We start from the raw sequence: 115,343 nt of genomic DNA on the forward strand, positions 1-115,343 counted from the left end.
TCATAGGGCCTTTTCAAAGGCTGGAACCTGTGTTTGTCTATACAAATACAAAGACCCCAGAGGAACTCATGTGTATCAGAACCGCCCGCGAAGCAGCAGACCGGCTGCGGGATCGGATGGCCGTTGCCGCGTCCTGTTTTGAAGATGCTGCCATGTTGCCATTCGCTTCCGCAGCATCGAGCCGACGGGTGGCGGGCAGGTTGAAGAACGATACGTCAACCTATCATCGCACCGAACTATCTCGCCAACGACTTGCAAGCGATGGCGCACATCAAGGCGTTCGAACACCTTGTTGAAGACCGAAACAGGGCCGACGAAGCTAGCGGATTCGCTTGGAGAAATGGGGTGGGGAATGCCGTTTGCAAACCGGGGTTCCAATGAAACAGTCCAAAAGGTTGCAGAACTATCCCGGGGAAGCACAGGGGCGAAGAAAATGGCCCGCTGATCTATGCCCTGCTCTTACTTGGACAAGAACGTAACCTTCAATGGATAGGTTAGGCGCGACACTAAATCATCCGTGTTGGAAGACGACAAGACGCCATTCACTTCATAACCCCTTTAGAGACGATGACTTCAATTTGCGCTGCGCATTTTTTCGACGGTCAACACTTCTCGAATAGGAAGGCTTACAGAACGCAAGGAGCATGCTTATGACTGAAGACAATACCGAACGCACAAGCGCAGATGACGACAATACTGACCAGACAGGCGTGAACGAGGAGAATACCGAGCACATAAACGTGCATGAGGAGGATACCGAACAGCCAGGAGTGGACTTGCTGGCCCTTACGGCAGATATTGTCGCAGCCTACATCCGGAAGAATGCGACCCCCGTTGCCGACCTTCCAGACTTAATCTCAAGCGTCAATTCCGCGTTGAGAGCCATTGTGCAACCACCTGCCCCAGCAGAATCTGGGCCCGTTCGGGCGGTCAATCGCAAGCGGTCCGTGTTTCCCGACTATATCATCTGCTTAGAGGATGGAAGAAAACTCAAGTCCCTCAAACGACATCTAAGAGTCCATTTCGGCCTGACACCAGACGAATATAGAGCAAAATGGCGACTTGCTCCTGACTACCCGATGGTGGCGCCCAATTATGCTGCTCAGCGGTCTCTCCTTGCGAAGTCCTCTGGTCTCGGACGCAGACCGACCGTTAGCACGCCAGGGTGAAGCCCCCCGCTCGCTCGCGGCCTCTGGACTTTTGGCTTGGAAAGACTCATGTTCCCCTCGGGAGAGATGGCGATGGGGAATGCGGTTCAGCCACGGCGCACACCATGGTGGCGCACGGTTCTCCGAGCCCGCTTTGCAATCGTTGTTGCAGTGCTTGCGATCATATTTATCAGGTCTTGGTCTTGCTGCGGCCTGAATCCAGCACGGGCTGCTAGCCACGCTCTTTGATGTTGCCTTTGATGTTCACAACCTACCTTGCGTGCCGTCGTCTCGTCGGCAAGGAGTTTGGGCGAGACCTTCAGCTTCTCCAGCAGCCGCTCCGCCGACTGGGTCGGCCGCGCGGCTTGGCATCTGACGCAGATGCCCGGTGACACACTGGTTGTGGGCCAAGGATCTGATCGACGATCGACGCATAGTCGGACGAGGGAGTGGTTCGGGTTCGATGAAGCCCGCCGGCAGCCTCTCCCACAACTTCGCCCGCACGCTCACGCCTTTGGAGACGCTCCAACGGGAACGAGCAGCTTGTCACCATTATGGTCAACTTCTACCAGCTCCGGTTTTTGGCTCATGCGCTCCGCGATCCCGCGATGAAAGATGATGGCGTTCATATAGGCGAAGGTCATTGCGAGCGCGGCGGTGCGCAACGGGTAGTCGACCAGAGAATGCACGAGCAAGAACGTGACAGAAAGAAACGCTGCCTTCTGAAACGATTCTCGGTCAATTCTGACGAACGTAGTCAAAAGAAACAACAGGTATAAAACCATTAAAATGGCGGCAATCACTCCGCCTTCGAAGGTAATTTCAAGATACTCGTTATGGGCATGGTTTACATATGCCCTGAATATCATCCCTTCTTTTTCATATATCTGGTATGCCTTCTGAAAATTCCCAAATCCGACTCCGGTGACCCAGTTCTCTTTTATTCCTGCCACCGTCGTGCGGGCAAACTCCGCGCGTCCGAAGACAGGATCAAGATCCTTTGCCTCGATCGTCGACCATGCTCCCATCCCGTAGACGGAAAGCACAACGAAAAGGGCAAATGCGCTAAAGCCACTTATTCTCGAGCGAGCCGAGAGAAATATGAAGGACACAACGGTAGTAGCCAGGCCGATCAGAACGCCGGCACGGGACCCTGCCGCCAAAAGGAGCAGCAGAAGCGCGATCAGACCGATCGCTCCGGACAGAAGATAACCGCGGAACAAGCAGTAATAGACAACGAAGGGAATAGAGACGAAAAGCAAAGCTGAAAAATGGTTTCCGTTGGCGAAAAGTCCCGCATTGATTGTGAATGGCAATAATCCCTCGATCGCGATGTTATCTGATAGCGAATATTGAATCGCTCCGGCCAATCCGTTGCAGATTACACCCATGAAGAAGAAGGGGAGCAGGCGGTAGACCTGGTCGGAGCGCAAACGCATGACACCCAGGAAAAACGCTGCCGACGCGGTCACATACAGTAGACACTCGATCGTTCGCCCCACCCCGAGGCTGATGAACCGAGTTTGATCAAACAGCCAGGGAGCGCCGAGCAGCACTTCCGGCCGCAAACCGGCAAAAAGGCCAGCAGGCAGCGGAACGATTTGAAGCACAACCAGTGCCACCGCCATGAAAAGCAGCCAGAGCGTTGATCCGCGGATTGTTTGGGTTGACGTTCGAGACAAGACAACCGCCGCCGAGACAAATGCTATTATTTCGATCAAGGTATCGGTATACAGGCCGCTCGCCGTACCGCCGCCTATCAGCAGGGCGGTGAACAGGACCGCGCCGAGGAGATACTTGTCCCATTCCGACGCCCGCGCACTCAAGGTAAAATTCTCTCAATGTTCAATTTGTGCATGACCAATGTACCCATATAGCGAAACCGCCAACTCTCAGCTATTGCGGCGGTTTCCAACCGCAACAGCTGCATCGGGCATGCGTCCCGTCCAATGGAAAATTCCTGGCTCAGACTCTGGCGATTGAAGGTGCCCTCAGGAATGTTAAAGCGCGCTATTTCGCCAGTCCGATCCACACACCTGATGGTCCAGAAGAGTTCTTTGGGCAGCTTCAGGTTGCGTCCGGATGCGACCAACGAAATCCTGTAGGAACCGGGCGGCAGCTCGACATATTGCTGGAGAGCAGTGTTCTTGACCGGCGTGTTCAAAAACAGAACCGTCGCGCCCTCGCCTTCAACTGCATCCTGGGATGTCGCGAAGGTCACTTCAAGGCCTGACTGATCGCGAACCTGCCAATCGAAGGGCTTCCCGTTATACCCGGGTTCAAAGGTGCCGTTAAAAACATACCCACCCAGCTTTCGTTCGTCATCGGACAGACTGAACAGAAACAGGCGATAAGCCTGTTCATATTCCTTCTGCACGATATACCCGGTAATCACGGAGGAAAGTTCGCCCGATTTCGGTGGCGCGCCGGATCCAGCCAGGTCAAGCAGCAGCTGATTTGCAAAATCGAGCCCAGGGCGTGTTTTTCCAAGAGCGGAAAACAGGTTGGCCCGCCACGGTGCCCCAGCCGCAATTGCTGCCAGCACGGCGTGATAGCCGTCAGGGTTCGAAAGGATTGCCGGAAGGCCTTCGGCGACGACCGGAAACTGATCCGGCCATCGTCGCAATAGTGTATCGAGCTCGCCTACGGCCTTGGCCAGATCACCGATCTCGATTGAATGGCCAATCGATCTCTGGAGCGCGTGGATCTCCGTTTTCGACAGCCTTCGTGCCCGATCAAAGAGCGCATACGCGTCATCTTTCTTGCCTTGTCGGTATTCTATCTCGCCGATTAAGCTATAGATGCGTGCGTCTCCAACATTAAAGCGAAGTGCGTCATTTGCCTTGGCGGCCAACGCGTCAAGATCCGGAGAGATGGCTGTATCGTTCAGGTCTCCGGAAATTTCACCTATCAAAGCGTCGACATTTAACGGATCCAGCGCCACTGACACGCCCGGCATGTCTGTCTCAAAGAGTCGACTTAGCCCGATCGACGATGCCGCCAACACCAGAGCGGATGCGACGAACCAAATGCCTGAACGTCGAAGATTTTGCGCGAGCGGGCTGGTCTGCGCCGTCATCAACTTTACCTTCAAGTTTCGGGGTACTCGTGCTATCGTTATAATATTGGTAATTCATGTACTTATACGCATAGTTGTAGTCGAACTTGTTGACCGCAAACTTCGACATCGCGGCCCCTACCACATTGGCACCGGCAGCACGCAACCGCTTCAAGGCTGTCTTTGCCGACTTGCGCGCGACCTGCTTCGTCGAAATGACCATCAACGTACCCTCAGCCAATCGGCTGAGGATGGGGGCGTCAGAAAGGCCAACGATCGGTGGAGCGTCGATTATCACCAGGTCATAGCGTTTGCTGAGATTGGCCACGATCATCGCCATTCTTGGCGATGATAGAAGATCAGCCGGATTGGGTGGAGTGGTTCCAGATGTCAGAACCGTCACATTGGGATATTTGGTCGACCGGAAGATGCTACCAAGGTCTTCTTTGCGGACGGTGTTCGTCAGCAGGTTGCTCAACCCAATCGTATTGTCGAGACCGAACAATCGGTGAAGGTTTGGTTTTCGAAGATCACCGTCGACAAGCAACACTCTTGCCCCAAGCGCTGCGAAATCCTGTCCAAGCTTGAACGCCGTGGTCGACTTGCCTTCGGCCGGATCTGAACTGGTGATCAGAAGCGAGCGCGGCGCACCTTCCGCACCGGAGAACTGCAAAGACGTTCGAAGTGACCGATAGGCTTCGGATAGGCCTGACTTCTGGTTTGCAATGCTGGCGATAAGCTCGCGATCGTCGACGTGGGGCAAGATCCCGAGCATCGCCAGTCCGAGCTCCTTTTCGACCTGCTCGGGGTTGGCAAACGTGTTGTTCAGGAGCTCGATAACATAAATGACCGAGCCACTGATGGCCATGAAGAGAGCCAATGCAATTGCTAGATTGATGCTGAGGCGTGGGGAATAGGGCGCCGTTGGCTGCGTCGCGACGTCCACGATGGCGGCGCTTTGGGTCTTGAGTTCGGAACTCACGCCAACTTCGTTTAACTTGGCGATTAGACTGTCATACTGGGACCGGTTTGAGTCGACCTCACGCTTCAGGATCGTATATCTAATGTTCTTGTCATTGAAGGTTACCTGCTGCCGCTCCATGTCAGCGAGCTTATCTTTAAGATCGGCCTCCTTGTCTTGAGCCTGCTGGTATTTTAGCCGAAGAGAATCAGTAATCGCAAGTACACCATTGCCATACACGCGCTGCAGTTCCTTAATCTGGGACTGCAATTGCTGCATTTCCGGGAAACCGGGTTTTAGTATGCCCAGCTTCTGCTGATACTGGCTGTTGAGATCGGCCACCTTATCACTAAGTACCTGCAGGCCCTTGCTTTCTAGCACCGGGCCAAGGCTACCACCACGTCCCTTGTCGATCTGATCGACAACCGATCCGGCATCGGACCGCTCCTGGGTCGCCGTCTGGAGCGCTGCGTTGAGGGCCTCAATGTTCGACCCGATAAGCGACTTGTCGTCGCCGGTGATCGTAATGCCAGCATCCCTTGCGTAAGCGACGAGCTCTTCCTCGGATTTCTGCAGCTTCTGCTTGACCTGCGAAACCTGCTCCTGGATGAATTGCCGCGCCAGGTCAGACGTTGCGCTGGTCTGGTCCACCCGCTGATCGATATAGCTCTGTGCAATCTGGTTGGCCACATCGCTGGCGTATTTCGGCTTCTGGTCCAAAAAGGTGATCGACAGCAGACTTGTGTTCGTTACTAGGTTAACCGTGAGGTTGTCTAAAACGCGTTTGATCGCAATAGCTTCACGTTGTTCCGGAGTTCTCTCTTCAATTGAGGGAGCTTTTGTAATTTTGAAGGCCCGATAGAAGATATTACTGATCGAGAAATCCGGCGTCGGAAACAGGAAGTCCGGCTTTTCGCTTAGGCCCAGTTGGAAGACAACGCGTTGCGCCAATGCCCGGCTCTTCAACTTTTCACGAGCGGTCTGAAAGGCTCGAATATCGCTGCTTTCGGAAACCACTTCGATGTCTTGGAAGACCTTGGCCGATGGGACTAAGACTTCCAGCTGCGTCGTCGCCTGGTATTTGGGCGTCTGCATCATGGTCACGACGACGCCGGCAACAAGCCCGGCCGCCATCATCATGGCGATCAGCCATCGATACTGGACAACGTAGAAGAGCAGCTTGAGCGGATTAAATCCTTGATCCTGTTCGGCAAAATCTCGACCGTACGGGCCATGATTTTGGCTGCCATGATAGTAGAGATCCGAAGACAAGGCTTGGCCAGGTCTGGGAGCTGTTATTTGATGTTGCCTGCTACGATCGAGCATAGTCCGGGCGATCCTGGTTCATAGGCGTTGACATGCGACCCGCACTACGGCGCAAGCACGCCAATTCTCACTGCAGTTGACGCAACTCCGAGGGCGTCCTTCAGATTGTTCAAAGCGATTTTCGATTTTGATGGAAACACGACCACCTTATCGCCACCGTAGATGCGTGGATTGCGGCTTTTGCCAGCGCGTATGCTCTCGACGTTGTAGTTCGCGACCAGCGTGTTTTGACCGATATTGCGGTAAACAAAGACTTTTCCCGCATCGCCAATCGCATTGAACCCACCTGCAAGTGCGACCGCGTCGATCAATGAGGCGTTGCTCGACACGGGATAGATCCCTGCCTTGTTGACTTCGCCATCAACGGTTATGCGTTGTCCAATCGATTCCTTGACGAAGATTGTCACGTCCGGAGATTGGAGATAGTTCGCGCTGTAGGCGGTTTCGATTTCCTTCTCCAACTGACGGACGGTTTTTCCTGCTGCCGTGACGGTTCCGATGAGGGGAAGCGAAATTTCCCCGCTGGCGTCGACCTGAACCGTCCTATTGAGATTGTCGACTTGGAACACGTCGACCTCGAGCACGTCATTCGGCGACAACGGCTGCTCACTGCCGTTCTGGCTATTTTGAGGAGCGGGAAGATCCTTCACAATCTGGAGAGCGCCACCGCCCGATAAGGGAACCGATGATGATGATGTGAGCTGCAGCGCATCGATCGACGCCGGCGCCGTCGGCGAGGTACTCGTGCAGGCCGAGACGCCGAGGGAACCGAGCATCACGACCATCGTGATCGCGGCGCAGTTCATCAAATCGCGCTTCATGAGGATACGGCCTTTAGCAAACAGCCGAACCCGCCGAAGCGGCCGACCTTGTCGGGGCTTGGCTTGTTTGCAAACGTTTTTCCAACGGGCTCTAGTGGCCGGTTCGCCAAAATGTCGCTCGGCCGCCTCACTACCATATTGTAGGCCTGATCTTCCCCACACCGCTTCGCGACAGCGTCATACGCTTGGGAAAGGCCAGGCCGCCGGCGACTAGCACCATGAGTGTCGGATGCGATGATATCCACCCGGCCTTCGTCCATCAGCTTTTCGGAGTAGTAGAGCGCGGTACGCCCGAAAGCGCCTATAATCGAGTCGGCAGTAAGCTGTATGAGGCAGCCGAGCCTATTCAGCCTTTCGACAACCTCATAGTTCGCCTTGCCCCAGGTTAAACGCTCCGGATGGGTGAGGATCGGGACGAACCCGGCCTTTACGAGGCGCAAGGCAAGTTCCTCCAACCGCGGCGGCAACACATGGTGAGGCGGCTCGAACAGAAAATAGCGTGAGCTGTTTAAGGTCGGCACCTTGCCGTGCGTCAGCTGATCTGGAAGATCGGGGGCTATATGGATGTCGGCACCAACATAGAGGGCAAGCGGGATCTCGGCGCGCCGCAACGCTTGCTCCAACGAACGGACCGCTTCGACGATATTCTCCGTCCCGTTTTCATACATACCGGGTACGATATGGGGCGTGCACGCCATATGGGTCGTCCCGTCGGCTACCGCCAACCTCGCCATTTCCAGCGATTCAGCAATATTAGGCGAACCGTCGTCGAGACCAGGCAAGATATGGGAATGCAGGTCGATCATAGGAGTTTCTGGCCACGTGAGGGCAAAACAGCGACTTCGCCGAAGAGGAAGACAAACGTGTCACCCGCTTCATTGCGATTGACAACCGTGGCGGGCCGGCCGCCAGAGCTACGTGCCGACAGAATTGTCATCTTCGTGAAGGCTGAGGATGAGCGCAGCCATCGGCACAAAAGCCCAGCCAGCAACAAGCCAATAGCGCACGCCCATCTTCGCCCAATCTAATCGCCTACCACCTGGAACCCGAGCGAACACCCCTAGCGGCTGACGCCGTTATTATCATCCTGCGTTGCCGCAAGAACTCCGGCAGTCAGAAGCGCGCCTGCGAAAAACTGGGCAGGCAGCCCAAATGCAGACTTGTGGGACGGGTCAATGGCACCCGTCTGCTCGGGGCTTACCGCGGAAGCAGCGTGTTCGGGATTCACGACCTTGAGACAGATGTTGTTGTCGACGCGCGAAATGTCGAGACTTGAATTCGCCGGCACGCTGAGCCTGCAATCACCAACCTGAACGGACGCCGAGCCCTTGGCGCCAACCACCAACCGACTGCCGAACTCCAACGCGCTTCCCGCCTTGGCAGGCCCATAGCCAGCCGTCTGCGAAACCATGACGTTGCCACTTACACTTCGGATCGATCCGATTGGATTGGCTGGTCCCTGATAAGCCGTCGCACAACTGCACGATGCATCCTGGGCGAAAACTGGGGCCGAGCCAAGCCCGGCCAATGCGACCAAACCGGCCAACGCACTTTTCAAAATAATGTTCATTTGCTTCGATCCTTTGTTTGCGCCGTTCAGACGCGCCCAAGTCAATGTCTGCGATAATCGCCTAACAGCTTTTTGTTGCGATTCCAACCTATTTCGCACGTGCGATATAATCTTTATCCTGAAGATGTCCATGCCAGAACACAGACTATTAGAAACTATTAATTATCAACAATCCTATAAAATTCGAGTTGCTTGCATGACGAAGTTGGCAAATACCTAGAAGCCGTTGCTTCGTTTAACTTGCAAATTCGACGCTCATCTGATGTATGCGAACTATAAGTCCATTGGTGCGGAAATAGTGTTTACGCCACCTCAACAATCTTCTTACAAAATATCAGCTATGCTTCCAACTATCAACTTATCAATAATAACAAATCGCCAATTAATGAATTAGTTTAAGCCGATGGATAAACCAAATTAAGTGTACATTCGACATTTTCATTTTAACATCTTCTGGCATTTACCGATATAACAGCCATTTTTTCTGGCGGACAGTTGCTGAACCTCATGATCGCGTTTCGCACTAGGTCAATCAACTCTGGGGGTGGCAATCACTACTTTGTGTTCATCGCTGGGTAATACCACCTTGATGTCGTCAACAGCCTGTGGACTCTGCCGCGAGCGACGTACGATTAAGCGCAGCGACAAGGAGACGAAACATGGACCGTCGGCAATTTCTAACCGCAGCGCCGGCTCTTGGTCTGGCGACGTCGACACCAACCGACCAGGATGCCTCACCAAGAGACACAATCACGAAGACAATCCCATCCGGCTTTGCGACTGTATCAGCCTGTCTGGCTGATACCACGCTTGGCTATTCGGACGGCGTTGGCACGACGCAGATTCACGGTGGTGAAACCGTTCATGCTCAAGGCTTCCGATACCAAGTAGCGGCATCCACTGCCAGCGACGAGCACATAAGAACAGCAGGTGGAGTGAAGCTATATGTTCTTCCAGGAGATGGAGGTTTCAATGTCTTAGCCTTCGGGGCGGCGGGCGACTACAACAACTTCACGGGTATCGGCACCGACGATACATTGCCAATACAGACTGCCTTCAAGGCCGCCATGACGCTCGGGCTTCCCGTCCACCTCCCAGGTCGCCAATACCGGGTCACTGACACCATCTCCATGCCGGACGCCAATTACAAGCTCGCGTTCAAGCTCATCGGCGAGAGCGGCAACTCGACACGCATCTGGTTTGACAATGTGGTGACCCAAAAGAACATGTTTTTCGGTGATCTCAGCGCCAACTACGTTCATTTTGAGGACATAGAGATTCTGGACAAGACCCCGGGCACATCAAGGGCAATTCAATTCGTTGGCACCACGTCGGGCGGCCCCGCCTGGAAGCACTTCTTCAAGGGCGTTCGCGTTGTTGGGTTCCGGGAGGGAGTACGGTTCGACGGGGGGGCCACTATCGTTACAGACGCATATCAATCAGAGGTGATGTTCCTGCACAGCAAATTCAGGAATTGCAGGAAGAGCCTCATCTACAACAACATCCAGGCCGTCAATCACCAGTTGATTGGCCTCGACATCGAGAACGATGACGCGGCCGACGCGACCGAAAAATGGCCGATGATCGTTTTCGACCGCGGTACCTTCATCAACCACGTAGGCGGCTCGGTTATTGGCTATGGTCCCTACGTGTCCTTTACTTACCCTGCTGTGGGCGGTGCGTTTCAGGTAACCGGCCAGTTTGCAAGCCGAGGTGTTCGGATGGAGGCCCGTGGTGACGGCCCCTTTATCGACCACAACACGGCGAGTGTGCTCGCGGCAAGCAACGCCTTTCGGCTGCACTTTGAAGACATGGGCGTCATGGGGAGCCGGTCCAAAGCTCCTGTCTTGGCCAGGTTTGGCGGCCGTGTGTATGCTCGATTTGATAATGTGCATACTAACGTTCCCATGGATGTGCTGGCCTACATGACCGCTAACCTCGGCGCGAACTCCGAGAATGGTAAGATAGAACTCAACAGATGTCGGTCCTTGAACTACAAGCGTGTGGCGGACCAGGCGGCTTATGGAAGTGGCGCGGTCCCGGCCTCCGATCGACGGGCTATTCCGGCAGAGATCAGCATGCAGCAAGAAGGCGTGGCAGGGGCTGTGATCGATGGCTACTACCAGCTCACTGCCGACCGGAAGACTATTTACTCCGGGAACTGGCAGGTAGCCGAACTCAAGACCTTAACGTGGGCACCGAACGACGACAGCGGCTTTGGTAGTGGAAGCGACCCTGCCGCCTTAAAGGTTGTCCTTCCCCACTACGCAAGGCCCTGTAAATTCCGGCTCTTGCGTAATCGCGTTAACGCCGCCCCGACCTTCGTACTGGACCTCTTCTTCGTGGTAGCCGGCAAGGACATTTTGGTGGCCACGATCGCGCCAACGGATGGAGGACACTTCGAGGCGGACGTCAGAGGCGCCTTAAAGCCGCTGGCGAGTTGGATTGCCGACGGCCTCGACTGGGATGGCAAGATGAAGATCGTCAAATCTGGATCGCGCGACGGATTCGTCGGCCTGATCATGATCGACTATATGTAGTTCCTATCCTTGGGAACGCCGGCGCTGGCGGCTACCTGGCTCCCAAACTTTCCCTAAACGTGAGAGCGCCAGGATTGGGAAGATTACGAACCAGGCACGGGCGCCAAACGCAGCCATGCCGCCCCAAAAGTAGGTGAGAAGAGTTGCATCAAATGCGATTAGGGCTGCTACGCTGTCATTTCCAGAAAACAACGCAATTGCTTTCCTTGTAAATATCATCGATGTAAGCATAATTATCAGTCCTATCGGATATGCATCCCCTAAGGTAAACAGCTGATCGCCTACAAATCCTAATGATACATTGTAATCTTCTCCTACGCCAATACGTCCCCAGAGGAAATCAACGGAGTAATACCCGGCACCTACCGGCTTGCCAGCCCAGGCGTCCCTAGGAAACCAATTTAAATAAAACAATTCCAGTTGCTTCAGGTATGGCACGATCCCAACATCACCATAACGCAGGCCCGACCGAAGATACTCAGTGAATCTCATGTGGTCGGTGACACCGATGGCGGCTGCGCTGGTTATGCTGCCAGCCTCCTCACCTCTCACTACCATCGCCCAGACCAGAAGAGCGGGCATAGCCATCACAAGATAGGAAAACCTGATGCTGATCCGATGGTATGAGCATAGCATCGCAAACGGCATGATGAGATACGCAGCAACCGCAAGCCTGCCATAGCCTCCCCAATACAAATAGAGATTCGCACCGATTGCCGACTCAAATAGTAAAAAAATGATGATGGCTTCACGTCTTGCTTGACCGGATCTAATCAGCGACTCCTGAAAATATAAGGCAACACCAATAGGTATCATGAGGCTCATTTCGGGTCTCGGCGCTATCACTCCGACCAGCAGGATTGAAAATATGCCAACAGCCAGTCCGCACCGCTGGAGCCACTTATTCCTTACATATAGAATCGGAATGAAGTCCGGTGTACAGTCGAACCCTCGAAGGGTGTCGGAGAAAATAATGAAGATGGAAATAATTACTGACGCATCTACTTTGTTAAAAATTAAAAGATTTGGAGCGAATGGCACGTAAAGCAGCAAGAATGCAATACCGATGGATAAATCTAGCGAGGAACGAAATTTAATCAGGCAAAGCCTCGTCGTTTGAAATGCAATCAGGGCAAATAGATATTTACTAGTATATATTTCAGGGATCGACTGACCGATAAAGCAAAGGACAATCGTGACGTAAGTCAATATAGTGAAGACAGAACTTGGCGCCGCTGCATCGTTGCGGTTGCCAACGCCAGTAAGATCATACGATGCCGATAACACGCCTGTGGCCCCTCAATTGCTTTTAACCGCTCGAACAATGAACAACGGTCTTCTTTGTCCTTCGGCATAGATCCCCGGGCAAGCAGCAGCCGACGGCGGAAACCGATATCAACAATCAACAGGCTCGATAAGTTGCCCCAACCTGACCAGGCTGGCCACAGAGTAAGCCCCTTTGAGCGAGAACAGTAGCCAGATCACCTCCGTTCGGCGTAGTGCATTGGACGACCACTGCGTCCCCCAGTCTGGCTCCGGTCTTCCCATCACAGGGAGTACCTAAGCCGACCGGTTTGCAGTTCAAAACCATTCCCTGAAAATCACGCCGCGCCGCCTCTGTTACCATGTCACGCAAAGCCAGAGGTTTTGTAGACGCCGCGCCGCACAGGACAATTTTTCGGTCTCCCACCCGCAGATCGTCTATCGAAGGAATGTCGAGGTGTCCGGTGAATGGGGAAAGCGTGGCACGTGGTGGCGGACGTGGTTTATCCCTCTGCGACACGATGACTGCCATGAAGCCTACGGCAAACACCAGGCCCACAGCAGGAATGGCGATCCATTTATTCATCGATGTAGACTCCCCAATCCTGACAGTGCCGACAGGCGCTTTGGGTATCCTGGTCGCGCCGGCCAGAGAGCCACCACCGCATGGGGTGGTCACGGATTTGTCGATGCACGACGGCGGTTTGGCTGGAAGGCCCTATTTGCCGTAGCGGCGCTCCAACGCGTCAGCAATTCGCTCGCAAAGCAATTCTGAGGTCATGACGGTGAGGTGGAGACGGAGGCGAAGGCCGTGCGCGTCAACGAGGGTGGTGACAATACCCCGATCAGAATACTCGGCGAGCTCAAGAACATCGTCGATGATGAAGTCTGGTATTTCACGAAGCCGTTTAGGGCGCTCATTCACCATGCTGTCCTCGCAAATTGGTGGCTTTCCGGGCAGGCCGAGTCGCATTCGGTGGAGCTCGGCGTAGCTCTCGGCAAGGTCCTGAGCGTTGAATAAACACCGAGTGACTTTGCCATTCGACGACCTGAACAATCCATTGGCCGTTGGCATTCTTCAAACGCACGTCGTCTGGTTCTCCGGCAACCACACCCGCCATCCTCCATCCTCGACTATCTCACGACATGTCGTCGGCTAGCGCAGGGTTGCTGATCACGCGCCGCGGGAAACCCACACGAAGTCATACTCATCGCGGCCCTGACCGAATGGGAAAGGCCAGTGCCCTCTCCTTCTGACGAAGGTCGCGGCGTTATTGATTATGACCCGAAAAGGGCTTCTGCGATTTGAGACACCGCCTGCTTGGCGGAAAACTGGCGATCGAACAATCGCCTGCATCGTCCGGGCAACTCGGCATCCGTTTCTACCTGTACCAGCAACCTTTCAGCTTTCGCGACCAGTTCATCCAGCTGATCGCTCTGGCACTCTTCGCCAACCCGCTCGCTTCGGATCAACTCGGCCAAGTCGTTGCCTGGGTTCAAGCGCACGAGTGCAGGGAGGCCACTTTGCATATAAGTCAGGAACTTGCCTGGTATGTTGTGAGACCTATGGCGGAGATCCAACGAGACGATTCCTATCCGGCACTGTGCGTAAAGGTCCGGGATTTCGTCGGGGTGGATCTCGTCGAAAAAGACCACGTTAGTGAGGCCGAGAGCTTGCGCTTTTTCTCTATGTCTTCCGGCCTCGCTGCCTCGACCGACCAGCAGGAAGCCCACGTCGGTCCGGGAGGCCATTCTCTGCGCCAAGTCCAATACAATGCCGACGCTTTGAGCCACACCCATGTTGCCTGCGTACACGAACAGCTTGCGCCCAGCCAACGGCGTCTCGCTGACACGGATCGAACAAGGCACGTTTGAAGGCTTGTCCAGCCAGTTCTGCAACACCTCAAGGACACGCCCCGACCTCCGCCGCCACCGATTGAAGTAAGCCAGATTGCCCGGCGTCTGGACGCCGATCACATCAGCAATCGAGTATTGGTAGCGCGCGATTGCATCAAAGAAACGGTACGGAAGACCGCGGCCCATCAGACCCATATCAACGGCCCATTCGGGAAAGATATCACGAATGATAAGATACCCCTTGCAGCCGCTTTCGCGCTTTAGCGCGCTGACCATGGGTCCATGGAAGATCGAGGGAGCATACCAAACAACCCCGTCCCATCGCTGCCCTGCCAGCGGGCTTCTGCGCAGATTGCGCAACATGGCAAAAGGCATGATGAACTCATTCCAGGTACGCCACACATAGCTAATTTCCTTGGTAGGCGGCGCTCGCAGGCGCAGCACCGTCACACCGTCAAACTCTTCAACTGCCCATGGGCGGTCCAGATCGGCCGCTGGGAGCATGACAGTCAGCCGATGCCCTTGACGCGCAAATTCCCGGGAAAGATCCCTCAGTTGCACGGCGCCCGACGTGCGCAACGGTGGAAAGGTATCCGCGATCAAAGCGATCCGCATCTGGAGTCGCTCAGTACTTCTTCCACACAACACGGTTCACATAGTCAGTATAGCTGTGGATTATGCGAACCACCTTTTCGCTGACATTGGGTATGTCATAATCGGCAACCAGGCGGAGCCGGCGCTCCGCCCCACACGACTGGCTTTCCAAGATCGCAAGGCCCTGACATACCCGGTCGATATCCAAGCCCACCATCATTACCGCACCTTCCTCCATGCCCTCTGGACGCTCATGGGCCTCGCGCAAGTTGAGCGCAGGAAAATTCAAGATGGAGGACTCTTCCGTGATCGTGCCGCTGTCCGATAAAACTGCTTTCGCATTCATCTGCAGATGCACATAGTCCAGAAAGCCGAAGGGTTTCGAAAAATGGACTTTCGAATTCATTCGGAGGTTCAGCGAGTTCAGCCGCGAACGGGTGCGCGGGTGCGTCGAAACAATTAGCGGAATGTCGTGTTCCTGCGCTATGTGATTGGCGATCTCGGCAATCCGGGTCATTTTGTCCGGCGGGTCGACGTTTTCTTCGCGATGAGCGCTCATCACGAAGTATTTTCCCCGTTCAAGAGAGAGCTGGCCCAAGACGTCCGATTTTTTTATATCTTCCATATAGTAATTTAGGACTTCAAGCATCGGGCTGCCCGTCTTGACAATCTGATCGGGTGCAATCCCCTCTCGCAACAAATAGCTTCGCGCGATGTCACTGTAGGTCAGATGGATGTCGGCAACGTGATCAACTATTCTGCGGTTTATCTCTTCCGGAACCCGTGAATCGAAACAACGATTGCCGGCCTCCATGTGAAAAACGGGAATCCGCAATCGTTTGGCGGCAATTGCCGCGAGACAGCTATTTGTGTCACCAAGCAGCAAAACCGCTTCTGGCCGACGCTTGCGGAGCACTTGATCGGTCGCGGTGATCACGCGACCAATCGTCTTGGCAGCTGTGTCTCCTGATGCTTCAAGAAACACATCGGGGCGGCGAATCTTAAGCTGCTCGAAAAAGATTTCATTCAACTCATAGTCATGGTTCTGGCCCGTATGCACTAGGCATTGGTCACACGACTGATCCAATCTATCGATAACACGCGACAATCGGATGATTTCGGGGCGCGTCCCGACGATCGTCATGACCTTCAGCCTATTCACCAATCCACTCCACACTTGAACTCTCAGAGCTAAGCAATATTTTTGACCAGCCAGGCTACGCATCAAGCTAGTTGCTAGAAAATTCCAAAGAAAACACGTTGATCGACTGCCTACGAGCGATCCTTATCTCTTGACGTGCTAGGGGCTTTACTTCCAACGACCTATTGGTTGTAATTGAGATAGCTCTTGTGCATTGTTGCGATGAGTTCCGGCCATGGATCGGGTACAAAGCCCGTCGTTCTCTTAAATAAGTCGGAATTCAGTGAGCGATCGACGGTGACAGTGGTATCGGCAATAATATCTATTTCCTTACCGTAAATCCTAGCGACCAACGACAGAAGATCGAATTTGCTGATGGGAGCGGCTGAGACATGAAAAGGACCCCTCAATTCGGCATTTGACATCACAAACTCTTTGATCACCCGCGCTATCTCGACCGACGGCAAGCCGGAGAACACGGCATTCTTGTAGCCCTTCACCGGGCCTTTCTGGCTCAAAAACCAGTCGATCAAACTTTTTGAACTCTCCAGCTCGTGACCGATGATTGACGTGCGGAGCGTCACTGCATTGGGGTAATCGACCTCACCCAGAAACTTCGATCTCCCGTAAAGATCGTTCGCGTCGGCAAAATCAGATTCCAGGTAATTTCCCTTGCTACCTGAGAAAACACAATCCGTGCTCACATGTATCAAACGAGCCCCAGCTAGACGCGAAAGTTGCGCCAGGCGATGAGGGAGAGATGCGTTGATTGACAGCGAAGTGAGATGGTTTCGCGAAGCGTCAAGCTGCTTGATGACGCCCACACAGTTTACGACAATATCCGGCCGGGTCTCGGCAAACACGGCCGTCAGGTCTCCATCGTTTCGAACATCGAGGTTGGATATGAGGCTACCGTGCTCGCGAGGCAGAAAATGGTGTTTTTTGGCGGACGATCGAAGGGTTCCAACGGTTTCATATCGATGATCGGCGGAGAAGAATCGGAAGACCGCGTTTCCGAGCATCCCTCCAGCCCCCAGAACAAGGATTCTGTTCGTCTTCACGTTACGCAGCGCCTTTCTGTTGCGAATTTAAAACCATCGCCAGGAAATCAGGATTGGACGCGAGCGCCCTATGCTCGCGATCAAACAGCCGACCTTCAGCGGCCATCGCAAACAAACCAATGTTCCATCTGGCTCACTCTTCGGGCTCGACGTTCTCGCCACGGACAATAGCTTGCACAAACCGAAGCTTCATCAATAATGCCTGCATCTCTTTGACGTCCAATCTTGTGGTGTTGTGCGAATTGTAATCTTTCGCTTCCGAGATCTCGATCTCGCCCTGCTCGAAGAATTTCCCGTAGTTCAGATCGCGCAAATCCGGCGGAACGCGATAGTAGTTGCCCAGGTCCTGCGCAGCCACTCTTTCTTCCCGGCTGAGCAAGGCCTCGAATAGTTTCTCACCGTGTCGCGTGCCAATTGTCCTGATCGGATGATCAGGGGCTCCCAGCAGGCCGGTCAGGGCCCTAGCCAAAGTCTCGATCGTTGCGGCCGGGGCCTTCTGGACGAAGATCTCACCGGGATTGCCATGCTGGAAAGCGTAGAGCACCAGGTCGACCGCGTCGTCCAATGTCATCATGAAACGGGTCATAGCCGCGTCGGTGATCGTGATAGGCTGGCCGGCGCGAATTTGGTTGGTGAACAACGGAATTACCGAACCCCGCGAAGCCATCACATTACCGTAGCGAGTAGCGCATATGGCGGTGCTATTGCTCGACCGCGACTTTGCGATGATAACCTTCTCCATCATCGCCTTGCTGATACCCATGGCGTTGATCGGATACACCGCTTTGTCCGTGCTCAGGCAGATCACACGCTCCACACCACAGTTTATGGCGGCTTCCAAAGTGTTTTCCGTGCCCAAGACGTTGGTCTTGACGGCCTCAAGCGGGTAGAATTCGCAGGACGGCACCTGCTTGAGTGCCGCTGCGTGATAGATAAAATTTACCCCTCGTACGGCGTTGAGAACGGACTGATAGTCGCGCACGTCTCCAATATAGAACTTTATCTTGGAGTTGTTGTATTTCTTGCGCATGTCATCCTGCTTCTTCTCATCTCGGCTGAAGATGCGGATTTCAGCTAAATCGGATTCGAGAAACCGTCGCAAAACGGCATTTCCGAATGAGCCAGTGCCGCCGGTAATGAGGAGCGTTTTGCCGGTAAACATCGAGGGTCCTTTTCTAGTTCAACTGGCTGCGACGGAACGGAACATCTCTAGCGTGTCCGATCGCGCCTGGTCGGATGCGGCGTAGCGTTTGGCGAATTCAATCGCGGCCAGTCGCAGCGATCGTTGTTCTTGGAAATCTCTGTCCGCCGCGACCGCTATTTGCTGTCGCCATATCTCGATAGAACCGAGAGGGACTACTGTGATCGCGCCGGATGGGACGGCCCGCCAAGGTGTCCGGTCACTAACCAGGACGGGTGTACCGGCGCGCAGAGCCTCAAAGACAACATGCCCGAAATTTTCGCCCAGCGTGGGAAACGCGAACAGATCATATGCGGCGAACGTTGCGGAGACATCATCGGGCTCCAGCATTCCCCGATATTCGACGGTGATGTGAGAAGGCAGCCGTTTGATAAGGGCCTGGCAATTCTGCCAGTAGGCAGAGTCCTCTATAGGCCCGAAAATGCTGAGTTTGATCTTGCGGTCCACTCGGGAAAGAATCTCGATCAGGCCAGCCAGGTTCTTCATTGGTGAGATACGCGATATGAAGGCGATGGCCAGTTGGCCGGCCGTTTTTCGCCGAGCGTCCGGAGGCCTGGAATATTTGCCTGCCGCGGATACCGGGTCGGCGGCAAGATGGATTTTCCCCCTTGAATAGGGAAACTGCCGCTGAATATCCTCAGCTTCCAACGGGGTGGAGGCGTGCCAATGCACGCTACGATACAGTCCCACCAGCCTGGCGCAGCTTAGATAAATCCACTTTTTAAGACGTTTGATCGAGAGCGCACCGGCAGAAAATTCGCCTCGGGGCGCAATGCAAATACTCGCGCCTTTTCTCCGGACCAGACGTTGGTTGAAATACATCGAAATAGACGATCTGTAGCCAAAGAAGCTATTCAGATACAGGACATCAAAGTTATGCAACTCCGCTGCCTTGGCCATATGCCTGGCATTAAATTTGCTGGGGTCGGCATAATATACCAACCCACTCGGCGTGCGCAGCCACTTGTTGGTGCGGACTCCCGGATATGGCTCATCGGATCCCAAATCACGATCCCTGGTAAAAATAATAAACTCAACGTTACTCCCCATAGCTTCGCACATATTGGCGAGGGTACGAATTGGCCCGCCCCCCTTGAAGCCCGGCAAATAAAAATCGACGACACAAAGAACTTTAATCTTGTTCATGTCCACTCGCGCAACAATACGCCTGCCAGCCTTCGCACTTTGAGGCGAGAGCTATAACTACTAGACGTACCTTTGAGCTTTAAGCTGCGCTCTTTATCGCTGGGAACCCATGCAATTGCCCAGACCTTCGTAATTCGCCGTAGATATGCTCGGCAGCTTGGGCGGCTGGCTCACGATCGAGCATAAGATTAAGTGTCCCCGGCAAAGTTGCCAGCCAATAGGCGCAGACGAAGTCATGATTGTACCGGTCGTCCCAGCTTGTGGCAGAGGCCAGGCCATCTGAGATAGTACGGCGGAGATTGGCGGGGTTTACCACCTGAATGACGCCCTTGTGAAATCCATAGAATACACGGCCATACAGAAACACCCGCCTTTTAAGCAGAAGCGCCTCGTAACCGACCGTGCTTGTGAGAGTGATGACTCCGACAGACGATTTGATGAGCTGCTTTGTCGGTTCGTCCGGCCCCAGCAACCTTACATTGGGTAGAGACCGTATACGTTGGTAAAATTCGAGCGAAGGGTATGCCCAGGCGCTCATATGGTCCTTGACATATAGGCGGACGCCCTCGGGCAGACTGAAGGCAATGTTACGGATGACTTCATATTCGTCGAGGTAGGCCCCAGCCAGGATCGACGTAGAAGCTTCGGGGTGGAAGTGCATCGGATATAGTAGAAATAGCTCTCCGGCCACGGCTTGCTGATACATGCCGCGAACTCTGCCGGCTTTAAGACGGCGACGCACATTGCGCAGGAAGAGGCTTACATGTGTACGCAGGGGATTGCCGATCTGAAACGAATTCGTACGGCTATCAGACGCATGGCGTATCAGCGCCCTGATCTTACTGATGCGGTCTCGCCTAAAGTACCGCTTTAACAAGGCGATACGTTCCAGCCCATTGATTTTCATATAGTCGGGAACGATCGTTTCGATGTTGGCGATGTAGCTTGCTACCCACCGGTGAACATCCGGCGCCACGGTCTTTTGGCCATTTCGAATTTCTGCAAAAGCCGTCTCGACAGACTTGTCCGCCAGCGGATCTGCCGTAACCGAAAACCGACCGGGTAGGCGCGAGGCGCCTAGGCCAAAATAAACGGCTTGCCGTTCCTGGGCCACGAAGAGTGCGAAATGCGAAAATGTGTTCGAAACATTTTCATACAAGACCAGATCCGTGCCATGCTTGTCGAATATCTCCTCGAAAAACGTTAGCAGCGCGCTTTTCAGTCGATCGAAATACTCAAGGTCGGCATCATCTCCCCAAATCCCATAGACCTGCGCGCGCTCGAAGTCAGATAGCAGGGCGGAGTTCAAATCATATTCGGCATAGCGGGCTAGAATACCGAAATCGACATGATGGCTGGCGAAGAAGGTCGAGAAATCATAGATCGCGGCGAAGCCGGCGGCATCCAAGCTGTTCTCCTCGCGAGAAAACGCGCTGTCAACCGCAACCGCCACGGTGGCGCCGTCGTTGCTGAAACGCCCCGCCAGCGCGTTGAAAAAATGAAAATAGTTCGGCGCACTATTGGACAGGAGCAGAATGTTCATCTCGGCGGCCAGCTATCGATCAGTTCCGGGAGTACGGCCGTGGACGACCGAACGTCTCGGGTCACTTTACGGCCCAGTACTGCTTCGAGATTTTTAGGCGCTAGCCCAAACCCTGGTCGTACGCTGCGTATACAGTCTCGAGTGATGACATCACCTGCCTTTAGGTCCCGTATAAAATACAGCGACCGGCGGAACTTGACGTTCCCCTGCTCACTCGATTTGCGCCCATAGTCTACCTTGCCGAGCGCCTGCCAGGCCGTTTTCGCTCCGGCGCACAATGCTGCCATTTCGGCGGGCTCCAATGAGAAGCTATCGTCTGGGCCGCCGCCGCCGCGGTCGAGAGTGAAGTGCTTTTCGATAATCGAGGCACCCAAGGCCACACTGGTAATGGCAGTGGTATTGTCCAGCGTATGATCGGAAAGGCCTGTGACCAGCCCGAACCGGTCGATCATGTCGCCTATGGTGTGCAGATTGTAGTCATCGGCCGGAGCCGGATAGCCGCTGACGCAGTGCAGAATGGCCAATTCCCGGCAGCCGCCCTCACGTGCAGCGTCGATGGCTTCCTGGATTTCGTCCGCATCCGCCATGCCAGTCGAGATGATCATCGGTTTGCCGGTGCCGGCGGCATATTTGATCAACGGCAGATCGACAGCTTCGAACGAGGCGATCTTGTAAGCTGGCGCATTCAGATCCTCCAGGAGATCAATCGCCGTACTGTCGAAAGGCGAGCTAAAGATGGTAGTACCCACCTTGCGGGCATGGTCGAAGAGGAACTTGTGCCAATCCCACGGCATATGCGCTTCTTCATAGAGATCGTAGAGTCTCCGCCCATCCCACAAACCGCCTTTGATGCGGAATTCCTCGCCATCGCTATCGAGCGTGATCGTATCGGGTTTGTAGGTCTGCAGCTTGACGGCATCTGCTCCGGCCCTCTTGGCCTCCTCTACGATCTGTAGCGCCGTTTCGATTCTGCCGTTGTGGTTGGCGGACAGTTCGGCAATGACATAGGGGGGCTGATCCGGGCCGATCAGACGCCCGGCGATCTGGATACAGTTCAATTGGGTTCTCCCAGAGGTATCACTCGGACAATCCAGTCGCTTTTCAGCAACCCAAAGCAAACGATGGAACGGTACGACCCCTGGATCCGTTGTTGCTCCCGCAATACACCCTCCTGAGCAAAACCCAAACGTTCGTGCAGCGCGATAGAGGCCGTATTGAAGTCAACCGCTTGGCCGCAGACCTTATGCAGGTTCAATTCGCCGAATGCATAAGTCAGTGCCACGAAACCGAGCTTTCTCCCGGTTCCTTTTGCTGCCTTGGGATCGACATAAAATCCCCAGTTCGACACTCCGCCGGCAGCGACATTGTCGAACTGGACGTAGCCGATAGGGACTTCTCCAACCATAGCTATCAGCAACCGGCGAGTTTCCTCATGGCACACCCGGGAGAACCAATTGCGGTGCTCGTCCAGGCCGATTTCGTGCTGAGTAAACATGAAACGACGCACGTCCCAATGATTTCGCCATGCCAAAACCATAGGCAGGTCATCAACGATCATCGCGCGAACGCGGCACAGCTCAGGCATATTCACAGACCATCCGATCGGCGATCCGGGTAACGCCTTCGCCGTCAGTGACGCTTGCGGCTGCGTTGCTTAGATCAAGGAGGAACTGACCAACCGTCCCTGACACCAGGCGCTCTTCCAAGTGCCTTACAACTTGCGACGGCTTCTGCAGGGCCACGACGGCGCCTGAACCTTGTAACGCCTCGGCAACGGTATGTTGGTTGTCCGCCAGCACCAGCACAAAGCTGGGCAGGCCCATGCAGCAGCGCTCCCAGGAAGTGCTTCCGGCCGCGCCGATCGCAAGGTCGCTTTCGGCCATCAAGCGGGCCATGTCGCTCGTACCGACGAGAACCCGAGTCGGGTGGCGCATGGCGGCCGCACGGATACGCACCTGATCTATCCAGGGCGCGTGCGGCCCCATGACAACCGTAATCCGCAAATTCGGAGGCAAGGTCCCGTCATCGAGCGCGTCCAACACAGAGCCTGTAACGTTCTCCTTGTCCACACCGCCCATGGTTACGAGCAGGTGCTCGAGTTTCGGTTGAACCCGGCGAGCAAGACTCTCTGCGCGCAGCTCCGAGAATTCGGGTCGCAAAAGCGCATAGTTCGGTCCGAACAACGTGATGGCGTGGTCGCCCAAGAGGCCATCGTAGTCCCCTCGCGTGCGGCCGAGACTTTGGTCGAGCAACAGGTCGCAATGGTGCGGGCGGTCAGCCAAGTCGTCGATGACCATCAGGTATCGACAGGCAGGATGAAGCCCTTCCTCCCAGCGGCAGTCTAGCCCGTAATGATCCACGACCAGACAGTCCACAGCCCCGATGGCTTGGCGCGTTTCCTGGGCATCTCGAGCCCAGTCCGTCCCCAGCCAGTAGGCATGGGGTGGAACCGCGCACGCCTTAATGCCCGCCACAGGCAGCTTAGGGAGCGCGACGGCCGTATAGCCGCGCGCTGCTATGAGTTTCATAAGGTGGCCATTGTGTAGGCGGCAAATGAACAGGCTTTCCGCTCCGCGCTCGCGAAGCGCGTCAGCCAGCGTGAGACAGCGCATGACATGACCGGTGCCAATGTCGATCGAGGCATCAGTTCGAAAGGCGATCTGCATGCGTTTCATTCACTGCGGGACATTTTTGGATCATTCCGATCCCGTGTCCGGGTTCAGAACCCGGAACATATACTCCGCCCGCACCCAATCCTCGGGTGTGTCGATGTCTTGCACACGATGGCGTGGCAAGGGCACTGGGACACTGTCTTCGCCGAACACAGGCCTGTTCTCAAGCCATGCCTCAGAGCGACCCCAGTAAAATTGACCGGCGTCGTGCCAGGCTTCCTCAAGGTCTTGAGAGCGACTCCCCAGATGCTCCGGCTGGAACATTGCCACGCGCTGGCCCGCCGTGATCCGCAACGCACGGTGAATGGGGAAGGCGTAACTCGTCACCGAGAAGGCGAAGTCGGCCTCAGTCGCCCGAAGCATCTCCAGGCCCCGTCGCACGTCACTCGCCCGCACAAATGGCGCAGTTGCGTAGACACAACAGACCTCACTGGCAGGAGTTCCCTCCCCCGCCTGCCATCGGATGGCGTGTGCCACGACGGGAACAGTTCCAGTGTGGTCGTCAGACAGTTCCCTTGGGCGCATGAAAGGCACTTCCGCGCCGTATTCTTTTGCCACCTCGGCGATCTCACCATCGTCCGTGCTGACGATGATACGGTCGAAACAAGCGCTCTGTATGGCTGCGCGAATCGACCACGCAATTATCGGCAGCCCGCCAAAAGTGCGGATGTTTTTGCGGGGGATGCGCTTTGAACCGCCCCGCGCCGGAACCACGGCGAGCTTCATACCTCCATGGCCTCGCGCAGCACCTCAACCACGAACTCCTGGTCGGCGTCGGTCAATGCCGGGTGCATGGGGATACTAATGGCCTCCCGGTAATAGCGCTCAGCCTCTGGGTAGTCGCCGTCCCGGAAACCCATCTTCTGGTAATAGGGTTGGGTATGCACCGGGATGTAATGGAGGTTGACCATGATATCCTTGGCGCGCAGCGCCTCGAAGATCTCTAGATGCGACACACCTATGTTCTCCAGCTGTAGCCGGATCACATACAAATGGTAGGCGGAGTAGCTGTCTGGATGTTGCCACGGCAGCGTCAGCGGCAGGTTGGCCAAGAGCGTATTGTAACGATCGGCGATCTCATGTCGCCGCTTCACGTAATGGGCCAGGCGAGCAACTTGGCTCACGCCTAGCGCAGCCTGCATGTCCGTCATTCGATAGTTGTAGCCGAGAGCCACCTGTTGATAATACCAAGGGCCATCCATGAGCTGCGTCATGAGTTCCGGCTCTCGCGTAATGCCGTGGCTTCGTAGGAGGCCCAAGCGCGTTGCCAATTCATCATTGTTGGTTAAGGCCATCCCACCTTCAGCGGTGGTGATGATTTTTACTGGATGGAAACTAAACACGGTGATGTCGCTGTATCGACCGCTTCCAATGGGCTCCCCTTTGTAGCGAGCGCCGATGGCGTGCGAGGCATCTTCGAGGATCTTAAACCCGTACTTTTCACCAAGGGCGTGAATGGCCTCCATATCGCATGGCTGTCCGGTGTGGTGAACAGGGGCCACAATCTTCGGCAGGCGGCCGACCCTTTCAGCTTCGATAAGCTTTTCCTCCAGGGCCCTTGGACAGAGGTTATAGGTACGCGAGTCGATATCCACGAAGCTCACTTGAGCGCCGCAATAGAGCGCGCAATTTGCCGTGGCCACAAACGTGTTCGGCGTGGTCCAGAGAAAATCGCCAGGCCCGAGATCCAGCGCCAGACAGGCGATGTGAAGTGCCGAGGTGGCGCTGTTGACGGCCACCGCATGCCTGGCACCAGTGCGCGCCATCACACTCCACTCAAACTTCGGAATGTTGGCCCCTTGAGTAAGGTTGACGGACTTCAAAACGCCAACAACGGCATCGATGTCAGCCTGTGTGATATCTTGTTGTCCGTAGCGGATCATAGGCTTGGCCCGTATTTGAGCAAAAATTGAATTATGCCGACTTTGGCGTTGAGTGATTGCTGTCGACCAGATGGTAGGCGACCGCTTTCCAGATCATGATCAGAGTGAACGAGATCGTCATGCTAATCGGAACAGCCAGTTCGGCGTGGCCTTTGCTTAGGCACCATGTGGATGTGACAAATACCGGCAATGCAGCGATATGGCTGTAGATGATGGGCTTGTCGACCCCGCGGGCGTAGAGGGCATAGTGAGGCACCATGCCGACCGCATTTGTGATGGCTGCAAGCACGACCCACGGGTATAGGCCAAAAGCGTTCTGGTAGACTGCCTTGCCTACCCAATGGAGCAAGTATGGCAGCAACGCCCAGCTTACGAAGCCAAACGCGACCGAGATAACCAATGTCTGAAAGAACATCCGCCGAACGGTCGCACGGGCAAGATCATATTCCCGCTTGTGGTTATGACTAATCAGCGCTGGGTAGCTGAAGGAGAAGACGCCAGCATCCAAAAAGACCATCAGTGTGCTAGCAACCCCGAGGAACAACACATAGGCGCCAACCGTTTCAATCCCACCCAGGCCTTCCATCCAATATCGATCGGCTGTCTGGATACCACGCAAGGCAAGGGTCGAAACGAGGAACGCCGCGCTAACCGAGATCCCTTTTCGGACCCAACGCCAATCGATCGGCCTTGACCAACCACCAATCGGAAGTTGCTTTACTCTCCAAATACCCAGTGCTCCCGCAGCGAGGCCCGCACATACCCAGAGCGCCATAATGACGTTGATATTCCGGCCTTCTGGATATCCGATCATCAGGGCGACAGCCGCGATAGCCCAGCTGCCCTGGCGGACGAACAACGTCATGCTCGCGGCGACCTGGTCCGACAACACGATCAACAGCCGGGATATTTCCTGGTTGAAGTGTTCTAGTGCCAGAATAGGAACGAACCAGCAGAGCATGGACACTGACCAGTCCATACGTATTAGGACGAGCACAAAAGTTGGCAGTACAATCACGTATAGCAGACCGCATAAAGCCAATTGTCCCTTCAACATGGCTCCCCGCTTGTCTTCAGATACGGTCACAATCTCTCGCGATAGGAAGACATAAAAGTCCAAACCGACCACATATAGACCGTAAATGATCGTTGCTGTGAAGAGCCCGTAGTACCCCACCGAAGTCGGCTCGACATACCTAGCGAGGAAGAATACAAACAGAAACCGGGTCGACAGAGTGCCAAAACGCAAACCAATATTCAGCAGACGGCCCGCCCCTGCAACCAAACGCTCATTTCCCTGCAGCAGGGGCGCCGATTGGATTTTCAACGCCCGGCCTCGGCCTGGACTCGCACCCTGGCCATTCAACGGGCGCCAAAGCCGGTGAGGACTGTTCTAATTGTTCGAAAAACGATTAGCAGGTCCAACCACGGGGAGAAATTCTTGATGTAGTAAAAATCGTAATGAAGTTTTTCCAATACCTCTCCAACATCTGCCACATGACCTTGATTCACTTGCGCCCATCCAGTAATGCCTGGTCGAACGATATGTCTGTAACTATAAAACGGCAGTTCAGCCTCATACCACCTGGAAAGCACAAGCGCCTCGGGTCGAGGTCCAATCCAGCTCATCTCTCCCCGCAAGATGTTGATAATTTGCGGTAATTCGTCAATTCTCGACTTTCTCAAGAATCGCCCTAATCGAGTGATACGAGCGTCACCGTCTTTTGTAATTGCCTGCTCTTTGTCGTCAGCAGCGCGAGCACCTGCTCTCATTGTCCTAAATTTGTAGACCTTATAGACGTTGCCTCTGTAGCCCATCCGCTCCTGTTTGAATAACGCGGCCCCGCTTGATTCAACTCTGATCAACAGGGCGACTAATAGAAGAACAGGTGAAAAAACAACTAGGACCGCCAATGCGGATCCCCAGTCGATCAACTGCTTTACCTTTAGATATGCTTGGTTAGGATTTAGAGAGCCGAGAGTGTTTTCCGAAAGATGCTCGATCTCAACACGACCCGTCAGCGACTCGCTCACCTGTTTGATATGATATACCGGTGTCCCTGAAAGCGCGCGATCGGCAATATATCGCTCCCACTCGCCTGAAAGATCGGCCCGAAGATCGGCCACCACCCCGCTCGCTTGTTTTACAACTTCGTCAGACGAACGAATCCAATGCCAGGCCACCCCGGGTATGTTTCCCAGCCGACTGACGTTCCCCCCAGGAATTACAGCCAGTCGGCATGGTTCGATCCGTCGCGTCGCGACGCTTAGCGCGAAGTACCAAAACGTCGACTGAAAGAAGCTGGCGGCCGCCTGGAGCCGGCTGTAGTCAATTCGAAGAAAGAAAAAAGTCAAAAATACGAAGCCGTAGACCAAAGAAAAGGTAGGCAGAACGTATACAGCTGCCGCCACCCCCGGGAAATTCGCGATCCTGCGGTATAACATGTAGCCAGTGATGTGTGAGAGGATCGCAGCGACAATTGTGATCTGCATATTAGAAGAGTATATCGCACTGCAGTCAACCAATGCGCGAGCAAGAGCAGGAAGAAGCGCTGAAAACATCAGGCCCCCAGCCAGATGAAAGCGCATTCGCAACAGAAGATGTCTTCGATTTGACAGATTTGTGACGCGCACGGCCATATTCACATGCTGGAATCAGGCGAATTGCTCTTCGCCCACTTGCTATCGTTACGACCGAACAGGGTCAAATGCGTCCACGCGGTCGCCGGCGGTGATCTAGCTGATACTGCAGCATTCTTTGTGCCACCATCGCGCCGCGAGCAAAATAGATGCTTTGTGCAAGAAGTTAGTGGCTCTTATGACTTTTTCTGATCATCGCCAGGATGTGACCGCTATTGACGTGGCAAGACCACGGCTACCGCACTTCCGGGTGAAGCCGGAAGTGCGCATATCCAACAAAGGGGATTGATCAACCGAGTAACAACCCGCTTTGATCAGGCAATTGTGACAAGGCCACTGGATTCCAGATCAATAGGAATTTCGCCGTTCATGATGGCGACCAAAACCCTGGCCCGCCCCGTAGAATCTAGCCGATCAAGACGACCGACCAATTCAGCGAAAGGCCCCGATAGAATTCGGACCGAAGATCCCAGCTTGAGTCTACTGCTGAAATCAAGCAGGCCATCTTTGCCAGTCAATGCAATGAACCGCTCGACCAAACCAAAAGGGACCGGCGAGGGTCTATCCCCTTGCATGATCAAAGAGCGAACGCCGATAGTACCGTTGACTGAGCGCCAGCGCTGCTGAGTAACGTCCAGGGTTACAAACATATACCCAGGAAAGTATGCTGCTAACCGCGTGGAGAGCTGTCTCGCGTGACGAACAGTCTTCTCCGCACGCGGAACGAATGAAACAAATCCCTGCCTATACAGATGCTGCTCAACTAAGGTCTCCTTGCCGAGAAATACACTGGCCACATACCAGCGGTCTCCAACGCCGTTTACGTGGAGTTTTTGCGATACATTTTCACAGGTGCCAGATCGTCCCGAGCGAGTCAACATCCTGCTTTCATCTTTATGCTGTACAACAGACGGAAAATCGACGCCGCTCCAGACAAACTGGCAAGTGACTATTCAACTTAGGTCCGACAATTGTATATGTAGGTACGAATTGGTTCATTGATCATTGGCCACTAGTAAGGTATTGCTACTGCTGCGTTCCGTTACTTTTGTTTATTGTCGGCAGAATCGATACGCTCTGACAATGCGGCCCCTTTATCGTCATTGTTTGTTTCCATCTGAAGGATTCTTTGAGGTGAGCCGGAGAAGTCGCCAGCAACGTATGCGTTGGGGAGCCATATAATGCTCGTGAGCTAGAATCAAGGGTTGTATTGATGCCTTTTTTGGTACAATTGGTTAAAACATATCGACATGACCTCCGGTCACGCGGTAGGGTGACGAACGGTCAACCCACGCCTTGCCCAGTGATTGCTATTTCACTATTGTTGAAGGTGCGACTTAATGTCAGATTCGCTCGACGAGCTTGAGGGGCATCTGCCTTGACGTTGGCGGAAAACTAGTAAGGTTCCTTCTCTTCAGCGCCTTTTGAAGTTTTTACATGTATTGGCACAATCGTCCAATATTGTCGGCGTGGTATTGAGTCCTATTTTGGCAATCCTCTTTGTTTCTTTGACTCGGACATTATTTCGTGGTTAATATTGCTATTGGGGGCATGCGTAACAGTTGCACGCCTATTGGAAGTTTTTATCGCCTGATAGCTGCCGACTATACGACGAATTGCTTTTGAATGCGCGGTGAAATAGCTCAACTTTTTTCGTAAAGATTCGGGGGGAAGGTTCTGCATGTGCGGTATCGTTGGAATCGTTGGCCGAAGCCAAGTCGCGCCGCTCATCGTCGATGCGCTGAAGCGGCTTGAATATCGCGGCTACGACTCGGCGGGTGTCGCCACCATCGAGAACGGCGAACTCGGCCGCCGCCGCGCCGAAGGCAAGCTGGTCAACCTCGAACGCCGGCTGAAGGACGAGCCGCTCGACGGCACGATCGGCATCGGCCACACGCGCTGGGCCACGCATGGCGTGCCCAACGAGACCAACGCGCACCCGCATTTTTCCAACGGCGTCGCCATCGTCCACAACGGCATCATCGAGAATTTCGCCGAGTTGCGCGACGAACTCACCCGCGACGGCTACATCTTCTCCTCACAGACCGATACCGAGGTCGTCGCGCATCTGGTGGCGCGCGAGCTCGCCAAGGGGCTGAAGCCGGTCGAAGCCGCGCATGCGGCGCTGAAGCGGCTTTCGGGAGCCTTCGCGCTGGCGATCATGTTCAAGGGCGACGAAGACCTGATCGTCGGCGCCCGCAACGGTCCGCCTCTGGCTGTCGGCCACGGCGAGGGCGAGATGTTCCTGGGCTCGGACGCGATCGCGCTCGCGCCCTTCACCAACTCGATCACCTATCTCGAGGACGGCGACTGGGCGGTGGTGCGCCGCGAAAGCGTGACCATCTACGACATCGACGGCAAGAAGGTCAGCCGCGGGCGCCAGCAGTCGCTTTCGACCAGTTTCATGGTCGACAAGGGCAACCGCCGGCATTTCATGGAAAAGGAAATCCATGAGCAGCCGGAGGTGATCTCGCACACACTGGCGCATTACGTCGATTTCGTCTCCGGTATGTCGAAACCGCTCGACCTGCCGTTCGACTTCGCCAAGATCGGCCGGCTGGCGCTTTCGGCCTGCGGTACCGCCTATCTCGCCGGGCTGATCTCGAAATACTGGTTCGAGCGCTATGCGCGGCTGCCGGTCGATATCGATGTCGCCTCGGAATTCCGCTATCGCGAGATGCCGCTTTCGGCGGACGATGCGGCGTTCTTCATCTCGCAGTCGGGCGAGACCGCCGATACGCTGGCTTCGCTGCGCTATTGCCGCAAGGCCGGCATGAAGATCGGCGCTGTCGTCAATGTGCGTGAATCGACCATGGCGCGCGAATCCGATGTCGTGCTGCCGACGCTTGCCGGGCCGGAGATCGGCGTCGCCTCGACCAAGGCTTTCACCTGCCAGCTTTCGGTGCTGGCGGCACTTGCGGTGCGCGCCGGCGTGGCGCGCGGCACCATCTCGCGCGATCAGGAAAAACAGCTGGTGCGCGAGCTTTCGGAGGCGCCGCGCTTCGCCACGCAGGTGCTGAAGCTCGACGAGCAGATCGAGCGCATCTCGCGCGAGCTCTCGCGCTACAAGGACGTGCTCTATCTCGGCCGCGACACCAATTTTCCGCTGGCCATGGAAGGCGCGCTGAAGCTCAAGGAGATCTCCTACATCCACGCCGAGGGCTATGCCGGCGGCGAGCTGAAGCATGGGCCGATCGCGCTGATCGACGAGAACATGCCGGTGATCGTGATTGCGCCCTATGACCGCATCTTCGAAAAGACGGTGTCGAACATGCAGGAAGTGGCGGCGCGCGGCGGCAAGATCATCCTGATCACCGATGCCAAGGGCGCTGCGCAGGCAGGCATCAAGACCATGGAGACGATCATCCTGCCCGAGGTGCCGGAAATCATCTCGCCGATCATCTACGCACTGCCGATCCAGATGCTGGCCTATTTCACTGCGGTGTTCATGGGCGCCGACGTCGATCAACCCCGCAACCTGGCGAAATCGGTGACGGTCGAATAGATTCATTCACCCAGCGTTCACTGCGATACAATCGTGGCTATGAATGTGGCCCCTGCGAATGTGGCCCCTGCCCCACACCGGATCCGGCTCAAAGCGGCGGTCACGTCACACCTTTGCAGGAGCAGAATGAAATTTCATACGGCCGCCGGACAGGTTGTTTTTGTGGTCGCGCTGGTTGTCGTCCTTGTACTCGCGCTGTTGCCCCTGGCTCGCCCAAAGGATTTTGGCCTGGACGTCGGCTTCACTACGACTAGGGTCAGGCCCATTAATTTGTTGAGTTGAAGGCTGGCAGGTGATTCAAGGTGGCAGGAGGATGCTGCCTTGCGTGATTTGCTGATGTTGACGCCGCAGCAGATGCGCCGGATCGAGCTCTATTTTCCTTTGTCGCATGGTGTTCCGCGAGTCGATGACCGCCGGGTGCTGAGCGGCATCCTTTTCGTGATCCGCAATGGCCTTCGCTGGCGGGACGACGCCAGTCTTTGAGGCGTGCTAATATGTTCTCGATCCTCTGGCGCTGTCGGTATAGCGGCAGGATCGTAGCTATGCTGAACACGATGCTTGGCATGGGTGGGATGCGGGGCGTGATGCCGCGTTCGACGAGCGCCTGGCGGAAGGCTGCGGAACTGTAGGCCCGATCGGCGAGCAGGGCTTTGGTAGCAGGCAAGTCCTCGATCGCTGCGGCAGCGGTCTTGTGATCATTGGCCTGCCCTTCGCTCAGATGCAGTAGCCGCGGGCGCCCCTTGTCGCAGACCACTTGCAGCCTGGTGGTCAGCCCGCCACGGCTGCGTCCGATACATCGGGGTAGAGCCCCCTTTTTAAGCAGGCTGGCGGCGGTGCGATGCGCTTTGAGATGGGTGGCATCGATCATCAGATTGTCCGTTTCGCCCCCCTGGGCGGCCAGTTCTGCCAGAATGCGGTTGAATACACCCAGTCGGCTCCAGCGGATGAAGCGGTTGTAGATGGTCTTGTGCGGACCGTGGTCGGCTGGGGCGGTATGCGCCAGCGCTCGGCCTCCCGCGGCATGCGCTGCATTGATGGCCCGACCGGTCAGGGAATCCGGTACCGAGATGGACCGGCGGTCTCTGATTCATCCGAATGCCCGAGCTCAATTAAGCAGCGCCGCTAATTGCGTGAGGGCGCAAATACGACGCGTCCAACGGCTCGGCATATGGGGGAAGCCCCGTTGATTGCGAATGCTCGCAAATGGCGCGACACAACCTCAGGAGTTCATTGCCGAGTTCCGCTGAAGGATGCTGTCGCCGCTCGACGACGTCCTAGGGTGTCTCAAGGGTTCGAGACCCTCGAAGCCGAGCACGAAAAGGAATGACGATGAAACGCCGCCGACGAGGCGGTCGACGGCAAAAATTCAGCCGGTAGTGGTCCCGCACGGGCATGGCAATCCGTCGTCGACGGCCGATTTCGAGGAGAAACGGCGTAGCGATCAAGCTGTACGCGACTGGATTTGTCGAGGAAGGCGTGAGCAGTGACGATGAATATTCACCGCACTCTTCTATTGGCGAGGGCCCGCGTGGCTTGCGGCCTTGTGCGGTCAGCCCTGCAGGCTGATGGGGTGGCGCCCAGGCATAGTGCGCCACGCCCATCACGGATCGGGCGGCAGATCGCAGTGCGACATTGACCTTCAGAAAGTCAATGCCGGTCAACGCCACGTTGTTGGTGTAACTGGTCAGCACGTTGATCGCGACGTTCGCGAAACCCATGCCGATCACGATAGCGTCCGCCTCAGCAGACAGGCTAAGCGTCACCGTGGGTGACGCAGTCTGGCTCTGATTCACTGCATCGCGCGTCGCATTCAGGCGCAAATTTCCGTAGTCATCGTAATCATGTTTCTCTAATTTGACTTTGTCGAGAAGGCGACTTTGGCTCGTTCGGATTGTCTATCTGACCCGCTTCTTGCGGATAATGAAATATGTAAGACTACTTCAGGACATATTTTTACTATCACTTTAATATGTCCAAGGTGTGAAAACACATATAATATGGTTTCAACTCGGAGAACATCAATGAATGTAGATAGACGTGAAAAACACTGGAAGAATGATCCGAAGTGGCAATGTATACTTGCAAAAGCCTCGGATCAATCGCAGACCATACATGGTGATGTGGTGATTCATTCATACCAGAGCCGTCAAGATCCCTATTTTACATCATCATACTTCTTTGAGACTGAGCGCGGCGTTGTCCTGGTCGACACCCAGATATATTACAGCGCGGCTCAAGAGCTTTGGGATGCAATCAAGTCCAAGACCAGTGGAAATATATTCGCTATAATCAACACGCACGCGCATCCCGATCATTATTTTGGCAACATGCTCTTCCGCAAGGTTGCCCCGAACGCGACCATTATTACGAGCGCCGGCGTACTGGCTGACATGCACGCCACTGCAGCGCAACGCGTCGCCAAGACGCGTAAAGAGTGGGGCGACGAGGTACCCAGCAATCCCGCCGATCTCGTATATCCGGATTTCGGTTTTGAGCGCACGCTGACGCTTGCGTTCGACAAGATCACTCTCGAGCTGAAAGAGGTCGGTCCGGCTGAGGCGCCCGTTCAAGTTGTGGGGTGGATCCCCCAACATCGTGCATTGATTGCCGCCGACATTCTGCAGAACAAGCAGCACCATTATTTCTCGGACCGTACCACAGCGAACTGGTACCGAATCCTGCAGGAGTTCAGCGAAATGAACCCTCGCTTTGTCTTGACTGGACATCAAGGCATCGCAGGAAAGGAGCTCATCGAGGAGACCAAGCACTGGTTTGCCACGTTCCTTGGTCTTATGTCAGACGTCGCCCCCCGGGATGTCGATCCCGAGAACATAGATACGATCGATGCCAAAAGCCGCAGTTACGTTGTAAGCGAGATGCAGAGGCGTTTTCCCGACTGGTTCGATCCGTACTATTATGAAGGGAAGACGGTACTCGAACAGTGTATTGACGGCCATCGGTCAGAGCAGATTGGCGCCCAGGTGCTCGCCGCGCTCGGCAGCAAGGCCGGTTGATAGGCAGTTCACCACCCAAACCATGGATGTCTCCCAAAACTGGAACTCCCCTGCCTCCCGATGATGGAGGCAGGGGCGAACGCCGGCAACGATATGCATGGGGCGACCAATATGTCGCGAATTTTGGAAGGTATGTTGCTACGCAGCCGCCGCTACGCACCCCATGTAATGCGCCGTCAGTTGCACCCACAAATGATAAGATCGGAGGACCACATGTCTCGCTTTCTTTTGAACAAAGGCGCACTTGTCACAGGTGGATTGACCGGCGTAGGCCTAGCTATAGCAGAAGGACTTGCCGAGGCTGGCGCCAATGTCGCCGTAGGCTCCTTCGTCAATCCCGCCATGCCTGACTTTGTAAAGAACGTGCGGGAGCGGCTGGAACCATTTGGCACCAAGGTCTTTGCCGGGCATCTGGATGTGCGCAATTCAGGTCTTGTGCGCGAGTTCGTAAGTGAGGCCCAAGTCGTCTGCGGCCCGATCGACATTCTTGTGAACGCCGCTGGAATTTGCTTCGAGCAGCCCGTTAGCGGCCATTCCGATGAACTGTGGGACAGAATACTCGATACAAACCTCAACGGCGCGTTTCGCGCCATGCGCGAAACGATGCCGGGCATGATTTCGCGCAGATGGGGCCGTATTATCAACATCGGCTCCACCTACGCAAATGTCGGCTGGGCGGACAACCCCGCCTATTGCGCCTCCAAGTCCGGCATGCTTGGCCTCACCCGTTGCGCAGCGCTCGAAGGAGCTCCGCATGGGGTGACCTGCGTCATGATAAGTCCGAGTGGCGTTGACACCGAGATGACTCGCCGGACTATCAAGGAAATCTCTGAGCGGGAGGGCAAGGGTCGGACCCCTGAGGACGTGCTTTACGACATTATTATGCGCAAACCCCAAAAACGCTTGTTGCAGCCTAGCGAGCTTGCGGCACTAGCTACTTTCCTTTGTCGGGAAGAGGCAGGTAGCATCACCATGGAAAACATCCAGGTAACCGGCGGATCACTGACCTAGCGCTTGATAGTTTGAGAGTAGCTTCGGCAAGAAATACGATTCCCGCGGAAGGCTCGCGGCAAGGTAGTTTGAGTTGCCTTCTGCGATGCGCCGTCCCGGCATCAGTAGGCGCGAGGCAGCAGCACGCTTTCCCCAGGGTCGATAGTATTTCGGATGCGCGAGCGAATCTCCTCCGGGACCGCCGCGTCATCTGGCAGAAACAAGCCGCAGGCGCCAAGCCCTGCCCGCCCGTCGATCTTCTGGCCGATAAATTCATAGACCACCCTCGATGCAAAGGGCTGTCGGCTACCGCCGCTGGCCACACCAATCATCACGCCAGTCAAAAGTCGAAGCGCGTGGCGATGCGAAGGATACAGGAAAGTCATCGACACCAGCTCCTCGACCAGAGTCTCGTATTCCAAGATGCACAGCCTATCGACGACCTGCGAAACATTTCCTCGAAACTTCTGAACGGGGCCGGCCTGTCCCCTCGCTCGGACTTCTCGGAGACGCTCAAAGGTTCGCGTCGCTGTCCGACCATCGACTTGATGGATCCGGGTCAGCGCGCGGACGATGTGGTTCGACCATACGGGTGTATGAAAATAGACGTGGTAGAATCCGCAATATGGAGCCAAGAAGATCTGCGATGTTTCGGGAGGGCTGGGCAAAAAGCCCGGTGTAATGGTTGGCGGTCGGACTACAGCGGCTTGGTTGGGGAGCACTTTCTGAGAAAATTCTTCCGGGGGAAGGAGAATCTCAAACTCGTCGACACCAAAAAAATCGGTTATGCGCCGCAAGTTTCGCAACGACGGAAAAGAGGTTCCAGACAGATATTTATTGAACTGCTGGCGATTAATTCCAAGTTTTCGAGAGATTTGTGAAACGGAATCGTAGCGTGAACAGAGCTTCCTAAGATTTTCTGCTATGGCCACTTGCTGTCGATCTCCTGTCGACATCATGTTACCTCCATACAGGATCAAGCCAGAGACTCCCTACACTTTCATTCCCAAACACCATGCTTACAGGCACGTCAAATACCCTGCCGTTCTTCATACTCTTGGCTGGCTCGATCGAAAGCCCGCCGGCAAGTGCAAACGGAAGCCATCTGCATATAGTCGCATTTCGCATTGGGTTGTCCATGGCTGTCTGAGACCACCTCTCGTGCACTCACCAAACCTGGAGCACAACCCAGCGAAACCCGCTAGGGGCCTTACTCCATCCCGCTTCAGGTCACGTCAGCCAATTTGTCCCGGTTAATCAACAAAAGCTGACAACGTAGCCTGCTGCCCCAAACTGGGATCGATATGACCCTCCAGGCCAGCGGCGGCCCCGTTTGTCGGCCCCGTCGACGACGCCACCTTTCTCTGGTGTAGCTGCATCCAGCGTAAGATCACTGCGCTAAGTTCTATGGACCATGCGTCGGCGTTCCAATAGCCTTTGCTGTCAGCGGCGCCAACAGGCGCGCGCCATTAAAGTTTTCCAATGGACCCTCGGCTTCAGCCGCAACAAAAAGGAGGGGTAGCGATATGTCATCGAAGCTATCTAGACGCCGGCTTATCAAAACCGCAGCTTCTCTTGGAGCCGCGGCAGCTTTCATTACCATCTCACCCAGCAACGTCTTTGCGACGGGCAAAAAGCTGCTTGTGCGCATTCCAAGAGACCTTCAGAACCTCGATCCAGCGAATCGGACTGGACCTATCGAAGTCAACGTCATTCTTGCGGTATATCAAGGACTGATCAAGCCAAAGCTCGGTACCCTAGAATTTGAGAACGACGCTGCGGCATCCATCGCTCAGGTAAGCGACACGTTGATCGAATTCACTCTCAAAGACAATTTGATGTTTTCCGGAGGGTTTGGCCAGGTTACGGCTCAAGACGTGAAGTTTTCATTTGAGCGGTTCATCAAGCCGGGCCCAGACGGGAAGAAAGTCGCTTTCGCGGACGACTGGGCTGTCCTTGACTCGGTCGAAGTGACCGGCCCGCTGAGTGGCAGAATTCATCTGAAGGGTCCGAAAGCCTCGCTTTGGACGACTACGTTAGCCGATGGTTCCGGTGTGATTGTATCCAAAAAAGCTTTCCAGAAATTCGGAGGGAAAATTTCTGCAAATGTCATTGGATCTGGCCCATATATGCTGGCCGAATCCACGCCCGGTACACGGTTCGTCCTGACGGCAAATCCGGATTTCAAAGGACCGAAATCTCACTTTGAGGAGATCGATCTGCGGCCGATTACTGAATTAAGGACCGCCGAACTTGCCTTCCTCGGAAGGGAGCTCGACTTTACACAGATCGACCCCGTCCGGTCCGAAGAAATAGGCAAGTCACCAGCAACCAAAATAATAAAAAAGTCGGGGATCGATTACGTCTGGATTGGCCCCAACATCGCCAAGCCCCCATTCGACAAACACGAAGTCAGAGAAGCGCTTCGCTTGGCAATTGATGTCGATGCCATTCTGGCAGGCGCATACAACGGTTTCGCCCCCCGAGCGAACGCGATCTTGGCTCCGGAATTGTTGGGGGATTGGAAGGACGCTCCCGTTCGCGCCAGAGACGTGGAGGCAGCAAAGGCTCTGCTAGCTAAGGCCGGTCTTGGTTCGGGCTTCAAGACACGTTTGACCATCCTGAATACATCTGTGTTTCAGGCAATTGCAGCCATCGTGCAAGCCAATCTCGCTGACGTTGGAATTGACCTGGAAATTGATTCACGCGACAGCGGCGCTTATTGGGCACTCGGTGAAAATGACGCGTCCAAGGATTTGGATCTGTCCTTGATCGAATTCCCCGGCAAGATGGATGCCGGATTTCAAATGCAGTGGTTTACTACCTCTCAGATCGGGCTTTGGAACTGGCAGCGATGGAGCAATCCAGAGTTCGATGCTTTGTTCGTCAAGGCCGAGGCAACCTTGGATGACAAGAAGCGTAGCGAGATTTACGTCCAGATGCAGCAGCTTATGGATAAGTCCGCCGCGTTTATCTGGATTACATACAATGTCTACACGTTCGCGTCCGTTGACACGCTGACGCCCGCGATACTTCCCAGTGGAAGCAATCTATTGCTCCAGGATTTTGTCGGCACATGATTCAGAGCATACGGAGCTCCCTGGCGTTCCCCAGCCTGGGCGGTCGAGTGGCCGCGATAACCGGGGGAAGCCGGGGACTCGGTCTCGCAATGGCCCTCGCCTTGGTAGAGAACGAGGTTAGCGTGATCATCGGGTCGCCGTCAAACGAAGCCAATCACGCTGCCTTAAAGAAGATCGAAGTATTCGAAGGGCAAGCAGTTTGTCAGTTCCTTGATGTCACGAAGAGAGAAAGCTGCGAGGCATTTGTTCAAAGCGCGATTGAGCACTTCGGACAACTGGATATCATGTTGTGCAATGCCGGGGTATCGATATCGGAAACTGCGTTCGAGACGTCTCAACAGACTTGGGCAAAGACCATTGGTGTCGATTTGGACGGGGTCTTCAATTCTTCAGTTGCAGCCGCTCGGAAGATGACAACCCAGCCTTCGGGCGGATCAATCGTCGTAACATCGTCGAACGCTTCGCTGGTTGGCTTCAACGGGCTATCCGCGTACGGCGCCGCGAAGGGCGGTGTCAATCAACTTGTCCGGTCTCTGGCCCTTGAATGGGGGCAACACAATATTCGGGTGAACGCGGTCGCGCCTGGTTGGACTGATCATCGGATGGAGGGCAACGACCATTCGGTAAATACGGCCGCGGCTGAAGCGGCGATCGCGCGTACGCCGCTGAAACGCTTCGGGACGGCCGAGGAGATAGTGGCCGCGGCGCTTTTTTTAGCCTCCGATTGTGCCTCCTTTATTACCGGGACGGTCTTGGTGGTCGACGGCGGCTATACCTCAGGTTGAGAGCGCACTCGTTTGGCGATCAACTAAGTTTGATTGTTCCTGAAAAGTAACCGGTGTTCTCAGGCCACGGCTTTGAGTTGCGCGGGGGCATATGCCCAGGGCAGTAGGTGGTCGAGCTGGTTTTGTGGATGACCGGCGACGATGCGGACGATTACGTCAGCGAGGTAAGCGTACGGGTCGACGCTGTTTAGCTTCGCGGTTTCTATGAGTGAGGCGATGGTCGCCCAGTGCTCTCCGCCGCCGTCGGAGCCGGCGAAGAGCGCGTTCTTGCGATTGAGGGCAATTGGCCTGATCGAGCGTTCGACCACGTTGGAGTCGATCTCGATCCTGCCGTCGTCGAGGAAGCGTGTCAGGCCCGTCCAGCGCGAGAGCGCGTAGCGGATCGCTTCGGCGAGCTTGCTCTTCTGGCTGACCAAGACAAGTTTCTCGCGCAGCCACGGCTCGAGGGCATCGATGATCGGCCGAGTCTTTTGCTGGCGGGCGGCGCGGCGCTCTTGCGCCGGGCGCCCCCGGATATCGCTCTCGATCTTGTAAAGCTCGGCAATGCGCTGGAGCGCTTCCGTGGCGATCGGCGCGGGTCCAGACTGGGCCAGTTCGTAGAAGCGGCGACGGACATGCGCCCAACAGAAGGCCAGGCTCACGGCATTGCGCTCGGCAAGGACCTTGTAGCCGGCGTAGCCGTTCACCTGCAGGACGCCGACAAAGCCCTGAAGATGGCGCACGACGTTCTCGGCTTTTCGGTCCGGCGCATAGAGATAGGCGACGCCGGGTGGATCGATCCCGCCCCAGGGGCGATCGTCACGCGCATAGGCGAACAGTTGGCCGGTCTTGGTGCGGCCGCGACCGGGATCGAGAACCGGCGCCGTCGTCTCGTCGGCGAAGAGCTTGTCGGATGCCTTGAGCCGCTCGAACAGGCGCTCATGGATCGGCCGGAGCAGGAAGGCTGCCTTTCCGACCCAGTCGGCGAGCGTGGACCGATCCAGGTTCACGCCTTGGCGGGCATAGATCTGCGCCTGACGATACAGAGGAAGATGGTCGGCGTATTTGCTGACCAGCACATGGGCGACGGTCGCCTCGGTTGGGATGCCGCCCTCGACCAGCCGCGCCAGAGCAGGTGCCTGCACCACGACCTCCTCGCAGCTCCGGCAGGCGTATTTCGGTCGGCGGGTGACGATGACGCGGAATTGGGCCGGCACGATGTCGAGGCGCTCGGAACGATCCTCGCCCATGACGTGCAGCATTCCCTTGCAGCACGGGCAGATCTTGTCGGGAATGTCGATGATCTGCTCGATACGCGGCAGGTGCGCGGGCAGTGAACCGCGGTTGGCGCGGCGCTTCCTGGCGCGAGCCTCGCGCTTGGCAAGATCGGCGGCGTCCTCCGCCGCGAAGCCTTCGGCCTCGACCTGCTCGGCCTCTTCCAGGCCCAGCAGCAGCTGGTCGACCGGCAGGCTCTCTGCCCTGCGGCCGAAGCGGTGGCGCTGCAGTTCCTTGATGATCTGGCGCAGCCGCTCGTTCTCGGCGCGCTCCGCCGCGAGCATCGCCTGAAGCGCGATCGGATCGTTGGTCAGTGGCTCGGCCGGATTGGTCACAAAGCCGATTCAATCATGCATTCCAATGCTTTGCCAGCGCCTTGGCCGTCGGTGGAATCAACTTGCCGCGACCGGCGCGCGTGTCTCGCGGGCGTCATGCACGCGACGCCAGTCCAACCCTTCCAGGAGCGCCTGCAATTGCGCCGCCGTCAACCTCACCACGCCATCGGTGATGGCAGGCCAGCAGAACTTTCCGTCCTCCAGGCGCTTTGCCAGCAGGCACACGCCGGTGCCGTCGAAGTAGACCAGCTTGACCCGGTCGGCACGCTTTGCCCTGAAGACGTAGACTGCGCCGGAGAAGGGTTATGTGGCGCGCCACATAACCCTTCTTATGCGTCGGGCGAGATTATGTGGCGGAGCCGCCCTGACCCCCTTTCGGGCCGGCCAAACCCAGCTTGCCTCCGCCACATAATATTTCATGCCTCTCTCATGGCGCGGGATTCCCCTGTGCCACAACGCCGGAGGGGCAGAATGCTCGAGTTCTATTTTTCCTATTGTGGGGTGCTCAAGCGCCTGCGTAGCGGTGCACTCGGTGGCGAGATGGATCGCCTCGCGGAGCATTTTTTCACCCTTGGTTACAAGCGAGCGTCCGCCAAGATTTACCTGAGCCGGATTGCGCGCTTTAGCCAGTTTGCCGCAACGCGCTGTGGTCGGATGCCGATCCATCAAGATGTCGTCGACAGCTATTTATGCACGTTTACTACGGATTCTCCACGCATTGGGGCAGCATCGGCGCTGGGACATGCACGGCGAGTGGCTCCGGAGCGCTTCATCGCTTCCCCTCCCAAGGTAGATGATGATCCGGATACTCCGCTTCTGACCTCATTTTCCGACTATTTGCGCAAGGTGCGAGGACTTGAGCCGACGACACGCGAAGGCGTTCTTCTGGGAGGCCGCCGCTTTCTGGATTGGTTCCGCCATCACCATCCCGGTCAAGATCTCGAGGCGTTGACGGCTGAGCACGTCCTTGCTGCTGTCGAGCATCGGCTGTCGCTATCGGCGACAACCGGCACCCGCACGGCAGCGACTTCTCACATCCGAACATTTCTTCAGTTTTTATGTTGGGCTGGCCACCATGACCAGGATCTCGACCGCGTCGTCCCAAGGACGCCTCATTGGCGTTTGGCGCATTTGCCGCCGCGCCTTGCATGGGATGACGTTCGGCGTGCAATCGATGCGATCGGCGCAACGACGCCGGTCGACATCCGCGATCGAGCCGTCCTGCTGCTACTCGCCACCACGGGCATTCGCAACGGTGAGCTACGCGCCATTCAGCTGCAGGATATCGACTGGCGTGCTGGCGAGGTTTCTGTCCGGCGCACCAAGGGCAAGCGGGATCGGGTGGCGCCGCTGCTCGAGGAGACTGGCGCCGCGCTCGCCGACTACGTCCTGCGCGCTCGACCGAAGGTGGATAGTCCGTATCTGTTCCTGTCCTTCACGCCGCCCGTGGCACCGTTCAAATGCGCGTCGCCTGTTTCAAGGATCGTGCGGAAGCGGTTGCGACATGGCGGGGTTGAACTCGGGCGGGTCGCAGGTGCGCATCTCCTGCGCCACAGTCTTGCCACCCAGCTCGTCAAGCAGCGAAGGCCGATCAACGAGGTCGCCGATCTCCTGGGACACCGCAGCGTCAACACAACGGCGCTGTACGTAAAGGTCGCGACCTCGCAACTTGCCGAGGTCGCACTCCCCTTTCCGGGAGGCGTGGCATGACCGCCTTTGCCCGATTCCTCGGCGAGAAGGCCGAGTGTTACATCGAGCTACGCCACTCCCTCGGCTATGCCTTCAGCAAGCAAGCCGGCACGTTGCGGGCTTTCGTGAGGTACGTTGAGCGCGCTCAGTTCGATGGGCCCGCCACTCGAACGTTGGCGCTGGATTTCGCCCTGTCGTTCAGCGGCGCCGCCAACAGCCGCGTCACTCGTCACGGCGTGCTCCGCCGGTTTTACGAGTATCTCGCCGTTTACGACGCGCGAACCGAAGTCTTGGAGCGCAGGGCTTTCCCCAGATCCAGAGCGATTCCGCCTCCGCGTATTCTCAGCGAGGCTGAGTTGACGTCACTCATCGACGCATGCGCCCGCATTTCGCCTAGCATCCCTCTGCGAGGGCGGACGATGGCGACGCTGATCGGATTGTTGGCGAGTTCGGGGCTGCGATCGGGCGAAGTAGTCGGGCTTGATCGTTCCGACGTTGATCTCACCAACGGGGTTCTCCTCGTTCGGAAGACAAAGTTCCGCAAGGATCGTCTCGTTCCAGTTCACACGACAACCCAGGCTGCCCTTGGTTGCTATGCCCGTGAGCGCGACGCCGCTTTCCCCACACCCAAGGATCAGGGCTTCTTCCTCAGTTCCCGGGGCAACCGCCTCTCGGCGACCGGCCTGCAAAACGGCTTTGCCGAGGTCCGTAAACTCGCCGACTTTGATGGCGGTAAGCCGTTAAGGCCGCACGATCTCAGGCACCGGTTTGCCGTGACCCGCCTCAGCCTCTGGCACCAACAGCGCGCAGACGTTCAGGCGCTATTGCCTTTGCTCGCCACATATCTCGGCCACGCCAGTTACAGCGACACGGCCTACTACCTCACGGGCTCGGCGGAGCTCCTCGCCATCGCGGCTGAGCGTGCCGCCCTCGATGGGGGCGCAGCATGAGCGAACACCTGCTCCTAGCGCCGCTCCTGGAGTCCTATTTCCGCCGGCGCCTGACCAAGCAGCGGAACGCGACTCCCGCGACCGTGGCCAGCTATCGGGACGCCTTGCGCATGCTGATCCTCTTTGCCGCCGCCCGATTGCGGAAGAAGCCGGCGGCGTTGGCGCTCGAAGAGCTTGATCGAGACCTCGTTCTCGCTTTTCTCGACGAACTCGAGGAGAAGCGGAACAATTCCGTCACCACGCGCAACGCCCGCTTGGCCGCGATCCGATCTTTCTTCCACCACGTCGCTGCCGCCGACCCGGCGTCCTTCGGCGTCGCCCAACGCGTGCTGACGATTCCCATTAAACGGACGCACATTGAGGTGACGTACCACCTCACCAAGGCCGAAGTGGACACCCTCATCGCGGCGCCCGATCCAAAGACGTCCCGTGGTCGGCGCGACCGAGCCTTTCTGCTCTTCTTGGCACGGACCGGCGCCCGGGTCTCCGAAGCCACCGGCGTCAACGCAAACGACCTTCAGTTGGAGCGGCCGCACCCACAAGTGCTGCTACGCGGCAAAGGGCGCAGAGACCGCGTCGTCCCCATTGCTAAGGACCTGGCGCGGGCGCTGACATCCTTGTTGAGCGAGCGCGGGATCGCCCATCACGAGCCGCGACCGATATTCGTCGGCGCCCGCAACGAGCGCCTGACTCGTTTCGGAGCGACCCATATCGTGCGGCGTGCGGCCACCGAGGCCGTGCCTACCAGGCCGGCCTTGGCCGACAAGCCCATATCGCCGCACATCTTCCGGCACTCCCTCGCCATGAAGCTTCTCCAGTCCGGCGTGGACCTTTTGACGATCCAAGCCTGGCTCGGGCACGCACAGGTCGCCACGACCCACCGCTATGCCGCAGCGGATGTCGAGATGATGCGCAATGGACTCGAGAAGGCGGGCGTCACCGGCGATCACGGCGTGCGTTTCCGACCAAATGACTCCGTTCTGCAACTGCTGAACTCCATCTGAATATTATGTGGCGGAGGCAAGCTGGGTTTGGCCGGCCCGAAAGGGGGTCAGGGCGGCTCCGCCACATAATCTCGCCCGACGCATAAGAACGGATCGGCGCCCATCGTGTCGCGCACCAGCGCCGCCAATCCCTCAGCGCCCTTGCGGAAGTCCACCGGCCTGGTCGCCACCATGACGCGCACGGCGCCGGTCGGGCCGATCACGACGAACTCTTCAGCGCACGGATCACCGCAGCCACCGTCTTGGCGTCAGCGCCACGACCGACCCGCATGGCGACACCGTCGATCTCAAGCTCGATCACCCCAACGTCGCGGGTCGCCTTCCGCTTCCGCGGCTGCGCTGGACGCGTCGGCGTGGGTTCCGGAGGCGGCGTCGTCACCACCGCCGGCACGAAGGCCGGGGATTCCTCCGAAGCGGCCTGTTTGCGCGCTTCGCGCCGCCAGGCGAACACCTGCTGTGGCCTCAGACCATAACGCCGGGCGACTTCGGAAATGACTGCGTTCGGTTCCAGCGTCTCCGCGACGATCCGCGCCTTGTCATCCATCGACCAGTGACGCCGGCCGCCAGCACCGTTGATCACCTCGAAACGCCGGGGCTGCCGCTCCGGGTCAAGCGTAAGGTCAAGTCCAGACACAAGCCTATCTCCGATCCCAATACAGGATCGGCAACCTCACAGATCGCGATCACTCTCGAAAGGTGGCCCGGAAACGCCGCTTACCCTGAAAAGCCAGACAACGCCAACCGGAAAGAAACCATCGAATGGCGCCAGCCAAGCGCCATAGTCGAACGGTGGTGACGCCGATTGACGCTTGATGGACGCAACTCGACTTCGGACTGCAACAACGCGCGAAATTGATGCGGTCTGCTTGTCCTGACACGCTTGAACGATCGCAGTCTTGACGAGCGTTGTGCCGGTTTGGAGAGGAGCATTGTCAGTGAATACTATCGAAGTTCGAACGGCGGAATGGCAGACTTGCAACGTCCTTGGCGTCGACGTTGAATTCCATCGAGAGGGATCCGGGCAGCCGCTCGTTTTGATAGATGGTTCTTTTGGATTTCGTCCAGACGGGCCGTTTATAGGTGATTTTGCGCGAAATTTCTCTGTTATTGCTATTCGGCTTCCAGGATTTGGTGACAACGCCCTGCCGGGGTGGATCAACTCGACCGACGACTATGCCTACCTGGGCCTTCAGCTCTTAAAGAAACTGGACGTAAAGCGCGCGATTCTCACAGGCTGTTCCTTCGGCGGCTGGGTAGCGGCTGAAATGGCCGCCATGGATGCCAGCAGGCTGTCGGGCCTGGTCCTTGTTGGTGCATTTGGACTCAAGGCTGGACCATATGACAGACTGGACGTGCCTGACATCTATTCCATGTCTAGGTCGGCGCTTGAGTGTCTCCTCTATCGCGATCCCGCTCACGCACGTTTCGATCAAAGTCGCGGTGACGACAACACGTTGGAAAGAATGGCCCGCGGTTGGGAGACCATGGCACTGTTGAGTTGGGACTCCTTCTTTCACAACCCGAAGCTCAAATATCGCGTGGCGGGTATCGACCTTCCTTGTCTGATTCTGCGCGGTGAGTCCGATGGACTTGTCTCAAGGGCGAACGCGGATGCATTCGCTTCTTTGATCAAGGGCGCGCAGTCTGGAGAAATCGCAAATTGCGGACATCTCCCGTTGGTTGAACAGCCCGAGGAAGTCGGTTCCCGCATCATGTCTTTTATATCGTCTACAAAAGCATGGACTGGATCTCGAATAGACGTCCGGATGGTGGATACTCAATGAACAGTAAATACCAACAACTCCAGATTAACGTACCCGATGCACGGGTCCTGCATGCTGACTTCTATAGTCCGGAGGGAGAGGACCCGCACCCGACCGTGATTGGTATACACGGTGGTGGGTGGAACCAGGGATCTCGGGGGGGCTACCAGCATTGGGGGCAACTCCTGGCGGAGAACGGCTATGCGCTGTTGGCCGTGGACCGCTGGCATTTCAATATCCACGAGACACCCTACCCAACGGTAATAGCAGATTTGCGCGAGGTTATAAAATTCTGCCAGGCGAACTCATCCTTCTTGCGAATCGATCCGGATCGTATCGCGCTGATGGGTGCTTCATCGGGAGCATACATAGCAGCAATGGTCGGCCTAGATAGTGCCGCTGGTAATCAACCTAGCCCTTCGGTTGGCATCAAGGCCGTTGTCGCAGCTTACGGCGTCTATGATTTGGCGGCGGAGTGGTCGTATGAGCAGATGACGCGGCCGTTGGACAAATCGATAGAATGGCTGCTTGGCTGCGCGCTCTACGACAACCGCGCCGCTTACTTCGAGGCATCCCCTTTATCTCGCTGTGTTCGGAGCAACAATCGAATACCATTTCTTGTTGCCTGGGGGACAGAGGACAGCGTCGTCAGCGAGCAGTTGCAGTCTCAGCCCTTTGCCCGAGCGCTTGCACTTGCTGGTTTTGATGTGACCACCTGCATCCTGCCCTACGCCCAGCATTACTGGCTGTTGGAACCGCTAGACCAAGCCTTGAGCCAATCTGCGATGTTTGCGCCACGCCTACTGCGTTTTCTTAACAGAACTATCAAGTCCTGAAAGGATGACATGTGGTTGACTTCGACTTTGACCTAGTGGTTCGTGACGGTACCGTGGTGACATCCTTTGACTGCTTCTCAGCCGACATTGGAGTAAAAGATGGTGTAATCACGGCAATCGGTAGGAACCTGCGCCGCGGCCGGGAAGAACTGTCTGCGGAGCACCAGCTTGTAATCCCGGGAGGACTTGACCCTCACTGTCACATTGAAGAAGTTGCCGAAAGCGGATCTGTTCAGGAAGAAACATTCGAGACTGGATCAAAAGCGGCCCTGGCCGGCGGGACCACGTCGCTCATTTGCTTCAAGCCCCAATGGCGGGGCCACTCGATCAAGTCAAGCGCGCCTGACTACCTTGAACGAGCCTCCCGCGCTCTAGCCGACTATAGTTTTCATCAGATCATTACCGACCCGTCTCCCGAGGTCCTAGATCAAGAAATACCGACGCTGTTGGCTCTTGGGGTTCGTAGTCTGAAGGTATTCTTGACTTACGATCCCCTCCGTCTTTCCGATGGCCAATTCATCTCGGTGCTGTCGAAGGCCAAGCAACTCGGGATGATGGTGACCGTACACTGCGAGAATTATGACGCGATAGAGTGGCTGCAAAATGCGCTCTTGGCTGCCGGAAAGACGGCCCCCGTCTACCACGCGTGGGCACGCCCGGTGGTTGTTGAACGAGAAGCCGCCCACCGTGCGATTTCCTTGGCCGAGTTGGTCGGCCAGCCAATTCAGGTGTTCCATGTTTCCGCGGGTGCAGTTGCCGATGAGATTGAAAGGGCGCGCAAGCGTGGATCGAAAGTGTGGGGCGAAACGTGTATGCACTACCTCACACACACTATCGCCGACCTGGAGAAGCCGCACTTTGAAGGCGCGAAGGTGGTCTGCTCGCCGGCACTGCGCGATGAGGGCGAGGCGGACCGGTTGTGGGCCGCAATATCGAGGGGAACACTTAATGTGATCTCGTCGGATCACTGCGGGTTTTCGTTTGCAAAAGCGAAACGGGACCCTGGCAGCAGCGCCTATGGCCAAGGGACCGCATTGCTTAACGACGATGGCACGCCCGCGTTCAATTCAATACCAAATGGCGTGCCTGGGATTGAGACCAGAATGACAGTGCTATTCAATGAGGCGGTCACCAAAGGCCGGCTCGATCTACCCGCATTCGTAAGACTTACTTCAACGAATGCAGCTCACCTTTTCGGTCTGAAAGGGCGGAAGGGAGACATCATTCCTGGGGCGGACGCCGACCTCGTCATATGGGATCCTACGAGGGAAAAGACGATAAATGTCAGCGACATGCACCAAGCCATAGACTACACGCCGTGGGAAGGCTACAGCGCAAAAGGGTGGCCAACCACCACAATTCGCCGGGGAGAAGTTGTTGTCCGAGACAATCAAATCCTTGCTAAAGCCGGAACCGGCAAGCTGTTACCGAGAGCCTGAGGCCAGCATACAATGCAGAGCTTTGGCGACGCGGGGCAGGAGTTCGCTCAAGGGCTCGAACTCCGGACCAGCCCATGCCGCGGCTTGTGCGGCCTGCCGCCCTTGCATGGCGCGGCGAGCCGCGGCCCGGGACCCGGGACCTCCGCCTTCCTCAGCGCAGACGAACTCAGATAGCCGGTTCATCCGTGAGGCATACGACGGAAGGGAGACGCCTGACGCGCAAGCTGGTGGCGGTTGCGCCAGGAGATTTGGGGACTCGCCCAAGCGGCCACTGGCCATTCGGCCACGGCTGCGAATCCAGGTTAACGTTCATCTGAGTTGAAGAAGGATTTCGAGGAGGGAATCCGAGCGCCACCCTGCGGTTCTTCGGCGGAGCTTGACGCTTCCTTTTGTCTTGCTGGCGCGCACGAGGTTGAGGGTGAAGCGCCGGACGACGAGCAGCCAGTGGAAACTTTCGACGCCCCAATGGCCGCGTGCGGCGTCGGCGAGTCGTTCGATATTGAGCGGCGCCGAACTGATGTATTGGCGGGTATCGAAGGTGCAGCGGTCGGCCAGTTCGGTGCGATTGGGGATCTTGACGATGGTCTTGATGCCGCGAAAGCGCGGCTGGCCCGGATAGCTGCGGTCGGGGTCGATCCAGTTGACGACGCTGGAAGCGGTGTAGACGTGTGTCTCGATGTGGCCGTGGCCCTTCTCGATGGTGGTCTTGGTGACGCGTTCTTCGGGGCCGCGGAAATAGTCTGCGACTCCGTGTTCGAGGGTCGGCTGGCTCCCCTTCAGGGCAGCGTAGTCGGCCTTGTGCTCGTGGATCTTGTCGGCGATCTCGACCAGGGTGCCCATGGCGTCGATGGTGACGAGGGCGCCTTCGAGCTGTCGGGTCTCGGCGAGGTGATCGAGCAGCTCGGGGATGGGGTGATCTCGTTGGCCTTGTCCTGCACCGAGAGCTGTGTCAGCGACAGCCGGGCGTTGGTGGAATAGGCGCTGAGCGTGTGCAGGGCCTTGAGGCCCTTGCGACGATCGTGAGTGCGGCGGGGGGTCTTGCCGCCGAAGGCGATGACCTCGTGCCGGCCCGGCCAGAGCGCGGCGGTCCAGCTCTCGAAGCAGCGCTCGAACAGGATCGGGTCGATGCGATTAACCAAGGCCCGCAGCCAGCGGGCGCAGGGGATGCTGTGGTGGAACGGGCGAACCGGCGCATCAGGTCGAGATGATGCTCGCCCTAGGCGACGATGGCGTCGAAATCGTCGCAGTCGGCTATGTCGCGCAGGTCAGCAGCAACAGCATCTCCTCGAGCGGAAACGCCACCCGCCAAGGTTCGCGGTCATCGTCGATCTGCGAAAACTCCTCGAGGAGAACGGCCACGCGCGACTGCGGAGTCTGCTCGTCGAACATTGGGGACCAGCACGTCTCCAGCGAATCAAGCTATGATTGGAATCACAGGTCCCCTTCAATTCCAAAACCTCGTTAACCCGACTTCCCAGCCGTGCCATTCGGCACGAACGGGTCGCCATTCTGCTTGGGCGCTGCTATCTCGGCCACGGCCTGAAGCCGCAGGAGACCCCAGCAAGTTTGGCTTCGTAGACAGCACTAAGCACCTTGCCACCGTGCCGCGACCTCGGGATATTCCGGAGCGACGATGCGATGTGCGCCTCGCTGGCGCAATCCCGCTCGAAAAGAGCGGTACAGTGGCCAGTTACATAATCGTGGAAACGATTTGCCAGATGAGCGATGGTTCCATGATGAACCTGCCAGCCGTGCCGCGTTGATCAGCCTGGCCCATGCCGGAGCATGGCGACGTAAGCCGCGATTTACAACACCCGCAGGATACGATCGCGGCAAGCGACGCCATTCGGCGACCGCGACCGTTGCACGGCGGTACGGAACAAGAGCCCGTGGGGAGGTGGCCGGCGCTGCTTGGGAGGCGTCTGATAGCGCCGGCCAGGCGGAGGTCAAGGTCCGCCGTATACCGAAATAATCAAGGAGCAACCTGATCACAGGTATTGTCGATCAATCGACTCAAGCAGTTTAGCCTTAAGTCGTTATTTGCCGTACCGGCGCTCCAACGCGTCGGCAATTCGCTCGCAAAGCAATTCCGACGTCACGACTGTGAGGTGGAGACGAAGGTGAACTCCGTGTGTGTCAACCAGGGTAACGACAATACCGCGATCGAAGTACTCTGCGAAGTCGAGAACTTCGTTGATGATGAAGTTGGGGATTTCGCCGAGCCTCTTAAGGCGTTCATCCACAGGGTTTGCCTCCGATCACGGCTCAACGTTTGTCAACTGGTCGGCGGCCGTCCAGGCAGCCCGAGTCTAATTCGCTGGTCTTCGGCGTAGCTCTCGGCAACAGCTTGAGCGTCGAACAAACGCCGAGTCACCTTGCCATCTTTGACGACATGTACAACCCAATTACCATCAACATTCTTCAATCGAACGTCATTTGGTTCCCCGGTAACCATTGTCGCTCACCGCTTCATCCGCCAATACCCAGGGATGGAAGACAACTCCACAAGAACTGCAAAGCTCGGTGGGGTGCCATCACCCGAGACGAAGTATTAACATCGATACTGTCGATCAGTACGTCGCTTCCATACTGCGGAAAGCCACTCAACAAAGCCAGAAGTCCAGACGCTCTAACGTTTGTTTTGAGTTGGCGCGTTCATACCCCAATTCCATTGTCGTACCTGGATGTCTTGAAATAGTCCGTGCTTGGAATATGGATCGTTCTCGGCGACCGATTTGGCGGCCGCGAGGTCTTCGACATCAGTCACTATTAGGCTACCGTCCGCAACTCCGCCCACAGAGATGAACGGACCTGAGAACGCTATGGAACCTGCCTCGTTCAAAGCTTCGAGATAGGCGCGATGTTCTTGTCGTTTGTCGAGCCGAATTTGCAAAGAGTTTGGCTTGTCTGTACAGATTATGGCGAACAACATTGCTTCCTGTCCTATCTTACGCCGCGACCGATACTTGGCCAAATTCCTTCAGCTGCGGATATACTTCCTGGGCAAGCAGGCGAATTCCGTTGATGGTTTCTTCATGGCCAAGGGCTCCACCGTGAGCCTGGCAGACCAGGTTCCCAAACCCACCGACCGCGCTGTAAAATCTTTTGATCTGACCCACGACCGTGTCCGGACTGCCACAAAATAGGAGTCCCCTGCTGATGGCTTCGTCGACCGTCAACGGACTTGCGCGGCTCATGGGACCGGACAAGGCCTTGCCGGTCCGAAGTACGGACACGTTTGCCGCCGGGCTCGCATAGCCGGGCGGATTGGAGAAATGCAACGGAGCTTTCGCTGGCCTGTTGTAGAACCACAGCACGTGCTCTGCGGCCTCTCGCGCTTCCGCATCTGTTGAACCAACATACGTCAGAGAAGTATAGGCCAATCGGTCCAAGCCGAATGGACGGCTGTGGTCCGCTGAGTCCCATCCTTTGCGGTAGCTGTCAAAGATCGCTGGAGTGCGGTCGTATCCGGATCCGAAGGTCGCCAGAACGTAGCCTCGCTCACCCACCTGCGCACAGCTTTGCGGACTGGAACCGGTCATCCAGATCGGCGGGGTCGGCTGCTGCGCGGGCCGTGGCCAGATATTGACGAGCCGATGCGAATAATATTTTCCCTCAAACGAGAAGGGACCATCGTGGCTTGTCCAGGCCTTCAAAATTAAATCGTGGGCTTCCCACATACGCTCGGCGTCCCGGACCGGGTTGCTGTTCGTCGCGGCGACCTCGTATGGCACGCTTCGGACAAATCCACATTCGAGACGGCCGCTGGATATCACGTCGATCATTGCCATCTCTTCAGCAACTCGGACGGGTTGGAGACGCCGAGCGATTGGGTTGCCAAGGACCAAAAGCCGGGCGTTCGACGTCACACGGGCAAGAATTCCCAGCAACATCGGAGCTGAGGTGCTGAGACAAGTAGGTGTCTGGTGATGTTCATTGACCATCAAGTCCAATCCAACTTGGTCGGCGAAGACAAACTCGTCGATGTAGCGTTTGTACAGCTCATGACCGACGGTTGGATCGAAGTACCGGTTGGGGAGAGTTACGATGGCGGTTTCATATTGATCCGGAGCTGGCCACTGTGGATAGGCCATGTCGCAATGATAAAAAAGCCGCATAAAATATTGCTCCCATGGCCAATTTTTATTGAGGTTCGGTACCATCCGACAGCTTTTCGAAATCTAAAACAAGTTCGCTGGTGCAAGCGCTCTAGAGCAGCTTTGCGCAATCGGGGTGTAAACACGCGTCAGGCATGGTCGTGCTGTGGGCCCTTTAACTTTCCTCTTATCTGCGCAAGGCGGCGTGCAACCACCCACAATACTGCGTGGACCGGCGACTTCGCGAACAATTCCCATACCGTCGGCAGATTGTGTTGAGGTCGATGGTCTGGATTTTCTGAAGTCGGAAGTAGGGAGTCGAAGACGCCGTCGGTTTCGTTCGGCCTTAAGGTGACGTCCTTGCCAGCAAAGGCGTTGCGGATCTTGAATGCCCGTCCCAGCAGGGAGGTCGCCTCCTTCCGCTGGATTTTGCGTAGATGGTGCCGGCGACGTGTTCGAGGGTCGGCACAATCTCGCAAAAGTCGCGGCTGAAGGCAGTTAGCGATCGATCGGCGTGGCAATGCCGTCGTGCCGACGCTTAGTCTGGCGTGGTAGAGATGACGCGAGCTGTCGAAGGCATGATGGAGACTCTTGAAGGCGCCGAAGCCATGAGCGCACGGTGGAAGCGCTCCTCCTTGCCTAACGCCCCGGGGATGGCACTGCCTAGAAAATGGCTGACGCTCGCGCCGATCTTGATCAGCCAGATGCCCAGCGCGGTGAAGCTGTTGCGCCCGCCGTCGCCCCATGGTGGTCCGTTGTCGATGGCGATGTAGCGCCGGAATCATCCGCCCCTGGCGAAGCGGTACGCGGCCCGTGAAGTCCATCCGCCACAGATCGTTGCCACAGATCGTTAGGGGCTTAGTGCTCGAAGTTGATGAAGCGCCATCGAGCAAGCAGGCGATCCTTGCGCCCGCCCAGGCTACTCCTTTCGCGGCGACAGCACCGCTGCATCCAGAACCGGCGGCCGCGCCGCGTACTCGGCTTCGGCCACCGCGAACGCTCCGCCAGCCCAGTTGCGGCTTCTGCACGAAATCGCGCCAGCAGCTGTGCCGGCTCTAAATGGCTAATGAGGTCACTGCGTAGGCGAGGGCTTGGACGCCAAGGACGAGGTCGTCGGGCTGCGTTGCTTCAGCCGGGTTGTGACTTACTCCGCCAATGCTCGGGACGAAAATCATGGCGGTCGGACAATGGCCTGCAAGATGGAGTGCATCGTGAAAAGCGCCGGACATGATTCGAATAGGATCCGTTCCAGTAGCTGCTTGGCAGGCCCTTGCCAGTAGGGTCTGCAAACGTTCGTCGAAGGCAGTCGGCGCTTTTTCCAGAATGCGATCGATCGTTATCAACGCCTGATTTTCAACCATGTTGCGTTCCGCCTCTAAGGTCGCTTCGAACCGATCTAGGCCAGCGTAATTCGGCGAGCGCACATCCAGGGTAAAAAGCGCTTCCGAGGCAATGGTATTTATGGAGTTTGGAGTCACGTTCCACCGACCGCAGGTGATGCGGATGTCTTGCGCGGACAATTCTCCAGACAGGTCAACAATTCTTTTGAGATAGTTGTTGGCCAGCACGACCGCGTCGCGCCGCATTGACATGGGTGTCGTGCCCGCGTGGGCAGCGCAACCTTGGCAGCGAACTTCATACCAACGGACGCCTTGGATACCGGTCACTACCGCGAGAGAATGACCAGACTGTTCCAGCACCGGACCCTGTTCTATGTGTGCTTCCAGATATGCATGCATAGCAAAGCCAGGGGCGCAATCGAGCGCACCCTCGATTGCTGAACGAGCTTCGGCAAGCGCCTCGCCGAAGATCACTCCGTCGACCCCAACAGCGTGCTGATAGTGCTCCAGTAGCGACGGCTCCACGAATGCTCCAGACCCCATCGCTCCAGGTTTGAAGCGGCTGCCTTCTTCATTGGTCCACGCGACAACCGTCACAGGCCGAGAGGTTTCGATACTCGCATCATCCAAGGCGGCCAGCACTTCGAATCCAGCCAAGACTCCATAGGCTCCATCCAACCGCCCCCCCATCGGTTGAGTATCGATATGACTTCCCATCACGACCGGCGGGACTAGCTTGGCGCCAGCGCGCGTAAAAAACAGGTTACCACAAGGGTCGATTTCGACTTTGCAACCGAGCGCGCGCGCACGGCCGATCAGGAACTTTCGAGCCTCGATTTCTTGTTCCGACAAGGCCTGCCTTTCCACTCCCCCATCTGCACGCAGACCGAATGTGGCAAGCCTTTCTACGGAGGCCAGGAAGCGATTTGCTTCGACGCAACCGAGCGCCATCCTAGAATACAATGAAGCAAGCATGTGTTTTCAACTTTCCCCGACGGAGCAATCTCATTGTCTTGGTGAGGGCGGTCATCTTGGCCGATACAAACCAATGGGCGACCGTGTTAGCGACGAAGTCAGTCGAGGCGTAGCGGCAAGATCGTGCTCTGGCACTATCGCGATCCACAACCAATCGAGTGACGTGCGACAGATGAACGGCCGAGCGTGATTGTGCTCCGCAGGGCCGAGTGATCGGTCAATCGACGGGCGAAACACCTGAAAGAGGCGCCTTTTGCGACAGAGCCTCTAGGCGACTTGGCCAGGATATCGCGAGTCACCCTACCGATCTGCGCTACGATGCCATTGGCTCCCGACATCTCACCAAAACTCGAACGGGTCATTGGCCCAAACGCGAACATGTCAGCTTGCGAGCGCCCATCCCCTGCAATCACCCTACTGTACTCATCAACGGCGATCCCAAGATCTGTCTCGTCAAGCTTAGCAAGACCCTGATGCAGAAGCGCAGCAACCAAAGGGTTTTCACCTGGATTCTTGTCTGGTCCCGTGCACACGACCACCGCGTCATACATTCGTTGTTCAATGGCCCCGAGCTTATGTTCAAGAGTTGCAGCCAATTTGTCACCATTCGGCGTTACGTCGGTAACTGCGGCCTTCGCAATTGTAAGGGTTCTGTCTGCTATCTCGCGGATCAGAAGTTCATGGGATTGCGGCGGTATTCGAAAACGAAGCACGTCCCAGAAGGGCAGAAGTCGTCGGATAGCCCGGGCTTTTTCGGAGGTTCGAAATGATCTCCAGATCACCGGAAGCTTTGCACTGATGGCGTCTGCAACGGGCTGCCACCCCAATCGTCGGGTCGACCTCCTTAATACGGTGTCGGACAACCCGAAGCAGCTGGCTATCGTGTCGAGCAATAGACTTTACGGTGGTTTGCCTATGATCCACCTTTAGCCGGCCTGATACTTTCGCGACAGCAGAGCGCAGCATACTGGACACGGACGTGCGGTAGTCGTATCGCCCAACGTAGACTTTCTCTTCGTTTGACCGGTCTTTGGGACGAGACAAGAGCCCCCAATCCGGGAACCATCTGGTCGCCTCCTCTGTGTCGTCGTCGGATAGCGCCATTTGATCGGTGGGAACGTTGACGCGATGCGCGAGATCCCGTGTTGAGTAAGCAACGCCCCTGCCAAGCTCAGCCAACGGCTCAACGATCACAACATTCATGCCATCGGTCATATGTCTTGCCAAATGGATAACCAATGTAGCTTCCGCCCCCCCAATCAGTACGGACTTGTTATGATCTCCCATCTCGGATTCCCTCATTAGCGGTCTGTTCGCTTTTACAATTTGCCTCGCTCCTTGATCTCAGCGATTGTGATTACTTTTCGTACCGGTTCCTGCGAATCTTTTTCATCCCGGTTCACATGCCCTTGCCCACGGAACTCATTTTCGCGCCCCGCCTCTTGAAAAGGCGCGCCAAGAAAGAAGCGCTGGTGGATGATGTTCTGAAATGGACCGCTTGCGGTTCTCGGGTGCCTCGAATTTCAAGCAATCGGAAAATGGCAAGCAACACGATGCACGGCGTCGACAGTGCTCAATTCTGGCGCGTCCCTGCCGCACCGGGGCATCGCTCTGGGGCATCGTGTGTGAAACCGACAGCCGGAGGGTGGACCCGATTGGCTTGCCACGTCACCTTTAAGGATGATGCGCGGCTTCCGACGCAGGGGATCAATTTCGCTGGTCGCAGATAGTAGTGCGGCGGTGTAAGGATGTGAGGGCTTGGCGAAGATGCTTCGCGTCGCCCCCTCTTCCACGATCTTGCCCAAATACATCACTGCTAAGCGGTTGGTCGTACGCGCCACGACATTCAGGTTGTGGCTGATAAAAAGCGTTCCAAGACCCAGCGTTTTTTGCAACGACGACATTAGATTGAGAAAATCACCCTGGACAGAAACGTCGAGCCCGGCTGTCGGCTCGTCCGCAATCAAGAAGCGAGGATGGAGTACAAGTGCTCGGGCTATTGCAACACGTCGAGCCTGACCGCCACTGATTTGATGCGGGTATTTTCCTGTCAAGTCGAACGGGAGGCCGAGGGCTTCGAGCAATTGTCGGATACGCGACGTTTCATCCAGCATTCCGTGAACCCTGAGAGGTTCGGCGAGGAGCTGTCCTATTCGAACACGCGGCGATAACGAGGCGGCGGGATCCTGAAAGATCATTTGGACGCGTGGAGGAAGCCATCGTCTGCGCTCCGGAGCAGTCATGGTGACAAGATCGCGGCCATCGACAACGACCGATCCGCTTTTGATTGGCGTAAGGCCCATTATCGCCCTGGCGAGTGTGGTCTTGCCTGATCCACTTTCTCCAACCAGACCCGTCGTTGTGCCGGCAACAAGGTCGAGACTCGCTCCCGCGACCGCAACTACTAAACCGTGTCGCACGACCAGACCGCGCGCCTTTATGACTTGTGCGTCTGTCATTGTGGATGCCAACAAGCTGCGAGGTGATTTTGGCCTGCGGTGACGAGCGGCGGCGCAATTTGCCTGCAGATTTGAGACGCGTGCAGACAGCGTGAGGCAAATACGCATCCGGCTGGGAGAGAGGACAGATCGGGCAAGCCGCCGGGTATGGACACCATTGCCTCGTCAGATTGGTCGTCAGACCTCGGTTCGCATGCAATCAGGGCCCGGGTGTAGGGGTGTCGCGGCGCGTTGAAAAGTTCGGCGACATCTGCCCGCTCTACAATCGCGCCGGCATAAAGGACGACGACCTCATCGCATAGTTCCGAAACCAACCCAAGACTGTGCGAGACGAAGAGCGTCGCCCCATCCAATGTGTCCCTCGAGGCTCGAAAAAGCTCAGCGATTTGAGCCTCGATAGTTGCATCTAGAGCGGTCGTCGGCTCATCCGCTACGAGGAGATCCGGTTCAACGAGCAAGGCCATCGCGATCATTACGCGTTGACGCATACCCCCGCTCAACTCGTGGGGATAACAACTTAGCCGCTTTTCCGGATCAGCTATGCCAACCTTTGTCAGCATCTCGGCCGCCCGCTTGCGCAACTCTCGAATCAAATGATTTGGGAAACGCGCGCGTTGGGCGTCAACCATTTGAGTGCCAATCGTCATGACCGGATGAAGTGCATTCATCGGATCCTGAAAGACCATTGCGAGAGCGCGCCCTCGCAACGCGATCGGATCAACCACTTTCCCCTTGAGAATAATATCGCCTTTTTCTTTCACCGCATTCTTCGGCAAAAGGCCCATCATTGCGTTAGCCAGCGTAGACTTTCCGCTACCACTTTCACCTACGACGCCCATGATCGCCTTTGGCTGCAATGACAGATCAATATTTCTCAGCACCGAGAACCGCTCCCCATGCTTGTCGACAAACGACACGCTGAGGTCCCTGACTTCGATAAGTGCAGAACGCTGTGCATCCGTCTTCGCAGGTTCGGGATCCCTTGATTTCAAACTGCTGCTCATCTTAACTATCCTCGTGCCTCAACGGATCAATCACCGCCTGCAGGGCTTCGCCAAACAAAGTGAACCCGAGCGTAGCGAGCGACAGAGCGCCGGCGGAAACCACCACCGGCCACGCGGCTTGGTTGAGGTTGAGAAACCCGTCGTAAAGCATGCTCCCCCAACTCGCGAGCGGTGGCCGCACGCCCAAGCCTAGAAAACTTAGCCCCGCTTCCAGCGTGATTACCGTGGGAACATTCATACTGGCCAAAACGATGAGAGGACCAATGATGTTAGGAAGAAGGTGATGGAATAGAATTCGAGTGGGGGACGCACCAATGATGACCTCCGCCTCCAGGAACGAACGGTGCCGCAACGCTAAAGCCTGAGCTCGCGCCACCCTTCCAAACTGGGGCACGAAGACCACCGTCACCACTACGATCAAGTTGGTAACACCTGGGCCCAACACCGCGACGAATGCCAGTGCGAGAATGACGGTGGGGTATGAGCTCACTAAGTCGAACACAACTAGGATGGCTCGCTCAAGCAGTGGCGGCGAGTATGCCGCGCCCACACCAAGCAATGCCCCGATCATGAGGGCCAATCCTGTAACAGCGACACTGACGCCCAATGCGATGCGCGCACCGTACAGCACACGCGATAGCAGATCGCGGCCGAGATGATCTGTACCAAGCCAATGGCTTGGTGAAGGAGGCGAAAAGCGAATTGCTACATTTATAGCGCTGGGCAGATATGGCGCTAACAAGGGTGCCAAAATCGCGCAGATGCTCAGAGCAATCACGATTGCGAGTCCCACGCGGCCGGTCGGGCTTGCCCAGATAGATGCCAGTCCGTCCATTATTGATCACCGTGCCGAAAGAACCGTTCGCGGATGCGCGGGTCCAGCCAAGCATAAATGAGATCTACGACTGCGTTTGTCACCACGAATAGAACCACGACGACAAACACACCAGCTTGTACAACTGGATAATTTCGATCACGCAAGGCAGAGTTTATAAGCGCACCAAGTCCTGGCCGCCCAAATATGGTCTCGACAAAAACCGACTTTCCAATCAGGTCACCAATGCCGACGCCAAGTATCGACACTACTGGGATAATTGCGACTTTCAGCGCATATTTGTACAGGACAGTTCGATTAGACAGTCCGTATGCCCTCGCGGTTCGAATATATGCCTGTCCAAGTACGTCAAGGAGGGACGCACGGACTTGCCTTGCAATATAACCGATCCAACCAAAAGACACGGCAACGACAGGGAGAATGAGGTGATGAAGGCGGCTCAAGAAGCCCTCTCCCTCGCCGCCGCCCAGCACTGGCGTCCAGCCAAGGCGAACTGAGAATACGAGCAGCAACAAGATCGCGATTACAAAGCTGGGTGTCGAAATCAATCCGACTGCGATGAACGCCGTGCATCGATCAACAACACCTCCCGGTTTCTCGGCGGCGTGTACTCCCAATGGAAGGCCGAGCCCGATCGAAACGACGATTGCCCCGAAGGCAAGCATGAGCGTGTTTGGGACGGCGCGAAGGACCGTTCCCGTGACTGGGTGGCCGGAAATCGCGTCCGTGCCCAGATTACCTTGTGCTGCATTCCAGAGAAATCTGGCCACCCGCTGATACGCGGGAAGATCAAGCCCCATTGAATGACGCAGTGCTGACACTGCGTCTGGCGTGGCTCTGGACCCGAGAAGCACCGAGGCAGCGTCGCCAGGAATCAGATCGGTAAGCATGACCAGAACGGCTACCGCCCCCACCAGAACTGCGATGAGGCTTGCAATCTGCCAGAGCATATATCGAAACATCAGAATACCCTGCTAAAAGGGCGCGACGAAACCTCATCGCGCTGGCATTGGCGATTCTCAGGGCGAGGTACCGCAAGCCCTACACGTTCATGGCACCGAGGCCGATCCTTGCCAGGTCCTGATCTCTTAGCCCGCTGACGTAGCCGCCAACCCCTATGCCCCCGACAATGATCCCATCAACCTTGATGACAATTCCTCCAGGGGCATAGGTGAGGTTTGGATCTCCAGTTTCGCTGATGCTGCGTCCTTGCCCGTGCAAGTGCTCGGCATGCACGACCGAGTCCATCCCCATGACGACAGCCGTGTAGGCCTTTCGGATCGCGTGCCGACGACTGTAGAGTCTCAGGTTATCCATCTTGGAAAATGCGACGAGATTTCCAGCATCGTCCACAATCGCCATTGCAACGGGCTCATGAGGGGTCTTCATCGCCTCATCAATCATGGCCTTCATCGCATTCTGAATTTGATCGAAACTCAAAACTGGAACGGTGCGCATACGGTCACTCCTCAACGAAAAATTCTCTTCTTTGTCATCCATATGCGCGCCGCGCGCCAATTTCGCTTGCGTACGCATTGTTGTGCGAATGATCTCGATTTTCGCGTCACATCGCGTCAACAGCTCGGCTATTCAGGAACCGTCCACATGTAGCGGCTGACCTGATGCTGCTCGAGCCTGTTTCGGACCCACTCTGCGACACTCGGAGATTCCCACTCAAAAAGTCCGCATCCAGAAAGGGCGCGACGTATTTGCGTAGATCTTCCCAGATATTCAAAGACAACGTTACCCGCAGAGGGGGCGCGGCTCCGCTTGCCTGCGACATTGGTTTGTATTCCGACAAGAATATCAACCCTCCCACGGAAAGCTCCGTATAATACTGTCGATGTAATAACATCCTTTCCAGTCGGATCATATTCGCACAGATACAGTCTGTCATCAACAAGTATTGGCACACCTAGATATCGATATCTAACTCGCAATTTTCTTCCACCATCATCTACTTCATATCGCGATATGCTATTCGTATAATGATTCACACCAGACTTTCCGATGTAGAATAACGCCTTAACGATATGGTCCGGACGCGCTCCAGAGCAATAATATCGATAGTAGTATCCCTCATATTGCAGTAAGGCCTCCCGACCGCGCTCAAAGAGAGCGATGAGATGCGGCATGTAAGGGGCGTCTGCGTTCTGACGATATCGGTCGCGAGGCCGCATGTTGATCAGCTTTTTGAAAGCCTCCTCCGGCAACCGGATCTCGTCCTCATCGACTCCGAAAAAATCGCAGATGCGGTGCATATTGTGCTGGGAGGGATACGCGTCGCCGCTGAGATATTTATTGAACTGCTGCCGGTTGATGTTGAGGCGCCTGCAAACCTCGGAGATGGAGGAGTAGTATGTGCAAACGACCCGCAAATTATGTGGAAAATTGCTCATGGACGATCGAAACCCAGTCATCGAATTTTGCGCATTGTGACGCGCCTATGGCGCAATGTCACTGCGAAAGTGCGGCAATGGCGAAATTGTGGTGCCTGTCGGCGGAGTGCATTCTCCGTATCACCAATTGCGCAATGCACCGAGGAGCACGGATAATGTTTCTGACAATCAATCAATGCTCAAGCACCGAACCGCGACCGCGTCCATTTGTGCTGGGGATCGGGGGGACCACCCGACCGAACTCCACCAGTGAAAGCGCTTTGCGGCGCGCATTATCCCTTGCGGAGGAGGCCGGAGCAACCACCGAGATGTTTCCCGGCCAGTTGCTCTCGTTGCCACTCTACAATCCAAATTCACTCTATCGCACTAACGAGGCAGAGGCCCTGATCGACGCCCTGCGTCGTTCAGATGCAGTAATTTTCGCCTCACCGGCGTACCACGGCAGTATCTCCGGGCTGGTGAAGAACGCGATCGATTATATTGAAGATATGCGCGAGGACAATCGACCCTATCTGGCTGATCGGGCTGTTGGTGCGATCATTTCCGCATACGGAGACCAGGCCATAGGCTCGACGCTTAGCACCATGAGGAACATCACCCACTCGCTGCGCGGCTGGCCACTGCCAATAGGTGTCGGGATTAACGCTCTTCGCTGCACTTTCGACGAAGATTGTGAACCATCAGATGCCCACGTGGATAGTCAATTGCGTATAATGGCCCAACAAGCCGTCCGCTTTGCGCAAATGATCGCAAGCCAGAGGCTTTCACCGTCAAGCTGTATTTAGTTCACTTGCGGTGAACAACAAACCGCCTCTGCTCGGATGGACTTTAGCATCGGCATGATGAGCGCAGGCTCGCGGGCAGTCATCAGCGCCTGCGTCGATGGTGGCCAAGGGGCCGTGGCGCTGCTTGAACGTGTTCGGTAAACTGTCTCCCAGTACCCAGCTCGGCCATAACGAGGAGCTCAGCGATGCCGCGCTGATGGCCGTTTAACGCCCTACGTCCCGCAAAAAGTCTGCAAAACCCGCTCGTCCTCCCGCGGTGGCAAGGCGTAGTCTGACCGCTCAGGCTGCTCGTCGAACGGCCTGACGACCACGTCCAGCAATTCTTCGAACGGCCGGAAGTCGGCGCCCTCGACCGCCGCCTTGATCACCGCTTCGATGCGGTGGTTGCGCGGGATGTATCTTGGATTGGTCGACAGCATGACCTCCCGCCGCTCGGCGGGAAACGCCGACTCCTCGGCTAATCGCAGCCGCCAGCGCGTTGCCCAGTCGTCGAATTCCTTCGAATCCGCAAAGAGGCGGCGAACGCCGCTGTCGCCGGCTGTCCCCTCGATTTCTCTGGCCAGCCCCCGGAAGGTCAGTAGGAAATCGGCCCGGTTGCGCGCCATAATTCTCAGAAGATCGCCGATGAGCTGCAGGTCGCCTTCCTGCTCCGCGAGCAAACCGAGCTTGCGCCGCCAGCCGCGGTGGAATGTCTTGTCATGGGTGGCCTGGAACCTCTTGAGAGCCTCCTCAGCAAATCGCACGGCCTCGTCCTGATCCTCATGAATGATCGGCAGCAGGGTTTCCGCGAAGCGCGCAAGATTCCAGACGGCGATGCCTGGTTGGTTGGCATAGGCGTAGCGGCCCTGCCGGTCGATCGAGCTGAACACCTTTGCCGGGTCGTATTCATCCATGAACGCGCACGGACCGTAGTCGATCGTCTCGCCTGAGATCGTCATGTTGTCCGTGTTCATGACGCCGTGGATGAAGCCGACCAGCATCCAGCGTGCGACCAGATCGGCCTGGAGGGCAGTCACTCGCTCGAGAAGAGCGAGATACGGCTGGTCGCATTTGGCGAGGTCGGGGAAATGACGACCGATGGCGTGGTCGGCCAAAAGCCTGATCGCCTCCAGGTCTTCGCGGGCGGCGAAATACTGAAATGTGCCGATGCGGATGTGGCTGGCGGCGACGCGCGTCAGCACCGCGCCCGGCAGCGGCGTCTCGCGATAGACCGTCTCGCCGGTCAGAACGGCGGCAAGTGTGTGCGTGGTCGGGATCCCCAGCGCTGCCATGGCCTCGCTGACGACATATTCGCGCAGAACCGGCCCGACGGCGGCGCGTCCATCGCCGCCGCGCGAGAACAGCGTCCGCCCAGATCCCTTGAGCTGCAGGTCGCGCCGCTTGCCCAATGTGTCTATGATTTCGCCGACCAGCAACGCCCGGCCATCACCGAGCTGGGGTACGAAATTGCCGAACTGATGTCCGGCATAGGCCAGCGCGACCGGCTCTGCACCGGCCGGGAAACTGTTTCCGGCCAGCATGGCGATTCCGTCGGAGCTCTCCAGCCAATCGGCGCTGAGCCCAAGTTGCGCTGCCAGCGGACGGTTGATTCGGATCAACTTCGGCGCCGAAACAGTATTGGCTCCGGGCCGCGTGAAGAACCGGTCGGGCAGGTGTGAATAGCTATTGTCGAAGACCGGCGCAGCGACGTCCGCCTGCCTTCCCGACTGTCTCGCTGCCGTCGATTCCGCCATAGAAAACCTACTCGCCGAATGAGCTGCTGTGTCTTGAAAGTGACAGCGGCTACTGGTCTTGATCGTCTTTCCCTAACTCACCCGAATCCCGTCGGAACCCTAATACCAAGTCTCTGACCTTATCCGCGGACATCTCCGCATGGCTTGAAGGATGCGTCATCCGTTCCCAGGCGGTAGAGGTTGAAACTGATGATGTCGGTTCCAGCCAATTCTCGCGCAAACCGACTGTTCCTTGTGCGGGCGCGTTGCCATTTCTTCCGTACACAACGACGTCGTGCCGACCACGGGCAATGAGCCTGCGAGCGATGTTGCCGCCCATGCGGCCCAATCCGATCAATCCAACCTGCATCCGACGGGTCTCTACGTGATAGTGTCGCGCAACATCGCCCTGAGCTCCGACTATCCTTTGTCAAGAGTGCCGCCGATGCTCGATGAGCAATACCCATTGAAAGCAGCGCGGGACGAAATTTTCCAATAGCCGGTGTGCATAGTTTCCATGGCAGCAGGAAATGCGTCAGTCTCGTCTGGTGATCTGATTAGCCATTTGTGAAGCTTTACGCGTTCAGCCTGTCGCGTCATCAAGGTCTTGCATTCATGAACGATCGCTACAATTAACACTGGCGCGTTCACACGGGGAAATTCGCCATGAGGCGGCGACTACGCAGCCCCGCATGCCCGCTCGACGTCATCGCCATCGCCTTGTTCTACGTGCGATCCTGGTCGTGGGCTGAGGATCAAGCTCTCCTGGTCGACTCGAACAGGAACCATATACGGCGCTCTGCCTCGTCGATCCAATTTTCGATCAGGCTGGCGGTCGCGACGTCGCCATGCTCGTCGCAGACATTGTGGGTTTCTCGCAGGCACTGGGCGAGCACCAGATTGTCTTCGTTGAGTTCGGCCAGCATGTCTTCGGGCGAGACGAAATCCGCATCATTGTCCTCGATGTGCTGCAGCCTGGCGATATGGCCGATCGAGCGGATCGTCGTTCCACCGATCTTGCGGGCTCTTTCCGCGACGTCGTCCGTCATCGCCAAGATCTGGGCTGCCTGCTCGTCGAGGAGGAGGTGATAATCCCGGAAATGCGGGCCTGAGATGTGCCAGTGGAAATTCTTGGTTTTGACATAAAGCGCGAACACGTCTGCCAAAAGCCTGGTGAGTGCGGCGGCGATATGCTTCGTGGCGTTCGAGCCGAGATTGCTCGGCGTGCTCAATGGTCCGTCGCGTCGACTTTTTGCATCTTCTATACTCATTCTGACCTCTCCTTCGGGTTTGATGCACTCATATCGTTCGCCGAAGGATGGTAGTGCCCGCAAGAACGATGGCCGTATCTGTCAATGAGATAATGGCGTTTACCCCACCACCAGGAGGCGTGACGACCCCGATCACGTTCTTGCTTTTGCATATCGACAATCATCACTTTTCAATCTGACATAATGTTGCGCGTGTCGGCGCGGCACTGACATTTCGGTACGACGATGCGTTGGAAACTGACGTTGAAACGCCGGCAAGGGAAATCACCTCTCGCCATTGAGTCGATAGACAATCGTTATTGCGTTTGGCCGCGCGGCGTGATGCCGTCGCGTGCGCAGTCTTCTTGACGAACCAAAGGCTGTGACAGGCGCAGCACTATTTCCTACCGCCATGGAAACTATGCATACCGGCTATTGGAAAATTTCGTCCCGCGCTGCTTTCAATGGGTATTGCTCATCGAGCATCGGCGGCACTCTTGACAAAGGATAGTCGGAGCTCAGGGCGATGTTGCGCGACACTATCACGTAGAGACCCGTCGGATGCAGATTGGATTGATCGGATTGGGCCGCATGGGCGGCAACATCGCTCGCAGGCTCATTGCCCGTGGTCGGCACGACGTCGTTGTGTACGGCAGGAATGCGAACGAGGTCGAAACCCTCGGCCGAGAGGGAGCAACGGCAGGCTCGTCCCTCAAGGACTTGGTCGAACGACTCGCTGCGCCACGGACGATCTGGGTCATGTTGCCGGCCGGCCCTGTCACCGAGGATCACGTGTCCGAACTCGGCGATCTGCTCAGCAGCGGCGATACCATCATCGATGGCGGCAACACGTTCTGGCAGGACGATATTCGTCGAGCCGCCGAGCTGCGCGAGAAAGGTATCCACTACGTCGATGTCGGAACCAGCGGTGGTGTATGGGGGCTTGAGCGCGGATACTGCATGATGATCGGCGGCGACAAGGCCATCATCGACCGCCTGGACCCGATCTTCGCGACGCTAGCGCCCGGCATCGGCCAGATTCCGCAGACTGAAGGCCGTGATGGTCGCGACCCCCGAGTCGAGCAAGGCTACCTTCATGCCGGGCCAAGCGGCGCCGGCCATTTCGTGAAGATGGTCCACAATGGCATCGAGTATGGCCTGATGCAGGCTTACGCGGAAGGGTTCGATATCCTGAAGAATGCGAATATGGACGCGCTGCCCGAACGACATCGGTTCGATCTCAACGTCCCGGACATCGCCGAAGTGTGGAGGCGTGGAAGCGTCATCAGCTCGTGGCTGCTCGATCTGACCGCATCGGCACTTGCCAAGAGCGAAGCGCTGGAAACCTATTCCGGATTCGTCGATGACTCCGGCGAAGGCCGCTGGACCGTCAACGCGGCGATCGACGAGGCCGTCTCGGCGGATGTGATCACGGCTGCACTCTACGCGAGGTTTCGCTCGCGCAAGGATCATACCTTCGCGGAGAAAGTTCTTTCCGCAATGCGACATGGCTTTGGCGGTCATACCGAGCCTCCGTCGCCGGAACCCGTAGGGCAATCAAAAAATCATCCCACGAGTTCGTGACACGAGTGCGGATGCGTTTGCGGAACCCAAGATTCCGCCTCGTGCTTTGTTCGGAAAGCAACGAGGGATCTCGCGCAAGAAGTTTTGCATGGTTGGCGCGATGGGCGAGACAACGCCGGCCCGCCGTCGCGTTTTTCTCGCCTCTAGCGAGTGAAAATCGGACATGACAATCGAACGCTACAACCCCCGTACATCCGAGCCCAAATGGCAGAAGGCCTGGGACGCGGCGAAGCTCTTTGAGTCGAGGAGCGACGCACCGGGCGAGAAGTACTACGTGCTCGAGATGTTCCCGTATCCGTCGGGCCGCATCCACATGGGCCATGTCCGCAACTATGCGATGGGCGACGTGGTCGCGCGCTACAAGCACGCCAAGGGCTTCAACGTGCTGCATCCGATGGGCTGGGACGCCTTTGGTCTTCCCGCCGAGAACGCTGCGCGCGACAATCGCGTCAATCCGCGCGACTGGACCTATGCCAACATTGAGACGATGAAGGGTCAGTTGAAGACGATGGGCCTGTCGCTCGATTGGGCGCGCGAGTTCGCGACCTGCGACCCCTCCTACTACCGCCACCAGCAGAAAATGTTCCTGGACTTCTGGAAGGCCGGATTGGTCGAGCGGCGCAACGCCAAGGTTAATTGGGATCCGGTCGACATGACCGTGCTGGCGAACGAGCAGGTGATCGACGGCCGCGGCTGGCGCTCGGGCGCGCCGGTCGAGCAGCGCGACCTGACCCAGTGGTTCTTCAAGATCACCTCTATGGCGCAGGAGCTGCTCGATGGGCTGGAGGCGCTGCCGCGCTGGCCGGACAAGGTCAAGCTGATGCAGTCGAACTGGATTGGCCGTTCCGAGGGACTGCAGATTCGGTGGAAGCTGGACCCTGCTTCCGCGCCCGATGAGGAGAGCGAGTTGGAGGTCTACACCACCCGGCCCGACACGATCTTCGGCGCGTCGTTCATGGCGATCGCCGCCGATCATCGGCTAGCGAAAAAGGTAGCGGAAAAGAACCCGCAACTGGCGACCTTCATCAATGAGATCAAGCGATCCGGCACATCGGCGGCGGAAATCGAAACCGCCGAGAAGAGGGGCTTCGACACCGGCATCCGCGTGGTGCATCCCTTCGACCAGAACTGGACGCTGCCGGTCTATGTCGCCAACTTCGTGTTGATGGACTACGGCACCGGCGCGCTCTTAGGCTGCCCGTCCGGCGATCAGCGCGACCTCGACTTCGCCAACAAATACGATCTGCCGGTGGTGCCGGTGGTGATGCCGGAAGACGCCGACGCGGCGACGTTCCAGATCACCGAGGAAGCCTTCACCGACGACGGCGTAATGATCAATTCGCGTTTCCTCGATGGCATGACGACAGCGGAAGCGTTCAACGAAGTAGCCCAGCGCCTTTCCGGCGTGATCATGGGCGGCAGGCCGCGGGCGAGCCGGAAGGTGCAGTTCCGCCTGCGCGACTGGCTAATCTCGCGCCAGCGCTACTGGGGGTGCCCGATCCCGGTGGTCCATTGCGACGATTGCGGGGCGGTGGCGGTCACCGCCGACCAGTTGCCGGTGCGGCTGCCCGATGACGTGTCGTTCGACAGGCCGGGCAACCCGCTCGACCACCACCCGACGTGGAAGCACGTCGCCTGCCCGAACTGCGGGAAGGATGCGCGGCGCGATACCGACACGATGGATACGTTCGTGGACTCCTCGTGGTATTTCGCGCGTTTCACCGATCCGTGGAACGAGGCACAGCCCACCGACCTTGCCTATGTCGACGGCCCGATGGGCTGGCTGCCGGTCAACCAGTATATCGGCGGCATCGAGCATGCGATCCTGCATCTGCTCTATTCGCGCTTCTTCGCGCGGGCGATGAAGGTCACCGGGCATCTGAACAGCGTCGAGGAACCCTTCCAGGGCCTGTTCACCCAAGGCCTCGTCGTCCACGAGACCTACAGGCTGGACAACGGTGCCTGGGTCACGCCGGCGGAAGTCAAGGTCGAGGAGGCCAACGACAGGCGACGCGCCAGCATGATCAACTCAGGCGAGGACGTCACGATCGGCCCAATCGAGAAGATGTCGAAATCGAAGAAGAATGTCGTCGATCCCGACGACATCATCGCAAGCTACGGCGCCGACACAGCGCGCTGGTTCATGCTGTCGGATTCGCCGCCCGAGCGCGACGTCATCTGGACCGGGGCCGGCGTGGAAGGGGCGCACCGCTTCGTCCAGCGGGTGTGGCGGCTCGTCTCCGAGATCGCGCCGGCGATGGCCGGCGTTCGGCCAGCCCCTGCGCGCGTGGGCGATGCGGCTAAGGTCTCGAAGGCGACGCACAAGGCGGTGAAGGCAGTCGGCGAGGATATCGAGCGACTGGGCTTCAACAAGGCGGTCGCGCGCCTCTACGAGCTGGTCAACGTCCTGTCGTCTCAGGTGGCGGGCGCATCCAGTGCCGATGCCGCCCCCAGGGCAGCGCTGCGCGAGGCGGTCGAAGCGCTGGTGCGGATGATCGCGCCGATGGTGCCGCATCTGGCAGAGGAGTGCTGGGCGGCGCTGGGTGGCGATGGTCTAGTAGCGAATCTCCCCTGGCCGGACTTCGATCCCGCGCTCGTCGTCGACGACGAAATCGTGGTGCCCGTGCAGATCAACGGCAAGAAGTGCGGAGATATGACAATTGCCCGAGAGGCGGACCAAGCCGTCGTCGAAGAAGCGGCGCTAGCGCTCGATTTCGTCCGCAAGGCACTCAACGGCGCCCCGCCTCGTAGGGTGATCATCGTGCCTCGGCGCATCGTGAACGTCGTTCCCTAAACGGACGATAACGTAAGACACTGTTCGCTGACCGGAATGCCAGTGCTAAACCCATTCAAGCTACGCGAGCGAATTGCAAGGGGCTGATTTACAGCCGCCCGAGTTCCCTTAGTTCCCGCAAGGCTGCCGCATCGCGCGCGGTGACATCCGGAAATTCTAGATCGGACCCGACATCGTCGGTATAGCGCCAGGAGCGGGCACATCTTTTCCCCTTCGCTCTGTCGGAGACGACGGCGACACCCTTGACGTCCTCCAGCGAGAAAGCGCCGGACGGCGCTACCCCGGCTCGGATGTCGATGCCGCTGGTGATGCAGATCTCGGCCATATTGACGCCTTCGATCGCCGCGCAAAGGACGGGGTCGGCAACATAGACCACTGGAGCTGCCTCCAGCGACGACCCGATCCTCTTTTCCTTGCGTTCAATCTCCAACGCCCCGGTGACGACGCGGCGAACCTGCCGGATTTTACGCCACTTCTGCGACAATGCGTCGTTCCGCCATTCTTCTGGCAGTTCTGGAAACTGCTCGAGGTGCACTGAGACGGCATCCCGCTCGCGGTCGAGCCAGGCTTCTTCCATGGTGAAGGGCAGCATTGGGGCGAGCCACTTCACCACGCAGTCGAACAGGGCGCGCACGACCTCGATTGCAGCCTTGCGACGGGTGCTGGATGGCGCGTCGCAGTAGAGCGCGTCCTTGCGGATGTCGAAGTAGAATGCCGACAGCTCCACCACCATGAAATCGAGCAGAGCGCGGCTGATGTGCTTGAAGTCGAAGGCGTCGTAGCCCTTACGCACCAGCTCGTCGAGCTCGGCTATGCGATGCAGCATCAGGCGCTCCAGCTCCGGCATCTGGGCCAGCGGTACATCCTCGCCCTCGTCATGCGCGAGCGTGCCCAGCATCCAGCGGATGGTGTTCCTGAGCTTGCGGTAAGCGTCGATGTTGGTCTGGATGACGTTCCTGCCCAGCCGCTGTTCCTCCCGATAGTCCGTGGTCATCACCCACAGCCGCAGGATATCGGCGCCGGACTGCTTCATCACATCCTGAGGCGCGATCGTGTTACCAAGCGACTTCGACATCTTACGGCCCTCCTCATCCACGGTGAAGCCGTGGGTGATGACAGAGTCGTAGGGTGCCCGTCCACGCGTGCCACAGCTTTCGAGCAGTGATGACTGAAACCAGCCGCGATGCTGATCGGAGCCTTCCAGATAGACATCGGCCGGCCATTTCAAATCCGGCCGATCTTCCAGTGCGTATGTGTGAGTAGAGCCGGAATCAAACCAGACGTCGAGGATGTCCATGACCTGCGTCCACTCGGCCGGGTCGCGGACATTGCCAAGGAAGCGCTCTTTGGCGCCGTCGGCGAACCATGCGTCCGCGCCCTGGGCCTCGAACGCCTCAAGGATGCGGGCGTTGACGGTGTCGTCCTTCAGCACCTCGCCATTCTCGTCGGCAAAGACGCAGATCGGCACACCCCAGGCGCGCTGGCGCGACAACACCCAGTCGGGCCGGTCCTCGATCATCGCACGCAGGCGCGCCTGGCCGGCAGCCGGCACGAAGCGGGTGGCATCGATGGCCTTGAGCGCGCGGCTGCGCAGCGTGGTGCCGTCGCCGAGCTCCTTGTCCATGTAGACGAACCATTGCGGCGTGTTGCGGAAAATCACCGGCTTCTTCGAGCGCCACGAATGCGGATACTGATGCTTCAGCCGCCCGCGGGCAAACAGCATTTTCGCCGCGATGAGCGCCCCGATGACGGTCTCGTTGGCGTCGCCCTTTTTGCCATTGTCGTCTATGACGCGCGCGGCGCCACCCTCACGATCCGGGCCGAAGCCCGGCGCATCGTTGGTGAAGAAGCCGGCATCGTCGAGGGTGAACGGAATGTCGATGTCGATGCCACGCGCAGCAAGCTCCCTGGCCGCCTCCATCCACGCGTCAAAGTCCTCGCGGCCATGGCCCGGCGCGGTGTGCACGAAACCCGTGCCGGCATCGTCGGTGACGTGATGGCCGGGCAGCATGGGGACGACGAAATCATAGCCGCCGCCAAGCCCCTTGAGGGGATGGGCGAGCGTCATCGATGCAAGCTCTTTGGCCTTCACCTCGCGCAAGCGTTTGTATTGCAGCTTGGTCTTGGCGAACGATTCCTCGGCCAGTGCATCCGCTAAGATCAGCTTTTCGCCACGCTGCGGGCCAAAATCGTTTTCTGTAGCCGTGACCTCGTAGAGACCATAGGAGATGCGCAGTGAATAGGAGACTGCACGGTTGCCGGGAATGGTCCAGGGCGTCGTCGTCCAGATGACGACAAAGGCCTTCGCCAACTCGCTATTGCTCTGATCGTGTTCAGCGCGCGTGGTCTCGGGCTCGAGGTGAGTGACCATGTTGGCAAGATCTACCGGAAACTTCACCCAAACCGTATCGCTCTCGTAGTCATGATACTCGACTTCGGCTTCGGCCAGTGCCGTGCGCTCGACCACGCTCCACATCACCGGCTTGGAACCGCGATAGAGCTGCCCGAACATGGCGAACTTCAGAAGTTCGCCGGCGATCCGCGCCTCGGCATGGAAAGCCATGGTCGTATAGGGATTGTCGAAGTCGCCCTCGACGCCGAGGCGCTTGAACTCCACCGACTGCACGTCGATCCAGTGCTGGGCGAATTCGCGGCACTCCTTGCGAAACTCGAGGACTGGCACCTCGTCCTTGTTCTTGCCTTTGGCGCGATACTGCTGCTCGATCTTCCATTCGATCGGCAGGCCGTGGCAGTCCCAGCCGGGCACATAGTTGGAGTCGTAGCCGCGCATTTGGAAGGAGCGCGTGATGACGTCCTTGAGGATCTTGTTAAGGGCATGGCCGATATGGATGTTGCCGTTTGCGTAGGGCGGGCCGTCATGCAGAACGTAGAGCGGCCGGCCAGCAGAGGTCTCCCGTAGACGCTCGTAAAGCTTCATCTCCTGCCAGCGCTTGACCAGCAACGGCTCCTTGTCCGGCAGGCCCGCGCGCATCGGAAACTCCGTCTGCGGCAGATAGAGGGTCTTGGAATAGTCGATCTTCTCAGTGGCCTTGGTCATTGCTCCGCCACGACAGGTGAAACGCTGCTTGATTGCAATTTGAGTTGGCGCCCCTCAATGGACGTTCTGTTTCGTCCAGCGATTCGGCGTGTGGAGCCGCGGGGGGATCCATAAGCTCTTTCGGCCAACTCAAGCAGTCCGCCAACTCGCGCATGCAGCTTTTGTTGTCTTCTCATCATGCAGGATAGCTTCAGTGATACGCACCGCGAATCCACAATCTGTCGCCGTTCGTCCAGAGACGGAACTCACCCCATGAGCCCGAGCATGTTTATGCTTCGCTCGACGATTTTGCGTTCCAGAGGATGATCGCGCCGATAGTTCTGGCGCTCACGGAGGCCACGAGGATAGCGGTCTTGGCGGCCGCAAATTCGCTGGCGGAAGAAAAGGCCTGACCAGCGATGAAGAGCGACATGGTGAACCCGATGCCCGCGAGCGCCCCGGCACCCGCGTGTTGGCGCCAACTATAGGCTCCGAGTTTCTCGGCTATACCGGTCCGTACCGCGATCTTGGAAGCTCCGATGAGGCCGAGCGGTTTGCCCAGCATCAGCCTTGTCATGATCGCCAGTACAAGTAGACCGTGGCCATCAAGAGCGTCTGCGGAAAGGACGACGCCCGCATTCGCCAACGCAAAGGTTGGGAGCACGGGCGGGGGATAAGCAAGAAGAGAAATCTCCGTTTCCTGATCGTACTGACGGGCAGTCAGGATTGTGGGCAAAGACATGACCCACCCACCTACAGTACAAGCCACGCCGACCGTCGCCAGCCCATCGTTTGCTCATTGGATCAGGGAGCCGAACTGTCCAAGCCTCGGACCGGAGGCGTAACTTGGTTGAGAGCCCCTCCATTCTCGGCACGGCCTGGCAATGCCATAAGCGCCATCATTTCCGCGAGCGTCTCGCTCGTCACGAGACCGACCAGCTTCCCGGCGGCGTCCGTCACCCCCACAGTCGACGCGGAATTATCCTGCATTGCTCTGAAAGCATGCTCGAGGGTGGCACGACAGTCGACCGTCGGAGCAGGCACGGTCATGGCGTCGGCCACTCGCGCATCCGGCCCCACCTGTTTCCTCGCCCGAAGGATGTCGGTGCGATCCAGAATGCCGACGAAGCCTCCATTGCCGTCGACCACGGGAAACGCTCTTTGTGCGGTCCGCAATAGAGCCTCTATAGCGTCGTCGATGTGAGTATCCGGCAGGAGCGTGACGAACTGAGTCATCATCGCCTGGCGCACCGGCACGCCATGCGAGACCGCACGTAACGCGACCGAATGGGCTTCCGAGGAGGCAGCCAGATAAACGAAGATGGCGACGAAGACGAGTATCGGATTGTGGAAGAGCCCGATGAAGCCAAGTACGAAGGCGATGAATTGGCCGATCGAAGCGGCGCGTTCGGTCGCCCGCACGAAGCCCATACGGCTTGCAAGAGCCGAACGTAGCACGCGGCCGCCATCCATGGGGAAGGCGGGAATAAGATTAAAGAGCGCGAGAAAGAGATTCACTGTAGCAAGCCGATCCACTATTGGAACCTGCATGTCGTCGATACCCATAGCGGCAGTTGCGCCCAGATGTGCATGGGCAAAGACGATCAACGCAGCGGCGATGGCCACGTTCACGGCTGGACCTGCAATCGCTATGAGCAATTCCTCCCAAGGCTCCTCCGGAATACGTTCGAGCTGCGCGACACCGCCTATTGGCAACAGCGTCACGTAGGGCGTCGGCACACCGAAAGCCTGGGCGGTAAAGATGTGCCCGAACTCGTGCAGCAGTACGCACAAGAACAGTAGCACCACGAAGAGCAGCGTGGTCCACGCCGCGGCGGCGCCGTTCGACGCGTAGCTCGAGGCGAAGATCCACGCGAGAAACAGCACGAACGTGATGTGCAGTCGCACTACTGTGCCCGCTACCTTTCCGATGTTCAGTGACCAGGACACATAAGCCTCTTGTTGCTAGTTATGTCTGTCGTGATGGACAGGAATGTCCGGTACGAGTGAGGTTGGCAGACTTCCCGCGCATCTTCACGGGGCGGCCGGACCGCTCTCGCTGACTGCTCCAATAAACCTGTCGGTGTCGATGCTGAATCCGTCCTGTAGAACCACGCCGTCGGGGTCTATCGCCACGAACCACGGCGTGCCGCCGGTGCAGTAGTTTTCCATCGTCGTCGGATTGACGCCAAGCGGCGAGCGTCCCTCGTGGCCAAAGGGAATTCGCAGGCCGTACCGTTGCTGGTCTAAGGGCAGCTTATCTCGGGTGTTGACATAGGTGCCCTCGAACGCGGTCTGGACGGCTGCAAAGCCGACGTTCTTGGTGCTGGGATTTTGAACCAGCGCCTGGAGAGTCGGGAATCCGGTCGAATGGCAGCCGTCGCACCAATGTTGATAGAAAAACAGTAGTCTATAACGCGCACCGAGCTCCTCCAAGGTAAGAGGCGGTCGCTGCTTCCCGTCAGCATCGATCCAGTACGGAACAGTGAGTTCCGGGGCAGCTCGTTCTGCAATGGTCTGGATCATGTCGTTGTTTGCAATCCTGATTGCACGCCCCCTCTGCAGTCGGTGTTATTGCCGTGAAATTCGCCGGTAAAGGTATGATTTCAATAACCGCATGTAATGCCGCAGCCGGGGTGATCGTAGCGTGAAGAGACCGCTGGCGCCGGCCGAGTGTGCCGCTCGAGTGAATGCACGTGAAATAGGCGCCTCACTCTCGCCGCAGGACCCAGGCGGACCTCGCCGTTTCAGCAAAAGCCGGCGTCCGCTGGCAGACGTTTTTAATTTCAACGGAGTTGAACTCAATCCTCAACTCATTGTGGCCCGCCACCCGTTGGCTCCGGAATTGACGTTCAATTCTACCTATCTACTCCCTCGGCCCCATCGTCGATGTGATCGCGTGGGAATGGATTCGATAACAGTCGGATATTTCCCAGCGAGAGGCTGCTGACGTAGCGTCTGCAAAGACTCACAGGAGTTTCGGATGAGTTTAAAAGTAGCTGATGTCGTGGACGCGGTTTCGCAGCTCGTCGACCAGGGTTACGAACGCAAGTTTCGTATAAAGGATGGTCACCTTTTCGACCTGGCACGTAGTTCGGTGCTGGACACGAAGGACATCCACGTGGACACCGCCCTCCGGTTGGCAAGCGGGAGAGATGGCGAGGATGCCTCCAATATCTATGCCATTTCGGATCTGAAGTCGCACCGCAAGGGATTGCTCGTCGACGCGTACGACATTTTCGACGAGATCTGCGACCGGGGATTGGCCGATCGGCTGGCGGAGAACCGCAAAGCCGAGTTTGTCGAAGGTAGTGATGTCCCGAGCCGCTACGGCTTGCGCAAGGTCTACAAGCGCGAGTTCGACCGCGATCCAGAGCGCTACGTCCTGCGCATCGACTACCCGGACTTTCCGGAATGCCCCTTCGGCGAGTCATTCTCGATGCTCGGTTTCGATACGGCCGAGCAGACATATGTCTGGCTGGTGACGAGCATACTCCAGGATTCGCGGCTGAACCGAATTCCGTATCAGGGCGCGGATGTTCCCGACAACGAATGAATTACGTCCGCGACCATGGCCATGCTTCTAAAGCCGTGGTGGATAAGCCGGACCGAGCGGAACAAGAACCCTGAGGGAGTAAACGATGGACAAGAACGTCATCAAAGAGACGATGCTCTCGCTTGAGGCCGCCGCCTTTCAAAGTGCCCGCGAAAAATACTTCGAATATGTTGCTGACGCGCGGCTCGACCGCAGTGAGCCGATAGAGAACGATGAGCACGCACAGGCGGAGGTCGCCAGTGATTTTTCCGAAGCCCTGGACGATACGGTTCACGATCACAGCGACAAGCTCGATAAGCTTAGAAAGATCGACTTCGGGCCAAAAGCGAACGTCACCGAGGGAGCGCTCGTGCAGCTTTCCGGTCGCTACTTCATCATTGCGGTCTCCACGGCCAAGTTCACATGTGAGGGTCGGGAGATCATGGGGATTTCCACAATGGCTCCGATCTTCGAGGCAATCGAAGGAGCGCGAGCCGGCGAGACGGTGGTGTTCAAGGGGAGGAAGCTTGTGATCGAAGACATCGCATAGCGATGCTCACCGAATCTGCTGCGAACGAGAGAACCGCTTGGAAGAGGAATTTGAGGCGATCATATAGTCGGCGCAGGCCAATCCGGTCCTTGCGGTCCGTTTGGCCGAGCAAGGTCAGGAGGTTGCCCTTATTGAACGTGACCATCTCGAGGGAACCTGCGTACGAGCAGATGATGCAGTCGATACATTCATCCGACGGTAAGCGAGCTCATTTCATTCCCACGGTGTTGGCCGGCCTCAAACCACTCGGGTGATCGACTTGAACCGGGGTCAAGGTGTCCGGGCGGGGGCCGCGAAAAGAGCGTTGCCACGCTCTGAAGCGCGGAAGGAGGCGCAGCGTTGATCGGCAGCGTGCAGGAACGGCAGGAGTTCCCAAGTGTGGCGGCAGTGACCGACGCGCTTGGAAGGGTGCTCAATCACCAAGCCAATGCGTTGGACCTTGTCTCGCCGACGCCCGGGCGCGTCCTCTTCGGTGTAGCCGTCACAATCCGTTTCCTACCGCATTCGTGGGCCTCGGCGTTGCCGAGCAGCGCAAGCCACGCCAATGCAAAAACAGAGCTTTGACTGTATCATCAAAATCCCCTCGCAGCCGATCACATTAGAGATCGCTAATAATAGGCTGGAGTTCGCATTGATCGCCGCATAGGTCGGGCGGCGGCCTTTTACCAATTGCCTGTTCGCTTCTGCGCTACGCTCATGAGCGCGCGAGAGGCGGATCGATCGAAGCTGTCGGCGCAGGCCGCTTCGACGTCAAATTTTGTCAAGCCAACGTCGCGTAGGTGGAAATTGGACAGCCGGCCAAGCGAGCGCTCTATCTCGCGGCGGGTCCGCCACTCATGGACAACGGCCAGCAGGCGTTTGAACTGATCAAGAAGAGTTCCCGGTACGCACTGTACGGCCTGGCCCAATATTGCTTGTGCCGCGTTATGCCTGGTCATGGTGTCCTCAGTTGGTCGGGGTTGGTCGAAAGAAGATCACCATGACGTCAGAAGAGGGCCGGTTGCCAGGGCAGCTTCGGAAGCGTTCCGCTTCAGATTATGAACTGGCCTTAGCCCTCCTAAAGGCCTAGCTTGCTCAGAGGAGCGTTCAGTCATGACGCGACGGCCTTACGGATTGATCTGCCCGATCTCGCGGGCCTGCGAGTTCTTGGAGCCGCGCTGGACGATCCAAATCCTGACAGAGCTTTGGAACGGCTCGACCCGCTTCAACGACATTCGCAAGGGGGTAGGCAACATTTCGTCCGCCCTTTTGTCGAAGCGGCTCAAGGAGATGGAAGCGTTAGGCCTGGTCGAGCGGGTCGAGGACGAGGCGTCGGGCACCATCGCATATTTCCGCACCGAGAAGTCGATCAAGCTCGAGCCAGCGATGAACGCGCTGGCGGAATGGGCGCAATGCAACATCGAGGCGGAAGTCGCGCTCGCCGACGTGGATGTTTCCACCCTCATGTGGTTTGTGCGGCGAAAGATCGACCTCGCTGAACTGCCGCGGCGGCGTGCCGTCATCCGCTTCCATTTCCGCGAGGATCCCCCGCCAAAGTATCCTCATTATTGGCTTGTGGTCGAGCCAGGCGCGAACTTGCCCGAGCTATGCTCGCTCGACCCGCGACGGGATGTCGATCTCTACGTCGAGACCGGCGTTGTTTCGCTGGGGGCCATCCTGGAGGGCCGCTCAAGCATCGAGCGCGAGAAAGAAAGGGGCGGCCTTTTCCTCAGCGGCGACCCCGGCCTTGCCCGCAGCATGGACCGTTGGCTGCGAACCTCGGTCTATGCGGCACTCGAAGGAATCGTCCCGCTTCCTTGAAAACCATACTGAGGCTGCGGCCCGATAAAGAAAGGGTGTCGCGTCTCGGGACCAAGAAGTTGGCACCGGCCTTGCACTTAAGAGCTTGCCGATACCCCCTCACCCGGCCTCCTTATGGGATCAGGACGTAACTTCGTCGCGCTTGAGGCTTGGGGGCTCCGCCCGGCGAGTCCCCGCTCAGAATGGCCTGGCATGATTATTCATGCGGTGTTGACCGTGGACACTTCGGCTCAGACTAAGATAGCCATTCTTATGACGATGAGTCTGCAATAGCCCATCGACGAATTGCGGCGATGGGCAAATCAGGGGGCCTAAATGAAATTTCGGAGTATTTGTGCCCTGGTCGTGATAGCGATTGCGGCCGGATGCCAGACGTTCGAGAATATGGACGCGGGCCTTAGCTCACTGCGTGGACGACAGTATCAGGCGGCGTTCGACGTTCTCGGCTTCCCTGATGCCGAAACCACGATCGACAACAAGCGAGTGTTCACCTGGGGCAGCCGCAATACGGGTTCTTATACCGTGCCGACATTCAATTCGAGTACGGCCTACGTGAACGGACAGCCGGTTTATGTCCAGACTCAGGGCACCGCGACCGAGACCTACGATTATCATTGCAGGATCGACGTGATCGTAGGTCAATCGGGCCTCATCGAGCACACTAAGTACGACGGGAACATCGGCGGTTGCGAGAGGTATGCGCGTTTATTCCCCCGGAAACCCAAATGACACCGGCTTAAGCGCGGGAGATGCCGTCGGTATGACTATTCGTGCGAGATGAATTCTAGGCTGCCTCCGTTGTTGATTAGACGATCTTCAAAAGCTACGACGGTGAAGGGCTTCAAGAAGGAGTTTCAACTTGGCCGACGACAACGTCAACCTCATCGAGTTAACCGCAGACATCGTTTCTGCCTACGTCAGCAACAATCCGGTGCCGGTTGCATCTCTTCCGGAGTTATCGAGAGCGTTAATTCGTCGCTGTCGAAGATCGGGCAGCCGGCCGAGCCGGAGAAGCCGGCCCTGGTTCCTGCGGTCAATCCGAAGCGATCGGTGTTCCCCGACTACATCATCTGTCTCGAGGACGGGAAGAAGTTCAAATCGCTGAAGCGGCATCTTGCCGTTCACTATGGTCTCTCGCCCGACGAATACCGCGAGAAGTGGGTTCGGCGCGCGATTACCCGATGGTGGCACCGAACTATGCTGCCCAGCGCTCCGAGTTGGCGAAGTCGATCGGGCTCGGGAGGAAGCCGGCGGCAAAACCTACGAAGAGTGCCGGCGGCAGGAAGCGTTCGGCACGGTGACTGCAGACACTTGCCCGTTTGCACAAGCTCCGATGTAAGGCCACACGAATTGGGGGTTAGGCTTAAGGTCGCGGCTTAAGGGGCCTCTGCGGTGGGACTGGCCCGCAGCTCAGCAGCTATGTTCCCCAGGATCGCTGCAACCACCAATGCGCCACCCGCGAAGGTTTCAGTCGCAGGCATCTCATTGAAGAACAACCAGACCCATAGCGGACCCATAGGCATCTCCGCCGCGCTGAGCAGAGTGGCTTGAGCGGCCGGCAGGCGCCGTGCCCCCATCGCGTAGACGCCGAGGGCAACGCCCTGCGTGATGATCCCAAAAAGACCGAGCAGCGCCACCTCTCCGATGGGGATACTGAATGGATCGGCGAAAAAGAACGCAAAACTGGCCGCGACAATGTTGGCGAGAGCCACGGATTCCAGCATTGGCGTGTCGCGATAGCGGCGCATGATCACTGTCATCATCGCGATCGAGAAGGCGACGTAGACCATCGCAAGATCGCCTTTCAGATGCCCGCCCCCCGCGGCAAGAGTGCCGCGGACGGTCACGATGACACCTGCCATGGCAACGAATGTGCAAAAAATCGTGCTGGTACCGGGCCGTTCCCGGAACCATAGCCAGGCAAGTACAGCTGCCATGAAAGGAACCGTGGCGTAGATGACACCGCCATTCGCGATGGTGGTGTTCTGCATGGAATAGATGGAGGAGAAGAGGCCAGTGGCGATGAGTGCGGTCGTCGCGATGCCCGCAGGCACCATGGTTCGTCGCCAATCCAACGACCAGCGCTTTCGTTCCATCATGGCGAGAGCAAAAATTGACGGTCCGCCAAAGATGCAGCGCCAAAAAACCAGGTTCCATATGTCGACGTCGGACAACATGCGCACGAACAGGCCCATGGTGCTCCAGGCGAGCGAAGAGGCGAGAATGAGTAGGATGCCCAGCCGCGCATCACGACGGCTGCCCTTATTGACGTCCACCGCATCGACCAAGGGGTGACCCCATCTAGGCGGGCACGTGCCGCACACCGGGGCAATGATGCGCCGATGTTACGGGAAGAGAAAGCAGATTCTAAACAAGCATCTTCTAAAATGGATCGAAATCGGGCGGCGCCATGCGTGACCTCTGCCCTCGGAGAGCACTCCCGAAGCGTCTACAGCGGAGACGAGAGGACGGTAACAAGGTTCTTGGCGGTCTGAGGGTAAAAGCGGTTGCCATTGATGGTGGCCAAACCCGCCTCATTGAGACTGCGCGCAAGCTCAGAGTAGGACATCGTTTCCCAGCAGTCGGGCAGCAGTTCGCGGACTTTGCTGGCAAAATCCGCTGCCCTCGCTCTGCTAGCCGCCGCGAGGGTGTTCCCGTTCTTCCCAAGCGCGACACCTCTACGTTTGGCTTGGGCCAGCGCTGCTTTCGTCCTCTCGGAAATCAGCCGACGCTCCTCCTGGGCAAGCGCGGCGAAGATATGCAGCTGAAAGTCCGTTGCATTAGCGCGAGGAAACCCACGTCTATCGAATGCATGTCCAAACGGAATTTCCAATGCCCTCTGCTGCGTCCGATCATGAGATCCGCTGGGTTTGGCCGAACATCCAACCGCCTCGACGTTGGATGAAGTCATTGCGCTGAGCCTTTTGCCGCACGCGGGCAACAAAGGAGAACCGAATGAAAATGACGGAAGACCGTCGGCCCGGCAGTCGCCGTCTCGCTGGTCGCGCTAAGCGTGGCGGCGCTCCCGTAGATGAGCAGACTCAGCCGGCCCGACCGCGAACGTCGTGGACGCTGATATGTCACCCGTCAAGCCGTCGCGCTGCGCCAAGTAGTCCTTGAAGCGAGGCCACATGGTTCAACTTTCCCTTTCGGACACGACCCAAGGCCTCCGGCATTAGATCCACGCGCCTCGTCGCCGCGGCATTTCCAACAACGAGGGCGGAAACACTCTCGTACCTCAGCCCATCCTGAACAATAGGAACCATCATGACCAACGGAATCACCATGACCAACGCCGTCATAGACTGTATTCTGAGCCGCAGCTCAACCAAGTACTACGATCCCACCGCCGCCTTGAGCGACGACCAAATCCGCGAGCTGGTGCGAATCGGCACCACCGCGCCGACGTCTTTCCACTTGCAGAACTGGCGCTTCATTGCCGTGCGCACCCCGGAAGCCAAAGCCAGGCTGAGTCCAATCGCATGGAGTCAGCCCGCGATCACCGAGGCGGCCGTTACCTTCATCGTCTGCGGACAGTTGGCCGATTCCAGCGTGGTACCAGAGCGTCTGGCACCGCTGGTGGAGGCCGGAATCATGCCCGCAAAGATGGTGCCGGAATGGGAAATCCCCGCGCGCGATCTGTACATGGAGTACCCTCAGCGCCAGCGCGACGAGGCAGTTCGCACCGGCACCTTCGGCGCGGCGGCGATGATCTATGCGGCCCGCTCGCTAGGCTTGGGTTCCACTCCGATGATCGGCTTCGATGCCGAAGCGGTGCACCGCGAATTCGAACTGACCAAGGATGAAGTACCGGTCATGCTCTTGGCCGTAGGGCCGGAGCGTCCTGGAAACTGGGCGCAGAAGTCGCGCCGTCCGGTCGCTGATGTGCTGCATCTCGTATAAGTATTAGTTACGGAGAACACGATGCCAAGAACCGCTGCCCTAAAGTCGGAACAGGTACCTACCAATAGCAAACTGACTCTCGATGCGTTCTCCAAGAACATCGGGTTCACTCCAAATATGATGGCGACCTTTGCGCAGAGCCCGATCGCGTTCAACGCATGGGCCTCCCTGTTCGGCTCCTTGAGCAAGACGCTTGACGTGAAGACGCGCGACAGCATTGGCCTCGCAGTCTCGGAAGTGAATGGCTGCAACTACTGCCTGTCGGTTCACAGTTTTGCGGCCGAGCATATGGCTAAGCTTCCGACGGATGAAATTATGCTCGCACGGAAGGGACACGCCAGCGACCCGAAGCGGGATGCCGCGGTCCGGTTCGCGCGCAAAGTCATCGAGACCCGAGGCCATGTCAGTGACGCCGATCTGAAAGCCGTCCGCGATGCTGGCTACACGGACGCGAACGTCATGGAGGTCGTCGCGCTGGTGGCTATGTACTCGCTAACGAACTTTTTCAATAACGTATTCGATCCCGAGAAGGACTTTCCGGCCGTTGCGCCGGCGGGCGCGATCTGAATTCTATCCGATCGCATCGACCATTTGTGAGAGAACTTGGAGGCGTCGTTTGATTCGAGCGTGACGTCATAGCCCAGATGCAGCGAGGACCGTTTCTCGGGAACGCATCTGGGCTTTTCGGATGTATCGAGGAGGTTGGGGCAATTCCGCACCAAATCAGGATTGCACAATTACCCCCCAAGCCGATCGCGCAAAGCCATGTGCTGCTTCGGAAGATCGAATGGGGAAAACGGAAAACAGAGCCCTGAGCTTCATGTGTTCGGGCGAAATCCTGCCCATCGCCTCTGCGGAGTGCCCCCCAACCGATCGCACGATCACTCGGTAGAGGGTGATGCCCTGTGAGGAGAAAAGCCGCTTGATCCGGTTGGTGTGCCGGATGCGTTCCTCCATCAACAGCTTGCGGTCCCGTGCGATGCAGCGCAGACGCGCTGGTACGAAGTCCAACCGTCTTGATCGGCCGAGTACTCGATCCCATCCGGCCCTGGCTCGACGTTGTCTCTGAGATTTGCGCGAACGGACCTGGAGAGGTTGGATCGAGCGCTTCGGTCAGTCATCGATGGAACGTCTCGATGTCCCAAGCCCGACGGTGGCAAGATCTGGCGACACGTAGCGTCATGCAATCCATTCCCGATCGTTATTTCGCTGCGGCGACGGCTCGCGATAGTGTTGCGATTGATGTGGTTAGGACTGCGAGGAGCAGGAAATGAAGACGGCGACCTGGAACGGCGCGACGATCGCGGAGTCCGATAAGACAATCGTCGTCGAGGGAAACCACTACTTCCCGCCAGGGAGTGTCCGCAAGGAATTCCTACAGGCGAGTTCGACGACGAGCCGCTGCCCATGGAAGGGCACGGCGAGATATTATTCGTTGCTGGTGGATGGAAAGACCAATGAGGATGCCGCGTGGTACTACCCGGAGCCGTCCACGGCGTCAGCGAACATCAAGGACTACGTGGCTTTCTGGAACGGCGTCGACGTCAGATAGACGAACCACCTGTCCTCCAAGAACGTGCCGGGGGTCCAGATTCCGTGTCCGCGAATCCTCGGAGTGGCTTTTGCTTCGACGGCAATTCGCCTACGCGTCAATACTCGTCTGAGGACGGAAGAAGTATCAGGCGCAACACCGATTCGAAACTCGGGATTCTTGCGACAGATTCTTTGCGCAAGATCAAGTTGCAGCCAGCCAAGTCCTCCGAGGCTTACGTGATAAAATTGCGGTGTAGAGGAAGTGATATGGAACAATCCCACCAGATCGGCGACAGGATCACTGACAAGTCAGCACCGCCCGATGACGACACGGTCCGCGAGTGGATCGGGCCGAAGGCTTACGAGCATTGGACCGAGCTGCAAAACTGGATCGAGGCATACTACCCCGGTGTGTTCGCACCGGATTGGCTCTACGGTGGCAAGAAGCGCGGCTGGTCTCTGCGCTACAAGAAGACCAGGGCATTCTGCACCTTGATACCGGAATACGGGCTGCTTTCGGTTGTGGTGGTCTTGGGGGGAGCTGAACGAGAGAAGTTTGAGGAGAGGCGTTATGTCTGGCGCTCGCCGTTGGTCAAGCTCTACGATGAGGCGAAAACATACATTGACGGGAAATGGCTGACAGTCGGCATCTCATCCTCAGACGATCTCCATGATGTGACGGACCTTCTAATTATGAAGCGCCCTTCTTCACACTCATCCAGTTGAGTGCCGCAGAATTCCAGACTTTTAGGGCAAATTCAGGATTTAATCGATAGCATATATAGCTGGGTGCAAAATCTCCAGCGTGTTGAATGATGCATCGGCCGCCCTCCAACGACCTGGCAGCGATTTTACGTGGTCAGATTGGACAGGAAAAGTCGAAGCGGAGCTCGCCGCAGGCGAGTCGAACCACTGTCGCGTCGAGAAGCGAACCTTCGGCCATGGCCAACCGAACCGGATTGCCGGGCCGTCCACGATCCATATGTTCCGCTCGCCGTGTTTCAGCGTGTTGAGCGGCGGATACGTGATTTGTTGCATCGTCGAGCATTGGTCGGAGCGTTGGCGTCTGAGTCGGGCTAGGCCGCGACAAACCCGAGCGTGTTGTCGCTCGTCTACGCCGGAGGAAGATGAATCGCAAAGGAGGGCGCCATCGGGAGCCCACGGTATGGTGGTCAACCGCTTCTATCTTGTAATCGACCAGTCGTAGATCGGTGTATCCGACGGCAACCGGGCAAGGCCGGCCTCGTCGTGATCCAGCAACCGGCGGAGCCGTCGGTAATAGGTGACGAATTGCTTGCTGTAAGCGTTCCCTGTCCGCTCTCCTTTGTCGAGCGCAAGTTTGGGTGCGGCTAGCTTTTTCCGCCGATGTATCAGAGCGCGGATTGGAGTCAGCGGACGCCTGCTGAAGTCCTTCGCGAGTTCGCCTATGGTCCTGCCTCTCAGGTTCGCGATGGAAGTGCTTGTGTATCTCCCCAGGGTCCTGGGGTCGGACACAACGAATGGTCCCCGTCCAGGCTGAGGTTGTTCAGGAACGCGGCCCTCGCTGCGGCGAAGTCGTCCTCGACGAACTGCCTGCCATTGGGATTGGCAAAGCCGGTGTGATGGCGCTGCTGAGTGGGCGAGCGCATGCGGAGCCGCTGTGATCTCGACCAAATGCACCCAGGTTTCACGCCGGTATCGTGGAACAGGCGGACCGTCCCGCCGTCAGCGACTGCAACTGTTGTAGCGGCAGGTAGTATCATCCAAAGACCTCCTGTTGACGCTCCCGCATGAACGCCAGCCGGCTATGATACTTGCGTGCCGACGCTCTGCGGCGCCTCTTCGATAAGCTCTGGGCGCGAGGCTCCCAAGAGCAGGGTAGTCCCAACGACGGCCGAAAGAATCGACGCGGCGAACACGGCGATCTTGGCGGACGAGAAGTCACTAGTGCTCGGAAACGCTTGCCCGGCGATGAAGAGCGACATCGTGAAGCCGATGCCAGCGAGGGCACCTGCCCCGGCCAACTGCCGCCACGTGTACTCTGCCGGCTTGACAGCTATGCCTGCGCGCACGGCCGCTGCGGCCGCGAGGAAAATGCCGAGTGGCTTTCCTATGGCGAGGCCGGCGATGATCGCGGCCATGAGCCAGCCATGCCCAACGAAGAGGAACGGGTTGATCTCCACACCCGCATTCGCCAATGCGAAGATCGGGAGGACAGCGTAGCTCGACCGCGCACCGGCGTGCCGCAGAAGCCGGTCGGCGGGCGATTCAAGTCTGTCGTAGATCGCGTCGAGCGCATGCAGTGCCGGTGTGGAGGGGCCGTGCCTGAGCACCTCGCCCTCATGCCGGGCCTCGGACGCGATGATGGTGCTGGCCTGCGTCATCAAGGCGGCCAAGTCGGCGGGCGGCCGTGTCGGAATGAACAGCGCAAGTACCACGCCGGCCAGCGTAGCGTGGAGGCCGCCCGCGTAGACGAACGCCCACAACACGACGCCCAACAGAATATAGGGCGACAGCAGGTAGACCCTCGATCGGCTCAGCAGCGCCAGCGCAACCACAACCGCAGCGGCCGCCGCAAGGTAGGCCAGATGGATCTCGCCGGAGTAGAACACAGCGACGACCACGATGGCGCCGATGTCGTCGACGATGGCCGCAGCGGTGAGAAAGATGCGCAGCTCGACGGGGACGCGCGCGCCCATTACGGCGATCAAGGCGATCGCGAACGCCGTATCCGTCGCCATCGGGACGCCCCACCCGTGCGACCACGGCCCCGCTGGGATGACCAGCGCATAAAGAAGGGCGGGCACGACCATGCCCCCGAGCGCGGACGCAATCGGAAGCGCGGCGGAGCGGCGGCTCGCAAGGTGGCCGACCGTCATCTCACGTTTCACTTCCAACCCGACGACGAGGAAGAACACCGTCAGCAGGCCGTCGTCGACCCAATGGAGGATGGACATCCGGAAGACCGCGTCACCCAAGCTCACGCTGAGCTCCTGGCGCCAGAACGCGTCGAACGTTGGCCCGAGCGGAGAGTTCGTCACGACGACCGCCACCACGGTCGCGAGGACCAGCAAAAAGCCGGCGGACGCGCCCCAGCTGGCGAAGTCCAGGGCTGCTGTACGGACGCGGTGGCCGAGCGTGCCGAGCATCGCATCGACGAGAGAGCTCTCGTCCCAGGGTCCGTCGTAGCGCCGGCGGTTGATGTAGAAGGTCGGCGTGAACCTCACGCCGCTTGCGTGGGAGCTGGCGACATCGACCTCCACCCTCGCCCTCGCGCGCCGCACGGAGTCGCTGTCGCCGACCGCGAACTCGGCGGTCACGCCCAAGTCCGCGGCAACTGCCAAGAGGTCGTCCTCTGTCAGCTGTATCGACCTCGTCATCAGTTTGATGTGCGCGGACCAGAACGCCTCGGGCGTCTGGGCAAGCTCAGCGAGTTCGGCGGCCCGAAACGCAAGACTGTTGTCCCTGAGCGGCCTGTGCCGGAAGGCGTAACAGACGCGGTCGCCGAGTTGGTCGCGTGCTTGCGCGATGCGCTCGTTGGCAGCCCTGCAGTGCGGGCATGCGTAGCTGCCGTACTCGACGAGTGTGATCTCGGCATCGGCGGGGCCGAGCACGTGGTCCGTCTCGTGGTCGACCGGACGGTCGAGGCGGCCGGGCGGGATCATAAGCTGCATGGCTGAACCGGTCTCGGAGTGTCCGCGCCGGCTACGGCGTCGGCGCAACCGTCCCTGGTTTGATGACGTGGAATTCGCCGCCGTCAGGTGAGGGCGTGTACGCGATCTCCGCGCGGACGATGCTGCTGGCGAGCCCAGCTGCTTGCACCCGCGGCAGGAAGAGCCGCACCAGCGTGCCGGCACCCCGCCCGCTCTCTATACGGACCGCGCCGCCTCGTCCTTCAGCGAAGCGCTGGACCTGGAGGAGCCCTAGGCCGGAGCCGCGGCCCGCGGGTTTTGTCGTGAAGTACGGGGTGAAGGCCTGCGAGAGCACCTCCTCGGGCATGCCCACCCCGTCGTCGGCGACGACGATCTCGACGAATCCCTGCGCCGTGCCAGGTTCGACGTTCCGCGCTGCAACAGTAATCACGCCGCCGTCCGGCATCGCATCGGCCGAGTTTCGGCAGAGGTTCAGCAAAGCAAAGTACAGCTCTTCCGGGTCGGCATCGAAGGCCCATAAGTCAGAAGCGATCTCGCTGCGGACGGTGACGTCTGGATGCAACGCCTGGTCAAGCGTTCCGGCTATCGCTGCGAGGCGACGGCCTGCGACAAAACCGTCGATCGACTTGGGGCACGGCCGCGCAGCGTCGAGCAGCTGCCGGCTGAGCAACGCGCCTCTCGTGACCGCCTCCTGCATTTTGCCGACGATGATCGTTCGGTAAGCGGCATCGCTCTGGCACTCGAGTAGCCGCAGGCCGCTGCCGATCACGGCGAGAAGGTTGTTGATGTCGTGGACGACAAGTTGCGCCGCGTCCGCTACCGCCCTCATCCTCTCACGCCCGCCAGCGGCGTCCGCTCCAAGCGTGTCGGACTGCAGGCCGGTGTGGCACAAAATCCCCGAGACCTCGCCGTCGGACCCGAGGAGCGGGATCTCCACGCACCTGGACGCAATGAGGCCACTTCCGCCATCTTGGACGGCCCGGACCCTTGCACTAAACGCACGCCGCACTCCAAGCGCGACGCCGGCGCTGTTCACGAGCACGACGGCATCCTCCAGCGGCGGGCTTTCGATCGAGCCGGGGAGCGAAACGCCAATTGTCTCTTTGATCTGCATGTCGGATCTCCTAGCCTGCGATCGTTCGATGGATCGGAGAGTGAGTTCATGACGGTCGAAAGGAAAATCACCTCTCGCCATGGAGTCGATAGCTGGCCGTTATCGGAATGACCGAGAGCGCCTGGAGCGCGCCCGGAGATGTGCGACGCGCCTCTCTGCGAGGACTCGCCGAGCAGCACTCTTGGCGGCGGAGAAGAGGTCCTCGGCTATCCTGCCGGCTGAGGGGGCATTACGGGCGGTTATCGAGATCATAGCTTTACCAGCCGATTCCACTGCAATACCGCTCGTGCCGCGGGCGCGGTCGTGAGACCGAACCGACCGCATGCAATCGGTTGCATTGTGCGCCGCCGTAGCGAGTAGAGGCGGGCAAATCGCTCCAAATTGCTGCTAAAAAAGGAGGAGGATCATCCGCGTCCACCGTATCCGGCAAGACCAACGGCTGACATTTCTCGGGCGATGGAGTACGATTCCTCCCGGGCTGGAGAGAGACCGCGTGTGGCGTACGAAGAGCTTGATCAGCCGACGTCAAGCCGAAGCCCGACGCCGGAGTCTGACAGATGGTGCAGCAGTCGCTGAACCTCGCGTACTCGGATGGCAGCTCTCAGGTGCTGTGGGAGGACGGCGAGCGCGTGTTCAGCCGTGGCTGGCGACTGGACGACAATGGCAAGCGGCTCGCCGTGCTGCTTGTTGCCCCTGCCGCCGACCATCCGTCCCGGTCAAGACTCGATCGCCTCACGCACGAATACGAGCTGAAAGATGAGCTCGACGGGGCATGGGCGGCGCGGCCGCTGGCTCTCATGAGCCACGCCGGTCGGACGGTGCTGGTGCTCGATGATCTGGGCGGCGGGCCGCTCGACCGTTTGCTCGGTGAGCCCATGGAGATAGGGCGCTTCTTGCGCCTGGCTATCGCTGTTACCTCGGCTCTGGGCAAGCTTCATCAGCGCGGGCTCATCCACAAAGACATCAAGCCAGCTAATATTGTGGTGGACTGCCCGGATGGACACGTGCGGCTCACCGGGTTTGGCATCGCATCGCGCCTGTCCCGCGAGCGGCAGGCGCCCGAGCCGCCCGAGGCCATCGCCGGCACGCTTGCCTACATGGCACCCGAACAAACCGGGCGGATGAACCGTTCGATCGACGCCCGCAGCGATCTCTACGCCCTCGGCGTCACGCTGTACCAGACGCTCACGGGCGTTCTGCCCTTAACGGCGGCCGATCCCATGGAATGGGTGCACTGCCATATCGCCAAAAAGCCGGTGCCGCCCGGGGAGCGGTTAGGGAGTATCCCAGCGCCCGTCTCGGCGATCATCATGAAACTGCTCGCCAAGACACCCGAGGATCGTTACCAGACCGCCGGCGGTGTCGAGCGCGATCTGCGCCGCTGCCTGGCGGAATGGGAGGCGCGATGCCGCATCGATGACTTCCCGCTCGGCCTGCAGGACACGCCAAACCGGCTGCTGATCCCCGAAAAGCTGTACGGGCGAGATCATGAGATCGCGACGTTGCTTTCCTGCTTCGATCGCATCATCAAGACCGGTGTACCAGAGTTGGTGCTGGTCTCAGGATATTCCGGCATCGGCAAGTCCTCAGTCGTCGACGAACTACACAAGGTGCTGGTGCAGCTGCGCGGCCTGTTCGCGTCCGGCAAGTCCGACCAGTACAAGCGCGATATCCCTTACGCGACACTGGTGCAGGCATTTCAAAGTCTCGTCCGGCCTCTCCTCAGCAAGAGCGACACCGAGTTGGCAAGCTGGCGCCACGCGCTTCTAGAGGCGCTGGGATCAAACGGGCGGCTCATGATCGACCTCATACCCGAACTCAAGCTAATCATCGGAGACCAACCACCGGTTCCTGAGTTGCCGCCGCAGCAGGCGCAAAGCCGCTTCCAGATGGTGTTCCGGCGCCTGCTCGGCGTCTTCGCCCGGCCGGAGCATCCGCTGGCACTGTTCCTCGACGACCTGCAATGGCTCGACGCGGCGACGCTCGACCTGCTCGAGGATCTGCTGACCCGGGCGGAGGTCAGCCACCTCCTGCTGATCGGCGCCTACCGCGACAACGAGGTCGATGCCGCGCACCCGCTGGCCCGGAGGCTGCGGGCGATCCGCAACGCCGGCGCCAAGGTGGCGGAGATCGCGTTGGCGCCGCTCGCTCGAGCGGATCTCGGCCAGCTGATCGCCGATGCGCTGCGCTGCGAGCCGGAGCGCGCCGCGCCGCTGGCGGCGCTGGTGCAGGAAAAGACCGGCGGCAATCCGTTCTTCGCCACGCAGTTCCTGGCGGCACTCGCCGAGGAGGGATTACTCCGCTTCGACCATGACGCGGCGAGCTGGTGCTGGGATACCGGTCGCATTCACGCCAAGGGCTACACCGACAATGTGGTGGACCTGATGGTCGGGAAGCTGACCCGTCTGCCGGCCCTGACGCAGAGAGCAGTGCAGCAGCTCGCGTGCGTCGCCAACACCGCCGAGATCGCGCTGCTTGCGATCGCGTTCGGGACCTCGGAGACGCCGGTCCATGCGGCCATGTGGGAAGCTGTCCGTGCCGGGCTGGTCGAGCGGCAGGGCGGCTCGTACCGCTTCATCCACGACCGCGTGCAGGAGGCCGCCTACGCGCTGATCCCCGATGACGCGCGGGCGGCGGCGCATCTGCGGATCGGCCGGCTGCTCGCGGCTCATACCCCCGCGGAACAGCGCGAGGAGACGATCTTCGACATCGTCAATCAGCTCAACCGCGGAGTGGGCCTGATCACCTTGGATGAAGAGCGAGAGCAGCTTGCCGAGTTCAACCTGATCGCGGGCAAACGCGCCATGGCATCGACCGCCTACGCCTCGGCGCTGAAGCATTTTATCGCCGGTCTGGAGTTGTTGCCGAAAGATGCATGGGAACGTCATCATGAACTGACCTTCGCGCTGGATCTGCACCGGGCGGAATGCGAGTTCCTCACCGGTGCGCTGGCGGCGGCGGAGGAGCATCTAGTCGAGGCGTCGAGCCGCGCCTTGACGTCCGTCGAACGCGCCAGCATCACCTGCTTGCAGGTGGATCTGTACACTACCCTCGATCAAGGCAGTCGCGCGATAGCCGTTGGTCTCGATTATCTGCAGCACCTGGACATCGACATCAACTGGTCACCGCACCCGCCGGAAGACGAGGCTCGGCGTGTGTATGAGCGGATCTGGTCCCAGCTTGGCCCCCGCACGGTCGAGAGTCTCATTGGTCTACCATTGATGACCGATCCCGCAACGCTCGCCACTCTGGATGTCCTGACGAAACTCGGACCGCCTGCCCACTACACCGATGCGAACCTACGTTCCCTGATTATTTGCCAGGCAGTCAACCTCAGCCTGGTAAGCGGCAATTGTGACGGGTCGTGCTACGCCTATGCCGTGCTTGGCGGGATTGCGGGGCCCTACTTCGGTGATTACCAGGCCGGATTTCGGTTCGCCCGTCTCAGCTATGAACTGGTCGAGCAGCGGGGTCTGAAGAGATTCCAAGCCAGGACCTATCTGAACTTTGGATATTTGCTCATGTTCTGGACGAGACAGGTCCGGAAAGGTCGCGAGCTGCTCCAGTGTGCGTTCGACACGGCAAACCAGACCGGCGATCTCACCTATGCGGCATACTATTACACTCACCTGAACACCTACCTTCTCGCGGTGGGCGATCCGCTCGAAGAGGTGCAAGTCGAGGCCGAGCGTGGCTTTGCGTTCGCTGAGAAGATGCAGTTCGGTTTTGCGATGGACTCAATCGCCGGGCAGCTTGGGCTTATTCGGACACTCCGCGGCCTGACGCCGCTTTTCGGCAGCTTTGACAATGGACACTTCGACGAACTCCAACTTGAACGCCAATTCCGCAGTAACCGCGATCTCGCGATGGCGGAGGGCTGGTATTGGATCCGGAAGCTGCAGGCGCGGTTTTTCTCAGGCGACTACGACGCGGCGTTAGCAGCGGCCGCGAACGCGCAACGCCTCCTCTGGACAACTGCCTCCTTCTTCGAAGGGGCTGAATACCACTTCTATGGGGCCCTTGCGGAGGCGGCCGCTTGCGATTTTGCAACCGTTGAGGAGCGGCGTGGGTGTCTCGAAACTTTAGCTGATCATCGCAGGCAGCTGGTGCTTTGGGCCGAGAACTGTCCCGACCACTTCGAGAACCGCGCCGCGCTGGTCGGCGCCGAGATCGCCCGCTTGGAGGGCCGCGACCTTGATGCCCAACGTCTGTACGAGCAGGCGGTCCGCTTGGCTCGCGCAAACGGCTTTGTCCACAATGAAGCCCTCGCTTACGAAGTGGCCGCGCGCTTCTATGCGGCACGTGGCTTCGATGAAATCGCGCGGCTCTACTTGCGAAACGCCCGCGACGGCTACCTGCGCTGGGGCGCGGACGGCAAGGTGCGCCAACTCGATGCGATGTATCCGCGCCTCAGAATGGAAGAGCCCGCCCCTGCTTCGGCAAGCACGATCGCAGCGTCGGTCGAGCAACTCGACCTCGCAACGGTGATCAAAGCGTCGCAGGCCATATCGGGCGAGATCGTGCTGGAGAAGCTGCTCGAAATGCTTATGCGCACGACGCTTGAACAGGTCGGTGCCGAAAGAGGCTTGTTGATTTTTTCACGCGAGGCTGAGCAGCGGATCGCGGCGGAGGCCACCACCAACGGCGACGCCATCACCGTGGATCTGCGCGACCAGCCGGCGAGCGCGGCCGTGCTGCCGGAGTCGGTGCTCCACTATGTCCTGCGTACCCAGGAAAGCGTTATTCTCGACGATGCGTCATCTCAAAATCTATTTTCTGCCGATCCCTATATCGTTCAGCGTCGCGCGCGTTCCATTCTTTGTCTACCGTTAATCAACCAGCGACAGTGCATCGGCATTCTCTACCTTGAGAACAATCTCACCCCGAACGTGTTCACGCCAGGCCGTGTCGCTCTATTGAAAGTGCTTGCGTCGCAAGCGGCGATCTCGCTGGAGAGTTCGCGGCTTTATGACGACCTGGCGGATCGAGAAAGGAAGATTCGGCGTTTGGTCGACGCCAACATCATCGGGATCTTCATCGCCGACCGCGAAGATCGGATTCTTGAAGCCAATGATGCGTTTCTACGTCTCCTAGGATATGGCCGTGAAGACTTAGTTCCCGGCCGCGTGCGCTGGACCGAGCTGTCCCCGCCCGAATGGCACGAGCGCGACCTACTCACCCAGGCTGAACTAAACTCTACCGGCATCGTTCAGCCCTTCGAAAAGGAGTATTTTCGAAAAGACGGCAGTCGCGTTCCAGTGCTTGTGGGCGCCGCGCTGTTCAAGGAAGGAGGCGACCGCCTTGCATTCGTGCTCGATTTGACCGAACGCAAACGTGCCGAAGAGGCGCTCCGTGAAAGCGAGCGAAGTTTGCGCTCGGCGATTGACGGGATACCGGGCCTCGTTGCGATCTTGGCCCCGAATGGTGACCTCGAAGCCGTAAATCGGCAGATCTTTGAGTATTGTGGCCAGTCATTGGAAGGGCTGAGGAACTGGGGCACAAACGGAACGATCCATCCTGATGACTTTCCCCATCTCGCTGAAGTCTTCACAAAATCGATCGCCGCCGGCGTTCCCTATCGGACCGAAGCACGCCTCCGGCGCTTCGACGGGGAATTTCGTTGGTTTGATATGCGAGGCATTCCGGTCCGGGATGCCTCCGACCGCATTGTTCGCTGGTATTCTCTGCTGACCGACATCGAGGATCACACACAAGCGCTGCTGCGACTGCAGCAGATGCAATCGGATTTCGCTCACATGAACCGCGTGAGCATGATGGGAGAATTGGCCGCCTCGCTTTCACATGAAATCACGCAGCCGATTGCCAGCGCGCGCAATAACGCGCGGGCGGCTCAGAATTTCCTGAAGATGCAGCCGCCGGACCTGCGCGAGGTCAGGGAAGCGCTTTCCTGTGTCGTCGGAGATGCTGATCGGGCCGGGGAAATCATCGATCGTATCCGCGAGCAAATCAATAAAGCGCCGCCGCGAAAAGAGTGTTTTGATCTCAACGTGGCAATCCACGAAGTGATCGTATTGGCTCGAAGCTTGACCCTCAGGAATGGCGTTTCGGTCCAGACCCGGCTTGCGGAGGGAGTACTTTCGGTTTTGGGGGATCGCGTTCAGCTGCAACAGGTCTTGCTGAATCTGATTCTGAATGCGGCTGAAGCAATGGGCTCGATGGAGGACGGGGCGAGAGAGCTGTTGATCAGCACAGAGGAGGATCAAGCAGGCGTCCTCGTGGCCGTGCGCGATTCCGGGCCGGGCATCGATCCGGCGCATCTCGATCGAGTCTTCGACGCCTTCTACACCACGAAGTCCGGTGGAACAGGCATGGGGCTGTCGATTTGCGGCTCTATCATCCACGCTCATGGCGGCAAGCTATGGGCGGAGGCGAATGAACCCCGTGGCGCCGTGTTCCAGTTCACCTTGCCGGGAGCGGAACAGGAGCTCACGACCCCTCCTCAGGCGAGCCTGCCGACGTAAGAGCCGCGCAAACACATCGTGTGAGATGGACCTCATCCACCGGCTTACCCAGGTAACACCAAGAGCCCATCGTTCAGGGCGCGAGCCCTCTCAGCATCATTGGGAAAGGCCGTCACAAGGATTGTCGGTATCGCGTTGCCCCGTGTCGATAAGGCGCCGGTAGAGTTCGAGCCCGGTCATGGCAGGCATATGGATGTCGGCGATCAGGCAGGCTGTTTCGGCAAGCCGCGGGGAGGCCAGAAAATCGGCTGCGGACGAGAAAATGTCAACCGTATCGCCCAGCGATCTCATGAGCCTTGGAAGTGCTGCGTTCTAAGCTGATTGTGCTGCCCATAAGGCGATGATTGAGGCGATTGCCGAGCGCGGAAGAGCACAGTGCCGCGACCGCAGCCCGGAGGTTGCTACCTCCGGGCACAACTAATTCGGTGCGCGATGACCCCGGCGGAGTCACGTACGCTGCGCGTCGCAGTCGCGCCCTATGGGACCGTCAGGCCGAAAGCGGCCAGGTCGGGCTCCTTGCCGTCCTTGGGGACCAAGAAGCGCTCGAACCCACCCGGCACGAAGCTGAGTAGCAGGGTCGCCTGTTCGCCGACCACCTCGATGGTATGCGGCACACCCCGCGGAAGAGCCGCGTAGGCTCCCGGCCCCACCTCCACGCGGGTATCGCCAACCCGCGCGATTAGCTGCCCCTGCACCACATAGAGCAACTCGTCCTCGCGCGAGTGGGTGTGCAGCGGCGGTTCCTCCCCGGCCCGCAGCGTCCACAGGACAGCGCCATATTCACCTCCTGACTGGCTGCTCTCCACTTTCAACTCGACGGTCGACCCCCCGCTCGAGGTAACCGTCTCACCGCCGTGCGGCGCCGTGAGAATTGGCTTCTGAACTGACATTTGTAGCTCCTATTTTGAACCATCGATTATCGCGCCTACCTGACGGTCCAGCCCGACCGAACCACCCGATGCTGTGTGCCACAGCACAGCGGCCCTAATCGCATATTGCGAATTGGTTGGAGGATGCCGCAGCCGCCCGACGAAGGGAAATCACCAGTGACTATCTATCTGATAACCATTTATAATGGCCCTCAATCCGGGCGCGATCGCATCGCGGCCGCCTTGCCCGCTGCGGCTGCCGTGGCGACGTCGCCGTGCTTTCAATCTGAGTTCCGCCAATTGCCTTCAGATTCTGCCGAGACGTAGCTGCTCACGTGGCGAAAGGCGCGGAGAAATATCCTTGAAGGCCCGCTGCGTCACATCGATCAGCCTCTGGCATAGCGGGGTACTTCGCGTGCCGCGAGGCATAGGCCGCCATAACGGGCACGTTGCGATCACGCAGGGCGTCCGTCGGCGCACAAAGATTCGAATACACCGTGGGCGAGGAGTGAGCCGATCGCCCTGCCCTGACAGCCCTTGGGAGCCGCTCGATTGACGCTGGAGGAGGCACAGGATGGACGCCGAGGTCAAGGACAATCCCGTGATGCACCGCTTCGAGCTATCACCCAGCGGGGATGAGCTTGCTGTCTCGTATTACAAAGAGAAGGACGGACGCGTGATCTTGCTCCACACAGAGGTCCCGCAGCCGCCAAGCTTCAATAACAGCTACGCACACCTGCAGGATCGGTTCTTCGCGCGGCGCAGCACCGGATGGTTGGAGAGCCCTGATGGGATCGAAAGGCGCTGTCACGTTATCTGAGGTTGGACGTGAAGGGACCGCCGACAGGGATATCAGGCGAGGGCTGGGGTCTTACAGCTATCGGCGATGGAGATGGGCCTGAAATGCGGAGCCTTTTGAGCGGGCTGGGACGAAGAGATTGCGGAAGGTTAGAAGATCGAGATGAAGCGTTGGAGGCTTCCTGGCGATCGGAAAGCCGTCTGCTTCCATGCCGGCTGTTCGAAGGCCAGTACTTTTAGATGTGACCACCGACCTGGGGCTTAGCTCTCCCAAAGGCGTATAGCTTGGAGGTCTGGGAGATCAGCGCCCGCAATCGGCCAGCTACCGCTACCTGATGAGTGCAATAGCCACTAGCCCGGTGACCGCGCCGTACAACACGTGCAGGAGAAACGCCAACCAGACAGGGTTGAACTGGACGTGCTTGCGTGCGTCTTCTGAAGCAGAGCCAATCAAGAAATGATTGAAGAGCCAGAAAAAGATACCCACCGCGATGCCCGCAAAAACGAAACCGATGTTGAGCTGGTGGGCAAGGTCCACGGTCGCAATACCATATATCGCCGAAAGCAGCATGTGAAATTGGACGCCTACTAAGGTGACTATGCCGAATGAGCGCGTATTTCCCACTTTGGCCCCCACCAGGATGCCCCCAATGCTGTTGGGCAGGGACCAAAAGCCACCTCCGGTGACCGCACTGTAGATCATCCCCACGCCTGCGACGGCGACGCCGCCAACGATGCCGGCGAGAGCGGAAAGGTCCATTTGAATCTCCAACCCTGATCGCCCGTGATCTTTATCGCTGGCGTCCTCGACGACTTCGAAGCAGGTGAATGCTTATCCTCCAATTCGCCATAGCATTGGGTTATCGTATCCATGACCGTTGGAGCAGCGGAAGCATTATCGCGGCTTCCAGTCCGACTCTTGGATAACACCGGTCGCCAGGCAGACCGGCCGCGGCGTCTTCCACGCGCGGCAGCACCACCAGCGCAACGGCGAGAACAGGCGCTTTCGAGAGCTGCAGCGGAATGATCGATCACGCCGCAGCGAGCGGGATCATCAGTCCAGCGCATCCCTCGCCGACTTTCTCCTTCCGCAAGGGACGGCCGCGTCACCTCGTGCGCGTTGACAGCAAGCTCGCTATCACCATCAACGAACGCGCCACGCAAGCGCCGTCGCCGGGCTGAGGATCGCCGCGTCAAGCGAAACAAGCGCGCGCGGGCAGAACTCGCGGCCGGGCGCCCGTGCGGGTGCTGCCTGACCGGGATTTCGGCTCGATGGAAGTGAATGCGGTCTTCGTCAGCGGAAAGACCATAAAGCCTGCCGCCCGCGCATTTGTTGAATTCCCTACGGGGAACTGTGTGCTTGTTAACACGGCGCCGGCCAGGGCATCGCCGTGATAGCACGGCATTCCCCACAGTTATTGACACAATACCTTTACCCCTACTGCGCCGAAACCTAGCTTGGGCTAGCAAAACAAGCACCCCAGCCGTCCGCCCCTCGCGCTGGAAGTTTTCCGCGCGCTTCGGTTCGTTGTGCGACAACGAAGCGAAATACTTGAATACGCATAAGCGGGCTCGTGCAGAATATGATGGAAAGCTCCTATGCCCAAAGTACTTGTGCTCTACTACTCCTCCTACGGACACGTCGAAAAGCTCGCACACGAAATCGCCGCGGGCGCACGCGAGGCGGGCGCGTCCGCCGACGTGAAGCGCGTGCCTGAACTTCTATCTGCGGAGGCGGCCAAGGCAGCCAACTACAAGCTCGATCAAGCCGCCCCAATCGCACGCATCGACGACCTTGCCGAGTACGACGCAATCGTGATCGGCACAGGCACGCGTTTCGGCAGGATGTCGTCCCAAATGGCAAGCTTTCTCGACCAGGCTGGGGGCCTGTGGGCGGAGGGAGCCCTCAATGGCAAGGTGGGGGGCGCCTTTGCGTCGTCGGCGACGCAGCACGGCGGCCAGGAGACGACGCTGTTCACGATCATCACCAACCTGCTCCACTTCGGCATGACGGTGGTCGGATTGAACTACGGGTTCGCCGGCCAAATGCAAGTTGATGAGATCACTGGAGGCGCACCTTACGGCGCGACGACGATTGCTGGAACCGACGCGCAGCGGCAGCCGAGCGAGAACGAGCTTGCCGGCGCCCGATATCAGGGACGCGCGATCGCGGAGACCGCCACGAAACTTCACGGCTAAATGACGCTATCAAAACGCGGCGGGGCCCTGGCCGCGTCGACCGCGCAATCGAGCGGAACGGTGCTGGCAGAGTGGAAGAGAAGGCGGAAGACCAGGACGGCATGGAAGAGGCCGAACGCGACCTGCTCACCGACCTACGGCGAGCGCGGCGCTCGCTTCGACTTCAGGGCATGGATGAGCCCCCGGCCGCTTCGTGCCTGACGCCGGGGCAAAGGATAGCGGGCGCTGTCGCCACCGTAATGGGCTCGTGGACCTTCATCATCATCCAGAGCGCAATCCTGTTCGTCTGGATAGCCGCCAACCTGGCCGGCGCGATCAGGGGCTGGGACCCCTATCCGTTCATCCTTCTCAATCTCGCTCTTTCGTTCCAGGGGGCCTACGCCGCGCCGGTCATCATGATGGCCCAGAACCGGCAGCAGGACATCGATCGCAAGGCCGCGGAGAACGACTACCGGATCAATGTGAAGGCGGAGCTCGAGATAGAGTTGCTGCATGAGAAGATCGACCAACTGCGTGAGCGCGAAGTCCTGAAGCTAACGGAGGCCGTCAGGATGCTGACCGAGCTGCAGCAGCAATCGGCGTCAGGTGCATGCGATGCGGAAGGCGGACGGCCTTTATAACGCCCGGCTATCGACTTCATGGCCTGACGTCATTTCCCATTCGCCGTGCGGAATTCCATGCTCCGCCGGTAGCTTGCCCATCCCGCGCAGAACAGCTTAGCGCAATGTGCAGGACGACGCTCCTTTCACCGCCGACGGAGGAAGTCCGCCATGGTCACTCGCGGTTTCACGGGCCGCCAATCCGGATCTGAACTATCGGAACGGATTCCCCCGGGACAGCACCTCGTTGATAATTTCCCGGTGCTTACTGCCGGTCCCACGCCACGGATCGAGCCCGCGGACTGGACATTCACGCTGAAGGTCGGAACTCGTCCGGTCAAGGCGTGGAACTGGTCGGAATTCAACGCGCTCCCACGAACCAGGATGACGCGGGACATCCACTGCGTGACCTCATGGTCGAAGCTCAACACCGCCTGGGAGGGCGTGGCCATCGACGACATTCTCGCCGACGCTGGGCTTAGCGCGCCCACTCCGTTTGCACTCGCACATTGCTACGACGGATACTCCACCAACGTTCCACTCGCGGATCTCGCGACGGGGAAGGCGATGGTCGCGCTCAACTACGAAGGCCAGCCACTGCCGCGCGATCACGGGGGGCCGGCGCGCCTACTCGTGCCGCATCTCTACTTCTGGAAGTCGGCAAAGTGGGTAAGCGGGCTTCAGTTCACGGAGCGCGACGAGGCGGGTTTCTGGGAGCTGCGTGGGTACCACAAATATGGCGATCCGTGGCGTGAGCAGCGATACAAGAATGACTGAAGCGATTGCCGCAACCGCGCGATGGCAGAGCTGCGCGATTGTCGAGATCGCGACGAGAACGCCGGCTATAAAGAGCTTCTTTCTTCGCCTCTCCGAAACGTTCGACTATACGGCCGGACAGCACGTCGACGTGCGGCTGACTGCACCAAACGGCTACACTGCCATGCGCAGCTACTCGATCGCGTCGGCCCCGAGCGATTCCAACGTGATCGAGCTGGCGATCGAGCGCCTCGCTGACGGCGAGGTCTCCCCGTTCTTCCACGACGTCGCCCGAATAGGCGATATGATTGAGCTTCGCGGGCCCCTTGGCGGTCACTTCCTCTGGCCGGGGCCAACCGCGAATCCGCTGCTCTTGATCGGCGCGGGCTCCGGCGTCGTGCCGCTCATGGCAATGATCCGCCATCGGAAGGCCAGCGGCGAGCCAGTGCCTGTAGCACTGTTGCTCTCCTCCAGGACCTGGGGTGACGTGCTGTTCAGGGACGAGCTCCTCGAGCTCGAGAGATCGCTTCCCGATTTAGCGCTCGCCTTGGCGCTTACACGCGAACCGGCGACGCGCCGCGACGACTTCAGCAGGCGCATCGACTCGGCGATGGTCGCTGGAGTCGCGGCCCGGTTGCCTGTGCCCCCCGGCTGCGCCTTCGTGTGCGGGTCGAACGCGTTCGTCGACATCGCCACGGACGCGGTGCTTGCTTTGGGACTGAAAGCGATGGCGATCAAGACCGAACGCTACGGCGCTTGAGAGACGATCTCTCTCGCTTTGCGAGAGGATGGTTTTCGCGAATGCCAGATTATGGGGCACTTCGGCATCGAGATCGAGCACGTCGCGGCACTCTAGGAAAAGGATACAGCCATGTTCTCAGTGATTTTCGAAGTTCTCCCAAATAAAGAGAACTGGGATGACTACCTCGACGACGCTGAGATGCTGCGCCCGGAGCTGGAAAAGGTCGAGGGCTTCGTCGACAACATCCGCTACAAGAGCTTTACACGCGAGGGCTGGATCCTTTCGCTTTCGAACTGGCGGGATGAGAAGTCGATCGTCCGCTGGCGCACGCGCAGGCGCCATCACGAGGCGCAGCAGAAGGGTCGCGACGAAATCTTCGCAGACTACCACCTGCGCGTCGGCCAGATCACCGCCGACAATCAATTGCCGAAAGGGTATGCCCTCATGGAGCAGCGGCTCGACGAGACTGAAGTCGGGGAAGGAACCACGGTGACGCTGATCAACGCGACACGCCCCGCCGAGTGGAAGCAGACCAACAATCCGTACGATTGCGCCGAGTGGCTTGGCCTGAACCCGTGGGCCGCCGACAGTACGTCCTGGGACATTTTCGAGGCCGTACTTACTCCCGGCGACCTGATTCTCCTCATATCGTGGAAAGATGCCGCTGCAGCGCAAGCCTATGAGGACTCTTCCGCGCCGAATGAGAAGGCAAGGGTCCGGAGAGTGCGGATCGTACGTGATTATGGGAAATACGACCGTCGCGAGGCACCACAATACTATGCAGACGCCACGGGCCGCGACACCATCCACGCCTGACACCGCTCCGTCGGCAAGGGCCTGCCTGCCGCGAGTTCGAGCTAACGTGCGGCCAGGTACGAGTCGTGCAGGAGCCGGGATCGATCTCGCGAAGCGGCAGCGTCGAAACCCGGCCGCGGAGGACCGCCCCTGACGGGCCTCCCCAAGCGCAATGTCAAAATCTGAAAGGAAAGCACGATGACGAAGTCGAACGATGATGGCGCTCCCCGCCCACAGGCTTTAGTGGCCGGCGACCTTGACGACGCCGGCGCACTCAACGGCCGTGCCGGCGCATCGGAGTTCTCGATTGGCGGCGGCAGGGCGGCCGGGGCGAATCCCTATGAGCTTCTGAGTGCTTCGCTCGCTGCGTGCACGGCGATGACGATACGGTTTCAGGCGCGAAGGCGAAAATTCCCGCTATCTCATGTCGAGGTAGCTGTGTCGTATCACCATGGCGGGGATGGTGGCCGCGACTCCTTTGAGCGCTCCATCACGCTGGAGGGAAACCTAGGTGACGACGAGCGCGCCCAGTTGATGCAGGCTGCGAACATGTGTCCGGTCGGGCGGACGCTCGGCCTCAGCGCCGACATCCGCACGAACGATAACGTCAGCGGCGGGCCGGCGGCAAGCTATGACGATGACTTGAGCGAGCTTTCGATCCCGAACATCGACCCCGACTAGTATGCCCCAAGGTATGGGGATTTCCTTGTCCAGGAGGATGAACGCGGCGCCTCGAAGACAGTAGTGGACGGTGGAGGCGTCGGTGCGACCGCCAGGTACGCGCTCGCAGCAAGCGCGCAACAGCCTTAGGGAGGTGACGTCCAATGTGGTCATCAACTTGTCGAGGTCTTGTTGCGATATACGCCAGATCGGGTCGCCTGCCACATCCAGAAGCCTCTATGCTGCTCAGGCCGATATCAACTCGGCTTCGGAACAGCGCGGACGCCATCTCACGCAGGCATCCGGCCTGCGCAACCGGGTGCAGGGCCCTTCTGCGCTCCAACCTGACCTGGGATTTGGTGTTCTCCGCGACATACTTGGACAGTCCAGTCTCGGCGCATAGTTCGCCGAGCAAGAGAACCCTCTTCTCAATATCTGAAATAATCGGTCACGGGAGGCGGGTAGAGACGAGCGGGCCGGGGCGATCACGAAGGTTATCGACTACATGCCCCATCTGCATGATGCTTGCGTCGCGTCGTTGAATACTGTGTTGCCTGCGAAGTAGGAGAACAGCAATGGCCACGACGACTGGAGGCCCGATTGGAAGTCAAGACAAGGATTGGACGTCTGCAGAGACCGCCGCCGGCCGGGCCGTCGGCCTCTCCCTTCGGCGGGGGGTTCGCGGAAGGTGCCCGCGCTGCGGTCGCGGTCGCTTGTTTTGCTCGTTTCTCAAGGTCGGCGACCATTGTTCTGTCTGCGGCCTCGATTTCACGGGCCATCGGGCTGACGATCTGCCTGCGTACTTGGTGATCGTCATCATCGGCCACGTCTTGATCCCCGTCATTCTCTTGATCGAGGAGAACTACGCACCGTCGCTTGCGTTTCAGCTCGCAGTCTACCTTCCGATCACCATTTTGGCCTCGCTAGCCCTTCTTCAGCCGGTCAAGGGCGCCGTCGTGGCGCTGCAGTGGTCACTCAAGATGCACGGTTTCGGAGAGCATCCGCCCGACGATCCGGGCGCGTGAGGCGACGTTGCCGCAACCGTCGGAGTTCTGGGCCAAACGGCTTCCTCCACCTGGGCCACGCAGGGTCGATTGTTCTGAACTACGAGCCGGCGAAAGAATTTGGCGGCCGCTGCCTCGGAGAACCTTCCTCAGGCCTCTTCCGATTTGACGACGAGAATCGTATCCATGGCGTCACGAGCTACGAAGGACGCAGCTTGGCAGCGCACATTCTTGTCTGCCCGCTTCCTGAGGGCTTCTACTGTCCGGCATGCGCCAAACAGCCGGGCTGTTCCCATGCGATGAAACGCCTGCCTGCATCCTACAGCCAGCCCCCCGCGAATCCGGCCCGGCGCAGCCCGGTCACGATCGGCCGGCACCGGCGCATGATGCTCCAGAGGAGGCCCGTCCTGTAGTTTTCCGTCATCAGGACGACCGGGCCCTGGTCTATGCCGAAATGGCAGGGACTGACCCACCATCCCGTATCACTGCCTTCCACTTTGTAGGTCGGGTTGAAAGATGGCTTGAATCCGTAGAGACGGGTCATGCCGAGTTTCATCTGCGCAAAGTGCGACACGGTCGGAATGACGATTTCCGGAGCGAAGGGCAATGAAGCGACTACCACCCACGGCGAGACAGTCCCGTCGTCCGGTCCGAAAGGCGCGCCGCGGGCGATATAGTCGAAGAATTCTCTTTCCACGCCATCGACATTGCGTTTGACCCAACCGGGTCCATCGCTTGCCGTGAACCCCCAGCAATGTTCGCCATAGCCGACAAAGCTGAGCGGATTGCGGATGGCATATTCCTGCTGGACGTAGGTCGCGTGGCGGCTGTTCTCGAAATAGTCGCTGTTGTGGTCGCGCATGAATCGGTCGCGTATGCCCCGGAAGTCGATCCACATATGCGAAAGCTGGTGGGTGAAAAGCGGACCTGAATAGAGTAGTTCGCGTCCGTAGATGTTCCTCCAGTCGTACGTTTCGGTGTAGGCAAAAAAGGCTTCGGGCGGCAATGGACAGGTTGGCGACCCAAGGCCAAGAATGTAGAGCAGAAGGCCCTCGTCGTAACCGCGCCACCGGTAGGGAATGAAACCGTTTTCCGGGCGCCATCCATGGGTCAGCGTAAGACCGCGGTCGCAGGCCCAGTTCCAGTCCGCCCGCTCGTACAGTGCATTGGCGACCCTCCGAATCTCCGCCTCTTCGGGTGTCTGGCCGTCGAAGTATGTGGCGACAGTCAGTGCGCCGGCGAACAGGTATGCCGAGTCGATGGTGGACAGTTCGGACTGCCAGACCCGGCGGCCGGTTTCGATGTCGAGGAAATGATAGAAGAACCCTTTGTAGCCGGTTGCGTCGGGCTCTGGTCCTTGGGGGCATCGCAGCAGGAATTCAAGTCGCCTTAGGGCGATCTTGGCCGCAAACTGCCGGATTATGATGCCGCGTTCCACGACGACCGGAATCGCTGCCAGGGCCATCCCGATTGCGGCGATGCTTGCCGGAGCACCTTGCTCGGTCTTGTCGCGAACGAGTCCGTTGTCGGGGTTGGTGCCGTGGAGATAGTACAGCAGCGTCGTGAACTGCAGACGGGCGAGATCCTCGTCGGTCGGCATCCGAAGCAGTTCTGGCGCGGTCGAAAGCATCTGTGACATATGTCTAGCCGAGGATCACTCGGACGCCGTGGAAACGACCATCATTGGTAAGCGACACTTTTGTGTCCGTCAGCGGTTCGTCATCCAGCACAATCGAACGCACCCCGCGGCAGACTCTGGCCTTGTTGTCCACGTGGATGCGGCATCTCGCCGATCCAAACCTGTATCTCATTTCATACTCGGGCCAATATATGGGGACGCATGGTTGAATTGAGAGAGGCTGGTCCTGCGGTCTGAAACCAAGGATGGCTTCGAGCGCCACGCGATACAACCAGCCTGCCGATCCCGAATACCATGTCCAGCCGCCACGTCCGGCACCTGGTCGTGCGCCGAAGACATCGGCGCTGACGACATGGTGCTCGACGATGTTCTCTATTTGCACACGAAGATTCTCGCGCCGATTAAGACTCTTGAGATGGACATGCTTGCAAACGGCTATCGATTTTCGCGCGGCCGAACGTTGGGGATCGCCTTGGTAAGGAGCAGGCTTTGGTCAGAGGTCCCCAACAACTCCGGAACGGCCGTTTCGGACGACGATGAATTCCCTCGGTCGAGATCGACGCGCGCGTAAGTACGGCGGCCATTTCGCCATGATGATCCACATGGTGTACCTAGAGGCCGTTGCCATTGGTACGGCGGCCGTGCCGCAAGCGGCGTTCCTCGCCTATCCCAGCGCGCGAGCTCGATAGCGCAGTGGTTCGGCTCTACAATCCGAGACATAAGCCGACAGAACAAACACTCGGGCCACCGCTCGGCTATGCGAGCGCACAACGTTTGGCCTCGCAGTCCCCCTGACATGCGGTTCAAGCCGCGCGAAAGGTTGCCAAAGATTGTCATTGGCTCATCCATGGAATTGCTGACGACCCGTCATCGTGGTCTGAGATGAGGGCGAGCAGGTCGGCATTCATCGGATCCCGGTGCGTGGCTGCGATGCCGTGCGGCGTGCCGGAGGCGGGAAGGTTTTGCTTTCGGCTCGTGGCCGAAGCAGCGAGATGCAGTCCGGCTGCAACTGCGACGCTTAAGCCGGCCAAGAAGAAGACGTCTCGGCGGGGTCCGCCAACGGAAAGAAGTCCATCCTTACTCATCGCATCCATCCATAGGGGGCTTTGAACATCGGGCTCATCACCATCACGATCAACGGGTCGACGTGCACGGTCGCATTCGGGGAGGGACGAGCGAAGGAGCGGCGACACTCGATGACCGTGATGGCTTGCGAAGAAAATGAGCCGATCCGGGCCGCAAATCTATTCTACACAGAGCCTGTGATGCGATACCAAGGTGTAGGCAGGCACGCGGAGAGATGTGGCTATCTCAGACAGGCAAGCCCCCATAGACCAAGTCAACCTAGGACTGGATAGGAGCGCTCGATTATGGGCCATCTTTCATCGCCGGAGGTTGTTCATTGATGTCGTCAGAGGCCGGTCGGAAAATCGGAAGGTCGGGCGTTTCAATCGACTCGGGACTGCGCAGGCCTGCATCTGCGGAAATTTCCTAGCAAGGAGCAAAAATGCGGCTAATTGGCGGATCTATTATTCGCATTGTTGTCTCCAAAGAGACTTTTGCGGCCGAGCGGGCGGTTTTGGAAATTCTGTCTCCGGTCCGCTTGAATTCCGTTTCCTGGGAAAACGGAGACCGGTTGGCGAGAGACCGGTTCGAATGTGACGACTAGAGCGCGGTCAGACCGAGCGAGCGGTATTGGCGAGACCATTTCAGGATGGCTGATCCACTGCGAACGTCCCTATCGCTCAATTGCACTCGCTTTGCCGGCATTGGCGATAGGGATCGCTTGCATTAGATTGTGGTCCGAGTGTCCTGCGACTTCGGGCTAGTAAGATCGGACGTTCTCGTCAAGCAGGTAGGAAAGGCACCACATTCTGGAAGTCTGATTTCGAATTAGAGGCTGGCGAACCCATCGCGGGCTTTCGACGTGAGGCGAATATGTTTGTGGAACGGTCAGCGGCCGGCTTACGGGCCGATGAGTTTGTGCTCTCGAATCTTTCGCCCAGCGTCGCTCAAAGGCGGTTCGCGCTTGGCGTTGTGTTAGTGCTGCTCGTTGTCTTTGTCATCGTGGCAGGCCCGCTCTCCGGCCTGCCACTGAAGCGGGTTGACGCCTTTATACCCGCCTACGGCACTGCGATTTTCGTCATCGACTCTATCACCGCAGCCCTGCTCTTCGCGCAGTTTTCCGTCCTACGCTCGCATGCGCTCCTCGCACTAGCGAGTGGCTATTTCCTGACGGCGCTCATCGCAATTCCTTGGACGCTCACATTTCCAGGCGTATTGGCGCCGGAGGGCGGCCTTGGGGGCGGTCTCCAGAGTACGGTTTGGCTCTATGTCCTGTCCCACGCGGGCTTCGCCCTGTTCGCGATCATCTATACATTGCTGAAGGATGCCGATCCGATGGGGGCGCTGTCGCCACGCTCCATTCGAGCGAGGGTCCTTACGACCGTCGGATCAGTTACCGCGCTCGTCTGTTGCGCAACAGTTTTCGTTACAGCAGGCCATGCGTTTCTCCCGCGCATCATGCTCGACACGGCGCAGGTTTCCTATCTCTGGTACTACGTGATCGGACCGATGGCGGGATTATTCGTCGTCGCGCTGGTCTTGCTATGGCTGCGGCACCGCTCGGTACTCGATCTTTGGCTGATGTTGGTCTTGTTCGCATACGTCATCGAGATCGCCCTCACTGCCTTTCCTATCCCGTACCGCTTTAGCGTCGGCTGGTATGCCGGGCGAGTTTACGGCGTGTTTTCCGGCAGCCTTGTGCTGCTCACCCTGATGAAAGAAGTGACGATGCTATACGGTGAGCTGCTGCGCGCAGTCGTTGCTCAACGCCGCGAGCGTGAGGTGCGTCTGCTGACGGGGGACGCGGTCGCAGCCACCGTGGCGCACGAGATCAAGCAGCCATTGTCGGCGATGACTATGGACGCCGGTACGAGCCTGCGCTGGCTTGATCGCGCGCCCCCCGACATCGAGGAGGCAAAAGCCGCATTACAGCAAATCGTGAACAACGGGCACCGTATGGGCGCGGTGATCGATAATATTCGGACGCTCTTCAAGACAGAACCACGAATCCGGACGTCGCTCGACGTCAACAATCTGATCCGCGACGCTCTGGCGCTTGTGCGCTACGACCTGCAGACGCATCGGGTAGCGGTTCAAACCGACTACAACCAATCGCTCCCACCGATAGAGGGCAACGAGGTTCAGCTGCAGCAGGTGCTTGTGAATTTGATCACGAACGCGATCGATTCAATGGCCACTGAAGATGGGGACCGGGTACTTTCCTTAAGGTCTAAAGTCCACGACTCTAGCAGTCTGATGGTGTCGGTGGCAGACGTGGGGAAGGGCGTCGAGCCGAGCGCAATCGATCTGATATTCAAACCGCAGTTTACGACCAAGGTGCACGGGATGGGGATGGGGTTGTCGATTTGCCGGGCGATCATCGAGGCCCATGGGGGGCAGTTGTGGGTGACCGCCAATCTGCCCCGAGGTGCGATTTTTCACTTCACGTTGCCCATCCACAGACAGCACTAGCATTTCATTCCTTACGCCTGCGCCGCCCCCGGTCTCCGGAATGAACTTGACGCCGCCCTTCCAGAGCACAGCAACCAAAGCGCGCCTATGCGCCACTTTCCGATCCAACTCGTTGCCTGGGAAAGCGGAGACCGGTTGCCGAGAGGACCGGTTCAGATGTGGCCACTACGGCACCGCCAGCCCGCCATCGTGAGAAAGCTGGGAAACTCTACCTAGTGGCGCTGTATTTCAGTTCACCTTGCCCGGCACCGACGGCGAACTCACGGGTCCGCTTCAGGTGGGCCGCCGGACCTCAGAGCTGCGCAAACGCATTGGGTGAGACGCTCTTCGTCAACTGGCTTGCCCAGGTAGCATACGACCCCGTCGTTCAAGGCGCGAGCCCGGTCAACATCATTGGGGAAAGCGGTCATGAGAATTGTCGGTATCGCGCGGTCCGTGTCGATGAGGCGTCGATGGAGCTCGAGCCCCGTCATGACAGGCATGTTGATGTCGGCGATCAGACAGGCAGTTTCGGCGAGGCGCGGGGACGCGAGAAATTCGGTTGCAGACGAAAAAATCTCGACAGTATAGCCCAGCGCTCTCATGAGCCTACCCATGGACTCACGAAAGGACCGATCATCTTCAACAACCGACACCAGTACCTTGTTCATCATGCGCCTATAGCCATTCGCAGACCCGTCGTGCGGCAGCCAGTTATGCAACTACAGTGGCGCTCCGCATCGAGTCGTCTGAGAGAATGGCACCCGTGTGCCGCCCGTGCCCCGTAAACTTTGGCTTATGTTGACGATGATTGCGAAGGCAATTCGGGATGGCTTGTGTTCGACGCCCCCGCCGGGCAAAGAAGTTGCGGGATCGCAGCGGGGGAACTCTAGGACCAGTCCCAGCGCCGTAAGCCTTCGTATCATCGTCCCAAGCCTTTAGATGCCCGACAATTCTCTTAGTCTAGTGCGCGTCCATAAACGGCTGTTTTCCCGGAGTTTTCAGTGGTCTTTGCCTGCTGAAGTGATGTTTTGGGGGCGCGTGATGGTACACGGGCTTGGAGGTTGCGGCCAGGGCAGCCGCGACAGTCCAGCACGCTTGAGAACCCGGCTGACGTTGGCGGGCGAGACGTCGACCTCCTGGGCGATGTGCCAGCCCAAGGCTGCCGCCGCAGCGCCACGATGCGCTCGGCGATCGACACAGCCGTGGCGTGCGGCATGGGCGGGCCGCGAGGAACAGTCGATCATCCGACCGCCCTTCCGCCTTGTAGCGCTCCGCCGGTGCGCCACGATCTTGGCCGACACGCCGTAGACGCGCGCCGCATTTGGAAAGCGCCTTCTATCACCGACAGCGCCATCTCCTCTCGACTCAGCGGCGTGAGACGGGCATTCTTGTCGATGTTCATTCTCCGATGGATGCTGAAGCCTGGTAACTCCAGTCTCCGCGGTCCGGTGCGAATGGACAACCTCCCGAAAGCTCACGCCTAGGCGGCGACCGCTACTCTGGCGCACCAGGGCTACCTTCGACGCCATCCGACCGGCGACAGCTGCCACTTCGTCCGGCCGAACTGGCGGCTGACGGCGGCCAGCACAGCCCGACGACGGCCAGCCGGCAACCAGTCGTGAAGGCCGAATTGCCGCTGATGCTGACGATCCGGCCGGAATCAGTATCGATGCTAGGCTGATGGCGATTTGAAGACATCCGCTCCGCAGTGACGGCGCATGATGACGGAGGCGGCCTTGAACTGTTCCGCGTTAGCGGGGTAGACGATCAATACAATTCCTCCATTGAGGACTTGGCTTTCGGCCCACTCGTGGACGTGAGCTTCATGGCGTTGGGCGAACAAGGCGGCCAGCCCTCCGACGCTACCCCCGGAAGCCAATGCGGCCAGCAGGGCTGGCGCAGCCGCTCCACCCGTTGCGGCCAAGGCGGCACCGGCGCCGACGAACGAGGCGACCGTGGCCGCGAGGGAGGTCGCAAGGGTGCGGACCTGCTGCCGGTCGTCGCTCATGCCGATCTCGACACGAGGCAGCTGCTTGATATCGCAGCCGACGGCCCCGGCGCAGGACACCGCAATCTCCTCCTGCGCCAGGAAGCTTATACGGGAGCGGTCGATCCCCGCTGCTCCCAGCTCACTTACAGCTGCCTCGAATTCAACTTCGCTTTGCAGCGCGCCGATGACCTCTCGCAACTCGCTCACAATGGGCATCCCTTAAACTTGTTTTCCTGCCTTGAAAGCCTCGGCACGTGCCGTCTACCGCACTCTCGTCTCACGAGTAGTCACCGCCGCTCTGCTGAGTGAGATTGCCGAGGTAGTCGCGCTTCCCGATCGTCGCTCCGAGGTGGCGGAGGATCGCGTGCGCAATCGAGATGTGGAAGAAGAAGTCGGGCAGCACCAGGTGGCGGATGTAGTCGTCGCCGCCGAACCACCCGCGCACGATAGGCGGCGTCAGCTCGTATGTGTGGGACTGCGCGCCGGCAATCTCATCCGGCTGCACATTTTGCAGAAAACGGCGAGTCTCAAGGAGCCGCGCCTTCAACGCCGGATACATCATCGGGGTGTTGCGGGGTGCTAGCGGGTCGTGCTGCATCAAGTTCGCCATGTGCGCATCGACCTTGTTGCAGCCTACGGAGAACTGTTCTCCGAAAGTGAGCATGTCGGGCGCGAGCCGCTCGCCAAGGATGCTCCCAGGCTCAAACCCCTTGGTCCGTTCGAGCGTTTGTGCGTGGTCAAGATAGTCGTCCATCACGTTCAGTCCATGTATCATGACAGGAACTGTGATGTCATAGACCGAGAAGGACACGCCAACCTCCTTGCGCTCGTTTTGTACTCTGAGCCTCGGTCGGACGAAGGTCGTTAACCGAAACGAATGGTCACAATAAGCCCTTCAATCTTCCGGCTTGCCGCACCAGCCCGCCGGACTTGAAATTGGCCTCCGCGAATCCGCGGCAACAAGTGAGCTCCTACGCAAGCGGCCGCTAGTGACGCAGGACGGGATATCCGTTCACGTAAATCCACTCGGTGGCCTTGGCCGGCACGTGGCACCCCTGGCAATCGGAATGGTAGTCCTTCGAGGTAGTCTTCAGCGGCTTGTCCGCGTCGAACCACGACCATCCCCACCCGTCGCCCCACAACGGATTGCCGGGGTGCGTTCCCTTGCTGTCTCTCACCATGACAAACCAGCCCTTGAGTTTGTCGGCGTGGCTTACCGTGCCGGTGGTCATCTCGTTTGTCGAGGTCGCGAAGACCTCTTTCACTAGAACGGCGCCGTCCGGGAAGTGCCCCGTCTTCCGGTAGGCGTCGATCGCCCCCGGGGATGCGTAGACGGCATGCATTTCCTTCGAGCCATGGTCGCTGTCGGCGGCAATCGCCCAGCTCCCGAGCGCTTGGTAAAGGGTTCGATAGTCTACCGGCACGCGCAGGTGCCCGGCGGCGTCCACCACGTTCGCGGTCGGGTCGATCGGAGCCACTCCGCTGATCTGAGCGAGCGCCGCCACGGTGCCGGCGACCAGCGAGACGGCGATAGCCAGGCCGACAGTCCTCGATAATTTCACGGGAGGTCTCCTTTGCTTCCCGCGCCCGGCACGGCGGCACGGCGCAATGGTTTTAATCAATGTCGAGGCGGCCGCGCGTGCTCAGCCGGGCCAGCGGACCCCAGGATCGGACACAGCCGACGAAATTAGAAATTCCCTTTGGACATGCATTTGATAGTCACGGGTATCGTCACCTAAAGTGTTGTGCACGCGCGCCGGCGCGGTCCGCGGTCAGCCATCGAGGAGCGCGCCGTGCTCGGGGTGCCGGGCGGCGTAGGAAGACATGAACGGGCACTTCGCGATCACTCTTTTCCCATCGCGTCGCAGGGTTTCGAAAACACCCTGCGCCAATCGCGATCCGTATCCCAGGCCGGACAGCTCTTGCGGCACCTCGGTGTGGAGCAGGACGACCCGGCCGTCTTCGACCTTGTAGTACGCGACTGCGATCGCACCGTCGCCAACGGGCATTTCAAACCGGCTCATGGCCGGATTGTCCCGGATGTCGCTTTCCATCTTCTGTCTCCTTCGCTCATCAGCCAACAAAGTTACCAGGCCCGTGAGCGAAGGTCTGCCGCGACAAACCGAGCGAGCCGAGTGTCTGGACGAACGGCGACGGATTGTGGATTCGCGGCATGATCATTGCGGACTTACCGTTCCGGCGCTGCGGCGTGGGCCTGCGACACTCCCGTTTGGGGCATTGGAGGAAACGCGCGCAGATGCACAGGAGTGCGCTCGAGCAAATCTCGTTCGCCCTGAGTGCTGTGGTAGAAGCTAGCGCCCACTTCCACTCGCCTATGTTCGGATGGCGCTTAAAACGCGCCAGATGGAGATTGTCTCGCCGACTTTCGGCACCACGGCCGCAGTCGACGCGCCCTTCAGTCCTTCGACGAATTTCTCCGCGGTCGATCGATGATGGGGAAGCTTCCATAGTGGCAAGGGGCCGCCTTGTCGAAGTTGAAATAGCCGCGGGAGGCGAGTGCAGCTACCGCGCCGCCCATGGCAAGGTGATCGCCGAGGGGGGCGGCTTAGCCGCTTTTCATGTTTCGGCGCTTCACCGGCGAGGGAAAAGCCGGTCGATGACCGCATTCGCAATGCGCTCGGAACGGCAATCGTCAAGCTGATAGACGCCACCGAACTGGCGCATAAGCACTTCAACTAACAAACTTCGGGCGTTGTGCAGACGTGCCTCTACAGTCTCCGATGTGAGTGCAAACAACTCGGCAAACTGCTCCGGCGACATGCCGTCGACAACGCAGGCCACGAACACGCTGCGCAGCTCATCGGGCAACTCATCTATCGACCGTTCCAGGATGTCTCGGATCACACCGTCCGCCATTAGCACTCCTGGACAAACTCCCTGCTACAACCCTCGCAGAGCCGCATTATCTGAGCCCCATCCCTCAAATGGTTCATTTCACAGAGCCTTCCCATTCGGGCGAACCGGCTCCGGGCAAGGGCTAAGACGACGACTTCAGCGAATCCGTATCGATCGGCAGGCTGCGCAGGCGCTTGCCGGTGGCGGCGAAGATCGCATTGGTCACTGCCGCACTGACAATGGCTGTGGGAGCTTCACCAATGCCACCTGGTGCTTCTGCGTTCTTAATCAAGTGCGTCTCCACCACCGGCACCTCGTCGATACGCATAGGCAGATAGCTGTCGAAATTGCTCTGCTCGACCCGTCCATTCTTGAACGTGATCGAGCCATGGAGCGCAGCGGTCAGCCCGAAAAGCGTTCCACCCTGAACCTGCGCTTCGATCGTGTCGGGATTGACGTACATGCCGCAATCGACAGCACAGACGATCCGCTTGACTTTGACAGAGCCATTGGCTGCCACTTCGACCTCCGCGACCTGCGACAGGTAACTTCCGAATGCGAATTGTACGGAAATCCCGCGGCCATGCCCTGCGGGAAGTGGTGATCCCCACCCAGCTTTTTCCGCCGCAAGTGACAGAACAGCGAGCGCTCGCGGATTATGTCTGAGCAGCGCTTCGCGATAAGCGACGGGATCCTGCTTCGCTGCATGCGCGAGCTCATCCATGAAGCTTTCGACCACAAAAACATTGTGAGTCGGTCCGACACCGCGCCAGAAAGCCGTCCGGACACCAGGGGGCTCGGCCCGGACATAGTCGACGTGGATATTGGGCAGCGCATAGGGCGGCTCGGCCGCCGCTTCTACGGCATCGAGGTCTAATCCCTCCTTGAACCAATAAGGAATATAGCGAGCGGCGATTGAGGAGCCGGCAATCCGGTGCGTCCAGGCAACCGGCTTGCCGTCCGCATCAAGTCCTGCCGACAGCCGATCAAAGTAGTACGGCCGATACATATCGTGCTGGATGTCTTCC

The 115,343-nt window shown here is 58.3% G+C and carries 100 protein-coding genes and 9 pseudogenes (1 of these 109 running past the window's edge); 43 read left to right on the forward strand and 66 right to left on the reverse strand.

The features are described from left to right. Together DPM33_RS36610 and DPM33_RS04255 are read left to right on the forward strand one after the other, a co-directional pair. The coding region (locus tag DPM33_RS36610; protein ID WP_208648361.1) for a hypothetical protein at window positions 1-296 on the forward strand (296 nt) is incomplete at its 5' end. 354 nt (window positions 297-650) lie between these two features. Continuing rightward, window positions 651-1,169, forward strand: a complete 519-nt coding sequence (locus DPM33_RS04255; RefSeq protein ID WP_112096708.1) for a Ros/MucR family transcriptional regulator — start codon at window positions 651-653, stop codon at window positions 1,167-1,169. Between the two features lie 485 nt (window positions 1,170-1,654). On the opposite strand, the gene DPM33_RS04260 is transcribed toward DPM33_RS04255, so the two are convergent. From DPM33_RS04260 to DPM33_RS04285, 6 genes are all read right to left on the reverse strand, one after another. After that, complete coding sequence (locus DPM33_RS04260; protein WP_112095980.1) at window positions 1,655-2,974, reverse strand: O-antigen ligase family protein; 1,320 nt, start codon at window positions 2,972-2,974, stop codon at window positions 1,655-1,657. After that, window positions 2,971-4,227 carry a hypothetical protein gene (locus tag DPM33_RS04265; protein WP_112095982.1) on the reverse strand — a complete coding sequence of 419 codons (1,257 nt, stop codon included), beginning with the start codon at window positions 4,225-4,227 and terminating at the stop codon, window positions 2,971-2,973. The genes DPM33_RS04260 and DPM33_RS04265 overlap by 4 nt, the downstream gene beginning before the upstream one ends. Next, complete coding sequence (locus DPM33_RS04270) at window positions 4,115-6,439, reverse strand: GumC family protein (RefSeq protein ID WP_245441997.1); 2,325 nt, start codon at window positions 6,437-6,439, stop codon at window positions 4,115-4,117. Before DPM33_RS04270 ends, DPM33_RS04265 begins: the two co-directional genes overlap by 113 nt. A gap of 98 nt (window positions 6,440-6,537) precedes the next feature. Continuing rightward, window positions 6,538-7,314, reverse strand: coding sequence for a polysaccharide biosynthesis/export family protein (locus DPM33_RS04275; RefSeq protein WP_112095986.1), 777 nt, complete (start codon window positions 7,312-7,314; stop codon window positions 6,538-6,540). Further along, a complete protein-coding gene (locus DPM33_RS04280; RefSeq protein ID WP_112095988.1) occupies window positions 7,311-8,120 on the reverse strand; it encodes a tyrosine-protein phosphatase in 810 nt (269 codons plus the stop codon). Before DPM33_RS04280 ends, DPM33_RS04275 begins: the two co-directional genes overlap by 4 nt. Window positions 8,121-8,374: 254 nt before the next feature. Next, window positions 8,375-8,884: a hypothetical protein gene (locus DPM33_RS04285; protein ID WP_112095990.1), complete on the reverse strand. Its 510-nt coding sequence runs from the start codon at window positions 8,882-8,884 to the stop codon at window positions 8,375-8,377. Between the two features lie 659 nt (window positions 8,885-9,543). Here DPM33_RS04285 and DPM33_RS04290 point away from each other — a divergent pair. Next, window positions 9,544-11,424 (forward strand): hypothetical protein, encoded by a 1,881-nt coding sequence (locus DPM33_RS04290; RefSeq protein ID WP_146770195.1) that lies wholly within the window; start codon window positions 9,544-9,546, stop codon window positions 11,422-11,424. A 3-nt stretch (window positions 11,425-11,427) separates the two neighbouring features. On the opposite strand, the gene DPM33_RS04295 is transcribed toward DPM33_RS04290, so the two are convergent. Continuing rightward, the gene (locus DPM33_RS04295) at window positions 11,428-12,711 is read right to left on the reverse strand and encodes a hypothetical protein (protein ID WP_146770196.1); all 1,284 of its coding nucleotides are present in this window, start codon (window positions 12,709-12,711) and stop codon (window positions 11,428-11,430) included. Window positions 12,712-13,498: 787 nt separating this feature from the next. On the opposite strand from DPM33_RS04295, the gene DPM33_RS36085 reads away from it, so the two are divergent. Then, a complete protein-coding gene (locus DPM33_RS36085) occupies window positions 13,499-13,708 on the forward strand; it encodes a hypothetical protein (protein ID WP_167448951.1) in 210 nt (69 codons plus the stop codon). A 257-nt stretch (window positions 13,709-13,965) separates the two neighbouring features. On the opposite strand, the gene DPM33_RS04305 is transcribed toward DPM33_RS36085, so the two are convergent. The 14 genes from DPM33_RS04305 to nusG form a co-directional block, all read right to left on the reverse strand. Next, entirely contained in the window at window positions 13,966-15,159 is a 1,194-nt protein-coding gene (locus tag DPM33_RS04305; protein WP_112095996.1) for a glycosyltransferase family 4 protein, read from the reverse strand. Window positions 15,160-15,169: 10 nt separating this feature from the next. Then, the gene (wecB, locus tag DPM33_RS04310) at window positions 15,170-16,300 is read right to left on the reverse strand and encodes a non-hydrolyzing UDP-N-acetylglucosamine 2-epimerase (RefSeq protein WP_112096709.1); all 1,131 of its coding nucleotides are present in this window, start codon (window positions 16,298-16,300) and stop codon (window positions 15,170-15,172) included. A gap of 161 nt (window positions 16,301-16,461) precedes the next feature. Next, window positions 16,462-17,340, reverse strand: coding sequence for a dTDP-4-dehydrorhamnose reductase family protein (locus DPM33_RS04315; protein ID WP_112095998.1), 879 nt, complete (start codon window positions 17,338-17,340; stop codon window positions 16,462-16,464). 133 nt (window positions 17,341-17,473) lie between these two features. Next, window positions 17,474-18,502 carry a polysaccharide biosynthesis protein gene (locus DPM33_RS04320; protein ID WP_112096000.1) on the reverse strand — a complete coding sequence of 343 codons (1,029 nt, stop codon included), beginning with the start codon at window positions 18,500-18,502 and terminating at the stop codon, window positions 17,474-17,476. 18 nt (window positions 18,503-18,520) lie between these two features. After that, entirely contained in the window at window positions 18,521-19,687 is a 1,167-nt protein-coding gene (locus DPM33_RS04325; RefSeq protein WP_112096001.1) for a glycosyltransferase, read from the reverse strand. Between the two features lie 79 nt (window positions 19,688-19,766). Then, window positions 19,767-21,230: a capsular polysaccharide export protein, LipB/KpsS family gene (locus tag DPM33_RS04330; RefSeq protein ID WP_112096003.1), complete on the reverse strand. Its 1,464-nt coding sequence runs from the start codon at window positions 21,228-21,230 to the stop codon at window positions 19,767-19,769. Beyond that, complete coding sequence (pseI, locus tag DPM33_RS04335; protein WP_112096005.1) at window positions 21,227-22,288, reverse strand: pseudaminic acid synthase; 1,062 nt, start codon at window positions 22,286-22,288, stop codon at window positions 21,227-21,229. The genes DPM33_RS04330 and pseI overlap by 4 nt, the downstream gene beginning before the upstream one ends. Beyond that, window positions 22,285-22,788 (reverse strand): UDP-4-amino-4,6-dideoxy-N-acetyl-beta-L-altrosamine N-acetyltransferase, encoded by a 504-nt coding sequence (gene pseH / locus DPM33_RS04340; protein ID WP_112096710.1) that lies wholly within the window; start codon window positions 22,786-22,788, stop codon window positions 22,285-22,287. Before pseH ends, pseI begins: the two co-directional genes overlap by 4 nt. Window positions 22,789-22,807: 19 nt before the next feature. Next, entirely contained in the window at window positions 22,808-23,905 is a 1,098-nt protein-coding gene (pseG, locus tag DPM33_RS04345; protein WP_112096007.1) for a UDP-2,4-diacetamido-2,4,6-trideoxy-beta-L-altropyranose hydrolase, read from the reverse strand. 21 nt (window positions 23,906-23,926) lie between these two features. Beyond that, complete coding sequence (gene pseF, locus DPM33_RS04350) at window positions 23,927-24,628, reverse strand: pseudaminic acid cytidylyltransferase (protein WP_112096008.1); 702 nt, start codon at window positions 24,626-24,628, stop codon at window positions 23,927-23,929. After that, on the reverse strand, window positions 24,625-25,785 hold the full coding sequence (gene pseC / locus DPM33_RS04355; protein WP_112096010.1) for a UDP-4-amino-4,6-dideoxy-N-acetyl-beta-L-altrosamine transaminase: 1,161 nt from the start codon (window positions 25,783-25,785) through the stop codon (window positions 24,625-24,627). The genes pseF and pseC overlap by 4 nt, the downstream gene beginning before the upstream one ends. A gap of 31 nt (window positions 25,786-25,816) precedes the next feature. After that, window positions 25,817-27,112, reverse strand: coding sequence for a lipopolysaccharide biosynthesis protein (locus DPM33_RS04360; RefSeq protein WP_146770197.1), 1,296 nt, complete (start codon window positions 27,110-27,112; stop codon window positions 25,817-25,819). A 35-nt stretch (window positions 27,113-27,147) separates the two neighbouring features. Further along, window positions 27,148-28,347: a sugar transferase gene (locus DPM33_RS04365; protein WP_245441998.1), complete on the reverse strand. Its 1,200-nt coding sequence runs from the start codon at window positions 28,345-28,347 to the stop codon at window positions 27,148-27,150. Between the two features lie 392 nt (window positions 28,348-28,739). Next, window positions 28,740-29,306, reverse strand: a complete 567-nt coding sequence (gene nusG / locus DPM33_RS04370; RefSeq protein ID WP_112096015.1) for a transcription termination/antitermination protein NusG — start codon at window positions 29,304-29,306, stop codon at window positions 28,740-28,742. 800 nt (window positions 29,307-30,106) lie between these two features. Here nusG and glmS point away from each other — a divergent pair. Together glmS and DPM33_RS36795 are read left to right on the forward strand one after the other, a co-directional pair. Then, complete coding sequence (gene glmS, locus DPM33_RS04375; protein WP_112096017.1) at window positions 30,107-31,930, forward strand: glutamine--fructose-6-phosphate transaminase (isomerizing); 1,824 nt, start codon at window positions 30,107-30,109, stop codon at window positions 31,928-31,930. A 336-nt stretch (window positions 31,931-32,266) separates the two neighbouring features. Further along, window positions 32,267-32,398 (forward strand): annotated as a pseudogene (locus DPM33_RS36795) (transposase); the annotation flags it as partial. A gap of 55 nt (window positions 32,399-32,453) precedes the next feature. Here the strand turns inward: DPM33_RS36795 and DPM33_RS36800 are convergent. Next, window positions 32,454-33,017, reverse strand: a pseudogene (locus DPM33_RS36800) (IS5 family transposase); the annotation flags it as partial. 187 nt (window positions 33,018-33,204) lie between these two features. Continuing rightward, the gene (locus DPM33_RS36810) at window positions 33,205-33,723 is read right to left on the reverse strand and encodes a hypothetical protein (protein WP_245442000.1); all 519 of its coding nucleotides are present in this window, start codon (window positions 33,721-33,723) and stop codon (window positions 33,205-33,207) included. Between the two features lie 228 nt (window positions 33,724-33,951). Here DPM33_RS36810 and DPM33_RS04390 point away from each other — a divergent pair, with 228 nt between their 5' ends. Both DPM33_RS04390 and DPM33_RS04395 read left to right on the forward strand, forming a co-directional pair. Further along, window positions 33,952-34,944: an MBL fold metallo-hydrolase gene (locus DPM33_RS04390; RefSeq protein ID WP_167448952.1), complete on the forward strand. Its 993-nt coding sequence runs from the start codon at window positions 33,952-33,954 to the stop codon at window positions 34,942-34,944. A gap of 213 nt (window positions 34,945-35,157) precedes the next feature. Beyond that, the gene (locus DPM33_RS04395; protein ID WP_112096711.1) at window positions 35,158-35,955 is read left to right on the forward strand and encodes an SDR family NAD(P)-dependent oxidoreductase; all 798 of its coding nucleotides are present in this window, start codon (window positions 35,158-35,160) and stop codon (window positions 35,953-35,955) included. A 101-nt stretch (window positions 35,956-36,056) separates the two neighbouring features. Here the strand turns inward: DPM33_RS04395 and DPM33_RS04400 are convergent, their stop codons facing one another. Continuing rightward, window positions 36,057-36,866 carry a helix-turn-helix domain-containing protein gene (locus tag DPM33_RS04400; RefSeq protein WP_146770198.1) on the reverse strand — a complete coding sequence of 270 codons (810 nt, stop codon included), beginning with the start codon at window positions 36,864-36,866 and terminating at the stop codon, window positions 36,057-36,059. A gap of 594 nt (window positions 36,867-37,460) precedes the next feature. On the opposite strand from DPM33_RS04400, the gene DPM33_RS04405 reads away from it, so the two are divergent. Together DPM33_RS04405 and DPM33_RS04410 are read left to right on the forward strand one after the other, a co-directional pair. Then, window positions 37,461-39,014 carry an ABC transporter substrate-binding protein gene (locus DPM33_RS04405; protein ID WP_112096025.1) on the forward strand — a complete coding sequence of 518 codons (1,554 nt, stop codon included), beginning with the start codon at window positions 37,461-37,463 and terminating at the stop codon, window positions 39,012-39,014. After that, window positions 39,011-39,799 carry an SDR family NAD(P)-dependent oxidoreductase gene (locus tag DPM33_RS04410; protein ID WP_112096027.1) on the forward strand — a complete coding sequence of 263 codons (789 nt, stop codon included), beginning with the start codon at window positions 39,011-39,013 and terminating at the stop codon, window positions 39,797-39,799. The genes DPM33_RS04405 and DPM33_RS04410 overlap by 4 nt, the downstream gene beginning before the upstream one ends. A gap of 59 nt (window positions 39,800-39,858) precedes the next feature. On the opposite strand, the gene tnpC is transcribed toward DPM33_RS04410, so the two are convergent. Both tnpC and tnpB (DPM33_RS04420) read right to left on the reverse strand, forming a co-directional pair. After that, on the reverse strand, window positions 39,859-41,337 hold the full coding sequence (gene tnpC, locus DPM33_RS04415) for an IS66 family transposase (RefSeq protein WP_112096712.1): 1,479 nt from the start codon (window positions 41,335-41,337) through the stop codon (window positions 39,859-39,861). A 108-nt stretch (window positions 41,338-41,445) separates the two neighbouring features. Beyond that, window positions 41,446-41,679: pseudogene (gene tnpB / locus DPM33_RS04420) on the reverse strand (IS66 family insertion sequence element accessory protein TnpB); the annotation flags it as partial. 180 nt (window positions 41,680-41,859) lie between these two features. Here tnpB (DPM33_RS04420) and DPM33_RS04425 point away from each other — a divergent pair. From DPM33_RS04425 to DPM33_RS04435, 3 genes are read left to right on the forward strand one after another with little or no spacing between them, the layout of a single operon-like run. After that, on the forward strand, window positions 41,860-43,098 hold the full coding sequence (locus DPM33_RS04425) for a site-specific integrase (RefSeq protein WP_112096029.1): 1,239 nt from the start codon (window positions 41,860-41,862) through the stop codon (window positions 43,096-43,098). After that, entirely contained in the window at window positions 43,095-44,027 is a 933-nt protein-coding gene (locus DPM33_RS04430) for a tyrosine-type recombinase/integrase (RefSeq protein WP_112096031.1), read from the forward strand. The genes DPM33_RS04425 and DPM33_RS04430 overlap by 4 nt, the downstream gene beginning before the upstream one ends. Further along, window positions 44,024-45,031, forward strand: a complete 1,008-nt coding sequence (locus DPM33_RS04435; protein WP_112096033.1) for a tyrosine-type recombinase/integrase — start codon at window positions 44,024-44,026, stop codon at window positions 45,029-45,031. The genes DPM33_RS04430 and DPM33_RS04435 overlap by 4 nt, the downstream gene beginning before the upstream one ends. A gap of 86 nt (window positions 45,032-45,117) precedes the next feature. On the opposite strand, the pseudogene tnpB (DPM33_RS37705) reads toward DPM33_RS04435, so the two are convergent. Then, window positions 45,118-45,204 (reverse strand): annotated as a pseudogene (gene tnpB / locus DPM33_RS37705) (IS66 family insertion sequence element accessory protein TnpB); the annotation flags it as partial. A gap of 26 nt (window positions 45,205-45,230) precedes the next feature. After that, complete coding sequence (tnpA, locus tag DPM33_RS04440; protein WP_245442001.1) at window positions 45,231-45,665, reverse strand: IS66-like element accessory protein TnpA; 435 nt, start codon at window positions 45,663-45,665, stop codon at window positions 45,231-45,233. Between the two features lie 301 nt (window positions 45,666-45,966). Between tnpA and DPM33_RS04445 the strand changes: the two genes are divergently transcribed. Genes DPM33_RS04445 through hydA form a run of 3 tightly spaced genes read left to right on the forward strand, consistent with a single transcriptional unit; the run spans window position 45,967 to window position 49,069 of the window. Next, window positions 45,967-46,815: an alpha/beta fold hydrolase gene (locus tag DPM33_RS04445; protein WP_167448954.1), complete on the forward strand. Its 849-nt coding sequence runs from the start codon at window positions 45,967-45,969 to the stop codon at window positions 46,813-46,815. Beyond that, on the forward strand, window positions 46,812-47,630 hold the full coding sequence (locus tag DPM33_RS04450; RefSeq protein WP_167448955.1) for an alpha/beta hydrolase family protein: 819 nt from the start codon (window positions 46,812-46,814) through the stop codon (window positions 47,628-47,630). The genes DPM33_RS04445 and DPM33_RS04450 overlap by 4 nt, the downstream gene beginning before the upstream one ends. An 11-nt stretch (window positions 47,631-47,641) precedes the next feature. Continuing rightward, complete coding sequence (gene hydA / locus DPM33_RS04455; protein ID WP_112096039.1) at window positions 47,642-49,069, forward strand: dihydropyrimidinase; 1,428 nt, start codon at window positions 47,642-47,644, stop codon at window positions 49,067-49,069. Window positions 49,070-49,378: 309 nt separating this feature from the next. Here the strand turns inward: hydA and DPM33_RS04460 are convergent. The 5 genes and pseudogenes from DPM33_RS04460 to DPM33_RS04485 all read right to left on the reverse strand — a co-directional run bounded on the left by DPM33_RS04460 (window position 49,379) and on the right by DPM33_RS04485 (window position 53,232). Further along, window positions 49,379-50,208, reverse strand: a pseudogene (locus tag DPM33_RS04460) (ISAs1 family transposase). A 112-nt stretch (window positions 50,209-50,320) separates the two neighbouring features. Continuing rightward, window positions 50,321-50,458, reverse strand: a complete 138-nt coding sequence (locus DPM33_RS35750) for a transposase family protein (RefSeq protein ID WP_146770200.1) — start codon at window positions 50,456-50,458, stop codon at window positions 50,321-50,323. A 647-nt stretch (window positions 50,459-51,105) separates the two neighbouring features. Next, on the reverse strand, window positions 51,106-51,312 hold the full coding sequence (locus DPM33_RS04470; protein ID WP_112096044.1) for a hypothetical protein: 207 nt from the start codon (window positions 51,310-51,312) through the stop codon (window positions 51,106-51,108). A 386-nt stretch (window positions 51,313-51,698) separates the two neighbouring features. Further along, complete coding sequence (locus DPM33_RS04480) at window positions 51,699-52,001, reverse strand: YciI family protein (RefSeq protein WP_112096049.1); 303 nt, start codon at window positions 51,999-52,001, stop codon at window positions 51,699-51,701. A gap of 16 nt (window positions 52,002-52,017) precedes the next feature. Further along, on the reverse strand, window positions 52,018-53,232 hold the full coding sequence (locus tag DPM33_RS04485) for an LLM class flavin-dependent oxidoreductase (protein WP_112096051.1): 1,215 nt from the start codon (window positions 53,230-53,232) through the stop codon (window positions 52,018-52,020). A 491-nt stretch (window positions 53,233-53,723) separates the two neighbouring features. On the opposite strand from DPM33_RS04485, the gene DPM33_RS04490 reads away from it, so the two are divergent. Further along, window positions 53,724-53,939, forward strand: a complete 216-nt coding sequence (locus DPM33_RS04490) for a hypothetical protein (protein ID WP_146770201.1) — start codon at window positions 53,724-53,726, stop codon at window positions 53,937-53,939. 282 nt (window positions 53,940-54,221) lie between these two features. Here the strand turns inward: DPM33_RS04490 and DPM33_RS04495 are convergent, their stop codons facing one another. The 8 genes from DPM33_RS04495 to DPM33_RS04530 form a co-directional block, all read right to left on the reverse strand. Beyond that, window positions 54,222-55,457, reverse strand: a complete 1,236-nt coding sequence (locus DPM33_RS04495) for a M20 family metallo-hydrolase (RefSeq protein ID WP_208648362.1) — start codon at window positions 55,455-55,457, stop codon at window positions 54,222-54,224. 702 nt (window positions 55,458-56,159) lie between these two features. Continuing rightward, the gene (locus DPM33_RS04500; RefSeq protein WP_112096056.1) at window positions 56,160-56,783 is read right to left on the reverse strand and encodes an FAD/NAD(P)-binding protein; all 624 of its coding nucleotides are present in this window, start codon (window positions 56,781-56,783) and stop codon (window positions 56,160-56,162) included. A gap of 221 nt (window positions 56,784-57,004) precedes the next feature. After that, window positions 57,005-57,940: an oligopeptide/dipeptide ABC transporter ATP-binding protein gene (locus tag DPM33_RS04505; RefSeq protein WP_112096059.1), complete on the reverse strand. Its 936-nt coding sequence runs from the start codon at window positions 57,938-57,940 to the stop codon at window positions 57,005-57,007. Beyond that, the gene (locus DPM33_RS04510; RefSeq protein ID WP_112096060.1) at window positions 57,937-58,944 is read right to left on the reverse strand and encodes an ABC transporter ATP-binding protein; all 1,008 of its coding nucleotides are present in this window, start codon (window positions 58,942-58,944) and stop codon (window positions 57,937-57,939) included. Before DPM33_RS04510 ends, DPM33_RS04505 begins: the two co-directional genes overlap by 4 nt. A gap of 1 nt (window position 58,945) precedes the next feature. Further along, entirely contained in the window at window positions 58,946-59,779 is an 834-nt protein-coding gene (locus DPM33_RS04515; protein ID WP_112096062.1) for an ABC transporter permease, read from the reverse strand. Continuing rightward, a complete protein-coding gene (locus DPM33_RS04520; protein WP_112096064.1) occupies window positions 59,779-60,741 on the reverse strand; it encodes an ABC transporter permease in 963 nt (320 codons plus the stop codon). The genes DPM33_RS04515 and DPM33_RS04520 overlap by 1 nt, the downstream gene beginning before the upstream one ends. A gap of 79 nt (window positions 60,742-60,820) precedes the next feature. After that, window positions 60,821-61,315 (reverse strand): GlcG/HbpS family heme-binding protein, encoded by a 495-nt coding sequence (locus tag DPM33_RS04525; RefSeq protein ID WP_112096066.1) that lies wholly within the window; start codon window positions 61,313-61,315, stop codon window positions 60,821-60,823. Between the two features lie 50 nt (window positions 61,316-61,365). Continuing rightward, on the reverse strand, window positions 61,366-62,178 hold the full coding sequence (locus tag DPM33_RS04530; RefSeq protein ID WP_167448956.1) for a helix-turn-helix domain-containing protein: 813 nt from the start codon (window positions 62,176-62,178) through the stop codon (window positions 61,366-61,368). 155 nt (window positions 62,179-62,333) lie between these two features. On the opposite strand from DPM33_RS04530, the gene DPM33_RS04535 reads away from it, so the two are divergent. Further along, entirely contained in the window at window positions 62,334-62,963 is a 630-nt protein-coding gene (locus DPM33_RS04535; protein ID WP_112096713.1) for an NADPH-dependent FMN reductase, read from the forward strand. A 212-nt stretch (window positions 62,964-63,175) separates the two neighbouring features. Here the strand turns inward: DPM33_RS04535 and DPM33_RS04540 are convergent, their stop codons facing one another. Both DPM33_RS04540 and DPM33_RS37710 read right to left on the reverse strand, forming a co-directional pair. Then, window positions 63,176-64,696, reverse strand: a complete 1,521-nt coding sequence (locus DPM33_RS04540; RefSeq protein ID WP_112096069.1) for a protein adenylyltransferase SelO — start codon at window positions 64,694-64,696, stop codon at window positions 63,176-63,178. A gap of 235 nt (window positions 64,697-64,931) precedes the next feature. After that, window positions 64,932-65,003: pseudogene (locus tag DPM33_RS37710) on the reverse strand (hypothetical protein); the annotation flags it as partial. Between DPM33_RS37710 and DPM33_RS37715 the strand changes: the two are divergent. Further along, window positions 64,971-65,174 (forward strand): hypothetical protein, encoded by a 204-nt coding sequence (locus DPM33_RS37715; RefSeq protein WP_167448947.1) that lies wholly within the window; start codon window positions 64,971-64,973, stop codon window positions 65,172-65,174. The pseudogene DPM33_RS37710 and the gene DPM33_RS37715 sit on opposite strands and share 33 nt — an antisense overlap. 256 nt (window positions 65,175-65,430) lie before the next feature. On the opposite strand, the gene DPM33_RS04550 is transcribed toward DPM33_RS37715, so the two are convergent. Next, entirely contained in the window at window positions 65,431-65,946 is a 516-nt protein-coding gene (locus tag DPM33_RS04550; RefSeq protein WP_112096072.1) for a Dps family protein, read from the reverse strand. Window positions 65,947-66,432: 486 nt separating this feature from the next. Between DPM33_RS04550 and gnd the strand changes: the two genes are divergently transcribed. After that, complete coding sequence (gene gnd, locus DPM33_RS04555) at window positions 66,433-67,509, forward strand: phosphogluconate dehydrogenase (NAD(+)-dependent, decarboxylating) (protein WP_281004784.1); 1,077 nt, start codon at window positions 66,433-66,435, stop codon at window positions 67,507-67,509. A gap of 163 nt (window positions 67,510-67,672) precedes the next feature. Beyond that, window positions 67,673-70,303 carry a leucine--tRNA ligase gene (gene leuS, locus DPM33_RS04560; protein WP_112096076.1) on the forward strand — a complete coding sequence of 877 codons (2,631 nt, stop codon included), beginning with the start codon at window positions 67,673-67,675 and terminating at the stop codon, window positions 70,301-70,303. 88 nt (window positions 70,304-70,391) lie between these two features. On the opposite strand, the gene ileS is transcribed toward leuS, so the two are convergent. From ileS to DPM33_RS04580, 4 genes are all read right to left on the reverse strand, one after another. Continuing rightward, window positions 70,392-73,361: an isoleucine--tRNA ligase gene (ileS, locus tag DPM33_RS04565; protein ID WP_112096078.1), complete on the reverse strand. Its 2,970-nt coding sequence runs from the start codon at window positions 73,359-73,361 to the stop codon at window positions 70,392-70,394. A 268-nt stretch (window positions 73,362-73,629) separates the two neighbouring features. Beyond that, window positions 73,630-74,109: a Na+/H+ antiporter NhaA gene (locus DPM33_RS04570; protein ID WP_342634317.1), complete on the reverse strand. Its 480-nt coding sequence runs from the start codon at window positions 74,107-74,109 to the stop codon at window positions 73,630-73,632. A 35-nt stretch (window positions 74,110-74,144) separates the two neighbouring features. Continuing rightward, window positions 74,145-75,248 carry a site-2 protease family protein gene (locus DPM33_RS04575; protein ID WP_342634318.1) on the reverse strand — a complete coding sequence of 368 codons (1,104 nt, stop codon included), beginning with the start codon at window positions 75,246-75,248 and terminating at the stop codon, window positions 74,145-74,147. Window positions 75,249-75,374: 126 nt separating this feature from the next. Next, the gene (locus DPM33_RS04580; RefSeq protein ID WP_112096084.1) at window positions 75,375-75,866 is read right to left on the reverse strand and encodes a TlpA family protein disulfide reductase; all 492 of its coding nucleotides are present in this window, start codon (window positions 75,864-75,866) and stop codon (window positions 75,375-75,377) included. Window positions 75,867-76,323: 457 nt separating this feature from the next. On the opposite strand from DPM33_RS04580, the gene DPM33_RS04585 reads away from it, so the two are divergent. The 3 genes from DPM33_RS04585 to DPM33_RS35755 all read left to right on the forward strand — a co-directional run bounded on the left by DPM33_RS04585 (window position 76,324) and on the right by DPM33_RS35755 (window position 77,989). Next, entirely contained in the window at window positions 76,324-76,896 is a 573-nt protein-coding gene (locus DPM33_RS04585; protein WP_112096086.1) for a hypothetical protein, read from the forward strand. A gap of 85 nt (window positions 76,897-76,981) precedes the next feature. After that, a complete protein-coding gene (locus tag DPM33_RS04590) occupies window positions 76,982-77,425 on the forward strand; it encodes a hypothetical protein (RefSeq protein WP_112096088.1) in 444 nt (147 codons plus the stop codon). A gap of 339 nt (window positions 77,426-77,764) precedes the next feature. Then, window positions 77,765-77,989 (forward strand): hypothetical protein, encoded by a 225-nt coding sequence (locus DPM33_RS35755; protein WP_146770202.1) that lies wholly within the window; start codon window positions 77,765-77,767, stop codon window positions 77,987-77,989. Window positions 77,990-78,087: 98 nt separating this feature from the next. Here the strand turns inward: DPM33_RS35755 and DPM33_RS04595 are convergent, their stop codons facing one another. Continuing rightward, window positions 78,088-78,363, reverse strand: coding sequence for a DUF1127 domain-containing protein (locus tag DPM33_RS04595; protein ID WP_112096089.1), 276 nt, complete (start codon window positions 78,361-78,363; stop codon window positions 78,088-78,090). A 154-nt stretch (window positions 78,364-78,517) separates the two neighbouring features. Here DPM33_RS04595 and DPM33_RS04600 point away from each other — a divergent pair, with 154 nt between their 5' ends. The 3 genes and pseudogenes from DPM33_RS04600 to DPM33_RS04610 all read left to right on the forward strand — a co-directional run bounded on the left by DPM33_RS04600 (window position 78,518) and on the right by DPM33_RS04610 (window position 80,526). Continuing rightward, entirely contained in the window at window positions 78,518-79,225 is a 708-nt protein-coding gene (locus DPM33_RS04600) for a winged helix-turn-helix transcriptional regulator (RefSeq protein WP_112096091.1), read from the forward strand. 315 nt (window positions 79,226-79,540) lie between these two features. Continuing rightward, complete coding sequence (locus tag DPM33_RS04605) at window positions 79,541-79,954, forward strand: hypothetical protein (protein ID WP_112096092.1); 414 nt, start codon at window positions 79,541-79,543, stop codon at window positions 79,952-79,954. A gap of 130 nt (window positions 79,955-80,084) precedes the next feature. After that, window positions 80,085-80,526, forward strand: a pseudogene (locus DPM33_RS04610) (Ros/MucR family transcriptional regulator). Window positions 80,527-80,601: 75 nt separating this feature from the next. On the opposite strand, the gene DPM33_RS04615 reads toward DPM33_RS04610, so the two are convergent. Both DPM33_RS04615 and DPM33_RS04620 read right to left on the reverse strand, forming a co-directional pair. Beyond that, entirely contained in the window at window positions 80,602-81,513 is a 912-nt protein-coding gene (locus DPM33_RS04615; protein WP_112096094.1) for a DMT family transporter, read from the reverse strand. A 161-nt stretch (window positions 81,514-81,674) separates the two neighbouring features. Beyond that, window positions 81,675-82,136, reverse strand: coding sequence for a recombinase family protein (locus DPM33_RS04620; protein ID WP_112096096.1), 462 nt, complete (start codon window positions 82,134-82,136; stop codon window positions 81,675-81,677). A 356-nt stretch (window positions 82,137-82,492) separates the two neighbouring features. Here DPM33_RS04620 and DPM33_RS04625 point away from each other — a divergent pair, with 356 nt between their 5' ends. The 4 genes from DPM33_RS04625 to DPM33_RS04645 all read left to right on the forward strand — a co-directional run bounded on the left by DPM33_RS04625 (window position 82,493) and on the right by DPM33_RS04645 (window position 85,387). After that, on the forward strand, window positions 82,493-83,128 hold the full coding sequence (locus DPM33_RS04625) for a nitroreductase family protein (protein ID WP_112096098.1): 636 nt from the start codon (window positions 82,493-82,495) through the stop codon (window positions 83,126-83,128). A 21-nt stretch (window positions 83,129-83,149) separates the two neighbouring features. Continuing rightward, entirely contained in the window at window positions 83,150-83,695 is a 546-nt protein-coding gene (locus DPM33_RS04630) for a carboxymuconolactone decarboxylase family protein (protein ID WP_112096100.1), read from the forward strand. Window positions 83,696-84,398: 703 nt separating this feature from the next. Continuing rightward, window positions 84,399-84,680 (forward strand): DUF427 domain-containing protein, encoded by a 282-nt coding sequence (locus tag DPM33_RS04640; RefSeq protein WP_112096102.1) that lies wholly within the window; start codon window positions 84,399-84,401, stop codon window positions 84,678-84,680. Window positions 84,681-84,928: 248 nt separating this feature from the next. Continuing rightward, complete coding sequence (locus tag DPM33_RS04645; protein ID WP_112096104.1) at window positions 84,929-85,387, forward strand: DUF3788 domain-containing protein; 459 nt, start codon at window positions 84,929-84,931, stop codon at window positions 85,385-85,387. Window positions 85,388-86,445: 1,058 nt separating this feature from the next. On the opposite strand, the gene nhaA is transcribed toward DPM33_RS04645, so the two are convergent. After that, window positions 86,446-88,314 carry a Na+/H+ antiporter NhaA gene (gene nhaA, locus DPM33_RS04665; protein ID WP_112096105.1) on the reverse strand — a complete coding sequence of 623 codons (1,869 nt, stop codon included), beginning with the start codon at window positions 88,312-88,314 and terminating at the stop codon, window positions 86,446-86,448. Between the two features lie 31 nt (window positions 88,315-88,345). Continuing rightward, a complete protein-coding gene (locus tag DPM33_RS04670; protein ID WP_112096107.1) occupies window positions 88,346-89,407 on the reverse strand; it encodes a sensor histidine kinase in 1,062 nt (353 codons plus the stop codon). Window positions 89,408-89,964: 557 nt separating this feature from the next. Here DPM33_RS04670 and DPM33_RS04675 point away from each other — a divergent pair. Further along, complete coding sequence (locus DPM33_RS04675; protein ID WP_112096109.1) at window positions 89,965-95,889, forward strand: AAA family ATPase; 5,925 nt, start codon at window positions 89,965-89,967, stop codon at window positions 95,887-95,889. Between the two features lie 96 nt (window positions 95,890-95,985). Here DPM33_RS04675 and DPM33_RS36620 read toward each other — a convergent pair whose 3' ends face one another. Beyond that, window positions 95,986-96,180: a response regulator transcription factor gene (locus DPM33_RS36620; RefSeq protein WP_208648363.1), complete on the reverse strand. Its 195-nt coding sequence runs from the start codon at window positions 96,178-96,180 to the stop codon at window positions 95,986-95,988. A gap of 185 nt (window positions 96,181-96,365) precedes the next feature. Continuing rightward, window positions 96,366-96,779, reverse strand: coding sequence for a cupin domain-containing protein (locus tag DPM33_RS04685; protein WP_112096111.1), 414 nt, complete (start codon window positions 96,777-96,779; stop codon window positions 96,366-96,368). Window positions 96,780-97,332: 553 nt separating this feature from the next. Here DPM33_RS04685 and DPM33_RS04690 point away from each other — a divergent pair. Continuing rightward, window positions 97,333-97,578, forward strand: a complete 246-nt coding sequence (locus DPM33_RS04690) for a GNAT family N-acetyltransferase (RefSeq protein ID WP_112096113.1) — start codon at window positions 97,333-97,335, stop codon at window positions 97,576-97,578. 306 nt (window positions 97,579-97,884) lie between these two features. Here DPM33_RS04690 and DPM33_RS04695 read toward each other — a convergent pair whose 3' ends face one another. Further along, window positions 97,885-98,316: a hypothetical protein gene (locus DPM33_RS04695; RefSeq protein WP_112096115.1), complete on the reverse strand. Its 432-nt coding sequence runs from the start codon at window positions 98,314-98,316 to the stop codon at window positions 97,885-97,887. A gap of 263 nt (window positions 98,317-98,579) precedes the next feature. On the opposite strand from DPM33_RS04695, the gene DPM33_RS36100 reads away from it, so the two are divergent. From DPM33_RS36100 to DPM33_RS37375, 9 genes are all read left to right on the forward strand, one after another. Then, window positions 98,580-98,738: a hypothetical protein gene (locus DPM33_RS36100; protein WP_167448957.1), complete on the forward strand. Its 159-nt coding sequence runs from the start codon at window positions 98,580-98,582 to the stop codon at window positions 98,736-98,738. A 417-nt stretch (window positions 98,739-99,155) separates the two neighbouring features. Beyond that, on the forward strand, window positions 99,156-99,755 hold the full coding sequence (wrbA, locus tag DPM33_RS04700; protein WP_112096117.1) for an NAD(P)H:quinone oxidoreductase: 600 nt from the start codon (window positions 99,156-99,158) through the stop codon (window positions 99,753-99,755). A 71-nt stretch (window positions 99,756-99,826) separates the two neighbouring features. Then, complete coding sequence (locus DPM33_RS04705) at window positions 99,827-100,375, forward strand: DUF1003 domain-containing protein (protein WP_112096118.1); 549 nt, start codon at window positions 99,827-99,829, stop codon at window positions 100,373-100,375. A gap of 150 nt (window positions 100,376-100,525) precedes the next feature. Then, the gene (locus DPM33_RS04710; protein WP_112096120.1) at window positions 100,526-101,131 is read left to right on the forward strand and encodes a sulfite oxidase-like oxidoreductase; all 606 of its coding nucleotides are present in this window, start codon (window positions 100,526-100,528) and stop codon (window positions 101,129-101,131) included. Beyond that, entirely contained in the window at window positions 101,124-101,870 is a 747-nt protein-coding gene (locus DPM33_RS04715) for a ferredoxin reductase (protein ID WP_112096122.1), read from the forward strand. The genes DPM33_RS04710 and DPM33_RS04715 overlap by 8 nt, the downstream gene beginning before the upstream one ends. Before the next feature lie 111 nt (window positions 101,871-101,981). Next, window positions 101,982-102,668: an antibiotic biosynthesis monooxygenase family protein gene (locus DPM33_RS04720; RefSeq protein WP_112096124.1), complete on the forward strand. Its 687-nt coding sequence runs from the start codon at window positions 101,982-101,984 to the stop codon at window positions 102,666-102,668. 177 nt (window positions 102,669-102,845) lie between these two features. Further along, on the forward strand, window positions 102,846-103,328 hold the full coding sequence (locus DPM33_RS04725; protein WP_112096126.1) for an OsmC family protein: 483 nt from the start codon (window positions 102,846-102,848) through the stop codon (window positions 103,326-103,328). Between the two features lie 554 nt (window positions 103,329-103,882). After that, window positions 103,883-104,332, forward strand: a complete 450-nt coding sequence (locus DPM33_RS04730; RefSeq protein WP_112096128.1) for a DUF983 domain-containing protein — start codon at window positions 103,883-103,885, stop codon at window positions 104,330-104,332. Then, complete coding sequence (locus DPM33_RS37375; protein WP_425373472.1) at window positions 104,329-104,724, forward strand: glutamate--tRNA ligase family protein; 396 nt, start codon at window positions 104,329-104,331, stop codon at window positions 104,722-104,724. Before DPM33_RS04730 ends, DPM33_RS37375 begins: the two co-directional genes overlap by 4 nt. Here DPM33_RS37375 and DPM33_RS04740 read toward each other — a convergent pair. Further along, a complete protein-coding gene (locus DPM33_RS04740; protein ID WP_112096133.1) occupies window positions 104,631-105,950 on the reverse strand; it encodes a glucoamylase family protein in 1,320 nt (439 codons plus the stop codon). The genes DPM33_RS37375 and DPM33_RS04740 overlap by 94 nt on opposite strands. 1,938 nt (window positions 105,951-107,888) lie before the next feature. On the opposite strand from DPM33_RS04740, the gene DPM33_RS04755 reads away from it, so the two are divergent. Beyond that, a complete protein-coding gene (locus DPM33_RS04755; RefSeq protein ID WP_112096136.1) occupies window positions 107,889-109,487 on the forward strand; it encodes an MASE4 domain-containing protein in 1,599 nt (532 codons plus the stop codon). Window positions 109,488-109,747: 260 nt separating this feature from the next. Here DPM33_RS04755 and DPM33_RS04760 read toward each other — a convergent pair whose 3' ends face one another. The 9 genes and pseudogenes from DPM33_RS04760 to DPM33_RS04790 all read right to left on the reverse strand — a co-directional run. Then, window positions 109,748-110,137 (reverse strand): response regulator transcription factor, encoded by a 390-nt coding sequence (locus DPM33_RS04760; protein WP_245442002.1) that lies wholly within the window; start codon window positions 110,135-110,137, stop codon window positions 109,748-109,750. A gap of 381 nt (window positions 110,138-110,518) precedes the next feature. Then, a pseudogene (locus tag DPM33_RS36820) lies at window positions 110,519-110,871 on the reverse strand (leucine zipper domain-containing protein); the annotation flags it as partial. A gap of 270 nt (window positions 110,872-111,141) precedes the next feature. Beyond that, complete coding sequence (locus DPM33_RS04765) at window positions 111,142-111,666, reverse strand: hypothetical protein (protein WP_146770203.1); 525 nt, start codon at window positions 111,664-111,666, stop codon at window positions 111,142-111,144. A 70-nt stretch (window positions 111,667-111,736) separates the two neighbouring features. Beyond that, a complete protein-coding gene (locus tag DPM33_RS04770) occupies window positions 111,737-112,270 on the reverse strand; it encodes a DUF1993 domain-containing protein (protein ID WP_112096142.1) in 534 nt (177 codons plus the stop codon). A 175-nt stretch (window positions 112,271-112,445) separates the two neighbouring features. Further along, window positions 112,446-113,021 carry a cytochrome P460 family protein gene (locus DPM33_RS04775; RefSeq protein WP_112096144.1) on the reverse strand — a complete coding sequence of 192 codons (576 nt, stop codon included), beginning with the start codon at window positions 113,019-113,021 and terminating at the stop codon, window positions 112,446-112,448. A gap of 210 nt (window positions 113,022-113,231) precedes the next feature. Then, a complete protein-coding gene (locus tag DPM33_RS04780) occupies window positions 113,232-113,513 on the reverse strand; it encodes a GNAT family N-acetyltransferase (RefSeq protein WP_112096146.1) in 282 nt (93 codons plus the stop codon). A 279-nt stretch (window positions 113,514-113,792) separates the two neighbouring features. Beyond that, window positions 113,793-114,019, reverse strand: a pseudogene (locus tag DPM33_RS36825) (hypothetical protein); the annotation flags it as partial. 32 nt (window positions 114,020-114,051) lie between these two features. Continuing rightward, window positions 114,052-114,336, reverse strand: coding sequence for a sigma factor-like helix-turn-helix DNA-binding protein (locus DPM33_RS04785; protein WP_112096147.1), 285 nt, complete (start codon window positions 114,334-114,336; stop codon window positions 114,052-114,054). Between the two features lie 121 nt (window positions 114,337-114,457). After that, window positions 114,458-115,343: the 3' end of a xanthine dehydrogenase family protein molybdopterin-binding subunit gene (locus DPM33_RS04790; protein WP_112096149.1), read on the reverse strand. It continues 1,322 nt past the right edge of the window; the window shows 886 of its 2,208 coding nt (coding positions 1,323-2,208); its start codon lies beyond the right edge, outside the window; its stop codon occupies window positions 114,458-114,460.

It is taken from the genome of Mesorhizobium hawassense (assembly GCF_003289945.1).
Lineage (GTDB): Bacteria > Pseudomonadota > Alphaproteobacteria > Rhizobiales > Rhizobiaceae > Mesorhizobium > Mesorhizobium hawassense.

What these genes read in the sequence shown, in the direction of transcription:
- DPM33_RS04255 (WP_112096708.1), top strand. Translation starts at nt 651, where the DNA reads ATGACTGAAGACAATACCGAACGCACAAGCGCAGATGACGACAATACT.
- DPM33_RS04265 (WP_112095982.1), bottom strand. Translation starts at nt 4,227, where the DNA reads ATGACGGCGCAGACCAGCCCGCTCGCGCAAAATCTTCGACGTTCAGGC.
- DPM33_RS04275 (WP_112095986.1), bottom strand. Translation starts at nt 7,314, where the DNA reads ATGAAGCGCGATTTGATGAACTGCGCCGCGATCACGATGGTCGTGATG.
- DPM33_RS04280 (WP_112095988.1), bottom strand. Translation starts at nt 8,120, where the DNA reads ATGATCGACCTGCATTCCCATATCTTGCCTGGTCTCGACGACGGTTCG.
- DPM33_RS04285 (WP_112095990.1), bottom strand. Translation starts at nt 8,884, where the DNA reads ATGAACATTATTTTGAAAAGTGCGTTGGCCGGTTTGGTCGCATTGGCC.
- DPM33_RS04290 (WP_146770195.1), top strand. Translation starts at nt 9,544, where the DNA reads ATGGACCGTCGGCAATTTCTAACCGCAGCGCCGGCTCTTGGTCTGGCG.
- DPM33_RS04305 (WP_112095996.1), bottom strand. Translation starts at nt 15,159, where the DNA reads ATGCGGATCGCTTTGATCGCGGATACCTTTCCACCGTTGCGCACGTCG.
- DPM33_RS04320 (WP_112096000.1), bottom strand. Translation starts at nt 18,502, where the DNA reads ATGTTTACCGGCAAAACGCTCCTCATTACCGGCGGCACTGGCTCATTC.
- DPM33_RS04325 (WP_112096001.1), bottom strand. Translation starts at nt 19,687, where the DNA reads ATGAACAAGATTAAAGTTCTTTGTGTCGTCGATTTTTATTTGCCGGGC.
- DPM33_RS04330 (WP_112096003.1), bottom strand. Translation starts at nt 21,230, where the DNA reads ATGAACATTCTGCTCCTGTCCAATAGTGCGCCGAACTATTTTCATTTT.
- pseH (WP_112096710.1), bottom strand. Translation starts at nt 22,788, where the DNA reads ATGATCGTTGATGACCTGCCTATGGTTTTGGCATGGCGAAATCATTGG.
- pseG (WP_112096007.1), bottom strand. Translation starts at nt 23,905, where the DNA reads ATGAAACGCATGCAGATCGCCTTTCGAACTGATGCCTCGATCGACATT.
- pseF (WP_112096008.1), bottom strand. Translation starts at nt 24,628, where the DNA reads ATGAAGCTCGCCGTGGTTCCGGCGCGGGGCGGTTCAAAGCGCATCCCC.
- pseC (WP_112096010.1), bottom strand. Translation starts at nt 25,785, where the DNA reads ATGATCCGCTACGGACAACAAGATATCACACAGGCTGACATCGATGCC.
- DPM33_RS04365 (WP_245441998.1), bottom strand. Translation starts at nt 28,347, where the DNA reads ATGTTTTCAGCGCTTCTTCCTGCTCTTGCTCGCGCATTGGTTGACTGC.
- nusG (WP_112096015.1), bottom strand. Translation starts at nt 29,306, where the DNA reads ATGTTGACTCGCTCGGGACGATCTGGCACCTGTGAAAATGTATCGCAA.
- glmS (WP_112096017.1), top strand. Translation starts at nt 30,107, where the DNA reads ATGTGCGGTATCGTTGGAATCGTTGGCCGAAGCCAAGTCGCGCCGCTC.
- DPM33_RS04390 (WP_167448952.1), top strand. Translation starts at nt 33,952, where the DNA reads ATGAATGTAGATAGACGTGAAAAACACTGGAAGAATGATCCGAAGTGG.
- DPM33_RS04395 (WP_112096711.1), top strand. Translation starts at nt 35,158, where the DNA reads ATGTCTCGCTTTCTTTTGAACAAAGGCGCACTTGTCACAGGTGGATTG.
- DPM33_RS04405 (WP_112096025.1), top strand. Translation starts at nt 37,461, where the DNA reads ATGTCATCGAAGCTATCTAGACGCCGGCTTATCAAAACCGCAGCTTCT.
- DPM33_RS04410 (WP_112096027.1), top strand. Translation starts at nt 39,011, where the DNA reads ATGATTCAGAGCATACGGAGCTCCCTGGCGTTCCCCAGCCTGGGCGGT.
- tnpC (WP_112096712.1), bottom strand. Translation starts at nt 41,337, where the DNA reads ATGCTCGCGGCGGAGCGCGCCGAGAACGAGCGGCTGCGCCAGATCATC.
- DPM33_RS04425 (WP_112096029.1), top strand. Translation starts at nt 41,860, where the DNA reads ATGCTCGAGTTCTATTTTTCCTATTGTGGGGTGCTCAAGCGCCTGCGT.
- DPM33_RS04430 (WP_112096031.1), top strand. Translation starts at nt 43,095, where the DNA reads ATGACCGCCTTTGCCCGATTCCTCGGCGAGAAGGCCGAGTGTTACATC.
- DPM33_RS04435 (WP_112096033.1), top strand. Translation starts at nt 44,024, where the DNA reads ATGAGCGAACACCTGCTCCTAGCGCCGCTCCTGGAGTCCTATTTCCGC.
- DPM33_RS04450 (WP_167448955.1), top strand. Translation starts at nt 46,812, where the DNA reads ATGAACAGTAAATACCAACAACTCCAGATTAACGTACCCGATGCACGG.
- DPM33_RS35750 (WP_146770200.1), bottom strand. Translation starts at nt 50,458, where the DNA reads ATGTTCGACGAGCAGACTCCGCAGTCGCGCGTGGCCGTTCTCCTCGAG.
- DPM33_RS04480 (WP_112096049.1), bottom strand. Translation starts at nt 52,001, where the DNA reads ATGTTGTTCGCCATAATCTGTACAGACAAGCCAAACTCTTTGCAAATT.
- DPM33_RS04485 (WP_112096051.1), bottom strand. Translation starts at nt 53,232, where the DNA reads ATGGTACCGAACCTCAATAAAAATTGGCCATGGGAGCAATATTTTATG.
- DPM33_RS04490 (WP_146770201.1), top strand. Translation starts at nt 53,724, where the DNA reads ATGACGCGAGCTGTCGAAGGCATGATGGAGACTCTTGAAGGCGCCGAA.
- DPM33_RS04495 (WP_208648362.1), bottom strand. Translation starts at nt 55,457, where the DNA reads ATGGCGCTCGGTTGCGTCGAAGCAAATCGCTTCCTGGCCTCCGTAGAA.
- DPM33_RS04500 (WP_112096056.1), bottom strand. Translation starts at nt 56,783, where the DNA reads ATGAGGGAATCCGAGATGGGAGATCATAACAAGTCCGTACTGATTGGG.
- DPM33_RS04505 (WP_112096059.1), bottom strand. Translation starts at nt 57,940, where the DNA reads ATGACAGACGCACAAGTCATAAAGGCGCGCGGTCTGGTCGTGCGACAC.
- DPM33_RS04510 (WP_112096060.1), bottom strand. Translation starts at nt 58,944, where the DNA reads ATGAGCAGCAGTTTGAAATCAAGGGATCCCGAACCTGCGAAGACGGAT.
- DPM33_RS04515 (WP_112096062.1), bottom strand. Translation starts at nt 59,779, where the DNA reads ATGGACGGACTGGCATCTATCTGGGCAAGCCCGACCGGCCGCGTGGGA.
- DPM33_RS04520 (WP_112096064.1), bottom strand. Translation starts at nt 60,741, where the DNA reads ATGTTTCGATATATGCTCTGGCAGATTGCAAGCCTCATCGCAGTTCTG.
- DPM33_RS04525 (WP_112096066.1), bottom strand. Translation starts at nt 61,315, where the DNA reads ATGCGTACGCAAGCGAAATTGGCGCGCGGCGCGCATATGGATGACAAA.
- DPM33_RS04530 (WP_167448956.1), bottom strand. Translation starts at nt 62,178, where the DNA reads ATGAGCAATTTTCCACATAATTTGCGGGTCGTTTGCACATACTACTCC.
- DPM33_RS04535 (WP_112096713.1), top strand. Translation starts at nt 62,334, where the DNA reads ATGTTTCTGACAATCAATCAATGCTCAAGCACCGAACCGCGACCGCGT.
- DPM33_RS04540 (WP_112096069.1), bottom strand. Translation starts at nt 64,696, where the DNA reads ATGGCGGAATCGACGGCAGCGAGACAGTCGGGAAGGCAGGCGGACGTC.
- DPM33_RS04550 (WP_112096072.1), bottom strand. Translation starts at nt 65,946, where the DNA reads ATGAGTATAGAAGATGCAAAAAGTCGACGCGACGGACCATTGAGCACG.
- leuS (WP_112096076.1), top strand. Translation starts at nt 67,673, where the DNA reads ATGACAATCGAACGCTACAACCCCCGTACATCCGAGCCCAAATGGCAG.
- ileS (WP_112096078.1), bottom strand. Translation starts at nt 73,361, where the DNA reads ATGACCAAGGCCACTGAGAAGATCGACTATTCCAAGACCCTCTATCTG.
- DPM33_RS04580 (WP_112096084.1), bottom strand. Translation starts at nt 75,866, where the DNA reads ATGATCCAGACCATTGCAGAACGAGCTGCCCCGGAACTCACTGTTCCG.
- DPM33_RS04585 (WP_112096086.1), top strand. Translation starts at nt 76,324, where the DNA reads ATGAGTTTAAAAGTAGCTGATGTCGTGGACGCGGTTTCGCAGCTCGTC.
- DPM33_RS04590 (WP_112096088.1), top strand. Translation starts at nt 76,982, where the DNA reads ATGGACAAGAACGTCATCAAAGAGACGATGCTCTCGCTTGAGGCCGCC.
- DPM33_RS04595 (WP_112096089.1), bottom strand. Translation starts at nt 78,363, where the DNA reads ATGACCAGGCATAACGCGGCACAAGCAATATTGGGCCAGGCCGTACAG.
- DPM33_RS04600 (WP_112096091.1), top strand. Translation starts at nt 78,518, where the DNA reads ATGACGCGACGGCCTTACGGATTGATCTGCCCGATCTCGCGGGCCTGC.
- DPM33_RS04605 (WP_112096092.1), top strand. Translation starts at nt 79,541, where the DNA reads ATGAAATTTCGGAGTATTTGTGCCCTGGTCGTGATAGCGATTGCGGCC.
- DPM33_RS04620 (WP_112096096.1), bottom strand. Translation starts at nt 82,136, where the DNA reads ATGACTTCATCCAACGTCGAGGCGGTTGGATGTTCGGCCAAACCCAGC.
- DPM33_RS04625 (WP_112096098.1), top strand. Translation starts at nt 82,493, where the DNA reads ATGACCAACGGAATCACCATGACCAACGCCGTCATAGACTGTATTCTG.
- DPM33_RS04630 (WP_112096100.1), top strand. Translation starts at nt 83,150, where the DNA reads ATGCCAAGAACCGCTGCCCTAAAGTCGGAACAGGTACCTACCAATAGC.
- DPM33_RS04640 (WP_112096102.1), top strand. Translation starts at nt 84,399, where the DNA reads ATGAAGACGGCGACCTGGAACGGCGCGACGATCGCGGAGTCCGATAAG.
- DPM33_RS04645 (WP_112096104.1), top strand. Translation starts at nt 84,929, where the DNA reads ATGGAACAATCCCACCAGATCGGCGACAGGATCACTGACAAGTCAGCA.
- nhaA (WP_112096105.1), bottom strand. Translation starts at nt 88,314, where the DNA reads ATGCAGCTTATGATCCCGCCCGGCCGCCTCGACCGTCCGGTCGACCAC.
- DPM33_RS04670 (WP_112096107.1), bottom strand. Translation starts at nt 89,407, where the DNA reads ATGCAGATCAAAGAGACAATTGGCGTTTCGCTCCCCGGCTCGATCGAA.
- DPM33_RS04675 (WP_112096109.1), top strand. Translation starts at nt 89,965, where the DNA reads ATGGTGCAGCAGTCGCTGAACCTCGCGTACTCGGATGGCAGCTCTCAG.
- DPM33_RS36620 (WP_208648363.1), bottom strand. Translation starts at nt 96,180, where the DNA reads ATGAGATCGCTGGGCGATACGGTTGACATTTTCTCGTCCGCAGCCGAT.
- DPM33_RS04685 (WP_112096111.1), bottom strand. Translation starts at nt 96,779, where the DNA reads ATGTCAGTTCAGAAGCCAATTCTCACGGCGCCGCACGGCGGTGAGACG.
- DPM33_RS04690 (WP_112096113.1), top strand. Translation starts at nt 97,333, where the DNA reads ATGGACGCCGAGGTCAAGGACAATCCCGTGATGCACCGCTTCGAGCTA.
- DPM33_RS04695 (WP_112096115.1), bottom strand. Translation starts at nt 98,316, where the DNA reads ATGGACCTTTCCGCTCTCGCCGGCATCGTTGGCGGCGTCGCCGTCGCA.
- DPM33_RS36100 (WP_167448957.1), top strand. Translation starts at nt 98,580, where the DNA reads ATGATCGATCACGCCGCAGCGAGCGGGATCATCAGTCCAGCGCATCCC.
- wrbA (WP_112096117.1), top strand. Translation starts at nt 99,156, where the DNA reads ATGCCCAAAGTACTTGTGCTCTACTACTCCTCCTACGGACACGTCGAA.
- DPM33_RS04710 (WP_112096120.1), top strand. Translation starts at nt 100,526, where the DNA reads ATGGTCACTCGCGGTTTCACGGGCCGCCAATCCGGATCTGAACTATCG.
- DPM33_RS04715 (WP_112096122.1), top strand. Translation starts at nt 101,124, where the DNA reads ATGACTGAAGCGATTGCCGCAACCGCGCGATGGCAGAGCTGCGCGATT.
- DPM33_RS04720 (WP_112096124.1), top strand. Translation starts at nt 101,982, where the DNA reads ATGTTCTCAGTGATTTTCGAAGTTCTCCCAAATAAAGAGAACTGGGAT.
- DPM33_RS04725 (WP_112096126.1), top strand. Translation starts at nt 102,846, where the DNA reads ATGACGAAGTCGAACGATGATGGCGCTCCCCGCCCACAGGCTTTAGTG.
- DPM33_RS04730 (WP_112096128.1), top strand. Translation starts at nt 103,883, where the DNA reads ATGGCCACGACGACTGGAGGCCCGATTGGAAGTCAAGACAAGGATTGG.
- DPM33_RS04740 (WP_112096133.1), bottom strand. Translation starts at nt 105,950, where the DNA reads ATGTCACAGATGCTTTCGACCGCGCCAGAACTGCTTCGGATGCCGACC.
- DPM33_RS04755 (WP_112096136.1), top strand. Translation starts at nt 107,889, where the DNA reads ATGTTTGTGGAACGGTCAGCGGCCGGCTTACGGGCCGATGAGTTTGTG.
- DPM33_RS04760 (WP_245442002.1), bottom strand. Translation starts at nt 110,137, where the DNA reads ATGAACAAGGTACTGGTGTCGGTTGTTGAAGATGATCGGTCCTTTCGT.
- DPM33_RS04780 (WP_112096146.1), bottom strand. Translation starts at nt 113,513, where the DNA reads ATGGAAAGCGACATCCGGGACAATCCGGCCATGAGCCGGTTTGAAATG.
- DPM33_RS04785 (WP_112096147.1), bottom strand. Translation starts at nt 114,336, where the DNA reads ATGGCGGACGGTGTGATCCGAGACATCCTGGAACGGTCGATAGATGAG.